We start from the raw sequence: 115,343 nt of genomic DNA on the forward strand, positions 1-115,343 counted from the left end.
AGTACGTGACTGTCCGAACGAATGAAGTTGACGAAGAAGTACGATGTGTATGGACAGCCGAAGAGTCTAGTGATGATGGCGAAGAGGTCACACCCGTTCCCATACCGAACACGGAAGTTAAGCTCTTCAGCGCCGATGGTAGTTGGGGGTCTCCCCCTGTGAGAGTAGGACGTCGCTGGGCACTAGAAAAGTCGTCACCGAGCAATCGGTGGTGGCTTTTTTTGTTGTACTAAAAAAAGCCGAAGGCAAAGAATAGTAGTTTTATTTGCGAGAAAGTAGAGGAACAATGAGTTCGAGGAAGCAAAGAAGAGAGACTCGCAGCGTATAATATACGCGAGAATCGAACGACCGCGGCTGACGAAGAAATCTGCCGTTCATCTGCTTTCGCAGCCCGAACACAGTAGTTAAGCTCGGGCGCCGATGGTAGTTGGGGGTCTCCCCCTGTGAGAGTAGGACGTCGCTGGGCAATTGAAAAGTCGTCACCGAGTAATCGGTGGTGGCTTTTTTTGTTGTACTAAAAAAGCCGAAGGCAAAGAATAGTAGTTTTATTTGCGAGAAAGTAGAGCAACAAAGAGTTCGAGGAAGCAAGGAAGAGAGGCTCGCAGCGTATGATATACGCGAGAATCGAACGACCGCGGCTGACGAAGAAATCTGCCGTTCATCTGCTTTCGTAGCCCGAACACGGAAGTGAAGCTCGCGCACCGATGGTAGTTGGGGGTCTCCCCCTGAGAGAGTAGGACGTCGCTGGGCATTTGAAAAGTCGTCACCGAGTAATCGGTGATGGCTTTTTTTGTTGTTTAGGAAATTATATTCAAATTAAAGGTTGAAAAAAATTTTCTTTACTCATTGGTTATAGGTGTATTGTAAGACGTTTGACATGATTTTAAATTAAAATATAGGTTTATAGATGTTCGTTTAATTAAGAAAACTCTATCTATATGCCTGTTTTAAATTGAATTAAAGGAGAATTTTACTTCATGAAGAATATATATCTTTGGAAAAGATTAAAAATTCAGTTAATATAGGGGGAAACTATGAAGAAAAAGTGGACTGCCATGGTGATGACGTGGATGTTGGTTGTGAGTCTGTTTGGTTTTAACAATGTTGCTCAAGCAGAAGAAACAATGGAAAAAACATTAAGTGATTCTATTACTAAGATAATAGAAGAAAAATTAGCAGGTGCAGATGTTAGTGTTACGGTTAGAGATCGAGTGTCTGGAGAAATGGTATATGATTACAATGGTCAAACAACTATAAAACCAGCCTCTAATATGAAACTGTTAACTACTGCAGCAGCTTTAGATGTATTAGGAAAAGATTACCGTTTTAATACAACTCTTTATACTTCAGGGAAGATGTCAAATGGAGTCTTAAAAGGAGATGTTTATTTAAAAGGACAAGGTGATCCTACTCTATCCTTTGAAGATTTACAACAGTTCGCAGAAGAGTTAAAAGTACAGGGTATTAATAAAATTGACGGACGGATTGTCGGTGATGACAAATGGTTTGATGATGATTTATTAACTCCGGGAATTTGGGTTGGGGACGAGTCTTATTATTACGCTGCACCTATTTCAGCTTTAACAACTTCTCCAAACACAGACTACGATTCTGGAACGATTATCGTAGAAGCAACTGGAACTGCTGTTGGAGAGTTACCGTCCATTAATGTAACTCCGCATATTGGTGATTTACAAATAGTAAATGAAGCACTGACAGTTGAAGCAGGAAAAACAAATACAGTAACGATAGAAAGAATGTATGAAACAAATCAGATTGTCATTAGTGGGAACCTTCCAGTTGATAAAACTAAAAAAGAATGGGTGACTGTCAAACATCCTACGACACATACATTAACAATGTTCCAGGCAGTTTTAGCTGAAGCAGGAATTGAGTATTCAAAAGAGAAATTATTTAGAGCAGCAACACCAAAAAGTGCACAACTAGTTGCTATGAAGCAATCGATGACACTGGAGCAACTATTAATCCCGTATATGAAACTAAGTAATAATGGAATTGCGGATATTTTAGTAAAAACAATGGGAAAAGTGAAAAAAAATGAAGGTAGTACAACAGCTGGCTTAGAAGTTATTAGAGAATATGGAAAATCAATTAATTTAAATATGGTTGATTGGCAATTTGAAGATGGATCTGGAATGTCTCATGAAAATAGGGTTTCAAGTTTGGCAGTGAGTGAATTATTATATAAAGTGCAAGGAGAAGATTGGTTTAATACCTATTTTACTAGCTTACCAGTAGCTGCTAATACCGATCGAATGGTAGGAGGCACTTTAAGAAATCGATTAAAAGATCCACTGACTGCAGGAAAAGTCTATGCAAAAACAGGTTCATTAACGGGTGTTAGTACACTGAGTGGATATTTAGAAGCGAGTAGCGGGCAATCATACATCTTTAGTGTATTAGTTCAAAATAAATCAGGGACATCCTCAACGATTGATGAAATTGTTAAGGTAATAGCAAAAGAATTGTAAAAAATTGAGGAAACACTTTTCTTGCTGAGATGCAAAAAACTATAATAGTAAGTTGGTTTACGTAATTTTTTCAACTTAACAAGTAAATTAAATAAAACAAAACACCTTTACCTAGAAAATTGGTATTATACCTTTATTCTACGTGGAGGTGTTTTTCTATGTCTTCAAAGATTTTAAGTTTTGCATATGGCACAACATGAATGTTGGCCATTACATTAATTATTGAGGAGTAGGAAATATAAATTTAACAGGGCGAAATCATCTGAAGTATTAACGAGTTCCATTAAGCTTTACACTAACTCTGTGAGAATAAAACTCTCTAGATAGTGCAAATTAGAATCTAGGAGGTGAATATCCATGAGTAAAAATAACAATAAGACAAGCAATGTTAGAACGCACAATAGTTTCGAACTGTATAAAAATCCTACGAATAATCCTGACGAAGAATTCGCTGAAGAATTTATTGCTATTTCTAAAAACAAGGTAACGAAAGAAATTAATAAAAGTAAACCTAAGAAAAAGGATTAAACCTATACATGAAAGGTGAGTGTATTAAATGCTCACCTCTTCCATGAGTTCAACTTTTTTTTAATATGTTTCAAACTTAATCTGTCTATTTAAATCCTATTGTTCCTTCATACACTCTTCATTAAATGGTATGAAATAATACCATTAAAGTTCTTATATTATTTTCTCATAAGAAATAAATATACAAGCGATTAAACTTAAATAATACATAACTAATCTCCACGTTCAATCGTATCAATAAATTACTAATTATCTCTTTAAATATTGACCATAAAATTGAATTTAGTAATTAAAATAGGAGATTTTTAACATGCATTAGCAGAAGTTGTAATAAACCATTTTCGCTATCTATTTCAAGCGTTCTCTAAAACCAATTTAAATGCTAATTCCTATGGTTTTATAGTTTTGGAATAATGTTAACAGCAATTGTTTTAGTATTAGTTTCCTCATTTACGTTACTCATTTTATAATACTTTATCATTAGATTGTTTAGCTCATTTTGGAAAAGCGTAAATTGCTCACTGGATAAAGTCAGCTCTAGTAATGAAAAAGTTGCTGTGTCTTCGATGTTTTCCTCAACCTCAAGTAAAGTTAAATAATTTTGGTATTGCGATAATAAAACTAATTGATAGTAGGAAATATAATTTAGTTTTTGTTCCTTGGATAGATGCTTCCAATCCTCCTCACTCAGTCGAGCTGCTTCTTCATTTAATGCATAAAATTTTTCAGTTACGGATCGTACTTTTCTTTCCTTTACGATTTTAATAATACTTTCATCCACTAAAATCTGAATATGGCGATATAACGTTGCTTGTGGAACATCTTTGATGATAGCTATCATTTCTAATGTACTTACGCCATCTTCTTTATTTTGCATAAGAGCTTGTAAAATTTTCATTCTCACTGGGTGCATTATTACCTCTACTTTGTTGCGCATAAATTGTTCCTCCAACATGTTTTAAAGTGATATAAACAATAATAAAAGACATTCATTCCAACTAAAGATAACGTTATCAAAAAATATAATATAAATGAAAGTAAATGTACAGGGAAAAAAAGTTATTGAAGTTACTTTCTCTTTCTGTTATCGTTATTGATAATGATAACAGAAAGGAGTTAATTTTGCATGCAATTACACTTCGATTTAAATGAAATATCAAAAATTGATTGGGGAAGTATTTTGCCAATCATTATACCTTTTTTTCTAGTAACGCTTTTATTAATTATGATTGCTTTAATTGATTTATATCGTCATAGAGCAACAAGAGAACATGTATTAATGTGGACTTTTTTTATTTTATTTTTTAATACAATTGGACCTATTTTATACTTTGCAATTGGCAGAAAGGACGTACACGAACATGCGATTAGAAATCAATAATATTACGAAGAAGTTTAAACATAAAACGGCAGTGCATCATTTTTCAATGGTAATGGATGCAAATGAATGTGTTGGATTAATCGGTCCTAATGGAGCAGGGAAATCTACCTTAATACAAATTATTGCAGATATTTTAAATGCGGATGAAGGTAGTATTTTACTTGATGGACAAAAAATTTCAACGAAGAAAAATCAAATTGGCTATTTACCACAGTACCCTAATTTTTTCTCATGGATGACTGCATATGACACATTACTATTTATGGGGACGCTATCGGGTATTTCAAAAAATATATTACATAAAGATATTCCTCCTTTATTAGCCAAGGTAGGATTAGCAAATGAAGCGCAAACCAAAGTAGGAAACTTTTCAGGTGGAATGAAGCAACGTTTAGGAATTGCGCAAGCCCTGCTACATAAGCCAACATTGATAATCATGGATGAACCTGTATCAGCACTGGACCCAATCGGAAGAAGAGAAGTGTTAAATTTAATGAAAGAGATAAAAAAAGAAACGACAATATTATTATCTACACATATATTGGGAGATGCAGAAGAAATTTGTGAACGCTTTGTTGTCATTAAAAATGGTCAGAAAATAGAAGATGCCACAAAATCTGATCTACTCAATCGTAATAAAGAGAGTGCTATATACTTAGCTATTCGTAAAGAAGATATAAAGTGGTTACATAAAATTGAACATTTGCCATATGTAAAGAAAATAGTAAGTTATGAAGATGGTTTTAAAATATTTGTAAATGATGTAGAAGTAAATGGTTCACAATTATTACAATATGGTTTGGATGAAAAAGTTTGTTTTACAAAGTTTGAAATGGGTGTTAAAGAGAGTCTTGAAGAAATATTTTTATCATTGGTGGTGGACGTATGAATACTTTTCTAGCATTAAGCAAAAAAGAAATCAATCAAATGATTGGTGAATTTAAGATTATATGGTTGCCAATAGTTTTTGTATTATTAGGACTTACACAACCGATCATGATGTATTATTTGCCGGTAATTTTAGAAACTCTTGGAGGTGTGGAGGGCATTATTATTGATCCGGCAATGGCAAAACCTCTGGGGGGGGAGGTACTTGCTTCGACCCTTAACTCACAGTTTGATCAGTTAGGAATGATTGTTCTTGTCGTTGCTGTAATGAGTGTTATTCAATCTGAAAAAGCAAATGGTATGTTGGCATTTATTTTAACGAGACCAGTGTCTATTTCTTCTTACATAGGCAGCAAGATTTTAACCCATTATTTGTTGGCTGTTATTTGTATTGCAATCGGTTACTCAGTGTCATATGGATATACTGCGTACTTGTTTACAACAATCCCGGTTTCGCAAATACTTTTAGCGTTTGTCCTATATTGTATTTGGGTGTTATTCCTAATTACATTTGTAACAATGTTGAGTACATTTTTTAATAGCCCCGCATTTATCGCACTACTAAGCATTGTTTTTCTTTTGATATGTCGTTTTTGTGCAGGCTTACACCCACTAATAGATACCTTGAATCCAGCAAGTATGAGTCTTCGTGCAACAAGCATTCTAACTACAGGGGACTTGGGAACTGGGTGGGAGATTAATATTGTAGCAACACTGCTAATTATTTTTGTAATGACAGTAATGATGCATTTTTGGATTGGAAAAAAGAAATTTTAGTAGTAACAAGTGATAGTTTGTGAAATACAAAGCGGAAAGAAGGTGGACAAGTATGTTAACTATACGTAATCTAAAGAAAAAGTATGGTCAACAAGAAGTTTTAAAAGGCGTAGAATTACAGGTGGGAAAAGGAGAAGTTTTAGGATTTGTTGGTGCGAATGGAGCAGGTAAAACAACTACATTACATTGTATCACTGGATTGGAAGAACAAGATGATGGAGAAGTAGTGATTAATAATGTACCTAAATCACATGAAATTACTTATAAAAAGCAGTTTTATTTTATCCCTGATACTATTCATGTATTTAAAAATATATCTGCATACGATTGGATACACTTTGTCTTAAAACTCTATGAAAAAGTAGATGAGGAAAAACTCGATTACTTTATCAAGGCTTTTGAGATGGAGAAGAGTATTAATAAACCAATGGGGACGTATTCTTATGGGATGCTCCATAAAATGGCGTTGATTACAGCTTTTACGATTAGTCCACCTATCATCATTATGGATGAGCCGTTAAATGGTTTAGATCCCTTTGCTGTTCTTGTCTTTAAAAATTGTATGAAGGATTATGTTGATAATGGAGGAACCGTGTTTTTTTCCACCCATTTATTAGATATTGCAGAGAAAATCTGCGAATCAATTGCAATTTTAAAAGACGGGAAGATCGTTTTGCATAAGTCTGTAGATAGTTTGCTGCAAGAAGGAAATTTAGAAACTACTTTTATGGAGATACAAGCAAATGAAGTTTAATTTTCAACTAGTGAAATTTTTTATTGCATCATTCTATTCAAAGCCCCAGCAGTTAGCCCTTTATATTATGCTACTCATTGCTATGTTTTATTTAGCTTTACAGTACCTAGGGGTTAATATAATGATTTACTTTTTAGGAACCTCTGAGGAATATTTGTTTTATAATTTATTTCTTTCAATGGGATTAACGTATATATTGACAGCTTATTTTGCCGTCTCAGTTGTATATAATCAACGTGATTTTTATATATTATCTAGTCTACCTATTTCAGCAAAACAAATCGTTATAGCAAAAGTAATAAGTGGGCTTGCTTTACCCATAATTATAGTTGGAATTTTGCAGATACCAATTTATTTATTATTATTTTTAAAATATGATCTGGTGGAAATAGTACAAACGGTGGTTATCCTAACTCTTACAAATGTAATTACAGCAATGTTTCTCTTATCTATTTTGTCCATTCTGAACCGTTTTAGAAAACTATTCCCTAGCTCCTTATTGTACTTATTTACGAATACGATTTTAGCTTTTTTAATAGGTATTATCCCTATCATATATCTCATAACTCAACAATTTGAAAAAATAAAAGCAATTATAGTGAGCTTTAATGTAACCGACTTAACAGATTTCTTCCCTACTTTAGCAAATTTGCTTAATATGGGTTATAGACTTTCGATGCAAGAGACTTTTATCAAGACGATAACAACATCACTATTAACAAAAGATAGTTTAATAGATTTTCTCATTATTGTTAGTAGTCTAATACTAATCTGTATACTATTATTAATCGCTACTGTTAAAAATACAGCGGTTAACTATTACAAAAACGGACTGCTTGAAAATAGAGTTGAAAAAATGCCCAAAATTTCGATGTACAGAACGAAAAATATTTGGGGTTATTATTTACAAAGAGAATTCTGGATTATTCAATCAGAGCCATATTTTAAAATGCAAATCATATTGAGTCTGATCCTATCACCTTTATTTACAATTATATTCACAATTGTGGTTCAGATGGACTTGTTGAAATCGCAGTGGATTGCTGACAATGAAAGTCATATATTTGCATACATGATATTATTTTTAAGCTGTGTAAACAATATTAGTGGTACACCATATTCAAGAGAGGGAAAGAATTATGCACCTAGTATTGCAATCCCATTAGATCGACGAAAAGTATTTCTAGCAAAAGTTACAACTGCCTCGTTAATAAGTATCCTATCAGTTTTAATCAGCTACGCTATTTATATGTTATTTGGAAGTATCAATACTCTTGGGCTTTTGCTATTACTTATTACGGTATTATTAATCATAAGTTATAATCTATTGTCACCTATTTATGATATGCAACATCCCTTATTAGAATGGAAAAGTCCTTCAGAGGCTGTTAAATCTAATCCTAACGTTTTAATTAGTCTAGTATTTGGATTTCCGATATTGATTGTTATTACATTCATTCATTTCTGTTTACTTGCGTTGAATGTTTCTCAATGGATAGTGACGATCATTATTGCAGTTTTAACTATCGGTAGTACCATAACTTTATTTTTTAAAGTATTAAGTAAATATCGATTTAAGTTCTAAATAGGAGAGGAAGGATGGAAAAAATGAATTTTACATTGGACACAAGTAGCAAAATTCCTCTCTATCAACAACTAACTCAGCAACTTATATTAGAAATGGCCAAAGGGAATTTGCAGAATGGCGATCAATTACCTTCCATTCGTAATATGGCTATGCAAACAAAGGTCAATCTACATACAGTTCACAAAAGCTACAGAGAGCTTCAGCGAAAAGGTTTGATAGCACTCAAACCAAAAACCAAAGCATTTATTTTAACTGGACATTCAACCTCTATTAAAGACAATAAATTGTATCAAATTTCATTTAATCTTGAACAAATTTTAATGGAAGCATATGTTATGGGGTTAAGTAAGGAACAACTACAACAGATATTTAATCGCATTTTACAAAAATATTCCATCTGATAAAATGTGTTATGGTTATTTCATTTTGATGGCAAGCCCGATAGGAGTTAAGTATTTAGAAACGAAAACTACGATTAATCCAGAAGCTTATAATTATTTAAATTTTAACCTTGAATTGGTATAACCTTTTCAAGGTTTTTGCTTGTAAATTTATCGAATTTGTTATCCGAATCTTGAATTAAAAATTAGTGATATTAAGTAAATATATGGTGGAACAAAATAAAATATTAAATGGAGAGAAGGCTATTCTACTAAGGATTGTAATAGATAAGTGTTAGATCTTAGCAAGTATTTTTAGGACCTGTAGCGCTAATATGATAAATTTAATATCAGAAATAATCTTATGCGTAATTGAGTAAAACGTTATCCATTAAAATTTAATAATTTTTTCTAAAACCATACCTTTTATAGTTTTGGAGAATTGTTTAAATTATTTCATACCTCAAAGAAGAATTTATTGATAGAATATTGAAAAAGTAATGCTTAATAAATGGTATTCAGCTATAAGAAGTACTTATGTGATAATAATAAATCAATAGAAGAAATTTCAAACTAGTAAAACTATTTATTATTTTATAACTTTTGATAAATAATGCACATGTTATATTCTTAGGGGGCTATATAATGACAAGTAATTACAAGCTAGTTCAATCCATCATAAATTTATTTGGGGATTTGTTACAAATAGAAATAGCGTTTTTCACTCCGAAAGGGGAAATTCTCTCAGCTACAGATGAATATCGTAAACAAAAAGGGAAGCAAGTACATTTGCCTTTCTTCCAAAAATATTACTCTGAGTCATTTCAGTATGTACAGAAACCCGGGAAAATGAATATGTGTATAGGCTGTAGGTTTCAAAACAATTGTCCATCCAAAGTAGAAATACTTATGAACTTAGTCAAAGATGATCGTCATTTTGGATATTTAACTTTTGTGAGTTTTACGGATGAAGGTGAAAAAAATTTATTTTCTGAACAGAAGAAATATCAATATTGGTTAGCTCGACTAGGTGAAATTATTATTGATGTTCAAAATAATTTAGGATTCTATATATCACTTGAAACTAATACTGAGATTGACACAAAATATGTACTAGGTGATTCACCACATTTACAATTTGTTAAATCCAAGATAAATAATATTGCAAATAGCTCTTCATCCATTGTCATAACTGGAGAAACTGGAACTGGAAAAAGTTTGTTAGCTAAATATATTCACTCAAATAGCATTTCTCATAAAGGAAAATTTGTAGAAATTAACTGTGCTAGTATTCCAGAAAATTTATTTGAAAGTGAACTATTTGGTTATGAGGAAGGGGCATTTACTGGTGCTAAAAGAAAGGGGAAACCAGGATATTTTGAGATTGCTGATAAAGGTACCCTATTTCTTGATGAAATTACTGAATTACCTTTGCACCTACAAGCTAAGTTACTTACAGTTTTACAAGATGGATTTGTTTATCGAGTAGGCTCAATTGAACCTAAGAAAGTAAATGTCAGAATTGTTGCTGCAACAAATAGACCTTTAGAAGAAATGGTGAAAATAGGGGAGTTTCGTGCTGATTTGTATTATCGACTAAATGTAATTCCGATAGCTTTGCCACCACTAAGACATAGAAAGGATGAATTAGAGCATTTAATTTTCACATTGTTAGAAAAAATTCAACAAAAAACAGGGAAATTTATTAACGATTTTTCAGAGGAATTCTTTGAAGAATTAAAAGCCTATAATTGGCCTGGTAACATTAGAGAGTTAGAAAATGTTTTAGAGTATAGTATGGTAATGGAAAATTCATTAAAATTAACTAAAGCAAGCCTACCAAATCACATTATCAGAAAAAAAAATATGCAAATTCCCAATGTTTTAAAGGATATGGAACTGGAATTAATCAGCCAAAAAATAGCTGAATACGGAAATGATACAGCGGGAAAGGAACGTGTTGCAGAAGAATTAGGCATAAGTAAAAGAACGCTGTACAGAAAACTAAAAAAAGTTGTTATTGAAAATGAAATTTAATTACCTTGTAGTTCTAGTTGGTACTAGCCTTAGAAAAATTTATCCCTAAAGAAAATTAAATAGTTTTATTAAATTAGAGCATGTTTTGAGACTTGATTAATCAAAACATGCTCTTTATATTTGCGCTAGTTTTTATGGTCAATGGTGGTTAGTTAAACTAATTTTTCAAAGCAACATTAGTTTTTTGGACAAACACTTCAAATTATCCAGTGTATTTTGACAAAAAGTGAATTCGAAATGACAAAAATGACAAAAAAATATCTATCAAACAATTAAAAACATTCTTAAATCAGCATTATACTTTTGGCATGATTCTTGCTTATATAAATAGTGATGAAAAAAAGGAGGAAGATTTAGTTGGTAGATTATTTTCAATTAGCTGGAAAAATTGCTGTAGTTACAGGAGGTGCTTCGGGAATTGGTCTTGCAACCGCTAAATTATTGAGTGAGGTGGGGACAAAAACCGTCATTCTCGATATTGATGAGCAAAAAGGAAAGGAAGTGGAAAAAAGTTTTCAAGCATCTGATTTAGCCATTGAATTTATGAAGTGTGATGTGACAAATGCTCAAGATTGCCAACGCGTGGCACAGTTGGTGGAAGAAAAATACGGAAAAGTCGATATACTCTTTAACAATGCAGGTATTATTCGTAGAAAAACAGTGATTGAATTAGAAGAATCTGAGTGGGATGCGGTAATCGATGTCTCTTTAAAAGGTGTTTATTTATTATCTAAATATTTAATTCCACTTATGCGTGAACATGGTGGAGGAAGTATTATCAATACAGGGTCGGGCTGGGGGTTAAAAGGCGGAGACAAAGCAGCTTCCTACTGTGCTGCTAAAGCAGGAGTCGTAAATCTAACAAGAGCCATGGCCATTGATCATGGACCAGAGAACATTCGGGTGAATTGTATTTGCCCAGGGGACACGGATACGCCTTTATTACGGAACGAGGCAATCCAACTAGATATAGAAGAATATAGTTTCTTACGAAGTTCAGCAGTTGATCGACCCTTGGCAAGGTTAGGGACACCTGAAGATATTGCTAAAGGAGTATTATTCCTTGCAAGTGATTTATCTTCTTGGGTTACCGGAACTACATTGACCGTTGATGGTGGAGGCTTAGCATAAAATTTATTAGGAGGTATTTAAATGAGCAAAAAAGTTCATCCGTATATTCCGAATATGGTTTCAGAAGTAAAACAAGAAATGTTAGATGAAATTGGTGTGAATTCAATTGAGGAACTCTATTCTTGTATTCCTGAAGAATTACAGTTAAAAAGCAAATTGAATATCCCAAAAGCATTAAATGAATTAGAGTTACGACGACATATTGAAGGACTATTAAATAAGAATAAAAGTGCAAATGAATACATTAACTTTTTAGGGGCTGGTTGTTGGCAACATTTCATACCTGCAGTATGTGATGAAGTGAATCAACGATCAGAATTTCTAACGGCTTATGCAGGGGAACCTTACGAAGACCATGGTCGTTTCCAAGCCTTATTCGAATATCAAAGTCTAATGGCTGAGCTTGTAGATATGGATGTAGTGAATGTCCCAACTTTCGATTGGGGGCAAGCAGCTTCTACGTCGATTCGTATGGCAAGTCGAATCACAAAACGTTCAAAAGTCTTGCTTGCCAATACAGTTTCACCTGAACGAAAGAAGATTATTAAAAACTATGGTACGCCTCAATTAACATTTGAAGGTGTGAAATTTGATCTTAATACTGGGTTGATGGATTTAGCTGACTTAGAAGAAAAATTATCGCAGGATGTTGCAGTTATTTATTTTGAAAATCCATCATATTTAGGTTTTATTGAATCACAAGGTCAGGAAATTTCTAACCTTGCGAAAAAATATGGAGCATTGATGATAGTGGGAGTAGATCCAATTTCTCTTGGTGTACTTGCACCTCCAAGTCAATATGGAGCTGATATTGTGTGTGGGGACCTTCAACCACTGGGCATGCACATGAATTACAGTGGTGGGCAAGCTGGCTTTATTGCGACACATAATGACCCTGTATTTGTCAATGAATACCCATCTCGATTATTTGGAATAATTCCCACATTAAAAGATGGCGAATATGGTTTTGGAGATATTGCGTATGATCGTACGTCTTTTGCAGATCGAGAAAACGGTAAAGAATCTGTAGGTACACAAACAGCGTTATGGGGCATTACAGCTGGTGTTTATTTATCGTTGATTGGACCGAATGGTATGTACGATTTAGGTCAGGCAATTATGCAAAACAGTCAGTATGCAGTGATGCAACTAAATAAAATTAAAAATATTAGAGGTTCGAGAATTACATCGCCATTCTTTAAGGAATTTGTCATTGATTTTAATGACACAGGTTTAACAGTTGCAGAGATCAATGCACAATTATTAGAACAAAAGGTCTTTGGAGGAAAGGATTTATCGTTAGAATTCCCTGAATATGGTCAATCAGCACTTTATTGTGTAACTGAAGTGCATACCAAAGAAGATATCGATCGCCTAGTAAGTGTTTTATCAAAAATTGTTACTAAGTAATGTTTTAGAAAGGAGCTTTACCGTGAAAAAAATTCAAAGACAGACTGTAAATGTAAATTTTCATCAAGCCAAGTGGAATGAGCCTATTATTTTTGAACTGCATCAGCCTGGAGAAGTTGGGGTTGAAGTACCGCAAGCTCCGCAAGAAATTGTAGATGCAGTGGGAGATGGTGTTACTAGAATACCGCAAAATATGAGTCGAAGAAGTAAGCCAAATTTACCAGAAATCGGCCAAGCACGTGTATTACGACATTATGTGCGTCTTTCGCAGGAAACATTAGGTTCTGATTTCAATGTTGAAATTGGTCAAGGGACATGTACGATGAAGTACATTCCAAAAATTAATGAGTTATTAATCCGCAATTCAAAAATGATGGAGTTACACCCTCTACAAGATGTAAGTACAGTTCAAGGGATGTTAGAAATAATTCACAATTTGGACCTAGCAATGCGTGAGATTTCAGGTATGGATGCTTTCTCTTTCCAACCTAGTGGTGGTACCCAGGCATTATTTGCGATGGCATCGATTGTGCGTAAGTATTTTGAAGTGAAGGGTGAGGCAGATCATCGTAATGAAATTATTACAACGATTTTTTCTCATCCATCTCAAGCAGCAACGGCAGTTGTAAAGGGATATAAAATTATTACCCTTCATCCAGATGAAAATGGATTTCCGGATATTGAAAAGTTAAAAGAAGTTGTATCCGAAAGAACTGCTGGCTTTGTAGTTGCTAACCCGGAGGATACAGGGATTTACAATTCAAAAATTAAAGAGTTTACAAAAATTGTACACGATGTAGGTGGTCTCTGTTACTACGACCAAGCGAATGCCAATGGGTTATTAGGAATTACTCGTGCAAAAGAAGCAGGATTCGATATGTGTTTCTTCAATTTACACAAGACGTTTGCAGCTCCTCACATGTGCGGTGGACCAGCAACGGGAGCACTAGGTGTAACAGAGGAATTAAAAGCTTATTTACCAGGGCCGATTGTTGAAAAATATGGCAATCAATATGTATTAAATGAGCAATTAGAGCACTCAATTGGAAAGGTACGTTCTTTCCACGGCGTAGCACAAACCATCTTACGCTCGTATGCTTGGATTCGTGCATTAGGACCAGAAGGCCTTAAAGCAGTGGCAGAGACTGCTGTGTTAAATAATAACTATTTATATAGTAAAGTAACAAAAATTCGTGGCGCAAGTGCACCGTATGTACTGGGACAACGCCTGGAACAAGTTCGTTATAGTTGGGAACAGCTAGAGAAAGAAACTGGCGTAACAACAGAGGATGTACAACGTCGCATGACAGACTTTGGTTTGCATTATTGGACCAGTCACCATCCATATATTGTGCCGCAACCATTTACACTAGAGCCGACAGAATCCTATTCTAAGGCAGACTTAGATGAATATATCCAAGCGCTTGAACAGATTTCGAAGGAAGCTTATGAAAATCCAGAAGTGGTGAAAAATGCTCCACAAAATAGTACGATTCATCAGTTAATTGAAGCTGATTATTTGGATGATCCAACTAAGTGGTGTATTTCATGGAGAGTATATCAAGAAAAAATTAAAAATCAGGAAAAAATTACAAGCTATAACTATTAGGAGGTTTCTTAAAATGGGAACTAAACATAGTAGTTTAGAAAAGAAAATAGTTGTTATCACAGGAGGGGCTAGTGGTATAGGTTTAGCCACTGCACAGCGTTTTGTAGAAGAGGGAGCAATAGTAGCCATTCTAGATATTAATTCAGAAAGTATTGAAAAGACGTTGGAAGAAAACCTTGGCATTGCTAAAGGATATGTAATGGATGTTAGTAATCCTAAAAGTGTTAATGATGTCTTTATAAATATTAAAAACGATTTAGGTGGAGTGGACGTTTTTATAGCGAATGCTGGTATTAGCGTTCGATCAAAATTCCTCGATATTACGCCAGAACAATGGAATAAGGTTTTAAATATTAATTTAAACGGTGTGTTTTATACTTCCCAAGCAGCAGCGAAAATAATGGTTGAACAGGGGAAGGGTGTTATCCTCATGACAGCGTCTACTAATGGAGTTACGGGCCATCCTTTCTATGCAGACTATAATGCTTCGAAAGCTGGTGTTAATCTTTTAGCTAGGACGATGGCATTAGAATTGGCTCCTATAATTCGGGTTAACACGATATGTCCAGGATATGTATTAACACCAATGCAAATGGCTGAGTACACACCTGAGATGTTGGAAGTTGTAAATGCAGGTATTCCTTTAAAACGACATGCAGATCCAAAAGAAGTAGCTGCTTTATATGCCTTTCTTGCTTCTGAAGAATCGGCGTATATTACAGGCCAAACAATCGCAATTGATGGTGGGGAATTATCTTGAAACTTGGATTACAAAACAAAGGGGGATGTTTATGAAAAGAATATTATTCTGTTTCTTAATGGTATTGGTAGTTATTTTAATGGTTGCATGTGCAGAAGAAAATGCAAGTGAAACACCTGAAACAGCCGCAAGTGAAGTAGAAGCTGAAGGAAGTAATGCAACTTCAGATATGAATTTAGTAAATGATGGGGAATTAACATTTGCAATGAGTGGTTTACTAAAACCTTTAAATTATAAAGAAGATGAAAAGTTAGTTGGATTCGATGTGGAAATTGGAAATGAAATTGCAAAGAGAATTGGTCTTGAGCCAAACCCTGTAACAAACCCATGGGAAACAATCATACAGGGGTTAAGAGGAAAAAAATATGATGCAATTATTGGGAGTATGACAGCTACTGAGGAGAGAGCTAAACAAGTTGATTTTTCAGATCCGTACTATATTTCCGGAGCTACAGTGTTTATCTCAAGTGAAAATAAAGATATAAAAACTTTAGATGATTTGAAGGGGAAAACAATAGGTGTTACGCAAGCTAGTACTTACGTGGAAGATGCAAAAAAATATACTGATAAAATTAAAGAATTTCCTAGTGAGATTTATGCATTACAAGATCTTCCGTCAGGACGTTTAGATGCAGTAATCACAGATAGAATTGTAGGTATTTCAGCGATTCAAGAGTCTGACTTAGAAATTCAAACATTGGGAGATATTATTAAAACCGAGGAAATTGCAGTGGCCATTAATAAAGATAACCCAGTGTTACTAGAAGCGATTAACAAAGCAATTGCAGAAATGGTTGAGGATGGAACCTACACAGAAATAAGTACAAAATGGTTTGGCGAAGATCTATTAAAATAAAATTTTTAAATTGAAAAGGTGCCTAGTATGTTTCTAACATACTAGGTAAAAATTAAGACTTTTCAAGTACTTTTTTTCTTGACTAAGAGTCGTATTGATTCAATCTTGTAGAACCATATTTTTAAAATGCCTTTAAGAATGATGGCGCATCCGTATATCTAGCTGTTTTGTTTTTTGTCGCACTATCACCTATAGCTTATATAGATGTTTTTTATATATCTTTTAATTAAGAACAGATTTTGGCGTTTAGACAATCCATACTACTTAAAGAGGTTAGGTGATCTATTTGGAGTTTTTTGAAAGTATAATATCGATATTCAATACACATGGAATAGAATTTTTAAAAGCAACGGTATTGACCGTTAAATTAACAATCACTTCGCTAATTATCGCATGTATTATTGGGTTGTTTTTTGCCTTTTTTAAGGTTTCAAATATAAAAATATTAGAAAGCATTGCTAATGCTTATATCTTCATTGTTCGTGGTATGCCACTTATAGTACAACTAATGTTCCTGTACTATGGTATTTCTAGTGTATTTATTCTATCCGATTTTACAGCTGGAGCTATTGCACTCGGAATCCATTCTGGAGCATATATTGCTGAAATTTTCCGAGGATCCATTCAATCTATTGATAAGGGACAAATGGAGGCGGGACGATCTTTAGGAATGACATATTTCACAACGATGAGAAGGATTGTTTTACCACAAAGCTTTAAGAGGGCTATTCCTGCGTTGGCCAATCAATTCATTATTGGATTAAAAGACTCCTCATTAGTAGCCTATATTGCAGTATCAGAGTTATTTAACCATGCTTTATCTGCTCAAGCATCCAATTATATGCCTCTAGAAACATATTTTGTAGTGGGTATTTATTATTTGATTTTAGTTCTAATATTCACACTGCTTTTCAATAAGCTTGAAAAGAAAATGGATGTTGGAAAGGGGAAAAAACATGATAAAGTTGAAGTCGCTTTCTAAATCATTTGGTAATTTAAAAGTATTAAAAGATATAAATTTAGAAATCAAGAAATCAGAAGTAGTTGTATTAATTGGAGCCAGCGGGTCAGGAAAAAGTACATTGTTACGATGTATGAACTTTTTGGAAATATTAGATGAAGGTACAATTAGTATCAACGATGAGCTTATTGATACTGAAAAAACAAATTTAAACCACGTAAGAGAAAATATGGGTATGGTATTTCAACATTTCAATTTATTCCCCCATTTAAGTGTTTTGGGGAATATAACTGAAGCACCAATTAATGTTAAAAAGCAAAGTAGGGAAAATGCGAATATGAAAGCAATGGAATTATTAAATCGGGTTGGCCTTGCTGATAAAGCTAATTATTATCCAGACCAATTATCTGGGGGGCAAAAGCAACGTGTTGCTATTGCAAGGGCACTTGCGATGAATCCAGATATCATGCTGTTTGATGAACCTACATCAGCATTAGATCCAGAGTTGGTTGGGGAAGTATTGGAAACAATGAAAAACTTAGCGAGAGATGGTATGACAATGGTAATTGTGACTCATGAAATGGGATTTGCAAAAGAAGTTGCGGATAGGGTGATTATGTTAGCTGACGGTAAGATTATTGAAGAGGGGCATCCAAAAGAATTCTTTAAAGCTCCAAAAGAAGCTAGAACAATAAGATTTTTACAGCAAGTTATATAAATATTAACTTGATTATTTAATTAGGGGTGGACTTAGATGATAAATACGTATGATGAAGTCTTAAAAATTACTAATAATCTTGTAAATATTGAAAGTATTGTTAATACTGAAGGTGAAATTGATATATCAAAATCACTTGTCAAAATAATTTCTAACATACCATACTTTCAAAAAAATCCAGACTACGTGTTTACTTCACAAACGGTAGATGATGAGATTGAAAGATATAACGTATTTGCTTTTGTAAAAGGTACAAAAGGTAGCAGTAATAAAACAGTCGTATTAATGGGGCATACTGATACAGTAGGAATTGATGATTATAATAGCTTGAAAGAAAAAGCCTGTTTTCCTAATGATCTACAAGAAGCATTAAAACATGAAAAGATACCGCCATTAGTTAAAGAACATTTGGAATCAAATGAATGGTTATTTGGCAGAGGAACACTAGACATGAAAAGCGGCGTTGCAAGTAATTATTATCTATTAAAATATTACTCAGAACACCCTGAAGAGTTGAACGGCAATATTGTGTTCTTTGCTGAGTGTGATGAGGAAGACAGCTCACATGGAGTATTATCTGGTCTAAATGATTTGAAAAAATTGAAAACAGAATACGGCTTTGAATATGAAGCATTAATTAATTCCGATTTTGTTGCACCTAGGTATGAAGGTGATGAAAATAGATATATCTATAAAGGTAGTGTCGGAAAGTTGCTTCCATCTTTCTATATAACGGGTGCTGAAACACATGTTGGTTCTAGCTTTGAAGGGCTTGATCCTAATTATATTGCGGCAGAGCTAACTAGACAAATTGCGTATAATCCTGAGCTATGTGATAAATCATTAGGTGAAACCCCTATGCCACCTGTAACTCTGAAGCAAACTGATTTTAAAGATACGTATACAGTTCAAACAGCTCTTGCCTCATATGTATATTATAATTTCTTTGTTCAATCGTGGTCTCCTAAAGAAGTTCTTGAAAAACTAAAGGAGCAAGCTGAAATTGCATTTAATAATGTAATAACAAACTTGACCAATCACTATAAGAGATATTGTGAAATCAGCGAACAAGAATATACAAAATTGCCATGGAAAACTAGAGTGTTGTTTTTTGAGGAACTAGAACAATCGATTATTTCACAACATGGTGAAAGTTATAAAGAACATATGAAAAACTTTAAAGAAAACTTATTAGAAAACAAAGAATTGGATGTACGTATGTTTTCAGCAAAAGTTGTTGAAGAAGCCTGGAAATGGGAAAAAGATAAGACTCCTGCTATAGTTATTTTTTATTCTTCACTCTATTCTCCACGCGTAGAGGTGACCGGAAAAAATGAGAAAGAAAAAAATCTATTAGCAGCTTTAGATCATGCGATTGAAAAAGTTCAACCTCATTATAATAAACCTATTGTACAAAGAAATTATTTCCCGTACATCTGTGACATGAGCTGTGTAGCTATAAATGACGATGAAGACAGTATAAAGTCAGTTATAAGTAATAACCCAAGTTGGGGAACGAAACATTTTGTAGATTATGATGCAATTAGAGAATTGAATATTCCAGCGATTAATATAGGTCCATATGGTTATGATGCACACAATAGATATGAGAGAACTGAATTAAAATATACGATGGAAATAATGCCTAATTTAACAAATTTAGTGATAGAAAAATTACTAAATAATTAACTCATAGCTCATCCAGAAAGAGTCGAGCTTTCTATTAGAGTATGGTCTCGATAGGTCTCAAACGAGTGAACCTAGCCTTCTAGAATTTATATCACTATGTATTGGATATACAGAGAGTTAATGTTCGTATATAGTAACAGTTGTTGACCGAACAATAGATAGGGAATAGTTATGGAAATGAGAACGATAAAAAAGATACACTTAGCATTAAAGTGTTGTGAACAAGCCATAAACCTACAGAATCAGGTTAAGAATAAGATTTGCATGAATACTTATAAAGTCAAAAAAGCATTTGATTGTCTTTAAGGCAACAAGTGCTTTTTCGCATTTTCTAAAAGAAGATAATACTTAATGAACCTCCTCTTCAACTCTATCAATGTAACTACAATTTTCCTTAGAATGTAGTTTAAGAGTCATAGTATTTTTTTAACCCATTAATTCGTAAGGTTTATTTTTGTGAAAATTATAACTTCTATCTTTACCTCCTTGTTCAAAAATGGAATATTATAACTATTGATGAATTACTAGAGGGGGAGAAGAATGTTCACCTGTGGGATATTATTGTATAATAAAGAATATTGTGAAGTGGTTATTTCTAAACGCTCGATGAGGCAAGGCCTATGAAAATATTGGATGTAGATTTATTTCAAGATGGGCTACAGCGCAATATTACTATGTTAGACAGGTTAAGCAGTGAAACAGAAGCGATCCACCGTTCAGTGGAGGGTCTAGTTCAGATGGAGGATCAATTAAAAGGAGCAGGAGGTAATTCCATTCGCTCCTTTTATGAGGAGTGTCATATACCATTTCTTCATTTTTTCCAGTTGTTTTCTGAGCATTTCAAACAAGTGCTTCACCAGATGGAGGAAGCCCTTCACTCACTCGAACCTGATTCATCCGGTTACATATTAGAACAATTCCTAGAGGGAGAACTGGAACAGGGGCTAACTTTTATCGGCCAGCTGACCGCTAGTTTAACGGATGAGACAAACAGTATCATGGATCAGGTGAGCGATATTGTCGGCCTGCCCCACTTAGATGATAGCGGAGTGCAGGAGGGAGTCATCCAATCAAAGAGAAAGCGTGACGACACAGTCATGCAACTTCATGAATTTGATGCAAGCCAGACAACCGCACTAAATCCCATTGAACAAGATCTGCAGACGATGAACACGTGGCTTAGGGATATAGAAGGACTGTTTCAAGCAGGTATAAGCGATATAACCTTCGAGCAAAGCCAATGGAATGTCCTGACGTTTAGAAGTGAAATTAGAACGGAGCTGTTCCCAAAAGTATACTTAAATCCTAGTAACCTATGGATAGAGGAACAGGAAAAGCTGATCGGTACAATGATTACTGCAGCGACTTTCCAAGCCCTTGAAGGAAAGAAAGTCAACACTATCGAAGAAAACGTAGAGGAAAATATAAAATATCATGAGTATGATAATGGTTTACTCATTAAAGAGTATGTTGTAGGCCAAACAATTTTCTATGAAGTTGTTTCCAAAGTTGAATATAAAGAAGAGGCCGTTAAAGCTGACAAACCCAAAGAAAACAAGTTATTAGATTCTTTTCAGTTTGTATTAGATATTGCAGGGCTTATACCTGTTGTTGGTGAAGTAGCAGATGGCGTAAATGGTGTTATCTATTCAGCCAGAGGGGATGCATTAAATGCGACACTTTCTTTTTCGGCGATGATTCCCATTGCAGGATGGGCGAGTACGGGTGGGAAATTAGCTAAAAAAGGAAGCGATTTATACCAATCTAGAAATGTTTTGAGTACAGAGAAGGTAGAGTCCATCTATTCGCCAATTTACCAAGATGTTGTCAACAGTCCACTAGGCAAAACTCAAAATCAACTAGATATCTTATATAACACTCATTCCCAATTGGGTACGCCAAAAGCCCTTAGATTCAATTTTCCCTCAGCAAAAACTGAGATCCCTACTACTATCAAAAGTGGAGATGCCGATGTTAAGACTGAAATAAAGAATGTGGATATTGAGGCTAAGGGTACGGGTAATGATAGTAAGATAACCGAAATAACAGGAGAAAATTTTGGAAAGCATATCATTAAAGGAAAGAATGGAAGGAAAGAACTGGGTCCGAATGTACGCTATACAACTGAAGAAAATTATAAATATACAACTGATGAAATTGGTAGAATAGTAGATGTAAACGCAGAAGAATTAATACTTGGAAAAGGAAAAAGAAACACAGCAATGCAAGTTGCAGTAGGTCGAGAATATAGGTTGTTTGATGATGATGGTGGACACTTGATAGGAACTCAGTTTCGTGGTTCGGGAGATATTGATAATTTGCTTGCTCAGAATAAGCACATTAATCGCTCTGGTGGGGAGTGGTACAAGATGGAGACTGAGTGGGCAAACGCTCTGAAAGAAATTCCACCAAAAAAAGTATCTGTAAAAATTAAGCCAGTTTTTGTTGGGACTTCATTAAGACCAGATTCATATAAAGTAATTTATGAAATTGAAGGTAAAGGAATATTTAAGAAGACCATTGAAAATAGAGCAGGAGGTTGAGAATGGAAAAGGAAATGAATAGATTATATAGAGAGATAGCTGAAACAGTTAATGAAATGATTCCAGAAGATTGGAATAAATTTTATTTTTATGCCCAAATATCAGAAAATGGGGGAGGAACTTACTTTTTTTATAATACACTTGAAAATAAACAATATAAATATAGTTTAGAAATTCCCTTCAAATATCAAATTGATGAAGATGAATTTGAGAGAAAAGAAGATCTTTTATATAAATTGAGTAAGGAACTTAGAAAGGTTTTTAAAGATAATGAACAAGAAACTTGGTATTCTTTTACAATATCTCTAGAGAGTAGTGGGAAATTTAAGTTACATTATGATTATACAAATTGGTTTGATACAGAATATAGTTTTAGTGACCAGATGATTATTTGGAAATATAAATATTTAGGTGAGATACCAACTGATGAAGATTATAAAGCATTAATTGATAAGTATCATAATGAATTTCCAAATAATCCGATTTAATTAAATGAGTTGGATAGAAAAAGAAAAGGCTATATATGCTCGTGTGTTTAAAGAAGGAAAGAATTATTATATATAGCTAACTCTAAAGCACTTGATTGTCTTTTAGGCAATAGGTGCTTTTTTAAAAGTTGAAAAAATGATATTAAAAGAAAAAGAACTTGAAATTGAGATACAAAAGATGACAGGTAAATTTAATAGGATAAATAAAAAGGAGTGATTTCGGGTGGATAAGTTATCTTTTTTAAAACAATACAGAAAAAGTATAGAGTTTGTATCTAACATAGACTTACTGAATATTGAAAAGGAAAATATGCCTGAAAAATGGATAGAGATATTTAAAGAAACACATAAAACTAGAAAGAAAGATAAATTAATAGCTTTATGGAATAATGTGTGTGAAAAAGAATTGAGTAATACTGATCATACTTGAAAGAAAATTTATTAGTATTTGAACTAATTGTAAATAATGGACAATATGCAGTACTATACAGCGTAAAGAGTGAAAATGACGAAATTCTTTATTACGAAGGTGGTATACCGACCAATTCTATTTATATTTCAGAAATGCAACAAGATTGGTCAAATGTTCCAGAATCTATTAGGGAGTTCTATGAAAAGTTACACAATGGGTTTTATTATCTGCCAAGTATAGCTATGGGGCTTGTACCAGTGGAACGCACTACTCATTTTGAGGATTATGAATGGGGAATACTTGAAGAATTTGAAGAACCATTAGGAATTAATATGGCTACAACATATGGTTTTTTTGAAAATGGTATGGGAGGATATTGCTATAGATTTAAACAACTGTATCGATGATGTAGCGACATTATGGTTTACTAATGATAAGCCTGAATATAATGTGAATTTCTGGGATATTGTAGATGAATGGATTGTAATAGGTCTTCAAGATAATTAAAAAATACATGTAAATAATTTGGAAACAGCAATATTTTATTAGTCTACCACTCACAAAGTAATCTTACTGAGGTTAGTCAAAATCAATTACTCATGAAGATTGTACCAAAGAATACTTGGTTTATGAAAAATAAGTATGATAACTGGGTGTGTATCTAAATGTGAAGTTAGGTTAATTGAAGAGATAACACCTATTAATCCAGAAGATTTATAATCGGGCTTAGTAGGGACATATTATTTTCTAAATTATATTTTTCGAAAATCATTTAAAGAATCCAGCCTTGAATATGTATAACCTTTCAAGGTTTTTTGCTTTAAAATTTCTTGAACTTAGGTCATCTGATATTTAGTAAAAAAATATATGGAGGGAAATATAATATTATAGCAAGAGAATTATACTTCAAATTTATATGGATCAAGTAAGAGTCATTGTCGGGCTACCCCACTTAGATGATAGCAGAGTGCAGGAGGGAGTCATTAATTCTAAGAGGAAACGTGATGACACTGTCATGCAGCTTCTTGAATTCGATGCGAGCCAGACGACCGCACTGACACCTATTGAACAAGATTTACAGTCGATGGAAACTTGGCTTGCTATGGAAGGATTATTTAAAGACGGACTTACCGATGTCCATTTTGAAATAAATCAATGGGCAGCATTGGCGCTTCATGCAACCCGCTTTTGACCGATTTGGCCACATCAAAATAACTTACAATGATTATTGGAATAATATTGAAATAAGAATGGAGAAAACACCAGAAAATTCTAAGTTAATTGGTTCTGAGCGAACATGGAATGAATTTCTAGAATATAATCCATCTTCCGATGTTGAAACGAGTGTGGAGAGTTATATTAAACTTATAACAGATTAATCACCTTGGCCAGAAAACTATACTCCAAAGTCTACTAGTCTTCCTATTGGCACAAGAATCAATATGGCGATGTCACCAGGGGAAGATAATTTATCACCTGGTGGTTGGGCAACAATAGATGAGGTCTCGGATGTCAATTACGTAAGAAATAATTTAGCAGTGCAGTATGATTTTAAACCTGAAATAGACAGAGTTAACATTTATGAAGTGGTAAAGGAGTTACCAGTAAAAGAAGGGTCAGTTGGACCACAGATAGATTTAAGATTGGATAAATATTTACCGGGAGGCGGTTCTCAAGAGGCTCTTAATGTTCCTCCGCCTTTAAGAATGAAGTATTTAAAATATATAGATAGTGTACCACTTAATAAATAGGAGGTATGAGATTGTTGATAGATGAAATGGGCAATATAATTAGTTGGGTAAATAATAATAAAAAAATAGAATACAAAAAAAAGAATATTTTAGATTATAAATATGTTGAATTTTAGTTATTTTTGAAGACGAGAGTATTTATCCTGTGTTAGAAGGATTGAACGAAGAAGGAAGTATACGATTTAGCTTTGAGTCATCAGATGAAGTAGGTGTTTCGAGATTTGCTAATCATCCGCATATTAAAATTCCTATAGTTGGATGGGAAAAAGAAAATGATTTATATACAGATTTCTATTTTTCCATAAACCCTGTTAATGGTGAACTAAACAAACACTTTAGGTCATATTAAATTTATTAACTAGTTACAAGACTTTATAGGTAGCTAAAGAATAATTAAGAGAATGCCAGGAGCTTTTGCTCCTGGCATTCTTTTATTTAATTATATTTAGTAATAAAGTGGTAGGAAAGCTTGATGTCGGACTATATCTTTCCCTATATCTATATTTGTTCCAAATAAAGGAATCTTATAAGAGCCGAGTATGTTGTTCGTGGAATGAAACGTATTACAACGCACGCTAAGGTAGCAAATATTCGATTCAATGATTTTCGACACGCATACAATCCGTTATTATCCAGGCATGCGTAGATATCGTAAAAATTTCTAAACGATTGGGCCATGCATATCCCAAAATTAGATTAGAATTTTATGCGCATTTATTCCGAATACAGATAGCGATATTGCGGATATTTTTCATCAGACCACTCAAAGTCACTTTAACTATTACAGTAATAATCCAGCGGGCAAATTGCTGACAATTAGTAAAAAAAGAAGTGTATTTTGTGAGGCTTGTGTTAAAGATGGTCCCGACAAGTCTCGAACATGCGACCCCCACCTTGTCGAGGTGGAACAAATGAGTGATAGTTTTCAAAACCAATTACCTTTCACTTAAGAACTGTTAATAGTAAGTAAATATTTGTTAAATAGCAAAACAGCAGCCGAAATTGTATCTTCGGCTGCTTTCTTTATGATTAGATTAGAATCTATTCTTTCATTCCCAAAAAGAACTAAATTACTATGTACATAGTGGTTGTAGGAGTGCGACGGATGTACATTTGCCACAGGATTACCGAAAAGAAATAAACGGTTGGAAGTGACACAGTCAACTTCCAACCGTTTTTATCATTCTCTAGTTAATAGTGTAGTAAAATGTGCAATCCAAAGCAAACCGGAAACCACCCAACACTATGTTATTTCTATTTCTTCATATGTCTAACCTTTTCTTCATCCGGTGTAACAAACAATGTAGTCTGCTCAAAATAAATGACAAACCCTGGTTTAGCACCGCTAGGCTTCTTGACTTGCTTAATCACCGTATAATCTACAGGAACTGAAGATGACTCGCGAGCCTTACTGAAATATGCTGCAAGATTCGCTGCTTCTAGTAATGCTGTTTCGGATGGATTATCTGAATGTATAACTACATGGGATCCTGGGATATCCTTGGTATGAAGCCATGTGTCTGTTTTTTTAGCCAGCTTAAAGGTGACAAAATCATTTTGTTTATTATTTTTACCAACAGAAATTTCTGTTCCATCAGAGGCAATGAATTTTTCAGGTGTTGGTTTCATTGGTTTTTTCTTCTTTTTCGATGCACGTGCTTTTAATAACCCTTGCTCCATTAGTTCTTCTCGGATTTCCTCGATGTCGGTTGGAGACGCCTGCATTACCTGTTGAAGAAGTAATTCAAAGTACGCAATATCTTCTTTTGTTATTTCAAATTGTTGTTCGATTTTCAGTAATGCCGTTTTCGCTTTAGTGTAGCGATTATAATAGCTTTGTGCATTTTGCGTAGCTGTTTTTCGGTTATCTAATGGGATAGTGACTGTTTTACCATTTTCATCGTAGTAGTTGACTAGCTCTACTTCTTTTAAGCCTTTTTCAATTGCATAAGCATTTGCCATTAATAGCTCCCCATACAATTGGAAAGTATCTAGTTTTTCGGCTTGTTCAAAGTCTTTTTGGAGTTTTTTCATTTTCAGTTTTAATTTATTTAATTCGTTTTGAAGCCATCTTTCTAAATCTCCAGCCTGTTGTTTCACACGGTCGCGTTCTGCTTTTGCGAAATAAACTCTATCTAGTAAATTTCCTAGAGTTTCTTCATTAAATTTATCTCCATCTAAATGAGATAAATTATTTGGAGAATAAAACGATTTTCCGTTGTATTCAACGATTTGTTTTGCAGATCCACCTTGCTCAAATTCTCTCATATATGCTTTATAAACTTCTGTCCGATCTGTCCCGTTATTAAATCGATACAGTAATTCTTTTGCATGTAATGGTGAGAAACCAGAAATTTGATCTACAATTTCTTTTGATTCATTAACTGAATGAATCACATCTAAGAGTTCTTTAGAATACTCTAAGGGATGGAGCTTATTTTGAGCGGGAGGTGCAATATAAGGTTGACCAGGTAAAATTGTTCGATAACTATTCATGGAAGGTGATAAATGCTTAATGCTTTCCAAAATAAGATTTCGAGTAGGGTCAACTAAAAGTAAGTTACTATGACGACCCATTATTTCCATGTGGACTTCTCGTGTAATATCATCTCCAATTTCGTTTTTACTTTGAATTTCGAAAATGAGAATACGGTCTGTTTCATGTTGTCGGATGGAAGTGATAATTCCGCCTTCTAAATGCTTACGTAACACCATGCAAAAAAGTGGAGGCTGTGCAGGGTTATCAATTGTTTCATGCGTAATTTGCACTCGCGAATAAGAAGGATGAACTGAAAATAATAATTTATAGTTTTTCCCTTGCGCGCGAATTTGCATTAAAATTTCTTGTGCATTCGGTTGATGTATTTTAGAAATACGCCCAGTTATTAATTGTTGTAGTTCAGTTTTCATTGAAATTGTAAATAAACCATCAAAAGCCATAATATGTCCTCTTTCAAAACGTTATTTTCGATCAAGCTTTGTCGCCATAAATCGGCGCCTGTGCTTTTCTTATAAGAAAAGAAATTATATGATTTTCTAATAAGTATTGTCCAGCTCCAGACGCCAGCTGCTCCTGCGCAAGCTCGTCGCACTAAAAGCGTGTGCTCGAGGTCAAATGCCAGTTTCCTGTGGTGGCTGAGGAACTGCCTCCTCGGAAACCGTCATTTGCTTGTCGCAGCAGGGCGGCGTCTGCCGCTTTTCTTATTATCTTATCATTTTCTGAGAAACTTGTGTTATAATCAGTTAAGTATGTAATTTGAAGAAGTATACGGTATATGAATGTATTTGAAGGAGACGTTATGCGAAGAGAAAAAGGGATATTAATCGTCTTATCGGGTCCGTCCGGAGTCGGAAAAGGGACAGTGAGAAAAGAATTATTTTCAGAGCCTGGTACAAATTATGAGTATTCTATTTCGATGACTACAAGACTTCCAAGAGAAGGAGAAGTAGATGGAGTAGATTATTTTTTTAAAAAGAATGAAGAATTTGAACAGTTAATTGAACAAGGAAAATTATTAGAGTACGCTTGTTATGTAGGAAATTACTATGGTACTCCTATTGATTATGTCAATGAAACGCTTGACTCTGGACGAGATGTATTTTTAGAAATAGAAGTTCAGGGTGCCGCACTTGTGCGTGAAAAAGCGCCAGAAGCACTATTTATATTCCTTGCCCCTCCTAGTTTATCTGAATTAGAGCAAAGACTAATCGGTAGAGGAACGGAAACAGAAGATGTGATTAATTCTAGAATTCAAGCTGCAAGACAAGAACTAGAAATGATGCATTTATATGATTATGTCGTTGAAAATGACGAAGTGACAAAAGCATGCGCTAAAATAAATGCTATTGTTGCTGCTGAGCATTGTCGACGTGAACGTGTTGAAAAAAGATATTTAGCCATGTTGGAAGGGGAATTATAAATGTTATATCCATCAGTAGATTCATTAAAAAACAAAATAGACTCAAAATATTCGTTAGTGAGTGTAGCTTCTAAAAGAGCTCGACAGTTACAAGAAGAAGGCGGCGAACGTTTAACTTCATATATTTCTCATAAACAAGTTGGGAAAGCTTTAGAGGAAGTAGCTAAAGGTGAACTTACAATCGAATCATCAAGTGAAAACGTAATTTACGAGGACGAAGTATAAAATATCTACTTCATTATAGGTCGGTTGAACGACTGTAGGATAAAGCGGTTGCCTTGGATTTTTAAAGAAATTTATTCAGCAGGCTGGATGCAAAATCTGGGCGGAAATACGCCAATGCGAAATTGATGAAGAAGCAAACACCTCCCAAAGAATAAATTTCTTTGGGAGGTTGTTTAGTTAAAGGAACGTATTCGGTTTAAGCTTTAGATCGGGGGAAAAAGCGTATGTTAACTTCAAAAAAAATTGTTGTTTGTGTGACAGGTGGTATTGCTGTTTATAAAGCGGTTGCGCTCGTAAGTAAACTTTCACAGGCTGGAGCGGACGTGCGGGTCATTATGACAAAATCAGCGATGGAATTTGTACAACCCTTAAGTTTTCAAGCAATGTCTCGAAATGATGTATATTTTGATACATTTGATGAAAAAGATTCTAGTGTTATTGCGCATATCAATTTAGCTGATTGGGCGGATTTAGTTATTGTCGCGCCGGCTACTGCAAATGTTATTGGGAAACTAGCAAACGGAATAGCAGACGATATGGTAACTACCACTTTACTTGCTACTACTGCTGACGTATGGATAGCACCAGCAATGAATGTGCATATGTATGAAAATGCTGCGGTTATACGAAACATCGATCAACTTTCAAAAGACGGATATTCATTTATCGAACCTTCTGAAGGTTTTTTAGCATGTGGTTACGTTGGAAAAGGGCGTTTAGAGGAGCCTGAGAAAATCGTTCAACTGGTAGAAGAATATTTTGTTCCAAAAGAGTTACCGTTAAAAGGGAAAAAGGTTGTAGTGACTGCCGGACCTACGAGAGAAAGAATTGATCCTGTGCGCTTCTTAACGAATTTTTCCAGCGGCAAGATGGGCTACGCAATGGCAGAAGCAGCTGCTAAATTAGGAGCAGAAACTATTTTGATATCTGGACCAGTAAGTATAGATACCCCAAGCAATGTAACGCTTATCCCGGTGGAAAGTGCGAAAGAAATGCTTGATGCCGTTCTAAAAGAGTTTGATACAGCTTCTATCGTTATCAAAACAGCTGCTGTAGCGGATTACAAACCGAAAGAAGTACATAATCAAAAAATGAAAAAACAACCTGGTGAGTCTACCATTGTATTAGAGCGAACAACGGATATACTTGCGGAGCTTGGCAGTAGAAAGACAAACCAATTGTTAATCGGGTTTGCTGCAGAAACGAATGATGTACTTCATTATGCAAAAGGTAAGTTGGAAAAGAAAAATGCAGACTATATCATCGCGAATGATGTGACAGAGGCAGGTTCAGGTTTTGGAACGGATACGAATTCGGTCATTTTAGTAGGTAAACATGATATGGAAATGCATTTTCCTCATTTAAATAAACAGGAGCTAGCTCATCAATTGCTTCAAACCATTATCAAACTCGAAAAAGATGAGCCTAAATGATAGTAGAAGTTATAGTTGATGTTTCTGCTTACCCAATTGACCGACCATTTGATTATATTGTTCCTGAGGAATTGAAGGATCTCGTTGAGAGAGGGAGCCGGGTTCATGTTCCTTTTGGAAATCGAAAAGTACAAGGTTTTATTACCAACATTAAAGAACAAACAGATATCGATACTTCCAAGCTAAAAGAGGTTCAATCTATTATTGATGTAGAGCCAGTAGTCACGGAAGAACTGTTACAGTTATCTAAATGGATGACCAATAAAACACTTTGCTATGAAATAGATGCACTTCAAGTTATGCTTCCTGCGGCTTTACGAGCTACATATAAGAAAAATATTAAGCTGATAAATTCGAATGCAGTGGAAGAACCCTTTTTAGCCCTGTTTGGAAAAAAGGACATTATTTCTTACGAGGTAATTGAAAAAGCTGGTTATTTACATCAAATGAAAAAATATTTAACACAAGGTAGCGTTCAACTGGAAACAGTCATAAAACAGCACGCGAAAGCAAAGACGATTACAAAATATAAGGTCATAGCTACTAAAGAATACATTCAAAACCAAATGAGTAACCTAGCAAAAAATGCCGTCAAACAAAAAGAATTAATGGAATGGTTATTAATCCAAGTACAAGATTCTTTTACAATGGAAGAACTAAAAGAAACAGTTAACGCAAATAATAATGTAGTGAAAGCGCTCATTGAAAAAAGTATTTTAGAATTAGAAAAAGAAGAGGTTTATCGAGAGATTACCACATTAGAACATCATGACACGGACCAACGTTTCCAGCTTACAGAGGAACAAGCTGTTGCACTTGAAAAGATTAACCATGCACAAAATCATAAGGAAAACACGACGTTCCTTTTGCATGGGATTACTGGAAGCGGGAAGACTGAAATCTACTTAAATGCAATCGAAAACTCCATTTTAAAAGGAAAACAAGCGATTATGCTTGTGCCAGAAATTTCATTGACTCCACAAATGACTCGCCGATTTAAACTTCGTTTTGGTGATGAGGTAGCTGTTATGCATAGTGGCTTATCGATCGGTGAAAAGTATGATGAATGGCGTAAAATCTGGCGGGGAGAAGTGAAGGTTGTCGTTGGTGCAAGATCTGCCATTTTTGCGCCCTTTAAAGATCTCGGTGTCATAATTTTAGATGAAGAGCATGAATCTACATATAAACAAGAAGACAACCCAAGATATCATGCGAGAGACGTGGCAATTTGGCGTAGCGAGTTTCATCATTGCCCTGTTATATTAGGGAGCGCTACTCCATCACTTGAGTCATATGCTCGCGCTTCAAAGGGTGTATATTCGTTGTTAACGTTGAAAGCACGCGCAAAAGAACAAGCTTTACCTACCGTGAATGTTGTGGATATGCGATTGGAGTTGAAAAATGGTAATCGCTCTATGTTCAGTGTTGAGCTTGCAGATGCGATTAGGGAAAAACTCGATAAAAAAGAACAAATCGTATTGTTTTTAAATAAACGAGGTTTTTCTTCCTTTGTATTATGTCGTGACTGCGGAACAGTCGTGGAGTGTAAGAATTGTGATATTTCCTTGACCTATCACCGTGCGGGAGAGCAGCTTAAATGCCATTATTGTGGACATGAGGAACCAGTTCCAACAATTTGTCCCGAATGTGCAAGTGAACATATTCGCTTTTTTGGTACTGGTACACAAAAAGTAGAAGAAGAAATTGCGAGATTGGTTCCTTTTGCAAGAGTTCTACGAATGGATGTAGACACTACTAGAACAAAAGGTTCCCATGAACGTATTTTAAAGCAATTTGGTGATGGTGAGGCAGACATCTTGCTTGGAACGCAAATGATTGCAAAAGGTTTAGACTTTCCAAACATTACATTGGTAGGCGTTCTAAATGCTGATACTACTTTGCATTTAGCTGATTTTCGAGCTGCTGAAAAGACGTTTCAATTGATGACGCAAGTTAGCGGAAGAGCGGGCAGACACGATAAAGAAGGAAAAGTTTATATTCAAACATACACTCCGGAGCACTACGCAATAGAACTTTCGAAAGCTCAATTGTATGAACCTTTTTATCATAAAGAAATGCTCGTTCGGAAACAGTATGAATACCCACCATTTTATTATTTGACGTTAGTTCAAATAACGCATGAGAATGTTATGCTTGCATCCGAATATGCGAAGCTTGCAACGGATTGGTTAAGAGCCAATTTATCTGATCAATCAATGGTTGTTGGGCCAACAGCATGTGCTATCAGTAAGATACAAAATAGATATCGTTACCAATGTTTGATAAAATACAAAAAAGAACCAATTTTAATTGAAAAACTACAGCAATTAATAAAAATATATCGTACAGAGTGGATGAAAAAAGGTATTATCTTATCGATTGATCTAGATCCTTCCACAATTTTATAGGCGGTTTGAAAAGAGGAAAAAAGAAATGGCAATAAGAGAAATTGTTACACACCCAAATGAAATTCTTACAGCAAAATGTAAAGAGGTTACTGTATTTGATCAGGAGCTAGCAACACTTTTAGATGATATGTACGACACGATGATCGCTTCAGATGGAATCGGAATAGCTGCTCCTCAAGTAGGGGAAACAATTCAAGTTGCAATTGTGGACCTTGGCGAAGGGCAAGAAGTCATTGAAATGATCAATCCAGAAGTAGTCGAAATTGGCGGTTCCGAGATTGAAGTGGAAGGTTGCTTAAGTTTTCCAGATATTTATGGGGAAGTGGAACGTCCATTTTATGTAAAGGTAGAAGCGCAAGACCGAGACGGTGCATTATATGAATTAGAAGCAGAGGATTATGAAGCAAGAGCCATCTTGCATGAAATTGATCATCTACATGGTGTTTTATTTACATCCAAAATCATTCGTTATGTGGATTTGGAAGAAGTAGAGAAAGAGCTAGAGGAGGAACAACTATGACATCAATCATTTTCATGGGGACCCCTACATTCTCGGCTCCCATTTTACGCATGCTTGTAGAGGAAGGCTATGATGTGTTAGCTGTTGTCACCCAGCCAGATCGTCCAGTCGGAAGAAAAAAAGTGTTAACTGCTCCCCCTGTAAAAGAAGAAGCGGTTAAGCTAGGACTTCCTGTTATCCAGCCTACGAAACTGAAAGGGTCGGAAGAATTACAGGAAATTATAGCATTGCATGCAGATATTATTATCACTGCTGCATTTGGTCAATTACTACCAAAGGAGTTGCTAGATGCTCCTGAACTTGGCTGTATTAATGTTCATGCTTCCTTGTTACCTGCATATCGTGGTGGAGCGCCTATTCATCAAGCGATTATAGATGGGCAGGACAAAACAGGTGTAACAATTATGTATATGGAAGAAAAGCTAGATGCTGGAGATATTATTGCACAACGTGAAGTCACAATAAGCCATACAGATGATACTGGACTTCTGTTTGATAAATTAAGTGTAGTAGGTACTGATTTATTAAAAGAAACGTTACCATCTATCATTTCGAAAACAAATAATCGAGTGAAACAAGATGAGTCTCTTGTGACATATGCAAAAAATATTTCGCGTGAGCAAGAACGAATTGACTGGAACAAATCAGCACAAGAAATACACAATCAAATTCGTGGTCTGCACCCTTGGCCAGTTGCGTACACAACACTTGAAGGACAATCGGTAAAAATTTGGAAAGCAGACATTATGCAAGTGAAAACGAAGGAACTACCAGGAACTGTTGTGAAAGTGGAATCGGATTATTTTGTTGTTCAAACAGGCTTTGAAGAAGCAATTCGAATAGATGAATTACAGCCAGCTGGAAAAAAGAAAATGTCCGTAGTAGATTATTTGCGTGGCGTAGGTTCGAAATTGCGAATAGGGGATAAATTTGAATGACAAAAAAACAAGAAAAAATTTGGGTTGGTAATGTTCGAGATGCGGCACTCACAATATTAATGGCAGTTGAGAAGCAACAGGCATACAGTAATTTATTATTACATCAAACAATCGAAAAATATAATATTGAAGATAAGGACCGTGCGTTATTGACAGAGTTAACGTATGGAACAATTCAATACAAAATGACGCTGGATTATTATTTACAACCGTTCATCAAAGGAAAGTTGGAAGACTGGGTCTTACAGTTACTTCGCCTCTCTCTATATCAAATTCAATATCTTTCTCGTATTCCAGACCATGCGGCTGTAAATGAGGCAGTGAATATTGCGAAAAAAAGAGGTCATAAAGGTATAGCAGGTGTAGTAAATGGTATTCTTCGTTCTATTTTAAGAGAAGGCGTTCGATCTACTGAAGAAATAAAAGATGAAGTAGAACGACTATCTGTTGAAACAAGTCACCCTCTTTGGATGGTAAAGCGTTTTATATCTGAATATGGTTTTGAAACAACTGCTAACATGTTGAGAGAAAATAATGAGCCTCCTGTGACAACGCTTCGAGTAAATTTGTTTAAGCGTACAGTGGATCAAGTTCTTCACTTAATGACACAAGAAGGATATGTTGTTGCACAAAGCGAAGTTATCCCAGAGTGTATTTATTTGTATAATGCTCAAGCTGCAAAAACTACTGCTTTTCAAAAGGGATTTGTAACAATTCAAGACGAGAGTTCCATGATTCCAGCGTATGCACTTCAAGTTGAACCAGGTATGACCGTTTTAGATATGTGTTCCGCACCAGGCGGGAAAACAACGCATATTGCTGAAAAGATGAAAAATACCGGAAAGCTCATAGCAATGGATATCCATCAGCATAAACTAAAGCTAGTAAAAGAAAATGCTGACAGATTGGGCTTTAGCTTTATCGAAACGGTAGAAAAGGATGGGCGAAAAGCATCAGAGGAATACCCTGAACAGTCTTTTGACCGAATCTTAGTAGATGCACCATGCAGTGGTTTAGGTGTGATGAAGCGTAAACCAGATATTAAGTACACTAAAAATGAAAAAGATTTTGCATCGTTAAAACCGATTCAACTGAACTTGTTAGAAGAAGCTTATAAACTTTTGAAGAAAGATGGTTTATTAGTTTATAGTACTTGTACAGTAGATCGAGAAGAAAATGAAGGAACCGCCAAATTGTTTTTAGAGGCACACCCAGATATGCAACTACAAGCTTTTCCAGACGTTATTAAAAACATCAAAGACAACCAGCAAGACGGAATGCTTCAATTATTCCCACAAGATTTAAGAAGTGACGGCTTTTTTGTATCCGTATTTAAGAAAAGCGGAAGCACCTCTATCTGACCCAACAAGGAAATGAGGGAATTGGAAGTTTTTCAATGTACGCCACTTTCTGTGGCAAAGCAGTCATGACCCGCCTCGAGCGGCCATAGGAGGCAGGTCTTCAGCCATCGCAAACGGTTTTATTGTTTTAGTTTGCGACGAGATTGCCAAGGACAGTAATTTCACATTGGACTTGGAGAGGAAAGGTGCTGGAGTCTGGAAAGTTACAATTTAGAAATGTCTATAGTTTCTTATTTGTAAAGAAAGCTTAAGACGCCCACTATGCCGATAAATGGCAAAGATAATTTTCATTTCATTTAAAGAGGTGAAGGAGTAAATGGAGTTTGTTGTTAAAACGGATGTTGGAATGAGAAGAACGGTAAATGAAGATCGGGCGGACGTATTTGTTCGCTCCGATGGGCGCATTTTAGCGGTAGTGGCGGACGGTATGGGTGGTCACAATGCTGGTGATGTCGCAAGTGAAATAGCTATATCCGAGTTCAAAAGATACTTTGCGGCATATAACCCTTCCATTGTAAAGGCTAAAGACTGGTTGACATATACGTTTCAGTCGATTAATCAGGCAATCGTTAAACATTCAACCGTCAATAAAGGTTGTGAGGGAATGGGTACTACGCTCATTGCTGGATTATTTGAACAGAATAAAGGAATTATTGCTCATGTAGGAGATAGCCGCGTATATGAACTTTTACCGAACGGTATTGGGAGAATTACGAGAGATCATTCTTATGTAAATGTATTGATCGACTCAGGTGAAATAAGTGAGGAACAAGCTCAAACGCACCCGAAGAAAAATGTTCTTATGAAAGCAGTTGGAACAGAACAAACAATTCAACCAGATTTTCATGAAGTAGAATTTCAACCGAATTCCTATTTTCTCTTTTGTACAGATGGACTAAGCAATAAATTAAGTGAACCGTTCATTCATTCCATTCTATACTCAAATACGTCTTTAGCCGAAAAAGGTGCAGAGCTTGTAGAAGAAGCAAATCGCGCAGGTGGAGAAGATAATATTTCTTTAATAATACTATCTAATAATAGTGAGGAGGTGTGAGGATGTTAATAGGAAAAAGAATTAGTGGCAGATATAAGTTGCTAGAAATGATAGGCGGCGGAGGTATGTCCCACGTTTACTTAGCGCATGACATGATATTGGATCGTGACGTTGCCATAAAAGTACTTCGTTACGATTTTTCTAACGAAGAGGAATTACGTCGTCGTTTTCAACGTGAAGCATTATCTGCAACCAGCCTCACACACCCAAATATAGTGAATATATACGATGTCGGTGAAGATGAAGATATTCACTATATCGTGATGGAGTATGTTAGAGGTGAAACATTAAAACAATACATACAACGTAATGCACCAGTTTCTCCGGTAAGAACAGTAACGATTATGAGACAGCTAACATCTGCCATTGCTAATGCGCATAACAACCATATTATTCATCGGGATATTAAACCGCAAAATATCTTATTGGATGAAGAAGGTAAAGTTAAAATAACGGACTTTGGTATAGCAATGGCTTTGAGTGCAACATCCTATACCCAAACAAATTCAGTGCTTGGGACAGTCCATTATTTGTCTCCTGAACAAGCTCGTGGTGGAACAGCTACGAATCGTTCCGATATTTATGCTTTGGGGATTGTATTGTTTGAGCTGCTAACTGGACAACTTCCTTTTTCAGGTGAATCGGCAGTTTCCATTGCATTAAAGCATTTGCAAACTGAAACTCCGTCCATTCGTTCGATTATTCCTTCCATCCCACAAAGCTTGGAGAATGTGGTCCTAAAAGCAACTGCTAAAGACCCAAATAATCGATACCATTCTGCGGAGGAAATGGAAGAAGATTTAGCAACTGCCTTGTCACCAGAACGAGCAGATGAAGCTAAATTTGTAATAGCTGTCGACAACGACGCAACGAAGGTTTTACCTGTTATTAAAGAGCCGATTCCTTTTGAAGAGGTTTCAGAAACAAAAAAAATACCTGTTGCACCAACTAAGTTGGATAAGAACGTTCCAAAGAAAAAGATAAAAAAGTGGAAAATTATAACTGGGGTTATAGCAGGTGTTCTACTACTAGCATTACTATTTGTCATTCTCTTCCCTGGACTATTTAAACCAGATAAAGTAGAAGTGCCTGATGTGGCAAATTTAGATGTACAAGCTGCTATTGAACAAATAGAAGCGGAAGGTTTCGTGGTAGGTGAAGAGATATTAGAGTTTTCCGATGAGGTGGAAGAAGGGAATGTTATTCGAACCTCACCGGAAGCAGGGAAACTTCGCGAAAAAGAAACAAAAATAGATTTGTTCGTTTCATCAGGAAAAGAAACTTCTGAAATTGCCGATTATAGAGGGAGAAATATTGATGAAGTAACAGAATTACTTCAAAATCAAGGATTACGTTCTATTAAACCCGAAGAGCAATTTTCGGAACAGCCAATTGGGACAATTATTGAACAAGATCCACCATCAGGAACTGAAATTATTCCATCTGAAACAGATTTAATATTTACTGTTAGTAAGGGACTGGATTTACGTACAGTAAGTGACTTAACTGATTGGAATGAAAAAGCATTAAAGGATTATGAGAGATCTTCTGGTTTTAAAATAAAAATAGCAGGTTCGAAGTATTCCGATACCATCCAAAAAGGTAATGTGATTAGTCAAGAACCTCAAGCAAACAAAAAAGTTGCGCCTGGAAGTACGATAGAGGTTGTGGTCTCAGATGGACCAAAACCTGCTTCTACAAAATTGGTAGTAAAAACGGTGACGATCCCTTACGAGCCTCCAAACACGGAAGAAGAGGAGGGTGGGGTTGAGGGAGAAGAAGATGAAGAGCAACCTACCCAAGAAGAACAAGTTGTAAGAATCTATGTGCAAGATAAAACACGTACAATGGCCGTACCTATTGAAGAGTTCGTATTAACTCAAACAGTAGAAAAACATATTAAGCTAGAAATAAGTGAAGGACAAAAAGCTGCATATCGGATAGAAGTAGGTAACACAATATTTGCACAAGAAACGATTGATTATAAGGATGTAAAATAGGGAGGTTACGGATGCCGACAGGTCAAATAAGAAAAGCATTAAGTGGATTTTACTATGTTTATGACAATGGAGAAATGATAACTTGTCGAGGAAGAGGCGTATTTCGCAATAGAGGAGAATCTCCGTTAGTAGGAGATATTGTTGACTATAAGGTGGAAGGGGATAATGACGGAACAATTACGGTCATTCACGAACGAAAAAACAGTCTCGTTCGTCCTCCTATCGCCAATATTGATCAAGCAATTTTAGTTTTTTCTGTGAAGGAACCAGACTTTAATACAATCTTATTAGATCGCTTTTTAGTAGTATTGGAGTCATTTCACATTGAACCAATTATTTGTTTAACAAAAAGTGATTTACTAGATGAAAAGATGGAGAAAACAATCGAACAATATATAAAAGAATATGAACAAATTGGCTATAAGGTTTTAATGACGTTTAAAGATGACCCGCAATTTGACGACAAAATTACTCCTCTATTAGAAGGAAAGACTACGGTGCTTGCCGGCCAATCCGGTGTAGGTAAATCTACGCTTTTAAATACGATATTACCTACACTTAACTTAAAGACTGGTGTAATTTCGGATGCTTTAGGACGCGGAAAGCATACGACACGACATGTGGAACTTATAGAGGTATGTGGTGGCTTACTCGCTGATACCCCTGGTTTTAGCTCTTTTGAGTTTGAATTAATGGAAAAAGAAGAACTATCAAGATGTTTTCCAGAGTTCGTAGAAATTCAGGATGAGTGTAAGTTTAGAGCATGTTTGCATGTAAATGAACCAAAATGTGCAGTAAAAAATGCAGTAGAATCAGGAAGCATAAAAGATTATCGATATAAACATTATCTACAATTTTTTAATGAAATAGTGGAAAGAAAGCCGAGGTACTAAATTATGGTTAAAATTGCCCCATCAATACTAGCAGCTAATTTTGCAAAGCTGGGAGAAGAAGTGTTAGAAGTAGAAAAAGCAGGTGCTGAGCTTATTCATATAGATGTAATGGATGGTCATTTTGTTCCGAATATTACGATGGGACCAATTGTAGTGGAAGCATTACGACCTTTAACGAAGCTCCCTTTAGATGTACATTTAATGATTGAAAATGCCGATCAATATATTGAGTCATTTGCAAAAGCAGGTGCGGATTATATTACGGTTCATGTAGAAGCAAGTCCACACTTACATCGTACGATTCAATTGATTCGTTCTTTTGGCGTAAAACCGGGAGTCGTGTTAAATCCACATACTCCAATTGAATCGATTCAACATGTTTTAGAGGATATAGACATGGTCTTATTTATGACAGTAAACCCAGGCTTTGGAGGTCAAAAATTTATTCATTCAGTTGTGCCAAAGGTAAAACAATTGGCAGATATCGTGAAAGAAAGAAATTTAGCGATCGAAATCGAGATTGATGGCGGAATAAATGAAGAAACGATTATTCCTTGTGTAGAGGCAGGAGCTACGATATTTGTAGCTGGTTCTGCCATCTATAATGCAGAGGATAAAGGGAAGGCTTTACAAGCAATAAAAGAAGCCGGTTTAAGTGTAGCAGTAAAATGAAAACGGTCATCGTTTGCTCAGGAGGTCCAGTAGAGGAAGTTGTTGATTTTAAACAACTTCCTTTTTCCAAAGAAGATACTTTTTTTATCGGTGCTGATCGCGGAGCTCTTCATTTATTAACAAATGGAATAACGCCACATGAAATTATTGGTGATTTCGATTCATTAAAAGAAGAAGAATTTCATTTATTAGAATCAACGGTTGAAAAAGTGACAGTTTTACAAGCCGAGAAGGATGAAACAGATACACACATAGCAATACTGCGAGCTATAGAATATAAACCGGATAACATTATTTTAACAGCGGTAACTGGTGGGAGACTCGATCATTATGAAGCAGTTTTACATGATATGATACGCTTTCAAATGAACTATCCGGAAATTGTTTTCTACATACGTAATAAGCAAAATATTATTCGTTTTTTATTACCTGGAATACATGAAATTAAACCTGATTCACATTTTAAATATATTTCTTTTTTTTCGTACGGTGAAACAGTTGAAAATATTTCTCTTAGAGGCTTTCTGTATGAAGTTACCAAAGAAAATATTTCATTTGGCAATTCCAAATTTACTAGTAATGAAGTAAGTGGACGAATTGGTACTATCTCTTTTACTGCTGGCATATGTTTAATGATAAGAAGCAGCGACTAAAAGGGAGGAATTGTGTGTGAAGGTATACACATTTAGATTGCCTAAATCAGTAAGTAGTTTTGTAAGAGTTTGTATTCGCATGTTTAAGAAAGAAGAAGTCAAGAAGTAACAGATGATGGACGCAAGTCTTCTGGGGAAACAAAAGAAAAAATGCCAGGTCGACTGTTGTCGGCCTGGCATTAATTATGAGTACGATTAAACGCGCTCAACTTTTCCTGATTTCAAAGCTCTAGCAGAAACCCAAACACGTTTAGGTTTACCGTCTACAAGAATGCGGACCTTTTGAAGGTTTGCCCCCCATGTACGCTTGTTGGCGTTCATTGCGTGAGAACGAGCATTACCAGAACGAGCTTTACGCCCAGTGATTGCACATACTTTTGGCATTATATTTCCTCCTTTAAAAAAGAAGCTGAAAGATTTTTCAGTTCGATATTTCACATACTTTAATAATTTACCACAGACTAATATGAAGTGCAAGCATATCAAGAAAAAAACCTTTACACCATATTTAATGTGGAAGCGCTTGTTCTGCCCTGACAAGCAAATGAGAAAATTCTATGTCCAACCCTGTTGGACGTAGAAGATTCGCATTTGACCGAGGGGCAAAGCGCTGCAACTGGATATCTTGAAATGCGCAAGCGACTAGTATAGGAATACAGTCTAAGTTCGCGACATCGTGTCACAACGACTGCATGACCCACTTCCTGTGGGCCTCCAGACAGGCAAATGGGGAAAAGCGAGGAGGCAGCTCTTCAGCCACCACAAACGGTTTAATTGTTTGAAGTTTGCGACGAGCTTGCGCAGGAGCAGCTTTTTCACATTTGACCCCGAGGGGCAAGGCGCTGGAGCTGGACAAAAAGAAATGCGCAAGCGCCTATTTTTCCCGCGAATGGTAATATCCACTGCGACGAGTTGTGGGCAGGAGCAATGTGCTGAATAAAAAGAGTAAAATGAAAAATGCATCAAATGTTACACGTTTTTTGCCTATCTATCCATCATACCCTATAATATAGAAGGAAATAGTATAAAAAGTAAACGCTCTCTTTTATAATTCTGAACGGTGTAGTACAATAAAGGGTAGTCAAAAAGACTTGGGAGGTTTCATCATGTCAATTGAATTGAAAAATGAATTCGGACAAATTGATATATCGCAAGATGCAGTTGCACAAATTGCAGGCGGAGCCGCTATAGAGTGTTACGGAATAGTTGGTATGGCATCTAAGCATCAAATTAGAGATGGATTAACAGACATATTAAGAAAAGAAAATTTTACAAAAGGCGTTATTGTAAGACAAGAAAAAGAAGACCTACATATTGATATGTATATTATTGTTAGTTACGGAACAAAAATTTCTGAAATAGCTTATCAAGTGCAATCAAAAGTGAAATATACACTAAATAAATCTCTTGGTATGTCAGTGAAATCCGTAAATGTATATGTACAAGGAGTTCGCGTGGCAAGCGTGTGAATGAGGGAGAGAAAACAATGAAATCAATTAATGGTATACAGTTTGCAGATATGGTTAAAATGGGTGCTCACCACCTTTTTCAAAACGCAGACTACGTAGATGCTTTAAATGTTTTTCCAGTTCCTGATGGAGATACTGGCACAAATATGAATTTATCGATGACTTCTGGTGCTAAGGAAACAGCAGCTCATACTGTAGAGCATATCGGTAAAACAGCTCAAGCATTATCCAAAGGTTTACTAATGGGAGCTAGAGGTAACTCTGGGGTTATTCTTTCTCAATTATTCCGTGGGTTTGGAAAATCAGTTGAGCAATCTTCTACACTAGATGCTAAACAATTTGCTGAAGCTTTAAATTATGGTGTAGAAACAGCATATAAAGCAGTGATGAAGCCGGTAGAAGGTACTATTTTGACTGTTGCAAAGGACTCTGCTAAAAAAGCGGTAGAAGTGAGCGAAACAGAAGACGATATTCGCCTATTAATGGAAGCAGTTGTAGAAGAGGCAAAAGCTTCGTTAAATAGAACACCTGATTTACTTCCAGTACTTAAAGAAGTTGGGGTAGTAGATAGTGGCGGACAAGGGCTGTTATTTGTATATGAAGGCTTTTTAGCTAGCTTAAAAGGTGAAGCATTACCTGAGAAAACAGTTAATTCGTCAATGGATGATTTAGTGAGTGCTGAACACCATAAAAATGTTCAAGGATTTATGGATACGTCCGAAATTGAATTTGGATTCTGTACTGAATTCATGGTTCGTTTTGAGGATGGTAAAAAAGCATTTGATGAAACCTCATTCCGAAACGATTTAAGTGCTTTTGGTGATTCATTATTAGTCATCTCAGACGACGAAATTGCTAAAATCCATATCCACTCTGAAACACCAGGGGAAGTATTAACATATGGCCAACAATATGGAGATTTGATTAAGATTAAAATCGAAAACATGCGCCAACAACATACAGATATCGTAGGAGAAGGATACTCGAAAGAAATTCCCGCAAAAAAAGCAGAGATACATCCTTATGCAGTAGTAACAGTTGCGATGGGCGAAGGTATTTCGGATCTTCTAAAAAGCTTAGGAGCTTCCGCAGTAATTGAAGGCGGACAAACAATGAATCCTTCAACCGAGGATATTGTAAAAGCAATCGAGGCAGTGGGAGCAGAACGCGTCCTCATCTTACCGAACAATAAAAACATTATTATGGCTGCTGAACAAGCAGCAGAGGTGATGGGTATTGAAGCAGCTGTCGTACCAACGAAAACACTTCCACAAGGAATGGCAGCTATTTTAGCATTCAATCCACAAGCTACTGTAGAAGAAAATAAAAAGCATATGACCGAAGCGTTTTCTCATGTTAAAACAGGTCAAGTTACTTTCGCAGTTCGGGATACTTCGATTGATGGCGTGGAAATTAAAAAAGATGATTTCATGGCTCTGGCAGAAGGGAAGATTATTCTTTCTAATCCTTCTAGAGAAGAGGCAGCAACTAAGCTTGCAACAACGTTGATCGATGAGAATGCAGAAATCGTAACAATCATTTACGGTGAAGATGTTACGGAAGAAGAAGCAACTAAATTTGCGGCTTTCATTGAAGAGCAATTCGAAGATGTTGAAATTGAATTATATAACGGTAAACAACCTTTATATCCATATATTTTATCGGTTGAATAGAAATAAGATGCCACGAGGAATGAAGTTTACTTTCCCCGTGGTTTTTTTTGGATAGATTTGCTTGAAAAATTTAGGTCGAGCGTAATTAGGTTAAAGATAAATAACCAAGTGGCTTAAACACTTACTCTCCATTTTATTCTCTTAATCTTCTAACCTTTGTTTAATATGTACATTCAGTGTAAAATAAGTAGTAAATATACTATTGGAGGTCTATGCAATGAAGTTCAAATCAGTTTTTGACATAATTGGACCTGTTATGATTGGACCATCTTCTTCCCATACTGCAGGAGCAGCACGTATAGGAAGAGTAGCAAGAGATTTATTTGGAAAGCAGCCTACATGGGCAAGAATACATTTATATGGTTCATTTGCAGAGACCTATAAAGGACATGGAACAGACGTAGCGATTATTGGTGGATTGCTAGATTACGATACGTTTGATGAGCGTATAAAAACAGCCTTTGAAGATGCAAAAAAGGTTGGACTGACATATGAGTTTATTCCTGAAACCGCTCACACAGAGCATCCGAATACTGCTCGTATTGTGATTGGTGACGGAATACAAGAAATGTCGATGGTCGGTATTTCCATAGGTGGCGGAAAGACAGAAATAACTGAGTTGAATGGTTTCCCGCTTCGTCTATCAGGTAATTTAGCGGCAATTTTAGTAGTGCATGAAGATCGTTCTGGTTGTATTGCGAGCGTGGCAAATTGTCTTGCTAAATATGATATTAACATCGGTCATATGGAAGTTTCTCGTAAAGAAAAAGGAAATATGGCGTTAATGGTAATTGAAGTGGATCAGAATGTGGATGCCAATATACTTGCGGAATTATCTACATTACCTAATATTACACAAGTTACTAGAATAGCGGACTAAGGAGGAAGATAAATGGATGTTTTATTTCATAATGTTCGTGAATTAGTTGATTTAGCTAACAAAGAGCAAAAACTGATTTCAGAAATCATGATCGAACAAGAAATCTTAATAACAGAACGTTCAAGAGAAGAAATAATGGCTCAAATGGATCGTAATTTGACTGTAATGGAAGAAGCGGTAGAAAAAGGCTTGAATGGAGTTCGATCAACGTCCGGCTTAACGGGTGGAGATGCGGTGCTACTTCAAAATTATATGCAAAGAGGAAACACTTTATCTGGAGAATTAATGCTAGATGCAGTTAGTAAAGCAGTTGCAACAAATGAAGTGAATGCAGCAATGGGTACTATCTGTGCGACTCCGACTGCTGGTTCTGCCGGTGTTGTACCGGGAACATTATTTGCAGTGAAAAACAAGTTAAATCCCACAAGAGAGCAAATGATTCGTTATTTGTTCACAGCGGGTGCTTTTGGTTTTGTAGTTGCCAACAACGCTTCTATTTCTGGAGCGGCAGGTGGCTGCCAAGCTGAGGTTGGATCAGCAGCAGGTATGGCAGCAGCAGCAATCGTAGAAATGGCGGGAGGAAACCCTGAACAAAGCGCTCAAGCTTTTGCAATTACCCTTAAAAACATGCTTGGCTTAGTGTGTGATCCTGTAGCGGGTCTTGTAGAAGTTCCATGTGTAAAACGAAATGCAATGGGTGCCTCTAATTCATTAGTGGCAGCAGATATGGCATTAGCAGGTGTAACAAGTCGGATTCCATGCGATGAAGTAATAGATGCCATGTATAAAATTGGCCAAACAATGCCAACTGCATTAAAAGAAACTGCTCGAGGCGGGCTTGCAGCAACTCCTACAGGAAAATGGTTAGAATCCAAAATTTTTGGCGGAGCAGTAGTTAATAGTGGAAACTAAAAAGAATGAGTTAGTTACTTCCTTAAAAGGAGTGGGAAGTGGTACAGCTAACGCATTGCAAGAATTAGGGATCATCACATTAGAAGATTTGGTTATGACTTTTCCCTATCGTCATGAAGACTTTCGATTAAAGAACTTAGCGGAAACCGCTCATAATGAACGAGTAACAGTGGAAGGAAGGGTCGAAAGTGAGCCTTCTCTTCTTTTTTTAGGGAAAAACAAATCGAGATTGCAAGTCCGTTTATTAGCAGGACAACATCTGATTAAAGCAGTTTTTTTTAATCAAGCTTATTTAAAAACGAAGATAACACCAGGTGCAGTCATTACAGTGACCGGAAAATGGGACAGGGGAAGACAAGTCATAAATGTTTCTACCTTTTCGGCTGGCCCTAAGACGGACCAACAAGATTTTGAACCTGTCTATTCATTGAAAGGTACGATTAGCCAAAAGACTTTTCGGAAATTTATGAGACAAGCATTGGATGAGGTAAATGGATACCTAGTAGACATCTTGCCTGCATCAATTAGAGAAACCTATCGTTTGCCTGATATTTCGACGGCGTTGGAAGGAATACATTTTCCACAAAATGCAGAGCATTCAAAAGATGCAAGAAGACGTTTTGTCTATGAAGAATTATTAATTTTTCAGTTAAAAATGCAAGCTATAAAGAAAGCTCGTAAGGAACAAAATATCGGTAACAGCGTTGCGTTCAATAATGATTTGGTGAAAAAATTAATTGAATCTTTACCGTATGAATTAACTGATGCACAAAAAAGAGTTGTAAACGAAATTTGTCGAGACTTAAAAGAACCTTATCGTATGAACCGCCTTTTACAGGGAGACGTAGGCTCAGGAAAAACAATTGTTGCTGCTATATGTTTATATGCAGCTATTACTGCGGGTTATCAAGGAGCACTTATGGCTCCTACGGAAATATTGGCGGAACAACATGCTACTTCTTTGGATGAATGGCTTACCCCAATTGGAGTCAAAATTGCTTTACTGACTGGTTCTACAAAAGCGAAGGCTCGTCGTGTTGTATTAGAAAATTTAGAAGCCGGTAATATAGATTTGTTAATAGGAACTCATGCATTAATTCAGCCTGACGTCTCATTTAAAAAATTGGGCTTAGTTATTACAGATGAGCAGCATCGATTTGGAGTAGAACAACGAAGGGTTTTGAAGGAAAAAGGGGAAAATCCGGATGTATTATTTATGACGGCAACTCCGATACCCCGAACTTTAGCCATTACAGCGTTTGGAGAAATGGATGTATCTGTTATAGATGAAATGCCTGCTGGCCGAAAGAAAATTGAGACTCATTGGATGAAGCAAGATCAAATGTACAAACTAATAGTCCGGTTAAAAAAGGAATTAGCTAAAGGAAGACAGGCTTATATTATTTGTCCACTTATTGAAGAGTCAGAAAAACTAGATGTTCAAAATGCTGTAGACGTATACAATATGATGGTTACTGATTTGGGAACAGGCTATTCAGTAGGTTTGATGCATGGACGTCTTCATCCTGATGAAAAAGAGCAAGTGATGAGGGATTTCTCAGAAGGGAAAGTTCAAGTTCTTGTCTCAACAACGGTCGTTGAAGTAGGAGTAAATGTACCGAATGCAACCTTTATGATTATTTTAGATGCGGAACGATTTGGACTTGCCCAACTACATCAGCTAAGAGGGCGTGTGGGACGAGGAGAACACCAATCGTATTGTATCCTACTTGCTGATCCAAAATCAGAAGAAGGAAAAGAACGAATGATATCCATGACCGAAACGAATGATGGTTTTGCGCTTGCTGAAAAAGATTTAGAATTGCGTGGTCCAGGTGACTTTTTCGGTAGAAAGCAAAGTGGGTTACCAGAATTCAAAGTAGCAGATCTTGTACATGATTATCGTGCACTTAATACTGCAAAAGTAGATGCAGAAGGATTGTTGGATTCAGATGCTTTTTGGCAGTCTGAAGAAATGGAAGGTCTAAGAACAATATTATTAAATTCCAAAGCGCTAGATGGTGAGCGTATTGACTAAAGAGAATGCTGGAAGGATTGCAAATCAATTCTTGCATTCTTTTTTTAATATTTATATACTGATATTAGTACCAAGTGCTAAAATGGTGGTGATTGGATGAAATACTCAAAAAAAGAAAGACAGAAGTTACTACTTGATACATTAGATAAAAACCCATTTATCACGGATGAAAAATTAGCTTCTACATTCAATGTAAGTGTGCAAACAATAAGACTTGATCGAATGGAATTATCTATTCCGGAATTGCGAGAGCGTATAAAAACTGTAGCAGCACATAATTTTGAAGAAGAAGTGAAATCACTTCCTATCGACGAGGTAATTGGTGAAATAATTGATATTGATTTAGATAAACAAGCGATTTCTTTATTAGATATTACAAAAGACCATGTGTTTGCAAGAAATGGAATAGCGAGAGGGCATCATTTGTTTGCACAAGCCAATTCTTTGGCTGTTGCTGTCATAAATGATGAATTAGCGCTTACTAGAAAATCTAATATCACATTTGTGAAACCTGTTCAAGAAGGTGACAGAGTGATTGCAAAGGCTGTAGTAGTTTCTAGCGATATGGAAATAAACACAACGCTTATTGAAGTAACGAGTAAAGTGGAGAATGACACTGTTTTTGTAGGTCAATTCAGTATGTATAGAGTGACAAAGTCTTAAATAAGGTGATGACATATGAAAATTTCAATTGATGCAATGGGTGGAGACAACGCCCCACATGAAATAGTGAAGGGCGTATATGACGCATTACAAGCTTTCGAAGATCTGCATATTCAGTTATATGGGGACGAGGAAAAACTGTCTTCTTTAGTAACTGCTCATGACCGATTGCAAGTGATACATACAAATGAGATTATTGAAGGTACCGATGAACCCGTACGAGCTGTCCGGAAAAAGAAAAATTCGTCGATGGTAAAAATGGCAGAGTCCGTGAAAAACGGAGAAGTCGATGCATGTGTTTCTGCAGGAAATACGGGAGCATTGATGGCAGCGGGTTTATTTGTTGTTGGTCGTATTGACCAAGTGGATCGACCAGCACTTGCTCCTACCTTACCGACATTGGATGGAAAAGGGTTTGTAATGCTTGACCTGGGAGCAAACTCAGATGCAAAACCGGAACACTTAGAACAGTTTGCTGTAATGGGAAGTGTGTATGCAGAAAAAGTTCGAGGTATTAAAAATCCACGAGTTGGACTTTTGAATATAGGGACTGAAGACAAAAAAGGAAATGAATTAACGAAAGCGACATTCGATTTATTAAAAGAAGCGCCAATCAATTTCGTTGGAAACGTGGAATCAAGAGATTTGTTAACTGGTGTTGCGGATGTCGTTGTAACGGATGGGTTTACCGGTAATATGGTATTAAAAACGATTGAAGGAACGGCATCTGGGATTTTTACTTTGTTGAAGGAAGCTTTTAATACTTCTACGAAAACAAAAATTTCTGCACTTCTTGTGAAAGGTCAGTTAAAAGAGTTAAAAGGGAAACTAGACTATTCAGAGTATGGTGGAGCAGGATTATTTGGTTTAAAAGCTCCTGTCATCAAAGCGCATGGTTCTTCTAATGCAAATGCAATTTTTCATGCCATCAGACAAGCAAGAACAATGGTAGAACATGACGTTTGTGGAATTATTCAAAGTACTTTAAGAAAGGAATTACCAAATGACTAAAATCGCGTTTATATTCCCAGGACAAGGTTCTCAATCTGTTGGAATGGGACAACAATTTATTGAAAATGACCCTACTAGTAAAAAGTATTATGAGCTAGCAGATGAAGTACTTGGCTTTTCTCTATCTAATATTATGTTAGAAGGACCTGCTGAAGAATTAACAAAAACTTTTCATGCGCAGCCCGCATTACTTACAACTAGTACAATGATTGCTAAAAAACTAACGGATGCCGGTATTTCTCCTGCTTATACAGCTGGACATAGCTTAGGGGAATATTCTGCACTCGTTGCCTCAAATGTAATCAGTTTTGAGGAAGCTGTTTTATTAGTTCATCAAAGAGGCTTGTACATGAATGAAGCAGTTCCGGCAGGTGAAGGTGCAATGGCAGCAATATTAGGGTTAGATAAAGAAGCATTAACAGAAGTAACAAATGAAGTATCTAAAAGTGGTGAAATAGTCCAAGTTGCTAACTTGAACTGCCCAGGTCAAATTGTCATTTCTGGAACGGTTGCAGGTGTAGAATCAGCTTCTGCAAAAGCGAAAGAAGCGGGGGCGAAAAGAGCGATTCCACTAGTAGTAAGTGGACCATTCCATTCAGAACTAATGCGACCTGCAGCACAAAAATTAGATGCCGCAATTTCAGCTGTTACGTTACATGATACGAAAACACCGGTAATTTCAAATGTCACAGCGCTTCCTGTAACAGAAGCATCAAGTATAAAAAACTTACTAGTTGAGCAATTATATTCTCCAGTTCGTTGGGAAGAATCAGTGGAGAAAATGTTGGAGCTTGGTGTAAATGTATTTATCGAATGTGGGCCTGGAAAAGTACTTAGTGGTTTAGTGAAAAAAATCGATCGCTCTGTAACAACATATTGCGTTTATGACGAAGCATCTTTGCAGCAAGTTATTACAGAATTAGGAGAGGTTAATAATGGGTAAATTAGATGGCAAATCAGCAATTGTAACTGGTGCTTCACGTGGAATTGGAAAAGATATTGCTCTTTATCTTGCAAAAGAAGGTGCAAAAGTAGCTGTTAACTATAGTGGCAGTAAAGAAAAAGCGGAAGAAGTAGTAGAGGAAATAAAATCATTTGGTGGGGAAGCTTTTGCTATTCAGGCGAATGTAGATCAATCCGAAGATGTACAAAATTTAATTAGTGCTACTTTAGAGAATTTTGGTTCTATCGATATTTTAATAAATAATGCAGGAATTACGAGAGATAATCTTCTAATGCGTATGAAGGAACAAGAATGGGATGATGTTCTTAATACAAACTTAAAGGGTGTCTTTCTTTCCACAAAAGCAGTTACACGCCAGATGATGAAACAAAGAAAAGGGCGTATTATTAATATTACTTCCATTGTTGGGGTTTCTGGAAATCCTGGTCAAGCAAACTATGTTGCAGCTAAGGCAGGTGTAATAGGTTTAACCAAAACTACTGCACTAGAGCTAGCTAGTCGTAATATTACAGTGAACGCTGTCGCTCCTGGTTTTATTACAACCGATATGACTGAGGCTCTTCCAGAAGAAGTGAAGGCTCAAATGTTAAGTCAGATTCCGCTTGCTAAGTTTGGAAATACGGAAGATATTGCAAAAGCCGTTGCATTTTTAGCATCGGATGATGCGAATTATATTACTGGTCAAACGTTACATGTTAATGGCGGCATGTATATGTAATTTTACAGACCGTTGAATAATGCTAGCAGTCGTTGGAGAACTTATTACCTCGACTATCGCAATTCGGTCTGAATTAATATTCATGAATTTATAATTACACTTTCCATAGGTTAGAGTTTTTTGTATAATCATTGAGGGGAGGTGACAAATTTGTCAACAGTATTAGAACGCGTAACGAAAGTAATCGTGGATCGTCTAGGTGTAGATGAAAGCGAAGTAAAATTAGAAGCATCTTTCCGTGATGATTTAGGTGCTGACTCTCTTGATGTAGTAGAATTAGTTATGGAACTTGAAGATGAGTTCGATATGGAAATTTCAGATGAAGATGCTGAAAACATTTCAACTGTAGGTAGTGCAGTTAGCTATATTGAAAGTAAACAAGCTTAATTTCAATAACATCAGAGACGTTCTACTCATTCCTTGCGAATAGAGATAGAACGTCTCTATTTCTTTTGCACAAAGCTATAGAAACAGGTAAACTTAAACAGATAGATCCATAAGCAAGAAAGGCAGATAATTCATGAAAAAAAGTACGCATACGAAAAAATCAGTTTTCCCTGAAAGTGTTAAAGAACATTTTAATCTCTTTCAACAACATTTTGATATTCATTTCGATAATCCAACATTATTGTATCAAGCCTTTACGCATTCATCTTATGTGAATGAGCATCGACGGAAATTTTTTGCCGATAATGAAAGACTAGAGTTTCTAGGAGACGCTGTTTTAGAATTGTCTGTTTCTCAATATTTATTTCAACAATACATGGGGATGAGCGAAGGAGAACTAACAAAACTTCGTGCAGCAATTGTTTGTGAGCCATCTCTTGTACTATTTGCCAATGAATTGAATTTTGGTAAATATGTATTGCTAGGAAAGGGAGAAGAATTGACAGGTGGACGTGAAAGACCTGCGCTTCTTGCAGACGTTTTTGAAGCATTTATCGGTGCATTATACTTAGATAAGGGACTTGCAACAGTTATTTCATTTTTAGAAAAAATTGTATTCCCTAAAATCGAACTCGGTGCTTTTTCGCATGTGATGGATTATAAAAGTCAATTACAAGAAATTATTCAGCAACAAAATAATGGAACGTTAAGTTACGAAATCGTGGAGGAAAAAGGTCCTGCACATAATCGAACCTTTGTATCTCGTGTTTTGTTAAGTACAAATGAACTTGGCATTGGAAAAGGGCGTTCGAAAAAAGAAGCGGAACAACAAGCTGCAAGGCTAGCAATTATTGCATTAAGGGATCATGAACGGGAGGAATAAGTTTGTTCCTTAAAAGATTAGAGATAATAGGATTTAAATCATTTGCTGACCGTATTGGAATCGATTTTGTACCAGGTGTTACTGCGGTAGTAGGTCCAAATGGTAGTGGAAAGAGTAATGTAACCGACGCGATTAGATGGGTATTAGGAGAGCAATCTGCTAAATCGTTGCGTGGGTCTAAAATGGAGGATGTCATTTTTGCAGGAAGTGACTCTAGAAAAGCGTTAAACTTTGCTGAAGTTACGTTAATATTGGATAACTCGGATAATAGAGTTGCTTTAGACTTTGCCGAAATTAGTGTAACTAGAAGAGTATTTCGTTCAGGAGATAGTGAATACCTACTAAACAAACAAACTTGCAGATTGAAGGATATCACGGATCTCTTTATGGACTCTGGACTTGGAAAAGAAGCATTTTCTATTATTTCTCAGGGGCGAGTAGATGAAATTTTAAATAGTCGTCCAGAAGATAGAAGAACAATATTCGAAGAAACTGCAGGAGTACTAAAATACAAACAACGTAAGAAGAAAGCTGAATTTAAACTGATTGAGACAGACGACAATTTAAATCGTGTATTAGATATTTTGCATGAGTTAGATAGTCGAATGGAACCTCTACAAATACAATCATCGCTTGCTTCGGATTATTTAAGAATGTCCGAAGAATTAAAAGATATTGAAATAGCAGTAATCGCACATGATTTAAGAATGTGTGTTCAGCAAAGTGCTGAATTACATAAAAAACTTCATACATTGGATGAAACAAAACAAGCACTTCAACTACAGATAGATGGTGTAGAGGCGACTATACAGGCAGACAGAAGAAAAATGTCTGATATAGATGAAAGCCTAGATACAAATCAAAGTGAGCTAGTAGAAGCAAGTTCTGAATTAGAGCGATTAGAAGGTAGAAAACTTTTACTAGCTGAGAAAAAACAAAATGCAAGTCAACAAATTTCCCAGTTAAAAAGAGCATTAGAAGAAGAACGCGAAAAACTTGAATTGCTCGAGAGACAGTTAAGAGAAAATGATGGTTCCAGAACAGAGAAACAAGTTTACTTAAAAGAACTTCGCTCCAAAAAGTTGCAAATTGACAAAGTCTTAAGTAAATCCGCTTCAGAAGTAGAAGAAGAAATAGAGGATTTAAAAAGTACTTATATCGATTTATTGAATGAAGAAGCTACTATGAAAAACGAAATGAAACATATGGAGCAGCAACTTCAATTTGAACTCGTATCTTCTGAAAAAATGATGGAAGATTATCGTGAAATAAAAGAAGAGCTAGAGAAACTAACTAAACGCAAAATGGAACTAGAATCTCGCCTGACTACTTGTCAAAAAGAGTTAGAACAGAAATTATTAGCATTTAAAAAGAAACGTGAAACAGCTGAACAGCTTGAAAATGGGTTGGAAGAACAACAGACGATGCTTCAAAAGGCATATCAAATGAAACATCAAATGCAAGCAAGAAAAGATTCTTTAGAAGAACTAGAATCGGAGTTTTCTGGCTTTTTCCAAGGTGTTAAAGAAGTATTGATTGCTAGAGAAAAAAAAGAATTACATGGTATTCATGGCGCGGTAGCAGAGCTGATTCAAATTCCGCATACGTATATGAATGCAATCGATACAGCAATTGGACAACAATCACAACATATTATTACTGATTCTAGTCAAGACGCGCGTTTAGCTATTGAATGGTTGAAAAAGAAGCGTGTAGGAAGAGCGACATTTCTTCCGCTCCAAGTAATGAAATCACGTAAGGTAAATGAGCAAACTTTAGCAATGGTAAAGGACCATCCTTCTTTTGTAAATACGGCGGACAAGCTGGTGAATTACAATGACGGGTATCAAATTATTGTGGAAAATTTACTTGGAAATATAATTATTGCAAAAGATTTAAAGGGTGCTAATGAAATGGCATCTCGTCTGCAATATAAATTTCGCTTTGTCACATTAGATGGTGATGTCGTGAATGCAGGAGGGTCCCTTACTGGTGGTTCTGTTAAACAGCAATCCTCCTTATTTACTCGTAAAGTAGAGCTAGAACAGCTAAATGATAAATTAGTAGAGTTGGAAAAAACGGTTCTTCAAGCGGAAAAATCGGTTTCTTCGAAAAAACAAGAAGTTCAAGGATTACGATTAGAATTGGAAGAAACACGTCTTTTGGGAGAAAGTTTAAGGGAAGAAGAACTTAAATTACTTTCAGAAACAAGAGAGTGTACCGCTATTATTTCAAGGCTTACAAGTCAGTTACTTGAATATGATGAAGAGAAAACGGAAAAAGGTAACTTGCATGATGATTTAGTCCGTAAAAAAGAACAAACTTCATCTCGTAGCGTGGAGATAAAAGAATCATTAGTTACTATTCAAGCATCGATTGACCAGTTACAAGTTTTAAAACTTCAATCGATTGAAGAAAAAGACAAATTTCAAAATGAGCTCGGTGAGTTGTTATCTCAGATTGCTGTAGTGAATGAACAAGTTACGCAACAAGAAAAAGAAAAAATTCAAATTACCAATTCAATTCAAGCTAGCACGCATAAAATTGATACTTTAGATAAAGAAATTGCTTGGTATGAAAATGATGACCAAGAAGGCCCAACTGCCGATGAATTATCAAATCTCATTACAAAGTACAAATTGACAAAAGATCGATTAATTGAGCAAATTCAAGCTGAAAAAAGTAGCAGAGTGGAACTTTCCCAAAATATTAATAGCGCTGAAAACAAGCTTAAAGAGCTACAGCAAAAAGCGGGGCTCCTGACAAATGAAGAGCGTACCTTGGAGATTAAACTAAGTAAACTAGAAGTAGAAATGAACACGCTTCGCAATCACTTGGAAGAAACGTATGAGCTGAATTTGGAGGAAGCTGAAGGTGACTTCCCGTTTAAAATGGAAGAACAATTGGCACGCAAAAAAGTAACTCTACTAAAAAGATCGATTGAGGAGCTTGGTCCGATTAATCTTGGGTCTATTCAAGAATTTGAACAAGTGAGTGAACGTCACTCATTTTTAACAGAGCAACGAGAAGACCTACTTTCTGCCCAAGAAACTTTGCATGAAGTTATTAGAGAAATGGATGAAGAAATGACTATCCGTTTCGAAACAACTTTCAATGAAATACAATCTCACTTTAGAGTTGTTTTCCGTGAACTTTTTGGAGGTGGTCAAGCTGATTTAATTTTGACCGACCCTACTTCATTACTTGATACAGGGGTAGACATCATTGCACAGCCTCCGGGGAAAAAACTGCAAAATCTTACGCTTTTATCAGGAGGGGAGCGTGCGCTTACTGCAATCGCTTTATTGTTTGCTATTCTGCACACTCGTCCTGTACCATTTTGTATACTGGATGAGGTAGAAGCAGCCCTAGATGAGGCAAATGTGGCCCGCTATAGCAACTATTTAAAGAAATTTAGTCATGATACGCAATTTATCGTAATAACGCATCGAAAAGGAACAATGGAAGGTGCAGATGTATTGTACGGTATTACCATGCAGGAATCGGGTATTTCGAAATTAGTTTCAGTAAAATTAGAAGAAGAATTAGTAACTTAAAAAGGAGCTTAGAGAATGAGTTTTTTTAAGAAGTTTAAAGATAAGATGCTTGGATCGAAGGAAGAGATAGAAGAAACAGTTTCGATTACAAATAAATTTAAGGAAGGTTTAGCGAAAACAAGAAACCAATTTACTTCCAAAGTAAATGATTTAGTAGCTAAATACCGTAAAGTAGATGAAGATTTTTTCGAAGAACTAGAAGAAATATTATTACAAGCGGATGTAGGTTTTGAAACAGTTTCTGAATTAATGGAATCCTTACGTTTTGAAGTACAGCGTAAAAATATGAAGGATACTGCCGGAATCCAATCGGTTATTTCAGAAAAACTAGTCGAAATTTATGAAGCTGGGGATGAAAATATTACAGAGCTTCAACTGGAGAAAGATAGTTTATCCGTTATTTTGTTTGTTGGAGTGAACGGGGTAGGGAAGACTACTACAATTGGGAAACTTGCTCATCGTTTAAAAAGCGAAGGAAAGAAAGTCATTTTGGCAGCGGGGGATACTTTCCGTGCTGGGGCAATCGACCAACTTCAAGTATGGGGCGATAGAGTAGGCGTAGAAGTTATAAAACAAGCGGAAGGCTCTGACCCTGCTGCTGTTATGTATGATGCGATTAGAGCAGCTAAAACGCGTAATGCGGATGTTTTAATTTGTGATACCGCAGGTCGACTCCAAAATAAAGTGAATTTGATGAATGAGTTAGAAAAGATTCATCGTGTCATTTCGCGTGAGGTTCCAAATGCCCCTCATGAGGTATTGCTAGCCCTAGATGCAACAACTGGACAAAATGCACTTGTGCAGGCACAGACGTTTAAAGAAGCGACAAATGTTACTGGAATTGTATTAACGAAACTAGATGGTACTGCAAAAGGTGGTATCGTATTAGCGATACGTTCGAAACTTCATATTCCTGTAAAATTTGTTGGACTAGGCGAACAAATGGATGATTTACAACCATTTGATTCCGAAAAATATGTGTATGGACTTTTTGCTGAAGGTTTAGAGTTGGAAAGTGAAAATGAATTAAACGAAGAAAATGAAGACAAGTAAAAATACTTGACAGTTGTATCCTCAATTAATAAACTAGAGGATGTAATTGAATTGGTAAGGAGAGATGGGAATGATTGAAAAAACAACACGCATGAATTTTCTCTTCGATTTTTACCAGGCATTATTAACAGATAAGCAAAGAAGCTATATGCAGCTTTATTATTTAGATGATTTATCCCTTGGAGAAATTGCAGAAGAATATGATATTTCCAGACAAGCTGTTTATGATAATATACGTCGTACAGAAGCAATGTTAGAGGAGTATGAAGAAAAACTTAACCTCTTTACGAAATTTGAAAAACGTCAGGAAACGATAGAGCAGCTATTGCTTTTAGCAAAGGAGCAATCATCTGAAGATAAACTGATTGAACTCATTAATCAATTAAAAGAATGGGATTAGGAGGCGGCATGCATGGCATTTGAAGGATTAGCTGAGCGACTCCAAGGAACGCTTCAGAAAATTAAAGGTAAAGGAAAGATTTCTGAAGCAGATGTAAAAGAAATGATGAGAGACGTTCGTTATGCACTACTCGAAGCAGACGTAAACTTGAAAGTAGTAAAGGAATTCGTCAAAAATGTTTCGGAACGAGCTGTTGGGCAAGATGTAATGAAAAGCTTAACACCTGGTCAACAAGTCATTAAAATTGTTAAAGACGAATTGACAGAGTTAATGGGTGGAGAACAAAGTCAAATTTCTTTTTCATCAAGACCACCTACCGTAATTATGATGGTTGGTCTTCAAGGTGCTGGTAAAACAACCACTACTGGAAAGCTTGCGAATGTATTACGCAAAAAATACAATAAAAAGCCACTATTAGTAGCGGCTGATATTTACCGTCCTGCAGCTGTTAAGCAGCTTGAAACAATTGGTAAGCAGTTATCATTACCTGTTTTCGCATTAGGTACTGATATTTCACCTGTAGAAATCGTAAAACAAGCGATGGAGCATGCAAAAGCAGAGCATAACGATGTTGTGATCATTGATACTGCGGGTCGACTTCATATTGATGAAACCCTTATGCAAGAATTAAAAGATATTCGTGCCATCAAAGAACCAGATGAAGTGTTTTTAGTGGTAGATGCAATGACTGGGCAGGATGCAGTCAATGTAGCGAATAATTTTAACGAATCCATTGGCATTTCCGGTGTCGTATTAACGAAGCTTGATGGGGATACTCGAGGCGGAGCGGCTTTATCTATCCGTTCTGTTACGCAAAAACCTATTAAGTTTGTTGGTATGGGTGAAAAGATGGATGCTCTTGAACCTTTCCATCCAGAGCGAATGGCTTCTCGAATTTTAGGTATGGGAGATATGATGTCTCTGATTGAGAAGGCACAAGCAAATGTTGATGAAGAAAAAGCGAAGGAATTAGAAGAAAAATTCCGTACGCAATCTTTTACTTTTGATGACTTTTTGGAACAAATTAGTCAAGTGAAGAAGATGGGACCGTTGGACGAAATTTTGAAAATGCTCCCAGGAGCAGGCAAAATTAAAGGACTAGAGAATGCAAAAGTGGATGAAAAGCAAATGGATCGTGTTGAAGCGATTATTTATTCCATGACTACGCAAGAAAAAACAACTCCTGAAATTATTAATGGTCCTAGGAAGAAAAGAATTGCTAAAGGATCTGGTACGTCTATTCAAGATATCAATAGACTATTGAAGCAGTTTGAAGATATGAAAAAAATGATGAAACAAATGACAAACATGCAACAAAAAGGGAAGAAAAAGATGAAAATGCCTGGTTTAGACTCACTTTTTAAATAATTTTCCCTGAAAAAATTAGGGTGTTAAGAAAAAACACTTTACAAACAAATAAAAGCTTGATAATATACTATCTTGTGTGAAACTATTCGGAGGTGCAATAAAAATGGCAGTTAAAATTCGTTTAAAACGTATGGGAGCAAAAAAATCTCCTTTCTATCGTATTGTAGTAGCAGACTCTCGCTCACCACGTGATGGTCGTCAAATTGAAACAGTAGGTACTTACAACCCACTTACAAAACCAGCTGAAGTTAAAATTAACGAAGAATTAGCGTTAAAATGGCTTCAAGACGGCGCAAAGCCATCTGATACAGTACGTAACTTGTTCTCAGAACAAGGTATTATGGAAAAATTCCATAACGCAAAACTCGGCAAATAATCGGAGGGGACAATGTGAAGCAGCTGATCGAAGCAATCGTCAAACCATTAGTTGATTATCCAGATAAGGTTCAGGTTGTTAAAGAAGAAAATGTAAATCGTATAGTTTACAAACTTTCTGTTCATCCTGAAGATATGGGAAAAGTAATTGGCAAACAAGGGCGGGTAGCGAAAGCGATTCGTACTATTGTTTACTCAGCAGCAGGCAGTCACCAAAAGAAAAAAACATATGTCGACATTTTAGATTAATGTACAAAGAGGGAGAACAATTTGTTCTTCCTTTTTTGATAGGAGGTAAAAAATATTCATGGAATGGTTTAACGTTGGTAAAATAGTCAATACGCATGGTATATGGGGTGAGGTACGTGTTATCTCCAAAACAGACTTTGCAGATGAACGTTATGAAGTGGGTAGTGAGCTAGGGCTGTTTAAAGCAGATGGATCGAAACCAATCACCGTTAAAATAGCTACTCATCGAAAGCATAAAAACTTTGATTTATTGACATTTGAAGGCTATTCATTATTGAAAGATGTAGAACCTTTTAGAGACGCTATTTTAAAAGTATCTGATAAGTACCTTTCAGAATTAGAAGAAAATGAATTTTACTATCATGAAATAATCGGATGTACAGTTTTGTCTACAGAAGGCGAAACGATCGGAACTGTTACAGAAATTCTTGAAACAGGTGCCAACGATGTTTGGGCAGTTCAGCCTGCAAAAGGGAAAACACATTACATTCCATACATTGAAGATGTAGTAAAGTCAGTAGACGTTGATAATAAGAAAATTGTTATTGAAGTGTTAGAAGGTCTATTATCATGATGAATATTCACATTCTTTCTCTATTTCCAGAAATGTTTGAAGGTGTTTTTAATACATCCATTTTGAAAAAAGCACAGGAAAAGAATGAAGTTGTACTTAATGTCGTGAACTTTAGAGATTTTTCAGGAAACAAGCATCATCAGGTTGATGATTACCCTTATGGTGGTGGAGCTGGGATGGTATTGAAACCTGAACCACTATTTAACGCAATAGATTCTTTAACTACGAATAAACAACAAAAGCGCCGAATCGTTCTACTTTGCCCTCAAGGGGAGCGATTTACGCAGAAAAAAGCAGAAGAATTAGCAAAAGAAGAAGAGCTTATTTTCATTTGTGGTCATTATGAAGGTTATGATGAGCGAATTCGAGAACATCTGATCACAGATGAAATTTCACTTGGAGATTTCGTATTAACAGGTGGAGAATTGGCAGCTATGACTATTGTGGATAGTGTCGTTAGACTATTGCCTAATGTACTGGGCAATGCAGAATCTCACGAAAAAGATTCATTTTCTACTGGACTGCTTGAGCATCCTCATTATACTCGACCGGTTGAATATCGAGGTTATAAGGTGCCAGATGTGTTGTTGTCAGGTAATCACGCAGAGATTGAAAAATGGAGAAGAGAACAATCTTTAAAACGAACGCTTGAAAGAAGACCGGAGTTACTGGAATCGATTGATTTAAGCAAAAAGGATCAAGAATTTATTAATAAATATAAGAAACAATAATCTTTCATTTATGCATTGCATCTATTAAATGTTTGTGGTATATTCTACTATGTACTTCTATGTGGAGTATGGATTTTGGGTGTTCCGCTGCAACAGATAATGGGTGTAAGAGCATTCTATATAAGGAGAGAAAAATGATGCAAAACATTATTTCAGAAATCACAAAAGAACAATTACGTACGGATCTTCCTGATTTCCGCCCTGGTGACACAGTACGTGTACACGTTAAGGTTGTTGAGGGTACTCGCGAACGTATCCAAATGTACGAAGGTGTTGTAATTAAACGTCGTGGTGGTGGAATTAGCGAAACTTTTACAGTTCGTAAAATTTCTTCAGGTGTTGGCGTTGAGCGTACATTCCCTGTACACACACCAAAAATTGCAAACTTAGAAGTTGTTCGTCGTGGTAAAGTTCGTCGTGCTAAATTGTACTACTTACGCGATCTACGTGGTAAAGCAGCTCGTATTAAAGAACGTCGCTAATAGTAAAAAATCAAATGTTGTAGTGAGGGTGATTCCACCTTTCGCTACAACATTTTTTCTTTTCAACTCGTTGAGAAACGCTTTCATTCTTCGTTACTTGCGTATCGTCGTTAGCTCATGAACTTAAAGTTCTATTCGCTTCCGCCTTGCGCGGCGTGCGGGCCTACACGATGTAGGTCATGCGACCGTTGCGACAAGGATGTCGCAGTTTAGGTCGCCTCGACTGAAAAGCGCTTTCAAGCGAGTTGAAATATATAGATTGATAAGGGTTCGCATTCTTTGTTACTTGCTCCTTCGGTTACTCGTCGCAAAGTAACTTTGCTGGCGCTCCTTGAATGCCAAGCGCTTTCAATCAGTTTAAAAAAAGACTTTGAAATAATAATCTTTCAAATTATTTAAGCTTCGATGTAAGCTCATGAACTTAAAGTTCTATTCGCATCCGCCTTGCGCGGGCGTGCGGGCCTACACGATGTAGGTCATGCGACCGTTGCGACAAGGATGTCGCAGTTTAGGTCGCCTCGACTGAATAGCGCTTTCAAGCGAGTTGAAATATAAAGATTGATAAGGGTTCGCATTCTTCGTTCCGGAAAGTTAAGTTAGATTTAGTTGAAAGATAATTAGAAATCATATCATTTCTTTTTGCTTGAATGAGAATTTCCCTGTACAATAAAGGAAGTATATAAAGGGGGCAAGTCGATGGAACGAGCTAAGAAAGAAAAGAACGAATTGTGGGAATGGTCCAAAGCATTGTTAATCGCTTTTGGGATTGCTGCAATAATTCGCTTCTTTTTATTTACACCAATTGTAGTAGACGGAGAGTCAATGATGCCGACTTTAAAAAATGGGGACCGAATGGTTGTCAATAAAATCGGTTATATGGTTGGTGAACCAGATCGTTTTGATATAGTAGTATTCCATGCACCAGAGCAAAAGAATTACATCAAACGAGTAATTGGTCTTCCTGGAGATCATGTGGAATATAAAAATGATCAACTATTTATAAATGGAAAAGAAGTTGAAGAGCCATACTTAGAACAATACAAAAATGAAATTACTGAAGGATCTTTAACCGATGATTTCACATTAGAAGATATTGCCCAAGTTGATAAGATACCTGAAGGCTTTATATTCGTTATGGGTGATAATCGTAGATATAGTAAAGATAGTCGACATATTGGACTAGTTGCCATCGATGAAGTGATTGGAAACACAAATATCGTTTTTTGGCCATTTGATGAAGTTGGTTTTGTAAAATAAAAATTTAGTAAGATGCCTGAGGTTAGATAGTTAAGGAAAAGTAACTTTCTCATCCTTTAAGGAGGAGATATAAAATGACAATACAGTGGTTTCCAGGTCATATGGCCAAAGCGAGAAGAGAAGTAACTGAAAATTTAAAGCTCGTAGATATTGTTTTTGAATTAGTGGATGCACGCTTGCCATTGTCTTCCAGAAATCCGATGCTGGACGAAGTAGTGCACCAGAAAACAAGATTACTTATTTTGAACAAGATGGATATGGCAGACGAAGCACAAACGAGAAAATGGATAGCTTATTTTGACTCAATAGGGCTCCCTACAGTGGCGATAAACTCTTTAGAAGGAAAAGGTCTACAATCTGTTTTTAAAGCCGCTAAAGAGCTATTAAAGCCTAAATGGGATCGCATGAAAGAAAGAGGTATCAAACCTCGTGCTATTCGTGCAATGATTGTAGGAATTCCAAACGTCGGGAAATCTACACTAATTAATCGTTTCGCAAAAAAGAATATAGCGAAAACAGGTAATACACCAGGTGTTACTAAAAGACAGCAATGGATAAAGGTCGAAAAAGAAATAGAATTATTGGATACTCCTGGTATTCTTTGGCCTAAGTTTGAAGATCAACAAGTAGGCTATAAACTTGCATTAACGGGAGCTATTAAAGATGCTGTTATCAATATGGAAGATTTAGCGGTGTATGGTCTTCGTTTTTTACAAGAGCATTATCCAAAGAGGATGGAAGAAAGATATCAATTGACAACAGTTAGCGAAGATTTAGTGGATACATTCGATCATATTGGTAAGTTAAGAAGATGTTTTGCCGGTGGCGGTGAAATTGATTATGATCAAGTTGCAGAGCTGATTGTAAGGGATATTCGAAACCTTCATCTTGGTCGACTAACGTTTGATTTTGTAACCGAATAAGACATAAATAATTTACCCTTTTTGCCACTTGGTGAGAAGGGTTTTCTCGATTTTTTAAGTTGCAAGCTAGGTCAAATGTGTAAAAGCTGCTTTCTTATATGAAAGCAAGGTGCCAATGTAAGGTGCTGTATAAACTGTGCTGCACTAAATAGACGCTTACGCTTTTCATATATTGGCCGATACATAGATTAAGTACAAGAAAGTTGATGTGAATGAAATGTTAAGTTTGAAGGACATAAAAGAAAAATTAGAAAATGCAACTTCATGGGAACCATGGATGAGCCAACTAGAAGATGATAGTAGAATTGGTGCCATGAAGCTATTAAATACTTGGAAGAATAGACAACAGCTTTTACAGATGGAAATTCGTTCCCACAACGATAAATGTTATTTCGATGCTAGTTTTAGGAAGTTCCACACGGATTTGGTTGCTGGAGTAGATGAAGCTGGGCGCGGTCCATTAGCTGGACCAGTTGTTACAGCAGCTGTAGTTTTAAATGAGAACACAGATAATCTAATTGGTTTAAATGACTCCAAGCAACTAACGAAAAAGAAGCGAAATGAACTTGCAACAAAAATAAAAGATAATTCGCTAAGTTATTTTATTCACTTTCAACCAGTAGAAAAAATAGATGAACTTAATATTTATGAAGCGACGAAACAATCCATGACAAAATCTGTTTTAAGCTTGAAGGAAAGTCCTTCAATAGTTTTAGTAGATGCTATGAAACTACCAATTGAAATGGAAACACATTCCATTATAAAAGGCGATGCTAAGAGTCTAGCGATTGCAGCGGCTTCTATACTAGCTAAAACTGCGAGAGATAATTATATGGATCAGTTGCACGAGGAATATCCTCAATATTTATTCAATAAACACGCGGGGTATGGAACAAAGCAACACGTTGAAATGATATATAAATATGGTCCTACTATTCACCATAGAAAAACATTCGAGCCGATAAAATCTATATTACTTAAATGAGGTGAAAACATGTCATCAACATCTTTTTCTTCCATTCAAGCACAACAAACGAAGATCCTTTCACCTAATATGCAAACTTCGATAAAAGAAGGACAAGTAGTCCATGGAACAATTAAGAAATTATATCCAAATCAGACTGCAGAATTGCAAATAGGCAATCAAAAAGTAATAGCTAAGCTGGAAACTCCGCTAAAAGCAGGGGATGCACATTTTTTTCAAGTAACTAATACGGAACCGGAGTTGCAACTGAAAGTCGTAACAGGACCCCTCACAAACGGGAACACATTAGCTCAACAAGCGCAACAACTTTTGCAAGCGATGAATTTAACAAAATCAACAGAAATGCAGGCAGTAATTCAGTTCTTTTTAAAAGAACAATTGCCAATCTCAAAAGAAATATTAGTTCAAGCAGAACAGCTATTAAAACAATTACCTCCGAATGTATCAATAAAGCAAGCAATGGAAACAATTCAAAAAATGTTGGACCTAAAAATACCTTTGTCACAACAAATGTTTGATGCTGTTTTAAGTGGTAAGTCTACTAGTGGCCTACAATCACTGATTCAAGAATTTAAACTAACGTTACAACAAGATTTGACACTATCAAAAAATGATAAGAACACTCTACTTCAAAGTTTGCAAAAGTTAGCGGAGCCGTTTGGAGAACCTGTAGCAGGTGTATTGCTAGGAAAACAAATAGAAGTGTTACAAAGTCCGGTAGCAAACTTGGCTACAAAGTTGCCGATACTACAGAGTTTAAAAGAAGCGGGTGTCTTACCTCCAAATGTTACTTTAAATAATCTTTTGCCAGCTTCAACTCTTTCTACGATGCCTAATTCAGCAGCTGACATTATAGCAAACTTATTAAAAGCTCCGGTAAGTGAAAAAAGTATCGTAATGGACCAGATTCGAAATTGGGTTAGCGCACAACCTTTGTTAACATCTGAACAAAAGGTGCAACTAGGGATTTTGTTAAAAAATAATTCTCAGGCCGAACAAATATTAACGCTAAACAAGTCGCTTTTGGAAGTATTTGCAAAGCAGAGTCAGGAAGCTGTTTTTTTGAAAGATCAACATGGATTAACTGCAAAAGAACACTTACTATCATTATTTGGAAAAGGTACCAGTAAGGAAATGGTTTCTCAAACGCTTCAGCAAGTACTGTCCAACAATAAGAACAGTCAGCAACCGATATTTTCTACAGCTCTTCAGCAAGCTGAACAAAATGTGCTTCAACAGTTGGATGGAAAAGCATTTGAGCACGCAATGAAAGAAGCTTTAAAGTCACTTGGTTTTAGTTATGAAGCAAAACTCGGGGGAGCTAGCGAGGAGGTTAGACAGCTTGCAAGCCAATTGAAACCTCAATTGATAGACCTTCTTCATAATCAGGTTATTTCTGCGCCACTAAAAGAACAAGCAGAACTACTTTTGAATCGAATGAATGGTCTGCAAATATTGTCGAATGAAAACGGGCCACAGCACCAGTTATTAATGCAGGTTCCATTAGAATTTTTAGGAAAGAAAATGGATGCGACCCTTGAATGGAATGGTCGTATGAAAGAGGATGGCAAAATAGATTCTGATTATGCTCGTATCATGTTTTATTTACATTTAGATTCTTTAGAAGAGACAGTTGTAGATATGCAGGTTCAAAATCGTGTAGTAACCATCTCTTTATACAATAACGATACCAGCTTAAAACCAATTGCCAACGTATTTTATGACACCCTTAAGGAAGGCTTATTGTCAGTGGGATACCAACTCTCCGGTGTATTTGTCAAAACGTTTGAAGAAAATAAACTTACGTCACCGAAGAAATTACTGGGAAAAGACTCACAAGGAGTAGATATTCGTATATGAAAGAGGAAAAACATTTTCGTAAAGAAGCAGTCGCATTAGGATATAAACCGGGAATCATTGATGCCCCTACTATTCTTGCAAAAGGAAAAGGAAAAATAGCAGATAATATTTTAATGAAGGCAAAAGAACATAATGTTCCTATACAAGAGGATCGTAGTTTAGTAGAACTTCTCGGTCAATTAGATATAAATCAGTCAATACCAGACGAGCTATATCAAGCGGTAGCGGAAGTATTTGCATTTATTTATCGAATTGATCAAGAGAAAGGAAAAATGAATTAATCTAAAAATATTTGAATATTCTATGTTTTAGAGAAAAAACTTACTTTTGTAGACAAGAAGTGACAGGTTTATTACAATGATAAAGGTAGTAAATTACTTGACATAAGTTTGATTGGAGGACGTAAGATGAATATCCATGAATATCAAGGGAAAGAACTCCTCAGACAATACGGTGTAGCAGTTCCTAATGGGAAAGTAGCATTTTCTCCGGAAGAAGCTGTTAAAGCTGCAAAAGAACTAGGTTCTGAAGTTGTCGTTGTAAAAGCCCAAATCCACGCTGGTGGACGCGGTAAAGCAGGCGGAGTAAAAATCGCAAAAAACTTGGACGATGTTCGTGCATATGCGAAGGAACTGTTAGGGAAAGTTTTAGTAACACACCAAACAGGTCCAGAAGGTAAAGAAGTAAAACGCCTTTATATCGAAGAAGGTTCTGATATCCAAAAAGAGTACTATCTTGGTTTAGTTTTAGACCGAGCATCTTCTCGTGTAACTTTAATGGGTTCTGAAGAAGGTGGTATGGATATCGAGGAAGTGGCAGCTGCTACTCCTGAAAAAATCTTCAAAGAGGAAATTGACCCTGTAGTTGGTCTTACTGGTTTCCAAGCACGTCGTATGGCTTTCAATATGAATATACCTGCAAAATTAGTAAACAAAGCAGCAAAACTAATGCTTGGATTATATGAAGCATTTGTGGATAAAGATGCAGCAATCGTTGAAATCAATCCACTTGTTGTAACTGGTGCTGGAGAAGTTGTGGCATTAGATGCTAAATTTAATTTTGATGGAAATGCTCTTTACCGTCATAAAGACATCGTAGAATTACGTGACTTTGATGAAGAAGATGCAAAAGAAATCGAAGCATCCAAATATGACCTAAGCTATATTTCTCTTGATGGAAATATCGGATGTATGGTTAATGGTGCTGGTCTTGCAATGGCTACAATGGATACAATCAGCTATTACGGCGGATCACCGGCTAACTTCTTGGACGTTGGGGGCGGTGCTACAGCAGAAAAAGTAACGGAAGCATTTAAAATCATTCTTTCAGACAAAAATGTTAAAGGTATCTTTGTTAACATCTTTGGTGGAATTATGAAATGTGATATTATCGCTGAAGGTGTTATCGTTGCTGCGAAAGAAGTTGGACTTGAAGTACCACTTGTTGTTCGTTTAGAAGGTACAAATGTTGATAAAGGTAAATCTTTATTAAACGAATCAGGTTTAAACATCGTTGCTGCTGATTCAATGGCAGATGGCGCACAAAAAATTGTTGAACTTGTAGGCTAAGAAAGGCGGAGACAAAACAATGGCAATTTTTATTAATAAAGATACTAAAGTTTTGGTACAAGGTATTACTGGCTCCACTGCTCTATTCCATACAAAAAAAATGTTGGAATATGGTACAAAAATCGTTGCTGGTGTAACTCCAGGTAAAGGCGGTACAGAGGTAGAAGGTGTTCCTGTATTCAATACAGTTGAAGAAGCTGTTAAAGCTACTGGAGCAAATGTTTCAGTAATTTATGTTCCAGCTCCATTTGCAGCGGATGCAATTTTGGAAGCTACAGATGCAGAATTAGACTTGACTATTTGTATTACTGAGCATATTCCAGTATTAGACATGGTTAAAGTTAAACGTTACATGGAAGGCAAAAAAACTCGTTTAGTGGGACCAAACTGCCCTGGTATTGTGACAGCAGACGAAAGTAATATCGGTATCATGCCTCCGAATATCCATTCAAAAGGGCATGTAGGTGTTGTATCTCGTTCTGGTACTTTAACTTATGAAGCAGTTCATCAATTAACTCAAGCTGGTGTAGGACAATCTACAGCGGTTGGTATTGGTGGAGACCCAGTAAATGGTACAGATTTCATTGATGTATTAAAAGCATTCAATGAAGATCCAGAAACTTACGCAGTTGTTATGATTGGTGAAATCGGTGGTACTGCTGAAGAAGAAGCAGCAGAATGGATTAAAGCTAACATGACTAAACCTGTTGTAGGATTTATCGGAGGGCAAACAGCTCCTGAAGGTAAACGTATGGGTCACGCTGGAGCAATTATTTCTGGTGGTAAAGGTACTGCAGCAGAAAAAATTAAAGCAATGCAAGCGGCTGGAATGGAAGTTGCACCAACTCCTTCAGTAATCGGCGAAACTTTAATTAAAGCAATTAAAGCAGCAGGTCTTTACGACAAATGTAAAACACATTAATATTAAAGGTACGGCACATCATCCGGTGTTGCCGTATTTTTTTATATTTGGCTTTGGTATTATTCATTGTTGTTTTTAAGAATAGGGATTTTACACGTATGTGCGCTACAGCAGCCTACGCCTGAGTCTTCAAGAATGTTCCGCGGCTCCTCAGCAAAGCTCCGTCGCAGAAAAAGCATTGCTTCTCAATCCCCAACTGAAGTCTCATTCTTCGTGGTTTTGCGGCCAGCGCGAATTCAAATAGATTCGTAGATTCTAGTATGAGTATCTTAACTACAGCGAAGTTTATCATAGCCAAAAAAAATAGGAGGAAAGCAATGATCAATTCAGAAGAGAAGTGGATTAATCGATTTTTAGCGTTACACTATGTATTTCCAGTCCCTATGAACAAACTACATCCCCTAATTGAATACAATCCCACATTACAATTAGAGAAAATGCAGACAAGCTTACTAGTAGGTCTCTTGAGTATTACTGAAAATCGAGCGATTCAACTTAAAAACATGTACCAAAAATTTGTGAAGACCCCATTTCTACAAATTTATGATAATCACCAAATTACCCCTATAATTTTTACCAATCCCAATTATCCTACAAGTTTAAAAAATCTTTACGATCCACCGGCGGTTCTTTATGTGAAAGGAGATACTTCTTTATTAAACATGCATAAAAAGTTAGCTATTATAGGTTCTAGAGAGGCAACCTATTATTCTAAGAAAAGTATCGAAACAATTTTACCTCCATTAATAAGCCAAAATTTCACTATTGTAAGCGGTCTTGCTAAAGGAGCAGATACAATGGCTCATGAAAGCACAATAGCGCTAGGAGGCAAGACAATAGCGGTTCTGGGCACAGGTTTATTTCATATATATCCGAAGCAAAATGAAGAATTAGCGAAAATAATGTCGAAAGAACATTTATTAATAACAGAATATCCACCATATATAACACCAAAAAAGTGGAATTTTCCTATGCGTAATCGTATTATTAGCGGTTTGTCACAAGCTGTCATTATTACAGAAGCTAAAGAAAAGAGTGGTACAGTTTCAACAATGGAGCATGCGTTAGAAAATGGAAAAGAAATTTTCGCTATACCTGGATCTATTCATTCCCCTTTGTCTGCAGGCCCACATAACCTTATTTTAGAGGGGGCAAAGCCTGTTTGGAATGGTTATCAAATACTTGAAGAACTACAAGAATTTGAACAAATAAACAATTAAATAAATGAAAAGACTTGCTTTCTTTAGAAATCTGTTATACATTTTGCAACAGGTATTTGTTTTGAAGCTTAAAGCGAGTTACCTTCTATAAGGAGGCACATTTATGTCGGATTATTTAGTTATTGTGGAATCGCCAGCAAAGGCAAAAACAATTGAACGATATCTTGGAAAAAAATATAAAGTAAAAGCATCCATCGGTCACGTGCGGGATTTGCCGAGAAGTCAAATGGGTGTAGATGTAGAAAATGACTATGAACCAAAATATATTACTATACGAGGAAAAGGTCCCGTATTGCAAGACCTGAAAAATGCTGCAAAAAAAGCGAAGAAAGTTTATCTCGCGGCTGACCCCGACAGAGAAGGGGAAGCAATTGCTTGGCACTTAGCTAACTCATTGAATGTTGATATTAATTCGGAATGTCGAGTTGTTTTCAATGAAATTACAAAAGATGCTATTTTAGAATCATTTAAACATCCTAGACCTATAAATATGGATTTAGTAGATGCACAACAGGCTAGAAGAATTTTAGATCGCCTAGTTGGCTATAATATTAGTCCAATTTTATGGAAGAAAGTGAAAAAAGGTTTATCTGCTGGACGAGTTCAATCTGTAGCATTACGTTTAATCATTGACCGTGAAAATGAAATAAATAACTTTGTTCCAGAAGAGTATTGGACGATTGAAGGGCAATTCGAGAAAAGTAAAAAAGCATTCGATGCTCTTTATTATGGTACGGATAAAGATAAAGTTAAGCTAACAAACGAAAGTGAAGTAAAAGATGTTCTTAAAGGGATGAAAGGCAAAAAGTTTGAAGTAGCAAATGTCGTGAAAAAAGAAAGAAAAAGAAATCCAGCCGCATCCTTTACAACTTCTTCTCTTCAACAGGAAGCTGCTCGTAAACTTAACTTCCGAGCTAGAAAAACGATGATGCTTGCACAACAATTGTATGAAGGAATTGACCTTGGAAAAAAAGAAGGTACTGTAGGTTTAATCACCTACATGCGTACAGATTCTACTAGAATCTCTGATACAGCTAAGGCTGATGCACATGCATACATTCAAAATGAATACGGCTCAGAATATATAACGAGTAAAAAAGAAGAAAAACAATCCAAAAAAGCTCAGGATGCGCATGAGGCAGTAAGACCAACAAGTGTTCTAAGAACACCAGAGCAGTTAAAGAGCATCCTATCTAGAGATTTATATCGTTTATATAAATTGATTTGGGAGAGATTTATTGCTAGCCAGATGGCTCCTGCAATATTAGATACAGTTTCGGTTGATATGAAAAATGGGAACGCAATATTTAGAGCAAATGGTTCACAAGTAAAATTCCCAGGATTCATGAAAGTGTATGTGGAAGGCACGGATGACCAAACGGATGACAAAGACAAACTGTTGCCTGTATTAGAGGTTGGAGATAAAGTAAATGCGCTTTCGATTGAACCTAAACAACATTTCACACAGCCACCACCAAGATATTCAGAAGCAAGACTAGTTAAAACGCTAGAAGAACTTGGGATAGGCAGACCATCCACATATGCTCCTACACTGGATACGATACAAAAAAGAGGGTATGTGGCATTAGAGACTAAACGTTTTGTACCAACTGAGCTTGGAACAATCGTACATCAACTAGTACTTGAATTTTTCCCGAATATTTTAAATATCGAGTTTACAGCACAAATGGAAAAAGACTTAGATAGTGTGGAAGAAGGACAAGTTAGATGGGTCGAAGTCATAGATGGATTTTATAAAGATTTTGCCAAACATGTAGAGCATGCGGATGCTGAAATGGAAAAAATCGTTATAAAAGATGAGCCTACTGGTGAAGATTGTGAAAACTGTGGTTCTCCAATGGTCTATAAATTAGGACGATATGGTAAATTCATGGCTTGTAGTAATTTCCCAGATTGTAGAAACACGAAAGCAATTGTGAAAGAAATTGGCGTTCCATGTCCATCTTGTGGAGAAGGGCAGATTGTGGAACGTAAAAGTAAAACAAAGAGAATTTTTTATGGATGCGATCGTTATCCTACATGCGACTTTGTTTCTTGGGATAAGCCGATTAATAGACCATGTCCTAAATGTAATGATATGTTAGTAGAGAAAAAGCTGAAAAAAGGCGTACAAATTCAATGTGTAGCTTGTGATTATAAAGAAGATCCACAGAGTTAAAAGAAAGAAGGTTTCAACATGACTGAAATAGTAAACGTGATAGGTGCAGGACTGGCAGGAAGCGAGGCTGCATGGCAAATTGCAAAGCGAGGAGTAAAAGTTCATCTTTATGAAATGCGACCTGTAAAGCAAACACCTGCACATCATACAGATAAATTTGCTGAACTAGTATGTTCAAATTCGCTTCGTGCTAATACCCTAACAAACGCTGTAGGGGTTATTAAAGAAGAAATGCGTATGTTAGAGTCACTTATTATTCAATCTGCAGATAATAGTAGTGTTCCTGCAGGTGGAGCACTAGCTGTAGACAGACATGATTTTGCAGGAAGAGTAACAGAGGTCATTCGCAATCATCCAATGATTGAAATCATAAACGAAGAAGTAACCGAGATTCCAGAAGGTATTACTGTAATCGCTACAGGCCCTTTAACTTCTCCTGCATTGGCAGAGAAAGTAAAAGAGATAACTGGTCAAGATTATTTATATTTTTATGATGCAGCTGCTCCAATTGTTGAAAAAGATAGCATCGATATGGATAAAGTATATTTAAAATCTCGATACGACAAAGGGGAAGCGGCTTATCTTAACTGTCCAATGACGGAAGAGGAGTTTAATCGTTTTTACGATGCACTTGTAGAAGCAGAAGTGGTACCATTAAAAGAATTTGAAAAAGAAATTTACTTTGAAGGGTGCATGCCAGTAGAAGTAATGGCTAGCAGAGGCCGTAAAACGCTTTTATTTGGACCGATGAAACCGGTTGGATTAGAAGATCCTAAAACAGGTAAACGCCCTTATGCGGTTGTTCAATTAAGACAAGACGATGCTGCTGGAACCCTCTATAATATCGTTGGATTTCAAACACATTTAAAATGGGGACCTCAAAAGGAAGTTCTTCAATTAATTCCAGGATTAGAAAATGTGGAAATTGTACGATATGGAGTTATGCACAGAAATACATTTATTAATTCACCGACTGTCCTAAAACCGACTTATCAGCTAAAAGCGAATAAACAAATATTCTTTGCCGGTCAAATGACTGGAGTTGAGGGCTATGTAGAATCAGCAGGAAGTGGATTACTTGCAGGTATAAACGCTGCTAAGCTTGCAAAAGGGGAAGAATTAGTTGTGTTCCCAAGTGAGACTGCACTCGGTAGTATGGCTCGATATATAACAGAAGCTGACCCTAAAAACTTCCAACCAATGAATATTAACTTCGGATTATTTCCTGAGCTACAACCAAAAGTAAGAGACAAAAAAGTAAGAACTGAGCAATTAGCCAATCGAGCATTAACGACGATTCAAAATTTTTTGAAAAATAAATCGGTTTAATTGCTTTAAGCCTCTAAAGGTTGTATACTTTTAGAGGCTTTTACTATGGGAATACAAACTGGAGTGTTTAAATGATTGGATCAGATTTGCTACATTCATTTATAGACTATATTCAATTAGAGAAAAATTACTCTAATCTAACTACCCGTGAATATAAAAAAGACATTGAACATTTTTTACTATTTTTAGATGGAGAAGGTGTAACTGATTTAAATGAGGTTGAATACGTGCATGCAAGATTATATGTAACAACCCTTTATGATAAAAAGTTAGCTAGAACTTCAATATCAAGAAAAATCTCCTCTATTCGCTCTTTTTATAAGTTTTTACATAAAGAGTTTGATATTCGGGAAGATGCTTTCCGATCCTTGTACCATCCTAAAAAAGAAGAAAGACTTCCTCATTTCTTTTATGAAGAAGAAATGGAAAAACTGTTTCAAGGGAACGAAGGGGATGATCCGCTATCGTTACGAAATATGGCTATACTTGAATTATTGTATGCTACAGGCATTCGTGTTAGCGAACTTATTTCTATAGAATTAAGTCATATAGATAAGAGTTATGGAGTTATTCGTGTTATGGGTAAAGGTAGAAAAGAAAGGTATGTTCCAGTTGGAGATTTTGCTCTAAGTGCCGTAGAGGAATACGTCCAAAAAAGTAGACCAAAATTAATGAAGTCTACATCTCATCCCTTTCTCTTTGTGAACAATAGAGGAGCGCACTTAACAGCACGTGGAGTGCAATATATATTAAACGAAATGATGAAGAAGGCTTCCTTACACACAACTATTTTTCCACATATGCTGCGTCATACCTTTGCTACACATTTATTGAATAATGGAGCGGACTTAAGGAGTGTTCAAGAATTATTAGGCCATTCCCATTTAACTTCTACTCAAGTTTATACGCATGTTACGAAAGAACATTTAAGAAAAACGTATATGAATGCTCATCCAAGGGCATAAGTATTGGAGGTAAACAATATTGGGTAATATACATGCAACTACAATATTTGCTGTCAGTCATAAAGGAAGTCAGGCTATGGCAGGAGACGGACAGGTAACTTTGGGTAATCAAGTTGTTATGAAACATACTGCTAAAAAAGTAAGAAGACTTTTTAATGGTCAAGTGGTTGCTGGTTTTGCTGGTTCTGTTGCAGATGCTTTTACTCTTTTTGAAATGTTCGAAGGAAAACTCCTTGAGTATAATGGCAACCTTCAAAGGGCAGCCGTTGAGCTTGCAAAACAATGGCGTGGAGACAAAATGCTACGCCAATTAGAAGCGATGCTTTTAGTAATGGATAAAAGTAATCTATTACTCGTATCAGGAACTGGCGAAGTTATAGAACCGGATGATGGCATTTTGGCAATAGGCTCTGGTGGAAATTATGCTTTAGCTGCTGGAAGAGCGTTAAAACAATATTCAGGTGATCGTTTAACAGCTGAAGAGATTGCAAAAGCTGCTTTAACAACAGCAGCAGATATTTGTGTATTTACTAATCATCAAATTGTCGTGGAGGTTTTAGGTGAATGAAGGAAAACAACTTAACGCCAAAGCAAATTACTGAGCACTTAAATAAATATATCGTTGGGCAAGATGCTGCAAAAAAAGCTGTTGCAGTTGCTTTGCGAAATAGATATAGAAGACAGTTACTAGATGAAGATATGAAAAATGAAGTGATCCCTAAAAATATTTTAATGATTGGTCCTACTGGAGTAGGGAAAACAGAAATAGCAAGAAGAATAGCGAAGCTAACAAAAGCTCCATTTGTAAAAGTGGAAGCTACTAAATTTACGGAAGTAGGTTATGTCGGAAGAGACGTTGAATCTATGGTTAGAGATTTAGTAGAAGCAGCGATTCGAATTGTAAAAGAAGAAAAAATGGAAGAAGTTAAAGATCAAGCGACTCGTTTAGCAAACGACGCTATAGTAAAACTTCTTGTTCCTTCTTTAAAGAAAAAGAACGCAAATCAAAACCCTTTTGAAGCATTATTCGGTGGAAAGTCGGAAGATGAACCTTTAGAAGCGGATGACACAGAGGTGCGATTAAAACGTTCACAAATTGCAGAAGATTTAAGAGACGGAAAACTAGAGAATGAAATAGTAACCGTTGAAGTGACAGAACAAGCCCCATCCATTTTTGATGCACTGCAAGGTGGAGGCATGGAAAGTATGGGCATGAATATGCAGGATGCCCTTTCTAGTTTAATGCCAAAGAAAAAGAAAAAAAGAAAAATGAAAGTAAAAGATGCTCGTAAAGTATTAATGCAGGAAGAAGCGAGCAAGTTAATAGATAATGATGAATTATCTCAAATAGCAATTGAAAAAACGGAGCAAACTGGAATCATATTTATCGATGAAATGGATAAAATCGCAAATAAAAGTGGTAATTCTACTTCAGCGGATGTTTCTAGAGAAGGTGTTCAGCGAGATATATTACCGATTGTCGAAGGGTCAACCGTTAATACGAAATATGGTGCGGTAAAAACTGATTATATTCTATTCATTGCTGCAGGAGCATTCCATATGTCTAAACCATCTGATTTAATCCCGGAACTTCAAGGTAGATTTCCAATTCGCGTTGAATTAGAGAAATTAACAAAAGATGATTTTATTCGTATTTTAAAAGAACCTCAGCACTCTTTAACAAAACAATATGAGGCTTTACTTTATACAGAAGGTGTAACTATTTCTTTTTCTGATGAATCAATAGCGAGAATTGGGGAAATAGCTTATGAAGTAAACCAAGAGACCGATAATATAGGAGCGAGACGTCTTCATACAATCTTAGAGAAAATTTTAGAAGACCTTTCATATGAAGCTTCTGACATTTCTCCTGCTCATATTCAAATTACTCCTTCCTATATTGACCAAAAACTTGACAATATTGTGAAAAACAGAGACTTATCGCAATTTATCCTGTAATATGAAGTTGAATTGCTTTCAAAAACAATTAAAAACCTTTAGAATATTAAAATAAATATGAAAATTATATTGGAGGATTCACAATGAATTTATTAGACAAAACAAGAAAAATTAACTCTATGCTACAAGCATCTGCAGGTAAACCTGTTAACTTTAAAGAAATGGCATCAACATTAAGTAACGTTATCGAATGTAACGCATTTATAGTTAGCCGTAAAGGTAAACTTCTTGGACACGAAGTACATCAGCAAATTGAAAATGATCGTATGATTAAAATGATGGAAGAACGTCAATTCCCTGAAGAGTATACAAAAAACTTATTTAATGTGAATGAAACATCATCTAATCTAGATGTTTTCAGTAAACATTCAGTATTCCCAGAAGAGAACCGCGAATTGTTTAAAGAGGGCTTGACTACAATCGTGCCAATTATCGGCGGTGGCGAACGTCTTGGAACATTGATCCTTGGTCGTTTGCAACAAGAATTCCATGACGATGATTTAATTCTTGGAGAATATGGTGCAACAGTTGTAGGAATGGAAATTTTACGTGAAAAATCGGAAGAAATTGAAGAAGAAGCTAGAAGTAAAGCTGTAGTACAAATGGCTATCAATTCCTTATCATACAGTGAGTTAGAAGCTATTGAACATATATTTGAAGAGCTTGATGGTAATGAAGGCTTACTAGTTGCTTCTAAAATAGCTGACCGCGTTGGTATTACTCGTTCAGTAATAGTAAATGCTCTACGTAAACTTGAAAGTGCTGGAGTAATCGAGTCTCGTTCACTAGGAATGAAAGGTACGTACATTAAAGTTCTTAATGATAAATTTTTGGCAGAACTAGCTCAACTTAAAATGAAATAAGAATTGAAATTTAAACCTCTTCTACCATTGGTAGAAGAGGTTTTTTTGACATCTTATTGAAATATTTTTGTCAAAGGAATAAATATCCAGTAAATTGAAAATTTCCTCAAAATAGTAAGTACGAATTAGAGAAATTGGATTTTAGTCACAAAAAAGAGAAAAATGGCGAAAAAAAAGGAAAAATGTCCTATGAAAATTCAAAAAAGAGAATAGACACTTTGTTACATTTTCATTACAATTAAATTATTATGATTTTCATAGATAATTATTAAAATTCTTCCGATTTGAAAATAATGAGGTGTAATAATTGAGCATTTTTGGTGGAACGATATCGAATTTGGAACGAGGATTAGACTTTTCCGCTATTAAACAGAAAGCAATAGCGCAAAATATAGCAAATGTCGACACTCCTAATTATAAAGCAAAAAGCGTAAGTTTTGGTGATGTATTTTCGGAAGCAAAGCAATCGACAATATCTGCAAATAGGACGAATGAAAAGCATTTTAATTTTCAAATGAATGTGAGTTCTCCAGGCGTTTATAACTACGCTAATTTCCGATATAACCATAATGGCAATGGAGTCGATATGGATAAAGAACAAGCAAATCTAGCGACAAACCAGATTTATTACAATGCATTGGTTGATCGTGTAAGCGGAAAGTTAAATACATTACAAACAGTTATAAAAGGAGGTAGATAATCATGTCGATTTTTCATGGGATGAATACCACAGCCTCCGCACTGACTGCACAACGTCTTCGTATGGATGTTATTTCATCCAATATGGCTAATGTTGATACAACTCGTGCAAAATTAGTCGATGGTGAATGGCAAGCTTATAGAAGAAAAAGTGTGACTTTTCAACCACTTGAAGGTCAATTCTCTAGTTTCTTAAATGTTGCTATGGGAAAAACAAATAAAGAAACAGTTGGTAACGGAGTAAAAGTTTCAAGTATTAAAGAAGATACGGAAACACCATTTAAACTTGTGTATGATCCAACTCATATTGATGCAAACGCAGAAGGTTATGTAGAAATGCCGAATGTAGACCCATTGAGAGAAATGGTAGATTTAATATCTGCAACTCGTTCTTATGAAGCGAATGTAACAGTGTTCAATGCCAATAAAGCGATGCTTTCAAAAGCTTTAGAGATTGGTAAATAGAAATGAAAGAAGGTTTACTTAAATATGGCAATAGAATCTGTTTCTTTATTTAATCCAGCTCAAATAAATCCAACTTCTTCTACTCCAAAAATTAGTCCATTTGAGGCACAACAGAACTTTGGTGATTTTTTGAAAAGTGCCCTTGAGTCAGTAAATGCTAATCAAAAAGCTTCAGATGTAGTAACTGAGAAGTTAATTCGTGGAGAAAATGTAGAATTGCATGATGTGATGATTGCTTCTCAAAAGGCAAGTATAACTTTGAATGCAACAATGGAAATTCGAAATAAAGTAATCGAAGCGTATCAAGAAATCATGAGAATGCCTGTATAAACCCTCGGTTATATTTAAATATCGAGTAAAAATATTCACCATAGCCGGAGGATAATAATGAATGAACGAATAAAAAAAATCACAAGCGATGTCTCTACATTTTGGAAGAGTCGAACGAAAGTACAAAAAGGAACGATAATTGGAAGCTTGATTGGAGTAATACTAATTGCTGCTATTATCACATTCTTTTCGACAAAAACAGAGTTTGTTCCTTTGTATTCTGATGTAGCACCATCTGAAGTAGGACGTATAAAAGAAACATTGGATGCTCAAGGGGTAGAAAATAAAATAGCTCCTGGTGGAACATCTATATTAGTTCCATCTGATCAGGTTGATTCGTTATTAGTTCAACTTGCAGCTGAAGGCTTCCCTGAATCAGGGATGATTGATTATAGCTTCTTCTCTCAAAATGCTGGATTTGGGATGACTGATAATGAGTTCAATGTTTTAAAATTGGCCTCTACTCAGACAGAACTTGCAAATTTAATTAAAGGCATAAAGGGAGTTAAAGATGCAAAAGTAATGATTTCATTGCCTGAGGAAGGAGTATTTTTATCTCAAAGCAATGATGCAGCTAGCGCATCTATTGTCCTTAATACAGAACCAGGATACCAATTTACAGATGTTCAAATTCAATCTCTTTATAATTTAGTATCTAAATCAGTACCAAATTTATCGACAGAAGATATTGTTATTACAAATCAATACTTCGAATACTTTGATCTTCAAACTGCTAACTCTAATTCAACGGGAGCTAATGTCGGCGACCAAATGGCTATTAAAAAATCAATAGAACGCGATTTACAAAGACAAGTACAAACAATGTTAAGTACTTTAATGGGGCCAGACAAAGTTGTAGTTTCCGTTACAACAGATATTGACTTTCAACAAGAAAAAAGAGAAGAGAACTTAGTGGAACCAGTTGATGAAGAAAATATGGCGGGTATTGAAATAAGTGCACAACGAATTTCAGAAACTTTTACTGGAACTAATCCTACAGCAGGTGGAACACCACAAGGCGAGGATGCTACCGATAATTTTACAAACTATGTAGAGGGTTCTAGTGCAAACGGGGATTACGAAAGAACAGAGGATACGATTAATAATGAGGTAAATCGTATTCGAAAAGAAATTGTAGAAAGTCCTTACAAAATCAGAGATTTAGGAATTCAAGTAATGGTTGAACCACCAACTCCTGATGATATAACTTCTATGCCTGAGGGTGTTCAAGGAGATATTGAACAAATTCTTGCAACGATTGTACGAACTTCCATCGATAAAGATGAAGTTGAACAGCTAACTGAAGAGCAACTACAAGAAAAAATTGTTGTTTCGGTACAACCATTCAATGGAAAAGCAACTACAGTTGCGGCAACAGATTCAATGATTCCTTGGTGGGTTTACGTAATCGGAGGAATACTTTTAGCAGCAATTATTCTACTAATTGTTTTCATTCTTCGTTCACGTAGAAACGAAGAAGAAGAATTAGTCATTCTTGAGGAACAAAGAGAAGAACTAAAAATAGATGATATTAATAAAGAAAAAGAGACAGAATCTACTTTAAGACGTAAACAATTGGAAAAAATGGCGAAGGACAAGCCAGAAGATTTCGCAAAATTATTACGAACATGGATAGCAGAGGATTAATGGAGGACGGCTATGATAAAAAAAGAAAAAGAACTTAGTGGGAAACAAAAAGCCGCGCTCTTATTAATTTCTCTCGGCCCAGAAGTTTCAGCTTCTATTTATAAACATTTAAACGAAGAAGAAATCGAGCGCTTGACATTAGAAATTTCAGGTGTGAAAAAAGTGGAGCCTGAAATTAAAGAAGATATTATAGAAGAGTTTCATAATATTGCACTCGCTCAAGATTATATTTCGCAAGGTGGTATTGGTTACGCAAAAACAGTGTTAGAGAAAGCACTTGGTTCAGATCATGCACAAGCGATTATTAATCGATTAACATCTTCCTTACAAGTACGACCATTTGATTTCGCAAGAAGAGCTGAGCCAACACAATTATTTAATTTTATTCAAAACGAGCATCCACAAACAATTGCGCTAATTTTATCCTACTTAGAAGCTCAACAGGCGGGTATTATTCTTTCTTCCTTACCGCAAGAGGTTCAAGCAGATATTGCCAAGCGAATTGCAACAATGGATTCAACCTCACCGGAGGTTATTAGTGAAATTGAATCTGTACTAGAGCGAAAGTTGTCTTCTACAGTTACACAAGATTATACAGAAACTGGTGGAGTAGATGCAGTAGTAGAAGTATTAAACGGTGTAGACCGAACAACAGAAAAAACAATTTTGGATGCCCTTGAAATTCAAGATCCTGAACTTGCCGAAGAGATCAAGAAGAGAATGTTTGTCTTCGAAGATATTGTTACGCTTGATAATCGCTCCATTCAACGAGTTATACGTGATTGTGAAAATGAAGACTTGCTTCTTTCTATGAAGGTTTCAAGTGAAGAAGTAAAAGATATTATCTTTAGAAATATGTCTACGCGTATGGCTGAATCTTTTAAAGAAGAAATGGAAATTATGGGTCCTGTACGACTAAAAGATGTAGAGGAAGCCCAAACAAGAATTGTTTCTGTCATTAGAAGATTGGAAGACGCTGGTGAAATAATAATTGCTCGTGGTGGAGGAGATGACATTATTGTCTAGGATTTTCCGAAACGTACAAGTGAATGATAATAGTGAAAAAACAAGACCAATTCAAATAAAAAGTCTGCAATTAAGAGAAGAAATAGATATAGATCAACCTCTTTCGCTTGATGTAATTCTGAAAGAAAGAGATCAATTGCTCCATGAAGCGGAAGAACAAATTGCTTCGACAAAAGAAGCATTAGCCCAAGAAATAGAACAAACTAAACAATATGTGGATGAACAATTAAAAACGTGGGAAGAACAAAAAATTGCATATCAGCAAGCTGCTTATGACGAAGGCTTTATGCAAGGGTTAGAAGAAGGTAGAAATAAGGCTATAGCGGATATGCAACAATCTTTATCTATTGCGAATGAAACAATACAAGTAGCACACGAAAACGCAACAAATTATTTACAACAGCAGGAGCAGGTTATTTTAGAACTTGCAATTCGAACTGCAGAGCGAATTATTGGAACGAAGTTAGAAGAAGAGGAAGAACTCTTTTTATCTGTTGTCAAAAGGGGTTTAAAAGAAGTTAGAGAGATGAAAGAAATAAAGCTTTATGTGTCTCCGACATATTTTAAGTTAGTTTCTAATAATCGGGACGAACTTGCATCCATATTCCCAGTCGATGTTCCGTTTATGATTTTTGTTGACGAGGATATGAATGATACAGATTGTTATATTGAAACGAACCATGGAAGAATTGTTGTAAGTATTGATGAACAACTACAAGAATTAAGACTAAAACTAGTAGAAATTCTGGATCGTATGGAGTGAACTTGATGAAAGCAGTTGATTTAATACAACAAATCCCTAATCTTTCAACCTTTAAGAAATATGGACGTGTGAATCGTGTTGTTGGTTTGATGATTGAGTCACAGGGGCCAGAAAGTTCGATAGGTGATGTATGTAAAATTCACATACATTCTTCTAAAAATGGGCATTCAGTAATTTTAGCAGAGGTTGTTGGTTTTAAAGAAGAGGTTGTTGTATTAATGCCTTATACAAATATCCGTGAAATTTCAACTGGTTGTTTAGTAGAAGGAACAAATCGACCGTTAGAGGTGAAAGTTGGACCAGATTTAATTGGAAAAGTCCTCGATTCAATGGGAAACCCAATCGATGGAACAGTATTACCAAAAGGCTTGATGACTGTTGGGACAGAACAAGACCCTCCTAATCCATTAACTAGACCACCAATTGATGAACAAATTGAAGTAGGAGTTAAAGCAATCGATGGCATGCTTACGGTAGGGAAAGGTCAAAGAGTCGGGATATTTGCAGGATCTGGAGTAGGGAAAAGCACATTGCTTGGTATGATTGCAAGAAATACAAATGCAGATTTAAATGTCATAGCTCTTATTGGAGAGCGTGGGCGAGAAGTACGAGAATTTATAGAAAGAGATTTGGGTAAAGAAGGTTTAGAACGATCTATTGTTATCGCCGCTACTTCCGATCAACCTGCTCTGATGCGTATAAAAGGGGCTTTTACAGCTACTGCTATAGCAGAATATTTTCGTGATAAAGGACTTAACGTCATGTTAATGATGGACTCTGTCACACGTGTTGCTATGGCACAGCGTGAGATAGGTTTAGCAGTTGGTGAACCACCTGCTACAAGGGGTTATACCCCATCCGTATTTTCCATCTTACCAAAACTTCTTGAGCGTACAGGTACAAATGAGAATGGGACGATTACAGCCTTTTATACAGTTTTAGTTGATGGTGATGATATGAATGAACCAATTGCTGATACAGTACGAGGGATTCTCGATGGACATATAGTACTCGATCGTTCTCTCGCAAATAAAGGTCAATACCCTGCGATTAACGTTTTAAAAAGCATTAGTCGATTAATGAACCATATATCCGATGAAGAACACAAAAAAGCAGCTGAACGTTTACGTGATTTGTATTTCACCTACAACAAATCAGAAGACTTGATTAATATTGGTGCATATAAACGAGGTACATCCAAAGAAATAGATGAGGCTATACAATATGAACCTTTAATAACTTCTTATTTAAAGCAAGGTTATTTAGACAAAGTGTCGCTAGAGTCTAGTGTGAATGAAATAATTACTTTAGCAAATGGTGGTGTTAAATAATGGTTGCTTATCAGTATAAATTTGCTAAGATATTGACTGTTCGTGAACAAGAAAAATCAGAAACAGAGCTAGCATACAAAGAATCTGTTGTCGCTTTTGAAACCGTTGCTACGGAATTATATGATTTGTTGAAAAAGAAAGAAGATACAGTTGATGCTCAAAATAACCAACTTAAGCAAGGATTATCTATTAACCATATTCATCATTTCTCGAACTTTATAGACGGGTTGCAAAAAAGAATAGATAAAGTACAAAAAGAAGTTATGCAAGCACGTTCTAAAATGAACTGGTTTGAAGAGAAACTTTTAGAAAAATCTTTAGAGGTTCGTAAATTTGAAAAGATAAAGGAAAAAGATTACGAACTTTTTCAGCAAGATCAACTTAGACTTGAAACAATCCAATTGGATGAAATTTCATCCTTAAAGTTTCAAAAAAGAGATTAGGTGAGTAGAACATGGCTAATAGAAACAAAAAAACTAAAAACATTGAAAAAGTAGACGATGAAACAAAAGGCATTGGCAAAATAAAAATGTTCTTTTATTGGTTTATCATTCCTTTTCTATTCGCTTTAGCGGTCCTCTTGATAGTTGCTCAAATAGCGAATATAAATGTTTTTGAAAAAGCAAAAGAATTATCAGGTGCTGGTCAACCGGAAATAGTTACAGAGGATGTAAAAACAAACCGTTTAGAGGAAAAAGTTGTTTCTCTACAAGCTGAAATCCAAGAAAAAGAAGTAGAAATAGATAACTTACAATCAGAAATAGATAATTCGGCAAAAAAAAATGAGGATTTATTAGTTGAACAGCAACGTTTGTTGGATGAAATAGAGAATCTACAACGACAACAAACGAGCACTAAACAAGAATACGCTGAAATAGTTTCTACTTTTGAAAAAATGTCTGCGAAATCTGCTGCACCTGTCATTTCTAAAATGAGTGACGCAGAAGCATTAAGAATTTTAAATAGCTTAAAACCAGATACAGTGGCAAAAATTTATGAAAAAATGACACCAGAAGAAGCAGCAAAATATACAGAATTAATGACAAAGCAATAAGAGTGATTTTCAATTGAGAGGAGGTGAAATATTGAATATCGCAGCAGTTGCAAATTTAGGAAATAATATAGTGGTCCAATCAAAAGGTAAAGTACCAGATATGAATACGAACAATCAACTATTTGGAAATGTTTTTGGACAAGTATTATCTAATCAACAAGTTCAGTCACCCCCTATACCTGATGATTCTCAACTAAATCTTGTACAAGAGTTACTTAACATTTTAGATGTAGATGCATTGGAAGAAGCGGAAAGTCTAATAGGTTCTAAAGACTTGATAGTAAATCCAAAAGAACTGAAAGAATTATTAAGTAAGCTCTTAGGTGAAAATGCGACAACAGATGAAGAGTTATCAGAATCTAACGTATGGGATTTGTTAGCAGGTTTAAATGTACAAGCTAGCCAACTGAAAGATGCAATCGTTCAATCTTTAAATGGACAAGGTCCTGTATCTTCTGTAGAAGCAAGTCAAGCTGTGCAATTGTTGAAGATAATACAACTTATTGGAAAGAAATCTGATTTGACACTAAAACAAGAATCTACTTTATTTGATTTAAATCAATTAGTGAAAGACCTGAAAGATGCTGTATCTAAAGAAGTTAAACTTCCATTGACACTTCCAACTGATATGTCTAACAATAAGGCTGTAAATGCTGCTATGAATAAGCTTTCACTAGATCAAACAATGAAACCAAGTGTTCAACAAGTTGTAATTAAACAAGTAGCAACACCGACCGAAAAAGTAATTGAGACGAGAGAAGTAGTTTCTCCTATACAAGGTCAGTCGTCAATGATAGTACAAACAAAGGTTGAAACTGTTTCAGTAACATTGCCAAATGAAAAACCGGGACAATCAGAGGAATTTCTAAAAGATTTGCAAAAAGTGATGAATCGTGTTCAATTTGGACAAGCAGGTGGAGCAAATAGACTTGTCGTCAAGCTTTATCCTGAACATCTCGGAACAATTCGAATTGAATTAATTCAAAAAGATGGAATGCTTACAGCTAAAATGCTAGCTTCGACTACACTTGGTAAAGATTTGTTAGATTCTCATTCAAATCAGTTAAGGCAAGGGTTAGTTAACCAGAACATTCAAATTGAGAAATTAGAGATAACACAATCTGTACAAGATTCAGCAAGGCAGGAAAGAAATCAATCTTTCCAAGAATCATTTAGACAACAACAAGAACGACAAGAAACTAAAAAGGATGAGAAAGAAGAAATTGCTACTTTCGAAGACTTTTTAAAAGAAGTGGAGGTTTAATATATGGCTGAAATGAATCCGATCACAAGCAGCATGTACTTGCCAAAGGAAAAAGCAACACGTACCACAGGGAATAGTACGCTTGGAAAAGATGAATTTTTGAAAATATTAATGGCCCAATTACAAAACCAGGATCCAACGAATCCAATGAAAGACAACGAATTCATCGCACAAATGGCTCAGTTTTCTTCGTTAGAGCAAATGACTAACTTGACGGCAGCATTTGAAAAATATGCATTGGCGCAAGAACAAACCCAAATGATTGAATATACTAATTTCGTTGGGAAGTCTGTGAAATGGCATGAAATAACAGATGAAAAAGGCGAAGATGGTAAACCAATTACAAAAGAAGGTACCGGTACAATTGCTGGAGTTAAGTTTGTTAATGGGGGAGTACAATTCACTCTTGCTGATGGAAAAGTTATTACACCAGGCAATATATCAGAAGTTCTGTCGAATAACTCAAATTCCAATAGTTTAGTAGAAGCAAGTATGTTAATTGGAAAAACAGTAAGCTATATGGACGGGGAAGCAGAAAGCACTGCTCAAGTTGAATCTGTTTCGAAAAAAGATGGAAAGATTGTCTTTAATATCGCTGGAGGTAAATCTATTACCGCAGATCAAATTACAGCAATAAAATAAATTAGAACGGAGATATGCAATGGACAAAATTAATATTAATCGCGTTCCGCTGCAAACTACAATCCGTCAACCACTCACATCTAAACAAGTTACTTCGCCAAAGCAATCGTTTTTGCAACAATTGCACGAGGCTAATGCAAAAATAGAATTGAAAGTAAGTAAACATGCAAATCAACGTTTAGTTGAGAGAAATATTCACATAACAGATGCAGAATGGCAACTGGTGAGTGACAAAGTAACAGAAGCACGCTCAAAAGGTGTGAATGACTCATTAGTATTGATGGACCAAGCAGCATTAATCGTAAGTGCAAAAAATGCAACAGTGATTACTGCCATGAATCGCACGGAAGCGAAAAATCAATTATTCACCAATATCGACGGCACCATTGTGCTGAACTAAATAGATAGCAGGACCTTTAAAAGGATGCTATGTGCAGCTGACTGATAGACGCTAGCACGCAAATCGAAGGGAGAAAAACATACATGATTCGCTCAATGTACTCAGGAATTTCAGGCTTAAAAAACTTTCAAACAAAATTGGATGTTATCGGTAACAACATCTCAAACGTAAACACTTACGGTTTCAAAAAAGGACGCACTGTATTTAAAGATTTGATCTCACAAACAACTTCAGGTGCTTCAGGTGCTTCTGCAAATCGAGGAGGGGTGAATCCGAAACAAGTTGGTTTAGGATCTCAATTAGCATCAATTGATACGATTCATAGTGGTGGATCACTTCAATCAACTGGAAACACGCTTGATTTGGCAATGTCAGGTGATGGATTCTTTATTGTTGCAGATTCTGCTGCAACGCCGACGCCTGGAACAGATGTAGCATTACAAAATTTACAGTACACACGCGCTGGAAATTTTTATATGGATGCAAATGGTTATTTAGTAAATGGTGATGGTAAATATGTCTATGGATTTAGTGAAAATGCAGAAGATATTGATACTACTGGAACAGCAGCTGGTCCTGGAGTAGATCCAGGATACGCTATTAATCCAGATGGAACTATTGGAACTGGTACAATAGGTCCTATTCGTATCCCAACCAATGCAAAGAGTATGTCAATATCTCAAGACGGAACAGTAACATTTGTTGACGCATTTAATGAACTTCAATATGCAGGGAAATTAGTTAATGCAAAATTTCCAAATGCAGGCGGATTAGAGAAATCAGGTAACAACTACTATACACCATCAAGCAACTCTGGAGATCCTTTATTCAGTTTTGCTACACAAAATGGTATAGGGTCAGTCAACTCCGGATTCCTAGAAATGTCTAACGTAGACCTTTCTGAAGAGTTCACAGACATGATCGTAGCGCAACGTGGTTTCCAAGCGAACACTCGTATTATTACAACGTCTGACCAAATTCTAGAAGAACTTGTTAACTTAAAACGATAATTTATTAGAATCTTAGTTGAAAGTAAGGGAGGGTTGGGCCGTTCCTTTAATGGCCCGGCCCTTTATATTGATAAATTTGACTCGTTTAAACGGTAAAGAGTTTTTGTTGAATGCATTATACATAGAGACGGTTGAATCTTTTCCGGATACTACGATAACGCTCACAAATGGTCATAAATATGTTGCGTTAGAATCTAGAGAAGATGTGGCCAAAAAAATCGCTCAGTTTTACAAAGAAATACATATTTTATCGAACCCCCATTTAAGAGGTGAAGAACATGAAGAGTAAAAATAAACTTTTAACCATCATGCTAATTATTTTAGTTTGTATTACATTACTTGGTGTTGTAGCATTGCTTTTTATTTCTCAGTTAAACAAACCAGATGAGGAGACAGGGCCAACAATTGATGAAATTGTTGAATCTTCCATAGATATACCAGAAATAACGACAAATTTAGCTGGAAATAAATTTATCCGTATTTCCTTAAAAGTACAAACGGATAGTAAAGAAGCTGCGGAAGAATTAATAAAACGTGATTTTCAAGTAAAAAACATTGTCATTACAGAGCTTTCTGAAATGACACCAGAAGATTTAGAAGGTAAACAAGGTAAAGCAACATTTCAGTCATCATTGAAAACTAAAATAAATGAATTAATGAATGATGGAGAAGTGCAACAAGTTTATATAACTTCTTATATAATTCAGTAATCGTAACTTTTTTGAATGGAGGTGGGCAGATTGGCAGGAGATATATTATCTCAATCCGAAATAGATGCGTTGTTAAGTGCGCTTTCCACAGGAGAAATGACAGCAGATGAAATGAAGAGTGAACAAGAAGCAAGAAAAGTAAGAGTGTATGACTTTAAACGTGCACTTCGATTTTCAAAAGATCAGATTCGTAGCTTAACACGTATCCATGAAAACTTCGCTCGTTTGTTAACAACATTTTTTTCTGCCCAATTAAGAACTTATGTACAAATTTCAGTAGTTTCTGTAGATCAAATTCCGTTTGAAGAATTTATCCGTTCGGTACCTCATATGACATTAATCAATGTTTTTGAAGTGCCTCCTCTTGAAGGAAATATTCTCATGGAGATTAATCCGAATATCGCTTATTCTATGTTAGATTTGTTAATGGGTGGTAAAGGGGAAGCTTATGCAAAAGTAAATAATATGACAGAAATTGAAACGAAAATTATGACAAACTTATTTGAGCGGTCTTTTGATAATCTTCGCGAAGCATGGTCTAATATTGCGGATATTGACCCAATCTTAACAGAGCTCGAAGTAAATCCGCAATTTTTACAAATGATTTCGCCAAATGAAACAGTAGTTGTTATTTCATTCAATACCGAAATTGGAGAAACGAGCGGTATGATTAATATTTGTATACCACATGTGGTTTTAGAACCGATTGTTCCTAACTTATCTGTTCGTTATTGGATGCAAACAAACAAAAAAGAAGTTTCTCCGGAACAATTAAAAGTATTAGAGAAACGAGTAAAATCAGCTGAAATTCCAGTGGTTGCCGAGCTAGGAAGAACAGACATTTCAATTGAAGATTTACTGTTTTTACAACTAGGTGATGTTATTCAGTTGAATTCAAAAATAGAAGATCCACTAATAATTAATGTTGGAGAAATACCGAAATTTACTGCTCAACCTGGTAAACTAAAAAAAAGAATGGCTGTACAAGTCATTGAAACTTTGAAAGGAGGAGAGGATGATGATGAGTGATGATATGCTCTCCCAAGAAGAAATTGAAGCCCTCCTTAGAGGAACGACTTTAGATGAAGGAAAAACTACAAATTCTGAGACTATTAATGTTGAGGATTATTTAGATTCATTTGCTCAAGATACACTTGGTGAAATAGGAAATATTTCTTTTGGTAGCTCAGCAACTGCATTATCTGCACTATTAGGTCAAAAGGTTGATATTACTACACCTAACATTAGTATGATTAATCGTACAAAATTAAAAGAAGAGTTTCCACATCCATATGTTGCAGTCCAAGTTCAGTACACTGCGGGACTTATAGGAATGAACTTACTCGTTATTAAGCAATCCGATGCTGCGATAATTGCAGATTTGATGCTGGGCGGAGATGGTAAAAACCCACAACCGAATATGAGTGAAATTCAATTAAGTGCAGTACAAGAAGCGATGAATCAAATGATGGGTTCAGCGGCAACATCTATGTCAACTGTTTTCAATAAAAAAGTAGATATTTCTCCTCCATCTATAGACTTAATGAACTTAGAGGTAGATGAAGGAACAGATGCAATTCCTAATGACGATTTACTAATAAAGATTTCCTTCCGATTAAAAGTAGGAGAATTAATTGATTCAAATATTATGCAATTACTACCTTTAGAATTTGGATTGAAGTTAGTTAAATCATTGATGGGTGAGGATGAGGAAGACCAGGTTGCTGCTACAATTATGGAAGAAAGAGTAGAAACTACTCCAAGTCCATCACACCAACAACCATTAAAAGAACAATCTCAGCCGCATGCGCAAATGCAATTTACGCAACCCCGTCCACAAGCGCCGCAAGTGGAAGTACAACAAGCGCAATTTGCAAGTTTTGATGCACCTAATCTGACTCAAAATGAATCAAGAAATTTAAATTTGCTACTTGATATACCACTTCAAGTAACAGTAGAATTAGGTCGTACAAAAAGAACTGTAAAAGATATTCTGGAACTCACTAGTGGATCTATCATTGAACTAGATAAACTAGCAGGTGAACCTGTTGATATTCTTGTAAATAATAGACATATCGCAAAAGGGGAAGTTGTTGTAATTGATGAGAATTTTGGAGTTCGTATTACAGATATCTTAAGTCAAGCAGAGCGCATTCATAATTTAAGATAACCAATGGAGGAAACAAAACATGTCAAAAAGAATTTTAATAGTCGATGACGCTGCGTTTATGCGTATGATGATCAAAGATATTTTATCAAAAAATGGTTTTGAAGTTGTAGGAGAAGCTGGAGACGGCGTCCAAGCTGTTGAAAAATATGCTGAATTAAAACCAGATTTAGTAACTATGGATATTACAATGCCAGAAATGGACGGAATTGCTGCATTAAAAGAAATAAAAGCGAAAGATCCGAATGCCATTATTATTATGTGCTCAGCAATGGGACAACAAGCGATGGTTATTGATGCAATACAAGCAGGGGCAAAAGATTTTATCGTTAAACCATTCCAAGCGGACCGTGTAATTGAAGCAATTTCAAAAGCAATCGGGTAATAATAGGATGAGGAAATTTACCCTCGTTTTCTGTTTCATTTGTTTACTAGCGTTCTACCCATTAAAAGCAGAAGTTTATGCAGCAACTGATTCTAATGAAAGTATTGAAGAATATTTTAACAAAACTCAAGATGAGAAAGATAAGACACCGGTTGAACAAACCGAAACTCCAGAAGAAATAGAATCTGGTGGTGTTTCCATAACTATTTGGGATTATGTGAAAATGATTTTTGCCTTACTTTTCGTCATTCTTTTGTTATATGGACTATTGCGCTTTGTAAATAGTAGAAATAGAACGTTTCAAACAAACCAACTTGTTCAGAATTTAGGTGGAGTTGGGATTAGTCAAGGTAAGTCAGTCCAATTACTTCAAGTAGGTAACTCGTTATTTTTAGTTGGTGTCGGGGAAGATGTTTCATTATTAAAAGAAATAACGGACCCTGAGGAAATAACTAAACTGACGAAAATCTATGAAGAGAAGCAAGAAATCGGAAAGACAGTGCCATTTATAGCAGAGATTTTTAATAACTTAAAAGGCACCATCTCTTCCAAGGCAAATAACAAAGTAAAAAACGATCCTTCATTTAACGAAACGTTCCAAAAAAGATTACAAGAAATCAAAAAAGACCGTAGTGATGTATTAAATGATTGGAAGACAAAGGAGCGAGAAGAAAATGAATGATTTCGTCCAGTTTTTTTCGGACAGTGATCCATCGAATGTCTCCACTTCAATCAAATTAATGCTATTACTAACGGTTTTATCTTTGGCACCAAGTATTTTAATACTCATGACTTCCTTTGCTAGAATCGTTATTATTTTATCATTTGTACGGACGGCGCTTGCTACACAGCAAATGCCTCCCAATCAAGTCATTGTAGGTTTAGCTCTCTTTTTAACTTTTTTCATTATGGCTCCTACTTTTCAGGAAGTGAATGAAAAAGCGCTTACTCCTCTTTTTAATGAAGATATTACATTAGAGGAAGCTTACGAGAGTGCTAGTGTTCCATTTAAAGAATTTATGAGTAAGCATACGAGACAAAAAGATTTAGAGCTGTTTTTGAGATATACTGAGGCGGAACGACCAGAGTCTATAAATGATATACCTTTAACGATTATGGTTCCTGCTTTTGCATTAAGTGAAATCAAAACGGCATTTCAAATTGGTTTTATGATATTTATACCTTTTCTAGTAATAGATATGATTGTTGCTAGTGTTTTAATGTCAATGGGTATGATGATGCTACCACCAGTAATGATTTCATTACCATTTAAAATATTATTGTTTGTTTTAGTGGATGGTTGGTATTTAGTCATGAAATCCATTTTACAAAGTTTTTAGGAGCTGATCGTAATGAATAATGAAATGGTAATCTCTATTGCAGAACGCGCTATTTGGGTCATTCTTCTTACATCAGGTCCTCTTCTTTTGATTGCTTTAATCACTGGTCTGGCAGTAAGTATTTTTCAAGCAACTACACAAATTCAGGAGCAAACATTAGCTTTTGTTCCTAAAATTATTGCGGTCCTTGTGGGAATCGTTTTTTTTGGACCGTGGATGCTATCACAAGTAACTACATACGCTGCGGATATCTTTGAAAATTTAATAAGATATATAGGTTAGATCAATGGATGAACTTATACCTAAACTAACCGTATTATTACTTATAATAGCTCGTGTATCGGCATTTTTTGTCACTTTACCACTTTTTTCTCATCGGACAATTCCAGCGACACATCGTATTGCTTTTGCAGTGATCCTTTCTTGGATGATGTACTATACGATGGATGTTGCACCATTTGAAATAAACGGGGATTACATAATATTAATAATCAAAGAAGTAATGGTTGGATTATTTATAGGCTTACTAGCTTATATCATCATGTCAGCTATTCAAATTGCCGGAGGGTTCATAGATTTTCAGATGGGATTTGCCATTGCAAATGTTATTGATCCACAAACAGGAGCCCAAAGTCCGTTAATTGGTCAGTTTTTAAATACTTTGGCTCTCTTATTATTACTAGCTTTAAATGGTCATCATTTGTTATTGGATGGTATTTTTTATAGTTATCAATTTATTCCCATGGATATGACATTACTTGCTTTCGGGCAAGAAAACTATGTTGAATTCATTATGAAGACTTTTGCTGGTGTTTTTGCGGTAGCCTTTCAAATGTCAATACCAATCGTTGCAACATTGTTTTTAGTAGATATCGCTTTGGGGATAACGGCCCGAACAGTTCCTCAATTAAATATATTCGTTGTTGGATTTCCAATTAAAATTGGGGTAAGTTTTTTAGTTCTTCTCGTGATGATGGGTGTTCTTATGGCTGTTGTTCAAAAGATGTTTGAAATAATGGTAATTGGTATGCGAGATTTAATGATTATATTAGGTGGTGGCTAAACTTGTTTGAAATGCGATTAGATTTACAGTTTTTCGCTGGAGAAAAGACAGAAAAAGCGACACCTAAGAAGCGTCAAGATTCTCGTAAAAAGGGACAAGTTTTAAAGAGTGCGGATGTAACAAGTGCTATTGTTTTACTTGCAGTTTTTATCTTTTTGTTTTTTAGTGCAGGATTTTTGAGGACAGAAATATTTTCTTTTTTCAATGTAACGTTCACTAAATACATGTTGATTGAAACTTTAACAATTGAAACAGCTGTCGAGATATATAAAGATTTACTTATAGAAATGGCAATAATTTTGCTACCCATTATGGGCGTTGCTGTTGTTGCTGCTATAGCGGCTAACTTTTTTCAATTTGGTTTATTATTTACAACTGAACCATTAAAGTTTGATTTGAAAAAGATTGATCCTATCCAAGGATTAAAAAGAATATTTTCATTAAAAGCAATTATAGAGCTATTAAAATCTTTATTAAAAATTTCTTTCATCGGTTCGGTTACGACTCTCATCATATGGATGAACTTAGAACAAGTGTTATCTTTATCATTTAAAACACCATGGGATACACTTTCCACAATAGGTTGGTTAACTGGGATGATGGGAATTGCTGCTTCGTCTGTCCTATTATTTATTTCTGTTCTAGATTTCTTTTATCAGCGTTATGATTATGAAAAAAATCTAAAAATGTCGAAACAAGACATTAAAGATGAACATAAAAACTCTGACGGAGATCCTATTATTAAATCAAGAATCAGACAGCGCCAAAGGGAGATGGCTATGCGTCGAATGATGCAAGAAGTTCCTTCCGCAGATGTAGTTATTACGAATCCAACCCATTTTGCCATTGCTTTAAAGTACGATGATGATTCAATGGATGCTCCGATCGTTGTAGCAAAGGGTGCTGATTTTGTAGCACAAAAAATAAAGCTTATCGCAAGGGAAAATGATGTAGTAATGGTAGAGAACCGGCCACTTGCTAGAGCTATGTATGATCAAGTGGAAATAGGGCAACGGATTCCAGATGAGTTTTTTAAAGCAGTTGCAGAAGTATTAGCCTATGTATATCGTATTAAACAAAAAATTTAGATGTAAAGATTGAGGTGGAAGTATATGCAAATCCGCGATATATCCGTTTTAGCAGCTGTAATTTCAATTGTGGCTATGCTAGTAATACCTCTTCCTCATTGGTTGATAAGTTTTCTGATAATAATCAATATTACAATAGCGTTATTAATATTAATGACTGCTATGAATATGCAAGAGGCTTTACAGTTTTCAGTTTTCCCTACTGTTTTATTACTTGTAACCTTATTTAGACTTGCACTGAACGTCTCGACTACGAGAGCAATTTTAGCAGAAGGTGACGCTGGTAAAGTAGTTGAAACTTTCGGTACGTTTGTAACTGGTGGGAATATGTTAGTAGGTTTAGTGGTCTTTGCTATTTTAGTAATTATTAATTTCATTGTCATTACAAAAGGGTCAGAGCGTGTTTCAGAAGTCGCTGCACGTTTTACACTTGATGCAATGCCAGGTAAACAAATGAGCATTGATGCAGATTTAAATGCTGGGATGATTTCTGAAAAAGAAGCAAGAGAAAGACGTGAAAAGGTTAGTGGAGAAGCAGACTTTTACGGAGCGATGGACGGTGCTACGAAATTCGTAAAAGGGGATGCGATAGCAGGAATAATTATTGTTCTGATTAATCTTATATTTGGTATTATCATTGGTGTTGTTCAATTAGGACTACCTTTTGCGGAAGCTGCAGTTCTTTTTTCTACATTAACTGTAGGTGATGGTCTAGTATCTCAAATTCCTGCTCTGCTAATTTCTACAGCAACTGGTATTGTAGTTACAAGAGCGGCATCTAAAGGGAATCTTGGTGGAGACATTACCGAACAATTATTCAATCAGCCTAAACTTCTTTATGTTGCAGCAGCAACTATTGCACTTCTTGGGATAGTAACACCAATTGGAATCATATTAACATTCCCTGTTTCAATCGCACTTGCAATTGGCGCATTTATGATGAGCAAAGCAAGTAAAGAAGATCCAAATGAAATAGAAGAATTTGAAGAAGAAATTACAACGGATAATATGAAAAGTCCTGAAAATGTTATTAATCTCCTAAACGTTGACCCAATCGAGTTTGAATTTGGATATGGTCTAATTCCTTTAGTGGATGCAGCTCAAGGTGGAGATTTATTGGATCGTGTTGTGATGATAAGAAGACAACTTGCTTTAGAGCTAGGTATTGTCATTCCTGTCGTTCGCATTAGAGATAATATCCAGTTACAGCCAAATGAATATCGTATTAAAATTAAAGGAAATGAAATGGCTAGAGGCGAACTATTACTTGATCACTATTTGGCCATGAGTCCTGGAGATGATGATTCAATTGAAGGGATAGATACAATCGAGCCTTCCTTTGGGTTACCAGCTAAATGGATTACGGAATCCGTAAAAGAAGAAGCTGAAATTCTAGGTTATACAGTTGTAGATCCACCTAGTGTTGTTTCTACGCATATGACTGAAATAATTCGTAATAATGCGCATGATTTATTAGGCCGTCAAGAAACGAAACAACTAATAGATCATATTCGTGAAACATATCCAATTCTTGTGGATGAATTAACTCCAACACCTCTTACTGTTGGGGAAATTCAAAAAGTTTTGGGTAATTTACTACGAGAGCATGTCTCTGTTCGAAATTTACCTATTATTTTTGAAACATTGGCGGATTATTCAAAAATGACATCAGATGTCGATATATTAACCGAATATACTAGACAGTCTTTAGCGAAACAAATTACATCTCAGTATGCAGGTAATAGCAATGTATTAAAAGTATTAACTGTTTCAGGTAGAGTAGAAAAAATTGTTGCCGATAGCATTCAACAAACAGAGCATGGAAATTATTTATCAATCGATCCAAATGATTCACAAGCTATTTTAGAATCTATGGCAAGAGAGATAGAACGCGCGTCATTGATGGAGCAATCACCAATTATTTTGTGTTCTCCTGCAGTTCGAATGTATTTACGTCAAATGACGGAACGATATTTCCCTCAAATTCCGATTCTATCTTACAATGAACTAGAATCGTCCATTGAGGTACAAAGTGTTGGGGTGGTGAATGTAGAGTGAAAATGAAAAAATATACGGCTACTACAATGCCTGAAGCAATGAAATTGATCCGAAAAGAACTAGGCGATGATGCTGTCATTTTAAATTCTAAAGTTGTTTATTCTAAAGGGTTTCTAGGGCTCTTTAAAAAGAAATCGATTGAAGTTTTAGCAGGTATGGATTCTTATGATGCGCCTATTGCTCTAAAAGAAAATCAGTCCATGCAATTATTTCAAGCTAGCGATGCTACAGATGAAATTAAAAAAGATTTAGAAGACTTAAAGCATATGGTGAAATCAATTCAACGTTCTCCATTAGATGAAAATTATCCACCTGAGTTTGGAGCTCTTATTCAGCATTTAAAGGATCAAGAGTTAGCAGATGAGCTTATCACAACAGTTAGTGATGAGCTTTTTGTGCATATGAAAAGTAATAATGAAAAACTGGAGCTAGCTGAGCAAATCAAGAAAACGAAGAAAGTTCTTGTTTCTCTTTTAGAACAGCATCCTGTTGGTGGAATATCTTTTCATAAAAAATACATTAATGTTTTAGGCCCAACTGGTGTAGGAAAAACAACAACAATTGCAAAAATGGCTGCTCGTGCAGTATTAGAAAAAAAGAAAAAAGTTGGCTTTATTACAACAGATACATATAGAATAGCTGCAATTGAGCAGCTAAAAACTTATGCAGGGCTTTTACAAGCTCCAATTGAAATTGTTTATAGTGAGAAAGACTTACAAGATGCAATGGAAAAGTATGAAGCTTTGGATCTTGTATTTATTGATACTGCAGGTCGCAACTATAAAGAAATAAAGTTTGTGGAAGATTTGCAGAAGTTAATTAATCTAGAAGAAAATACAGAAACCTTCCTAGTGTTGTCTACAACATCTAAACAAAAGGACATGGAAGTCATTATTGAACAATTTATGGATTTTCCAATTGAAAAATTTATTTTTACGAAGCTAGACGAAACAAATTCTATTGGCTCTATCATTAATTTAATGGTTAAATATAAGAAGGGACTTGCTTACTATACGGATGGGCAAGAAGTCCCTGAGGATATTGTTGAGGCTAATCTAAATGAATTACTCAATTTGCTTTTAAAGGGGATTCGTTATGAGAGATCAAGCTGAGGAATTAAGAATTAAAATGCTTCGTACTCAAAATAAATTAGGTCGTTCTATTGCGGTAGTTAGTGGTAAAGGAGGAGTTGGAAAAAGTAATTTTTCTATGAACTTTACTACTATGTTAAGTTCTTTAGGCAAAAAAGTTGTATTAATCGATATGGATATAGGCATGGGTAATATTCATATTTTACTTGGAAAAACCGTGCAAACAAATTTGAAAGATTACTTAGTAGGTGACGCATCAATAGATGAAGTGTTATTCGAAGGACCACATAATCTTCAATATATTTCCGGTGGCTCTGGTTTATCAGGGGTAATGGAATGGAATGAAGGTATGTTCACACGATTAATAGAGGCATTCGAGTTTTTACAAAAAAACTATGATTATATTGTATTTGATATGGGTGCGGGAGCGACCAATCAGACATTGGATTTGCTCGTATCAGTTGATGATATTATCGTCATTTCAACTGCAGAACCGACATCTATAACTGACGCTTACTCTATGATGAAGTTCATTTATTACAAGGATCCTGATAAGAACTTTTTTCTGCTTTGTAACAGAGCCTTCAGCGAAGAGGAAGGAATTGATACAGTTTCTCGACTGAAGTTAGCAATGTCTAAATTCTTATCAAAAGAAGTGTTTCTACTAGGTTCGTTGCCGGAAGATCCCGTTGTAAGAAAAGCAGTAAAAGAGCAAGTGCCATTTTCTATACTCTATCCTGAAGCAGAAATTACTAAAAAGTTAAGAATGATTGTCAATCGGTTCTCTGATTTTGAAGAAGAGGAAGAAAATATTCCTAGACAAAGTAAATTCATCTCTCGATTGAAAAATCTCTTTTCGAGGAGGTCTTGAATCAGTGAAGCCCTTACAAAAAAAGAAGCTATTAATTGTGGATGATTCTGCATTTATGCGTAAGCTAATAACCGATTTTTTTAAAGACAATAACGTTATTGAAGTTATAGGGATCGCCCGCAATGGAAAAGATGCCATTCAAAAAATTAAGACGCTTCAACCAGACGTAGTAACCATGGATGTTGAAATGCCAGAAATGAATGGGATAGAAGCTTTAAAAGAAATAATGTCGAAAACACCTGTCGCGGTTGTGATGTTATCCAGTACAACTCAAAAAGGTACAGACAGCACACTTCTTGCGATGGAACATGGTGCAGTAGATTTTGTAGCTAAACCAAGTGGTACGATTTCATTAGATTTACATAAAATAAAAGAAGAATTAATTCAAAAAGTTGAAAACGCAGCTAATATTTCACTAGTAAAACTGAACAGGCAAAAGCAAGTGCACACAAAAGTAGAAACTGATTCTGTAATGCACAAGGCAATACATTCGACTACTTCTAGTAAAGTGAACAATTGGAATAAAAACAATAAGAAAATAGTATTGATAGGTACTTCAACGGGAGGGCCGAGAGCACTTCAAGAAGTAATTACTAAGTTCCCAAAAGACTTGAAAGCTCCTGTACTTATTGTGCAGCACATGCCCGCTGGCTTTACAAAGTCATTAGCAGATCGACTCAATCAATTATCTGAAATAGAAGTGAAGGAAGCTGCAAATGGGGACATTTTACGAAATGGACATGCCTATATTGCACCAGGAGGTTATCATTTACGATTAAAAAAAACGGGGAGTGTTTATACGATCGTTTTAGATAACGTCGAGCCTCCAAGAGTAGGGCACAGACCTGCAGTCGATGTTTTATTTGAAGATAATAGTAAGTTTAATGATTTCGATAAAATCGCAGTGATTTTGACGGGAATGGGTTCGGACGGCTCACTTGGACTTCAAAAATTAAAGAAAACGGGAAATGTAGTCGCAATAGCAGAATCTGCTAATACATGCATCGTTTATGGAATGCCTAAAGCAGCTGTTGAAACTAATTTAGTAAATGAAGTAGTAGATTTAGATAATATAGCACAGGCAATAATACAATACTTACCTTAAAGGGGTGTTAATCCATGGATACAAATCAATATTTAGAAATGTTTATAGAAGAAAGTAAAGAACATTTACAGGCTTGCAATGAACATTTATTAGAACTAGAAAAAAATCCATCCAATATTGCGATTGTTAATGAAGTCTTTCGTTCTGCACATACATTAAAAGGTATGTCCGCTACTATGGGCTACGAGGATATTGCAAATTTAACACATAAAATGGAAAACATTTTAGATTTAATCCGAAACAATAAATTAGATGTAACACCTGAATTGTTAGATGTAGTATTTGTTGCGGTAGATCAATTAGAAGGAATGGTCCTAGACATTGCTGCTGGGGGAGATGGAAAGTTAGATGTGACAGATACCGTTCAGAAATTACATAAAATTGAAACCGGCGAAGAAGTACCTGTTGCTGCAACTACAGTTGAAACAAAAGAGGAAGCGGAAGTAAATGATACGAACTGGCTTTCTTACGATGATTATGAGCTTACAGTGATTCAGCAATCGTTTGAACAGGACTATCACACATATGAAATTTCTGTACAGCTTAGAGAAGATTGTCTATTAAAAGCTGCACGAGTATATATGGTGTTTGAATTACTAGAAAAAATGGGAGATGTGATTAAATCTTCTCCATCTGTTGAAAAGCTAGAGGACGAACAATTTGATAACATTTTCTATATTGCATTAGTTACTTCTGAACCGAAAGATGATGTTCAAAAGAAACTAATGAAAGTTTCGGAGGTTACAGAAGTAAAAGTCAATTCTGTGACAATCGAGCAATTAAAAAATCGTCAAAACGTTGAACTTAAACAAGTAGAAGATTCTCAACAAATTGTAGTTGAACAGGAACAAGTTAATAACGCAAATGAAACAAAACCTGCTTCAACAGAAAAATCTACACCTTCTAAAGCGAATCATTCTACAGGGAATAAAACGATACGTGTAAATATTGAACGATTAGACATCCTCATGAATTTGTTTGAGGAGTTAGTAATCGATCGAGGTCGACTTCAATCGATTTCAGAGGAACTGCATAATGGTGAATTAGATGAAACTGTAGAACGTATGTCTAGAATAACTGGAGATCTTCAAAATATTATTTTAAATATGCGAATGGTACCAGTGGAGACAGTCTTTAATCGTTTCCCACGAATGGTTCGTCAACTCGAAAGAGATTTGAACAAAAAAATTAATCTTGAAGTTATTGGCGCAGAGACAGAATTAGATCGTACTGTCATTGATGAGATTGGAGATCCACTCGTTCACTTAATTCGAAATTCATTAGATCATGGAATTGAAAGCCCAGAAATTCGTATTGCTAATGGCAAGCCGGAAGAGGGTACAGTAGTATTACGTGCATACCATAGTGGAAATCATGTCTTTATAGAAATTGAAGATGATGGTGCTGGTATTAACCGTCAAAAAGTACTTAAAAAAGCGATCTCTAGAGGGCTTGTATCTGAAGAGACAGCTTCCACTTTAAGTGACAAACAAGTAGCTGAGTTTATACTATCTTCTGGTTTTTCAACAGCAGATAAGATTTCAGATGTATCTGGTCGCGGTGTTGGTCTAGATGTTGTAAAAACAACTATAGAGTCGCTTGGTGGTACAATTGATATTTCTTCCACAGAAGGAAAAGGATCATTGTTTTCTATACAGTTACCATTAACACTTTCCATTATTTCTGTAATGTTAGTAGAGCTTGGAGAAGAAATTTATGCAATTCCTTTATCATCTATTATTGAAACAGCTATTATCCGTTCATCCGATATTCTAAATGCGCATAATCAAAAAGTAATAGATTTCCGTGGCAAAGTTGTCCCATTAGTTTTCCTTGAGGACGTTTTTGATGTCCCTAGAGAAAGTAATGAAGAAGAATTCCACTCAGTAGTTCTTGTACGTAAAGGAGATAAACTAGCTGGATTAGTAGTTGACTCGTTTATTGGCCAACAAGAAGTTGTACTTAAATCTCTTGGAGAATATTTGACTAGTGTATTTGCAATTTCAGGAGCAACAATTTTAGGTAATGGTAAAGTAGCTCTTATTGTTGATTGCAATGCTTTAATAATTTAAGAGCAATTCTCTTAGGAAGGATGCGTAAACTATATGACAGAAGCTTTAGAAGTTAAAAGTGTGAAAGTAGTTGTTTTTCAGTTAGCAGGAAAAGAGTATGTAATACCTGTAAGTCATGTACAAGGAATTGAAAAATTAATTCATATTACACGTGTTCCAAAAACACCTTCTTATGTAAAGGGTGTTATTAATTTAAGAGGTGTAGTGACGCCGATTATCGATTTAAAAAATAGATTTGGACTCGGTGAAAGTGAATTAAACGATTCTTGTAGAATCATTATTATCACACTAGAGAATATGAATGTTGGTGTAATTGTTGATTCTGCTAATGATGTATTAGATATTCCAACAGATGCTATCGAGCCTCAACCGGAAGTAGTAGGAGGGTTGGAGCAAGATTTTATAGCAGGTGTAGCAAAACTAGATCGCCGTTTGTTAATTCTTCTACATTTGAATCTAGTATTAAATCCTATTAAGACAGGTGTATAAGGTATGTACGAAAAAAGTATAACGTCGATGCATTTAGATGTATTAAAAGAGATAGGTAATATTGGTGCAGCACATGCAGCTACATCATTATCTACACTATTAAATAAAAAGATTGACATGAAGGTTCCAAAAGTCGAAATGGTTTCTTTTGATGAAATGATGGAACTTGCAGGAGGACCAGATAGTGTAGTAGCCGGAATCTATTTACGAATAGAAGGTGACGTCACTGGCAGTATGTTTTTTGTGTTACCTGTAGAACAAGCAAATCGTTTCATCAGAAGATTGGTCCAGGATGATCAATTTGACTTTCAATCAGGTGCAATATCCGAAATCGGTGCATCTGCTATGCAAGAACTAGGAAACATACTCTCGGGTTCTTATCTATCAGCTCTATCCGATTTCACAGGGTTGAAAATATACCCTACTGTTCCAGCTTTAAGTATTGATATGGTTGGTGCAATTATCAGTTTTGGACTTGTAGAAGTCTCTCATGTTAGTGACTATGTCATTGTAATTGATACTGCTATAAATGAAGAAGATGTGCCAAATGAAGAAAGTGTAAGAGGACATTTCTTCTTATTACCTGATCCTGAATCATTTGAAGCTATTTTTCAAGCATTAGGAGTAAGTTAATATGAGTGAACAAGGTCAAGTAGTTAAAGTGGGTATTGCTGATATGAATATCGCAAAACTACCGAATACAATACGGACTTCCGGACTTGGTTCATGTGTAGGTGTAGTATTATATGACGAAAAATCTAAAATAGCAGGATTAATCCATGTAATGCTTCCTGATTCTAGTTTAGGACGAGGAGAGAACATCAATATTGCAAAATTTGCGGATACTGGAATTCCTGCAATGATTGAGCAGCTTAAATTAGAAGGGGTACAGCCTTTTAAGCTTCGAGCAAAAATTGCTGGAGGTGCACAAATGTTTCAGTTTTCTTCTAGCAGAGATACAATGCGAATTGGCCCTAGAAATGTAGATGCTGTAAAAGAGCAGTTAAAAAAATTCACAATACCGATTGTTTCAGAAGATACAGGTGGTAATAGTGGAAGAACAATAGAGTTCAATCCTTCTACTAGCATGCTAAATATAAGAACCGTTAACCAAGGAGTGAGAGAGATATAATGGTGGGAACAGTTCTATCTAACTTTTGGGCTGCGCTTATTGCTTTTAGTATTTATTTTTTTTCAACTCATCCATTTGTTAATCCAAAGAGTATATTACTCCATGCAAGTATTATTGCAATTATCGTATTTTTTCTGACATTCCTTGTACGTGCAATTATTGCTTTTGTAATGGAAGGTCCAGTTGTAAACGAAGAAGTTCTAGTAACAACATTAAACTCGGAAGAAATGAACGAGTTACCTTCTTCAGAGGATTTAGCAAGAGTAGTGAAATCTATGTTGAATGAGGATGAATAATGTCAGAGAAACTAGGTGGTGTCGAATTTATATTCGACGCCCCTTTTTTAGTTATATTTGCTATAATAAACATATTCAGTAGATATATTAGGAGAGGGGGATAATTGTGGCAAAACATTATTCGACAGAAGAAGACCTTCTTTGGAAAAAATGGATAGAAAACAAAGATCCTCAAGCTGGAGATTTATTAATACGAAAATACACGCCTCTTGTTTCGTATCATGTTCAACGTATTGGTGCAAGCATCCCTAAAAATATATCAAGAGACGAATTGAAAAGCCTTGGGATGATGGGGTTATTTGATGCTCTTAATAAATTTGACTACTCAAGAGACTTGAAATTTGATACGTATGCATCGTTTCGGGTTAGAGGTGCTATCATTGATGGCCTAAGAAAAGAAGATTGGCTTCCTAGATCATCAAGAGAAAAGGCTAAAAAACTTGAAGCCAAAATCGAAGAACTAGAGCAGCGATTAATGAGACATGCATCAGCAGAAGAAATTGCCGATTTTGTTGAAATGCCTGTTGAAGATGTGTATCAAACAGTCCAAGAACATTTTTTTTCAAATGTATTGTCTATAGATGAACAACTTCAAGACAATGAAGAAATGGATAGTAAATCATTTAATATTAGAGATGATTCACAGAAAACACCTGAGCAACACATGGTAAAACATGAACTAATCCAAGATCTAGCCAAACAAATTAATCAATTAAATGAGAATGAACAATTGGTATTAAGTCTTTTTTATACGGAAGAGTTAACATTAACAGTAATTGGAGAAATGCTTGGTTTATCTACATCCAGAATTTCACAGATACATTCTAAGGCATTGTTTAAACTTCGTAAATTGTTAGGGAATGAAATTATGAATGTCTAGATAGAGGGGGCCCTGTCAAATGAGTTTAAAGGGTGTTGAGCTCCAAATTGCAATACCAAAAACATTTGATGCTGGTAAAGTAGCAGAACAGCTACAACAGCAAAGTTCTGTCAATCAAGCGAATGCACAAGCTGCATCCGAAAGACAATTAGAAAAAAATCGAGAAACAGTAACTAAATCGGAAAATACGGCTAAAGCTGAATTAGAGGATTCAAAACAAGAGCGTGAAGAACAAGAAAGAAAAAAACGTGAAAAAAGAGAAAAAGAAATGAAAGAGATAAAGCATCCTTTTAAAGGAAACTTTGTTGATTTTAGTGGGTAGGAGAAATTATGACATCTGTAATATTGGTTATATTAATTTTACTTCAATTATTCAGTTTTTATTTAATTGCGTTGTTGTATGCAAAATTCTCTAGCTTAAAAGATATTGAGAAAAAACATGAACAAGTTTTAGCTGAAATGGATGATTCTTTTGGAGCTTATATCGCGGAAATAATAGATGAAAATAATAGGCTTATACAAGAATTGAATAGTTCAGAAAGAACAATTGCTACTACTTCACATGAATACGCTAAGAATGAAAATAGTAAGAAAGAATTTAGAGTGTCAAATGAAATACCTAAATCGTATATCTCTAAACAACTAGCAGCAAATAGTTATTTAAAAACGGCTGCAACTACTGAGAAAAAAGAGCCTGTAACGATAAAGGAAAAAGTTTTGTTTTATGCTGATGAAGGTAAAAGCAAGGATGAAATTGCAAAACTATTGCAAATTGGCAAGACCGAAGTAGAGCTTTTCCTAAAATTTAAAGATAAATAGTTGAAAGTATAAAATATGTATGGTATATTACAATACGGTATGAATACACACGCAGTTCGGATGGATTTAGCAGGTGCTCTATTTATTAGAGTAGCTAAAGAAAAATGATGACTGCGGAAGACTAAACCAAACCAGGAGGAAATAATCATGTCAGTAATCTCTATGAAACAATTACTTGAGGCTGGTGTACACTTCGGTCACCAAACTCGCCGTTGGAATCCAAAAATGAAAAAATACATTTTTGTTGAACGTAACGGAATCTACATCATCGATCTTCAAAAAACGGTGAAAAAATTAGAAGAAGCTTATGATTTCATGCGTCAAGTAGGTCAAGATGGTGGTAAAGTTCTTTTCGTTGGAACTAAAAAACAAGCTCAAGAGGCTATTAAAGAAGAAGCGGAACGTTCAGGTAACTACTACATTAACCAACGTTGGTTAGGTGGTACTTTAACTAACTTCGGTACTATTCAAAAACGTGTAGCTCGTCTAAAAGCGATTGAAAAAATGGAAGAAGACGGTACTTTCTCTGTACTTCCTAAAAAAGAAGTTGTTCAACTTAAAAAAGAACACGAACGTCTAGTAAAATTCTTAGGCGGTATCCGTGATATGAAAGCTATCCCGGATGTTATGTTCGTTGTTGATCCACGTAAAGAGCGCATTGCTGTAGCAGAAGCTCGTAAATTGAACATTCCATTAGTAGGTATCGTTGATACAAACTGTGATCCAGATGAAATCGACTATGTAATTCCTGCAAATGATGATGCAATTCGCGCAGTAAAATTATTAACTGCTAAAATGGCGGATGCATTACTTGAAGCAAGACAAGGTGAAGATGAAGTAGCTCCAGCTGAAGTTGCTGCTGAGTAACACACATGTAAGTAACAGGTGATAAGCGGCCAAACCACTTATCACCTTTTTTTGAGACAATGACATTATTTGTACTAGGAGGAATTTATAATGGCAGTTACAGCACAAATGGTAAAAGAATTGCGTGAAAAAACTGGCGCAGGTATGATGGATTGTAAAAAAGCATTAGTTCAAACAGACGGTGATTTAGAAGCAGCAATTGACTTCTTACGTGAAAAAGGTCTTTCTTCTGCTGCTAAAAAAGCAGATCGTATTGCCGCTGAAGGAACTACTTATATCCAAGTTGAAGGAAATAAAGCTGTATTATTAGAAATGAATGCAGAAACAGACTTTGTTGCTAAAAACGAAGCTTTCCAACAATTAGTACAACAAGTAGCTACTCATCTATTAGCAACTGAGCCTGCTTCAGTAGAAGAAGCATTAGCTTCTACTATTGAAGAAGGTGTAACAGTTGAAAACTTAATTTCTAACGCTGTTGCAAAAATCGGAGAAAAAATTACTCTTCGTCGTTTTGTAGTTGAAACTAAAACAGATGCTGATGCATTTGGTCCTTACTTACACATGGGTGGACGTATTGGTGTTCTTACAGTTCTGGAAGGTTCTACTGATACACAAGCAGCTAAAGATGTTGCGATGCACGTTGCTGCTTTAAACCCTGCTTATATTTCTCGCGATGAAGTATCTGCTGAAGAAGTAGAACATGAGCGCAAAGTATTAACAGAACAAGCACTAAATGAAGGCAAACCAGAAAATATCGTTGCTAAAATGGTTGAAGGCCGTCTTGGTAAATATTTTGAGGACGTTTGCTTACTTGACCAATCTTTCGTTAAAAATCCAGATCAAAAAGTTCGCGTATTTGTTGAATCTACTGGTGGTAACTTAAAATCATTCACTCGTTACGCTGTAGGTGAAGGTATCGAGAAACGTGAAGACAACTTCGCTGAAGAAGTAATGAACCAAGTTAAAGGAAACTAATTCTTAACAATAGAAGTCAGTGTACAACTATCGACAACTTTTCTGTGAGGAACAATAAGCAGAAGTGATTGGCGTTTTAGTAGGACAGTTACTTAATAAATAAGAATTTAATTTTTTTATCAGAGTGTAAAATTTTTATAAATAACAAAGAACTACTAGGGAGCACGCAATTTGTGTTCCCTATTTTTCAAGATAAAGAGACGGAGGATACCTATGAGCACACCACAATACAAAAGAATCGTTTTAAAACTAAGTGGCGAGGCGTTAGCTGGAGAACAAGGTTTTGGACTATCACCGGCAATTATTAAATCTGTGGCTGAACAAGTTAAAGAAGTAGTAGAACTTGGCGTTGAAGTTGCAGTAGTAGTAGGTGGGGGTAATATTTGGCGAGGAAAAGTTGGTAGTGAAATGGGAATGGACCGTGCTACAGCTGATTATATGGGAATGCTTGCAACAGTAATGAATTCACTTGCTTTGCAAGATTCTTTAGAAAAAGTAGGAATTGAAACTCGAGTTCAAACTTCTATTGAAATGCGCCAAGTTGCAGAACCATACATACGCAGAAGAGCAATTCGTCATTTAGAAAAGAAGCGAGTAGTTATTTTTGCTGCTGGTACAGGAAATCCATACTTCTCAACAGATACAACAGCAGCTCTAAGAGCGGCTGAAATTGAAGCAGACGTAATTCTTATGGCTAAAAATAATGTAGATGGTGTTTATTCAGCAGATCCAAGAACTGATAAAACAGCATTTAAATACGAAGAGCTTTCTTTCCTAGAAGTAATTCAACAAGGGTTACAAGTGATGGATTCAACAGCATCTACATTGTGTATGGACAATGATATTGCACTTATTGTATTCTCAATAATGGATAATGGAAATATTAAAAAGGCTGTTCTTGGAGAAACTATCGGTACAGTCGTTAGGAGGAATTCATAATGCCGAAACAAGTATTGGAACAAACAAAAGATAAAATGGCTAAAACGATTGCAGTTTTTAGTAGAGAACTATCAACTATTCGTGCTGGTCGCGCTAGCGCATCTTTACTTGACAAAATTACTGTAGATTATTATGGTGCACCTACTCCAATCAATCAAATGGCTGGTATTGCTGTTCCTGAAGCTCGCTTAATTACAATTCAACCTTACGATAAAACAATTTTAGGTGATATTGAAAAAGCAATCATGAAATCTGATTTAGGAATTACTCCTACGAATGATGGAACACTTATTCGCATTGCAATTCCTGCGTTAACAGAAGAGCGCCGTAAAGACTTAGTGAAACAAGTTAAAAAAGAAGCAGAAGAAGCAAAGGTAAATATCCGTAATGTACGCCGTGATGGAAACGATGATTTGAAGAAACTAGAGAAATCTGGAGGAATCACGGAAGACGATTTAAGAAACTATACGGAGCAAATTCAAAAGCTTACAGACTCCAATATTGAAAAAATAGATGCTATTACGAAAGAAAAAGAAAAAGAAATTTTGGAAGTTTAACATCAATCAATCCTTTATATTATTTAATGGATTCTGATTCATTAAGCCATTTTGAACTTTTCATATGGAGAGGCGTCCTTTAAAAGGGACGTCTTTTTATTTAAAATAGAAGATTTTTGCTTGTTACTCCATATGAATTTTCTGTTTCTGAATTCATAGAAGTAAAATTTGGAGAAATTTGATATGATAAGATATATATGTTCCGAGTTGGTGTAAAGTGGAGGCTTGAGTATGCTAAAAAAACTTATTCGTAAAAATGAACAAACGATAAGTATTAACTTAACAGAAAGAATAAAGAGAGCTCAACAAGAACAATTGCCGAGTCATATTGCTATCATTATGGACGGAAATGGTAGATGGGCCAAAAAAAGAACCCTACCACGTGTTGCAGGTCACCACGAAGGCATGAAAATAGTAAAGAGAATAACGCGATTTGCCAATGAAATCGGGATTAAAACTTTAACCCTCTATGCTTTTTCAACAGAAAATTGGAAAAGACCAAAATTAGAGGTGGAGTTTTTAATGCGTTTGCCTGAAGAGTTTCTTGGCACATATTTACCAGAACTAATTGAGCAAAATGTTCAAGTGAAAATGATGGGTAACATTGAATCTTTACCAGAACATACGAAAAGAGCAGTCAAAAAGGCGATGGAACAAACCGCACATAATGATGGTCTAATACTCAACTTTGCTTTAAATTATGGTAGCAGGGATGAGATTGTTCAAGCTGTGCGAAACATCGTAAGTGATGTACAGGATGGGAATATTTCAGCTGAAGTTATTTCTGAAAAATTATTAGACAACTATTTAATGACAAAAGATTTATCGGAACCTGATTTACTCATTCGTACTAGTGGTGAAGTTCGATTAAGTAACTTCATGCTCTGGCAGCTTGCTTATACAGAATTTTGGTTCACGGATACCTTGTGGCCAGATTTTGACGAGGCATGTTTACTTGATGCTATTGAGAGCTATCAAACAAGAAATAGAAGGTATGGCGGCCTTAAGGGGGAAGAAGTTAATTGAAACAACGTATTATCACAGGTGCAATAGCAATGGTACTTTTTGTTCCCATCGTACTGTTAGGGGGCCCAATTTTTAATATATTGATTTACGTAATGGCAGTTGTTGGCTTATTTGAACTTTTAAGAATGAAAGGAATTAAGTTATTTTCTATTGCTGGACTAATATCAATTCTACTTTTATTCATATTATTAATTCCTTCCTCTATTGCAACAGATGTGTTTCAAGTTACTGGTCATACAAAAATAGAATGGTTATTTGTTGCAGTATTTGTTCTATTAATTTATACAGTACTTGTTAAAAATAATTTTACCTTTGATGATGCAGCCTTTACGATCATGGCTACATTATATGTAGGAATTGGATTTTATTACTTTATTGAAACTCGAGAAGTTGGTTTAACTTATGTAATCTTTGCATTATTAGTAGTATGGACAACTGATTCGGGTGCGTACTTTACTGGTAGAAAGTTAGGGAAACGGAAACTCTGGCCAGAAATTTCGCCTAATAAAACAGTAGAAGGATTTATTGGGGGAATTATTTGGGCTCTTATTGCTGCATTTATTCTTCATTGGATTACACCATTAAGTTCATCTTATATAATACTAATAGCTATTACGATAGCTGCTTCCATTTTTGGGCAATTAGGAGACTTAGTAGAATCAGCAATTAAAAGACATTATAATGTAAAAGATTCTGGTAAATTATTGCCGGGACATGGTGGAATATTAGATCGTTTTGACAGTTTGCTTTTTGTCATTCCGTTATTGCACTTTTTACATTTTCTATAAGGAGAAGACATTAAATCATGGCAAAAAGAATAAGCTTATTAGGAGCAACAGGTTCTATTGGGTTACAAACATTAGATATTATTAGAGAACATCCAAGCAAATTCCATTTAGTTTCTTTCTCTGCTGGAAAAAATGTGGAGAAGACAAGGGAAATATTGAAGCAGTTTTCAGTTGAAGTAGTTTCGGTATCACAAGAAGAAGATGCTCGTTTGTTACAAACTGAGTTTCCAAAAGTTCATGTTTTTTATGGAGACGAAGGTCTTGTTCAAGTTGCTGCTAATACAAATGCAGATGTATTAGTGAATGCCGTACTTGGTAGTATTGGATTAAAACCAACTTTAGAAGCCATTAAAAAAGGTATTACAATTGCGATAGCAAACAAAGAAACACTTGTCACAGCTGGTCACCTTGTTATGCAAGCTGCAAGAGAAAAAAATGTTCCGATATTGCCGGTAGATAGTGAACATTCAGCTCTTTTTCAAGCGATGAATGGTGAGCAAAAATCAGAAATCTCTAAGTTAGTCATAACTGCTTCGGGAGGTAGCTTTCGAGATCTTACGCGAGATGAGTTAATAAATGTAACTGTAAAAGATGCATTAAATCATCCGAATTGGTCAATGGGAGCAAAAATTACGATTGATAGTGCCACCATGATGAACAAAGGCTTGGAAGTAATTGAAGCTCATGTATTATTTGATACTTCCTATGATGATATTGAGGTTTTATTACATAGAGAGAGTATTATTCATTCTATGGTGGAGTTTAAAGATACAAGCATTATTGCACAGCTAGGGACACCTGATATGAGAGTTCCTATTCAATATGCGTTATCTTATCCAAATCGTTTGGAGCGTGTGAACGCAAAAAGGTTAAATTTAGCTGAAATAGGTAAGTTACATTTTGAAGAGATGAACTATACTAGATATCATGCTTTAAAACTTGCAATTGAAGCAGGAAGAGCTGGTGGTTCTATGACTACAGTTTTAAACGCCGCAAATGAGGCTGCAGTGGCGTTGTTTTTACAAGAAAAAGTTTCTTTTCTAGCGATCGATGAGTTAATTGAAAGAGCAATGAACGAACATGTGAACATATCAAGTCCAGATTTAGAAACAATTTTACAAGTCGATACTCAAACGAGAAAAACCGTTCAAAACATGATAAAATGAGGAAATAATGTAGGACATGCTGTTTTACTATAAAGGTGGGGTATAATGGAAACGGCCATTGCGTTTATTATAATATTTGGTAGTATTGTTTTTTTTCATGAGCTTGGTCATTTTATTTTTGCAAAAAGAGCAGGAATAATGGTGCGAGAGTTTGCGATTGGAATGGGACCTAAAATTTTTGGTATGACAAAAGGAGAAACACTTTATACAATTCGTTTATTGCCTATAGGTGGGTATGTACGTATGGCTGGAGAAGACATGGACAGTGTGGAACTTCAACCTGGTTATCGATTAGGTATACATCTCAATGAAAACAATGAAATAGATCAAATTGTATTAAACCAAAACAAACAATTCCCTGACATGCTTTTCTTAGAAGTTGAGCGATCTGACTTGTCTAAAGAAATGTTTATAGAAGGATACGATGAGGACGAACGATTAGTTCGTTATAAAGTTTCAAGAAATGCAGTTATTAATGAAAATGGAAATGAAACATTTATAGCCCCATACGATCGTCAATTTGGCTCTAAGTCGGTTGGACAAAGATCAATGGCTATTTTTGCAGGTCCACTTTTCAACTTTATACTATCCTTTTTCATCTTTATAATACTAGGTTTACTGCAAGGGGTTCCTACATATGAACCTATCATAACAACTGTTGTTGCTGATAGTCCTGCAGCTCAGGCTGGAATGAAAGACGGTGACTTAGTAACAGAGATTAATGGAAATCCTATTACTAGTTGGGAAGAGTTGTCTGAAGAAGTAAGAGTTAGTCCAAATGAAAAATTGGATTTTTCTGTAGAACGTAATGGTGAAATTTTAGATTTAACGATTACACCAAACGAAGTAACGACTGGAAAAGAGAAAGTTGGACAAATTGGGGTTCAATATACTAGTCCAATGGAAAAAAATCCGGTTAAAGCAATTGCTTATGGAGCAGAGCAAACATATGATACTACGTTATTAATCTTTTCAGCACTTGGAAATCTTATAACTGGTCAATTTTCAATAGATGATTTGTCAGGACCAGTTGGTATTTATAAAGTTACAGAAACGGTTGCACAATCTGGTGTATATAATTTAATGTACTGGGCAGCTCTTTTAAGTATAAATTTAGGTATCATGAATTTATTACCGTTACCTGCGCTAGATGGGGGTCGACTATTATTTTTCTTATTCGAAGCAATTCGAGGCAAACCTGTCGACAAGCAAAAAGAAGGGATGATTCACTTTGTTGGAATCATGCTTTTAATGGTGCTTATGGTAGTTGTAACATGGAATGATATACAGCGTTTCTTCTTTTAAGCTTTATTATTAGACGGCTTCATATGGGCCAATTGATTTAACATCTTTGAGAAGGGAAAGTTCGATCATTTGAACTTTCCTTTCTTTTTCTGTTAGGCAGATAACTGCTAGATATATTTTAAGCCTCGGGTGGATGTCACACTATTCCAAGGCGATTTGATAGGGAGGGATTCAACATGATGCAAGATGGCATAGCAAGAATGCACATATTGTTACAACAGCTTGATTTAACGGAAGATTCTTTCGTTAAACATTTTGAAAATGCATCTATCTCTAGATTTACTGTACATAAAAAAGTGAGACAATGGCATTTTCACATTCATTGTTCTGCTATTCTACCGATAGATATTTTTAATATCTTCAGACAAAGATTAGAAGAGAAATTTACAGGTATTGCAAGTGTTCATTTGACAATTGAAAGTGAAAATTCAATAGTTTCAGATACCCAGATTAAAGATTATTGGATGGTTGTCATGAAAGAATTAAGTGATATGGCACCGCCTCTTAAAGATTGTTTACTTCAGCAACAACCAGAGTGGAACGGACAAATGATCCAACTTACTTGTGGCCAAGAACTTGAACTACGTACATTAAAAAGAAAATATGTAGATCAATTAGCGGAAACATACGTTAACTTTGGATTTCCTAAAATGGCTATAGACTTTAAATTAGTAGAAGATACTCAAGCATTAGCTGAGGCACAGTTAGCATTTTTAGAACAGCGAAAATTAGAAGAAGAAGAACTTGGAAAAAAAGCTCTAGTTGATTTACAGAAAAGAGAGCAGGATCGTCAGGAAAATGGTGCAGATGGAGCGGCAGATGGTCCCTTCCAGCTCGGTATTCCACTTAAAAAGGAAGAACCGATCATGGATATTCGCCAGATTCAAGATGAGGAACGCAGAGTAACGATCGAGGGATTTGTATTTGATGTAGAAGTAAAAGAGTTACGAAGTGGAAGATCACTGTTGACAGCAAAAGTGACAGATTATACCGATTCCATCCTAGTAAAAATGTTCTCTCGTGACAAAGAGGATGCTCAAATGATGGAACGATTGAAAAAGGGCATGTGGATTAAAGTTCGAGGATCAGTTCAGAACGATACCTTCGTAAGAGATTTAATCATTATGGCACAAGATATGTCTGAAATTAATCCTGTTGTGCGATTGGATACGGCACAAGAAAAAAGAGTCGAATTGCACTTACATACCCCTATGAGCCAAATGGATGCTGTTTCATCCGTTTCTGCATTAGTATCTCAAGCCGCCAAATGGGGGCATAAAGCTATTGCAATTACAGATCATGCGAATGTTCAGTCCTTTCCGGAAGCGTATGCTGCGGGAAAAAAGAATGGGATTAAAATTTTATATGGTTTAGAAGCTAATTTAGTTCATGATGGCGTTCCGATTGCTTATGACGAACAACATATAGCGCTAGAAGATGCAACTTATATTGTATTTGATGTGGAGACTACGGGTTTGTCAGCTAATTATGATAAAATCATCGAATTAGCTGCGGTTAAAATGAAAAACGGTGAGATAATTGATAAGTTTGAGCGATTTGTTAATCCACATCACCCTTTATCTGCTACTACAATCGAACTTACTGGAATTACGGATGATATGGTTAGGAATGCTCCGGAAATCGAAGATGTTATTAGAGATTTTTATGAATTTATAGGGAATGGAATAATAGTAGCGCATAATGCCTCATTTGATATGGGCTTCTTATATGAAGGGTATCGTAAATGTGGCATTGATCACTTTACTCATCCTGTAATCGATACATTAGAACTAGCAAGATTCTTACATCCAGAGTTAAAAACACATAGACTAGGATCCTTGGCTAAAAAATTTAATATAGAGTTAACTCAGGCGCA

119 protein-coding genes, 2 rRNA genes and 1 pseudogene (1 of these 122 running past the window's edge) are annotated in these 115,343 nt (G+C 35.7%); 119 read left to right on the forward strand and 3 right to left on the reverse strand.

Annotation, left to right across the window (positions count from 1 at the left end):
- Nucleotides 1-65 precede the first annotated feature (65 nt).
- The 4 genes from rrf (P2Q73_RS05695) to P2Q73_RS05705 all read left to right on the forward strand — a co-directional run bounded on the left by rrf (P2Q73_RS05695) (nucleotide 66) and on the right by P2Q73_RS05705 (nucleotide 3,020).
- Nucleotides 66-181, forward strand: a 5S ribosomal RNA gene (gene rrf / locus P2Q73_RS05695).
- Between the two features lie 443 nt (nucleotides 182-624).
- Nucleotides 625-750, forward strand: a 5S ribosomal RNA gene (rrf, locus tag P2Q73_RS20395).
- A gap of 284 nt (nucleotides 751-1,034) precedes the next feature.
- Complete coding sequence (gene dacB / locus P2Q73_RS05700; protein WP_275784830.1) at nucleotides 1,035-2,492, forward strand: D-alanyl-D-alanine carboxypeptidase/D-alanyl-D-alanine endopeptidase; 1,458 nt, start codon at nucleotides 1,035-1,037, stop codon at nucleotides 2,490-2,492.
- 357 nt (nucleotides 2,493-2,849) lie between these two features.
- On the forward strand, nucleotides 2,850-3,020 hold the full coding sequence (locus P2Q73_RS05705; protein WP_172794324.1) for a hypothetical protein: 171 nt from the start codon (nucleotides 2,850-2,852) through the stop codon (nucleotides 3,018-3,020).
- A 397-nt stretch (nucleotides 3,021-3,417) separates the two neighbouring features.
- On the opposite strand, the gene P2Q73_RS05710 is transcribed toward P2Q73_RS05705, so the two are convergent.
- Entirely contained in the window at nucleotides 3,418-3,957 is a 540-nt protein-coding gene (locus tag P2Q73_RS05710; RefSeq protein ID WP_053590044.1) for a helix-turn-helix domain-containing protein, read from the reverse strand.
- A 189-nt stretch (nucleotides 3,958-4,146) separates the two neighbouring features.
- Here P2Q73_RS05710 and P2Q73_RS05715 point away from each other — a divergent pair, with 189 nt between their 5' ends.
- The 24 genes and pseudogenes from P2Q73_RS05715 (at nucleotide 4,147) to P2Q73_RS05825 (ending at nucleotide 25,502) form a co-directional block, all read left to right on the forward strand.
- Nucleotides 4,147-4,401 carry a PLD nuclease N-terminal domain-containing protein gene (locus tag P2Q73_RS05715; protein WP_275784836.1) on the forward strand — a complete coding sequence of 85 codons (255 nt, stop codon included), beginning with the start codon at nucleotides 4,147-4,149 and terminating at the stop codon, nucleotides 4,399-4,401.
- Nucleotides 4,382-5,290: an ABC transporter ATP-binding protein gene (locus P2Q73_RS05720; RefSeq protein WP_275784838.1), complete on the forward strand. Its 909-nt coding sequence runs from the start codon at nucleotides 4,382-4,384 to the stop codon at nucleotides 5,288-5,290. Before P2Q73_RS05715 ends, P2Q73_RS05720 begins: the two co-directional genes overlap by 20 nt.
- Entirely contained in the window at nucleotides 5,287-6,066 is a 780-nt protein-coding gene (locus P2Q73_RS05725) for an ABC transporter permease (RefSeq protein ID WP_275784841.1), read from the forward strand. The genes P2Q73_RS05720 and P2Q73_RS05725 overlap by 4 nt, the downstream gene beginning before the upstream one ends.
- A gap of 52 nt (nucleotides 6,067-6,118) precedes the next feature.
- Nucleotides 6,119-6,820 (forward strand): ABC transporter ATP-binding protein, encoded by a 702-nt coding sequence (locus tag P2Q73_RS05730; protein WP_056829186.1) that lies wholly within the window; start codon nucleotides 6,119-6,121, stop codon nucleotides 6,818-6,820.
- Between the two features lie 121 nt (nucleotides 6,821-6,941).
- Nucleotides 6,942-8,405, forward strand: a complete 1,464-nt coding sequence (locus P2Q73_RS05735; protein ID WP_275784846.1) for a hypothetical protein — start codon at nucleotides 6,942-6,944, stop codon at nucleotides 8,403-8,405.
- A 14-nt stretch (nucleotides 8,406-8,419) separates the two neighbouring features.
- Entirely contained in the window at nucleotides 8,420-8,809 is a 390-nt protein-coding gene (locus P2Q73_RS05740; protein WP_275784849.1) for a GntR family transcriptional regulator, read from the forward strand.
- Nucleotides 8,810-9,484: 675 nt separating this feature from the next.
- Entirely contained in the window at nucleotides 9,485-10,825 is a 1,341-nt protein-coding gene (locus P2Q73_RS05745; RefSeq protein ID WP_275784853.1) for a sigma-54 interaction domain-containing protein, read from the forward strand.
- A gap of 357 nt (nucleotides 10,826-11,182) precedes the next feature.
- Nucleotides 11,183-11,956: an SDR family NAD(P)-dependent oxidoreductase gene (locus P2Q73_RS05750; RefSeq protein ID WP_275784856.1), complete on the forward strand. Its 774-nt coding sequence runs from the start codon at nucleotides 11,183-11,185 to the stop codon at nucleotides 11,954-11,956.
- A gap of 21 nt (nucleotides 11,957-11,977) precedes the next feature.
- Nucleotides 11,978-13,366 carry an aminomethyl-transferring glycine dehydrogenase subunit GcvPA gene (gcvPA, locus tag P2Q73_RS05755; protein ID WP_056829196.1) on the forward strand — a complete coding sequence of 463 codons (1,389 nt, stop codon included), beginning with the start codon at nucleotides 11,978-11,980 and terminating at the stop codon, nucleotides 13,364-13,366.
- A gap of 22 nt (nucleotides 13,367-13,388) precedes the next feature.
- The gene (gcvPB, locus tag P2Q73_RS05760; RefSeq protein WP_056829198.1) at nucleotides 13,389-14,975 is read left to right on the forward strand and encodes an aminomethyl-transferring glycine dehydrogenase subunit GcvPB; all 1,587 of its coding nucleotides are present in this window, start codon (nucleotides 13,389-13,391) and stop codon (nucleotides 14,973-14,975) included.
- Nucleotides 14,976-14,988: 13 nt separating this feature from the next.
- Nucleotides 14,989-15,735, forward strand: a complete 747-nt coding sequence (locus P2Q73_RS05765) for an SDR family NAD(P)-dependent oxidoreductase (RefSeq protein WP_056829200.1) — start codon at nucleotides 14,989-14,991, stop codon at nucleotides 15,733-15,735.
- Between the two features lie 31 nt (nucleotides 15,736-15,766).
- Nucleotides 15,767-16,591 carry an ABC transporter substrate-binding protein gene (locus P2Q73_RS05770; protein WP_056829202.1) on the forward strand — a complete coding sequence of 275 codons (825 nt, stop codon included), beginning with the start codon at nucleotides 15,767-15,769 and terminating at the stop codon, nucleotides 16,589-16,591.
- A 286-nt stretch (nucleotides 16,592-16,877) separates the two neighbouring features.
- A complete protein-coding gene (locus tag P2Q73_RS05775) occupies nucleotides 16,878-17,573 on the forward strand; it encodes an amino acid ABC transporter permease (RefSeq protein ID WP_053592157.1) in 696 nt (231 codons plus the stop codon).
- Nucleotides 17,548-18,270: an amino acid ABC transporter ATP-binding protein gene (locus P2Q73_RS05780; protein WP_082460832.1), complete on the forward strand. Its 723-nt coding sequence runs from the start codon at nucleotides 17,548-17,550 to the stop codon at nucleotides 18,268-18,270. Before P2Q73_RS05775 ends, P2Q73_RS05780 begins: the two co-directional genes overlap by 26 nt.
- A 36-nt stretch (nucleotides 18,271-18,306) precedes the next feature.
- The gene (locus P2Q73_RS05785) at nucleotides 18,307-19,959 is read left to right on the forward strand and encodes a M20/M25/M40 family metallo-hydrolase (RefSeq protein WP_056829206.1); all 1,653 of its coding nucleotides are present in this window, start codon (nucleotides 18,307-18,309) and stop codon (nucleotides 19,957-19,959) included.
- Nucleotides 19,960-20,579: 620 nt separating this feature from the next.
- Nucleotides 20,580-21,164, forward strand: a pseudogene (locus P2Q73_RS20400) (ribonuclease YeeF family protein); the annotation flags it as partial.
- Nucleotides 21,165-21,770: 606 nt separating this feature from the next.
- Nucleotides 21,771-22,502 (forward strand): DNA/RNA non-specific endonuclease, encoded by a 732-nt coding sequence (locus tag P2Q73_RS20405; RefSeq protein WP_481747142.1) that lies wholly within the window; start codon nucleotides 21,771-21,773, stop codon nucleotides 22,500-22,502.
- 2 nt (nucleotides 22,503-22,504) lie between these two features.
- Nucleotides 22,505-22,990 (forward strand): antitoxin YezG family protein, encoded by a 486-nt coding sequence (locus tag P2Q73_RS05795; RefSeq protein WP_275784872.1) that lies wholly within the window; start codon nucleotides 22,505-22,507, stop codon nucleotides 22,988-22,990.
- Between the two features lie 223 nt (nucleotides 22,991-23,213).
- Nucleotides 23,214-23,420 carry a hypothetical protein gene (locus P2Q73_RS05800; protein ID WP_275784875.1) on the forward strand — a complete coding sequence of 69 codons (207 nt, stop codon included), beginning with the start codon at nucleotides 23,214-23,216 and terminating at the stop codon, nucleotides 23,418-23,420.
- Nucleotides 23,417-23,809, forward strand: coding sequence for a hypothetical protein (locus P2Q73_RS05805; RefSeq protein ID WP_275784878.1), 393 nt, complete (start codon nucleotides 23,417-23,419; stop codon nucleotides 23,807-23,809). The genes P2Q73_RS05800 and P2Q73_RS05805 overlap by 4 nt, the downstream gene beginning before the upstream one ends.
- A gap of 509 nt (nucleotides 23,810-24,318) precedes the next feature.
- Nucleotides 24,319-24,594 (forward strand): T7SS effector LXG polymorphic toxin, encoded by a 276-nt coding sequence (locus P2Q73_RS05810; RefSeq protein ID WP_275784882.1) that lies wholly within the window; start codon nucleotides 24,319-24,321, stop codon nucleotides 24,592-24,594.
- Nucleotides 24,578-24,781, forward strand: a complete 204-nt coding sequence (locus P2Q73_RS05815; RefSeq protein ID WP_275785194.1) for a hypothetical protein — start codon at nucleotides 24,578-24,580, stop codon at nucleotides 24,779-24,781. Before P2Q73_RS05810 ends, P2Q73_RS05815 begins: the two co-directional genes overlap by 17 nt.
- Before the next feature lie 63 nt (nucleotides 24,782-24,844).
- The gene (locus tag P2Q73_RS05820; RefSeq protein ID WP_275784883.1) at nucleotides 24,845-25,153 is read left to right on the forward strand and encodes a hypothetical protein; all 309 of its coding nucleotides are present in this window, start codon (nucleotides 24,845-24,847) and stop codon (nucleotides 25,151-25,153) included.
- A 145-nt stretch (nucleotides 25,154-25,298) separates the two neighbouring features.
- Nucleotides 25,299-25,502 carry a hypothetical protein gene (locus P2Q73_RS05825; protein WP_275784884.1) on the forward strand — a complete coding sequence of 68 codons (204 nt, stop codon included), beginning with the start codon at nucleotides 25,299-25,301 and terminating at the stop codon, nucleotides 25,500-25,502.
- 905 nt (nucleotides 25,503-26,407) lie between these two features.
- Here the strand turns inward: P2Q73_RS05825 and P2Q73_RS05830 are convergent.
- Nucleotides 26,408-28,093, reverse strand: a complete 1,686-nt coding sequence (locus tag P2Q73_RS05830; protein WP_056829212.1) for an Rqc2 family fibronectin-binding protein — start codon at nucleotides 28,091-28,093, stop codon at nucleotides 26,408-26,410.
- A gap of 359 nt (nucleotides 28,094-28,452) precedes the next feature.
- Here P2Q73_RS05830 and gmk point away from each other — a divergent pair, with 359 nt between their 5' ends.
- The 13 genes from gmk to spoVM all read left to right on the forward strand — a co-directional run bounded on the left by gmk (nucleotide 28,453) and on the right by spoVM (nucleotide 41,339).
- Entirely contained in the window at nucleotides 28,453-29,073 is a 621-nt protein-coding gene (gmk, locus tag P2Q73_RS05835) for a guanylate kinase (RefSeq protein WP_053592156.1), read from the forward strand.
- Nucleotides 29,074-29,298: a DNA-directed RNA polymerase subunit omega gene (rpoZ, locus tag P2Q73_RS05840; RefSeq protein WP_053590027.1), complete on the forward strand. Its 225-nt coding sequence runs from the start codon at nucleotides 29,074-29,076 to the stop codon at nucleotides 29,296-29,298.
- A gap of 224 nt (nucleotides 29,299-29,522) precedes the next feature.
- On the forward strand, nucleotides 29,523-30,731 hold the full coding sequence (gene coaBC / locus P2Q73_RS05845) for a bifunctional phosphopantothenoylcysteine decarboxylase/phosphopantothenate--cysteine ligase CoaBC (RefSeq protein WP_275784889.1): 1,209 nt from the start codon (nucleotides 29,523-29,525) through the stop codon (nucleotides 30,729-30,731).
- Entirely contained in the window at nucleotides 30,728-33,139 is a 2,412-nt protein-coding gene (gene priA, locus P2Q73_RS05850) for a primosomal protein N' (RefSeq protein WP_275784892.1), read from the forward strand. Before coaBC ends, priA begins: the two co-directional genes overlap by 4 nt.
- 25 nt (nucleotides 33,140-33,164) lie before the next feature.
- The gene (gene def / locus P2Q73_RS05855; RefSeq protein WP_275784895.1) at nucleotides 33,165-33,659 is read left to right on the forward strand and encodes a peptide deformylase; all 495 of its coding nucleotides are present in this window, start codon (nucleotides 33,165-33,167) and stop codon (nucleotides 33,657-33,659) included.
- On the forward strand, nucleotides 33,656-34,597 hold the full coding sequence (gene fmt / locus P2Q73_RS05860; protein ID WP_056829222.1) for a methionyl-tRNA formyltransferase: 942 nt from the start codon (nucleotides 33,656-33,658) through the stop codon (nucleotides 34,595-34,597). The genes def and fmt overlap by 4 nt, the downstream gene beginning before the upstream one ends.
- Nucleotides 34,594-35,958: a 16S rRNA (cytosine(967)-C(5))-methyltransferase RsmB gene (gene rsmB, locus P2Q73_RS05865; RefSeq protein WP_275784899.1), complete on the forward strand. Its 1,365-nt coding sequence runs from the start codon at nucleotides 34,594-34,596 to the stop codon at nucleotides 35,956-35,958. Before fmt ends, rsmB begins: the two co-directional genes overlap by 4 nt.
- A gap of 316 nt (nucleotides 35,959-36,274) precedes the next feature.
- Nucleotides 36,275-37,012, forward strand: a complete 738-nt coding sequence (locus P2Q73_RS05870) for a Stp1/IreP family PP2C-type Ser/Thr phosphatase (RefSeq protein WP_275784902.1) — start codon at nucleotides 36,275-36,277, stop codon at nucleotides 37,010-37,012.
- 2 nt (nucleotides 37,013-37,014) lie between these two features.
- Complete coding sequence (pknB, locus tag P2Q73_RS05875; RefSeq protein ID WP_275784904.1) at nucleotides 37,015-39,012, forward strand: Stk1 family PASTA domain-containing Ser/Thr kinase; 1,998 nt, start codon at nucleotides 37,015-37,017, stop codon at nucleotides 39,010-39,012.
- An 11-nt stretch (nucleotides 39,013-39,023) separates the two neighbouring features.
- A complete protein-coding gene (rsgA, locus tag P2Q73_RS05880) occupies nucleotides 39,024-39,905 on the forward strand; it encodes a ribosome small subunit-dependent GTPase A (protein WP_275784908.1) in 882 nt (293 codons plus the stop codon).
- Nucleotides 39,906-39,908: 3 nt separating this feature from the next.
- Nucleotides 39,909-40,577: a ribulose-phosphate 3-epimerase gene (gene rpe, locus P2Q73_RS05885; protein ID WP_056829233.1), complete on the forward strand. Its 669-nt coding sequence runs from the start codon at nucleotides 39,909-39,911 to the stop codon at nucleotides 40,575-40,577.
- Entirely contained in the window at nucleotides 40,574-41,230 is a 657-nt protein-coding gene (locus P2Q73_RS05890) for a thiamine diphosphokinase (RefSeq protein WP_053590017.1), read from the forward strand. Before rpe ends, P2Q73_RS05890 begins: the two co-directional genes overlap by 4 nt.
- 16 nt (nucleotides 41,231-41,246) lie before the next feature.
- On the forward strand, nucleotides 41,247-41,339 hold the full coding sequence (gene spoVM, locus P2Q73_RS05895; protein WP_156316786.1) for a stage V sporulation protein SpoVM: 93 nt from the start codon (nucleotides 41,247-41,249) through the stop codon (nucleotides 41,337-41,339).
- A gap of 86 nt (nucleotides 41,340-41,425) precedes the next feature.
- Here spoVM and rpmB read toward each other — a convergent pair whose 3' ends face one another.
- A complete protein-coding gene (gene rpmB, locus P2Q73_RS05900; protein ID WP_053590016.1) occupies nucleotides 41,426-41,614 on the reverse strand; it encodes a 50S ribosomal protein L28 in 189 nt (62 codons plus the stop codon).
- Nucleotides 41,615-42,336: 722 nt separating this feature from the next.
- On the opposite strand from rpmB, the gene P2Q73_RS05905 reads away from it, so the two are divergent.
- From P2Q73_RS05905 to P2Q73_RS06290, 78 genes are all read left to right on the forward strand, one after another.
- Nucleotides 42,337-42,699: an Asp23/Gls24 family envelope stress response protein gene (locus tag P2Q73_RS05905; RefSeq protein ID WP_053590015.1), complete on the forward strand. Its 363-nt coding sequence runs from the start codon at nucleotides 42,337-42,339 to the stop codon at nucleotides 42,697-42,699.
- A 17-nt stretch (nucleotides 42,700-42,716) separates the two neighbouring features.
- Entirely contained in the window at nucleotides 42,717-44,372 is a 1,656-nt protein-coding gene (locus P2Q73_RS05910; RefSeq protein WP_275784917.1) for a DAK2 domain-containing protein, read from the forward strand.
- 217 nt (nucleotides 44,373-44,589) lie between these two features.
- Nucleotides 44,590-45,252: an L-serine ammonia-lyase, iron-sulfur-dependent subunit beta gene (sdaAB, locus tag P2Q73_RS05915; protein ID WP_275784920.1), complete on the forward strand. Its 663-nt coding sequence runs from the start codon at nucleotides 44,590-44,592 to the stop codon at nucleotides 45,250-45,252.
- A 12-nt stretch (nucleotides 45,253-45,264) separates the two neighbouring features.
- Nucleotides 45,265-46,164: an L-serine ammonia-lyase, iron-sulfur-dependent, subunit alpha gene (gene sdaAA, locus P2Q73_RS05920; protein ID WP_275784923.1), complete on the forward strand. Its 900-nt coding sequence runs from the start codon at nucleotides 45,265-45,267 to the stop codon at nucleotides 46,162-46,164.
- A complete protein-coding gene (recG, locus tag P2Q73_RS05925; protein ID WP_275784926.1) occupies nucleotides 46,154-48,202 on the forward strand; it encodes an ATP-dependent DNA helicase RecG in 2,049 nt (682 codons plus the stop codon). The genes sdaAA and recG overlap by 11 nt, the downstream gene beginning before the upstream one ends.
- 96 nt (nucleotides 48,203-48,298) lie before the next feature.
- Nucleotides 48,299-48,865, forward strand: a complete 567-nt coding sequence (gene fapR, locus P2Q73_RS05930) for a transcription factor FapR (protein ID WP_053590011.1) — start codon at nucleotides 48,299-48,301, stop codon at nucleotides 48,863-48,865.
- A 15-nt stretch (nucleotides 48,866-48,880) separates the two neighbouring features.
- Nucleotides 48,881-49,876, forward strand: coding sequence for a phosphate acyltransferase PlsX (plsX, locus tag P2Q73_RS05935; RefSeq protein WP_053590010.1), 996 nt, complete (start codon nucleotides 48,881-48,883; stop codon nucleotides 49,874-49,876).
- Nucleotides 49,869-50,819: an ACP S-malonyltransferase gene (fabD, locus tag P2Q73_RS05940; RefSeq protein WP_275784930.1), complete on the forward strand. Its 951-nt coding sequence runs from the start codon at nucleotides 49,869-49,871 to the stop codon at nucleotides 50,817-50,819. The genes plsX and fabD overlap by 8 nt, the downstream gene beginning before the upstream one ends.
- Nucleotides 50,812-51,558: a 3-oxoacyl-[acyl-carrier-protein] reductase gene (gene fabG / locus P2Q73_RS05945; RefSeq protein WP_053590008.1), complete on the forward strand. Its 747-nt coding sequence runs from the start codon at nucleotides 50,812-50,814 to the stop codon at nucleotides 51,556-51,558. Before fabD ends, fabG begins: the two co-directional genes overlap by 8 nt.
- A 150-nt stretch (nucleotides 51,559-51,708) precedes the next feature.
- Complete coding sequence (gene acpP, locus P2Q73_RS05950; protein ID WP_053590007.1) at nucleotides 51,709-51,945, forward strand: acyl carrier protein; 237 nt, start codon at nucleotides 51,709-51,711, stop codon at nucleotides 51,943-51,945.
- A gap of 133 nt (nucleotides 51,946-52,078) precedes the next feature.
- Nucleotides 52,079-52,828, forward strand: coding sequence for a ribonuclease III (gene rnc / locus P2Q73_RS05955; RefSeq protein ID WP_053590006.1), 750 nt, complete (start codon nucleotides 52,079-52,081; stop codon nucleotides 52,826-52,828).
- Nucleotides 52,829-52,830: 2 nt separating this feature from the next.
- On the forward strand, nucleotides 52,831-56,385 hold the full coding sequence (smc, locus tag P2Q73_RS05960; RefSeq protein ID WP_275784937.1) for a chromosome segregation protein SMC: 3,555 nt from the start codon (nucleotides 52,831-52,833) through the stop codon (nucleotides 56,383-56,385).
- A gap of 15 nt (nucleotides 56,386-56,400) precedes the next feature.
- Nucleotides 56,401-57,438 (forward strand): signal recognition particle-docking protein FtsY, encoded by a 1,038-nt coding sequence (ftsY, locus tag P2Q73_RS05965; protein WP_056829247.1) that lies wholly within the window; start codon nucleotides 56,401-56,403, stop codon nucleotides 57,436-57,438.
- Nucleotides 57,439-57,508: 70 nt separating this feature from the next.
- Nucleotides 57,509-57,838: a putative DNA-binding protein gene (locus tag P2Q73_RS05970; RefSeq protein ID WP_371256505.1), complete on the forward strand. Its 330-nt coding sequence runs from the start codon at nucleotides 57,509-57,511 to the stop codon at nucleotides 57,836-57,838.
- 12 nt (nucleotides 57,839-57,850) lie between these two features.
- Entirely contained in the window at nucleotides 57,851-59,206 is a 1,356-nt protein-coding gene (gene ffh / locus P2Q73_RS05975) for a signal recognition particle protein (protein WP_053590002.1), read from the forward strand.
- Nucleotides 59,207-59,309: 103 nt separating this feature from the next.
- A complete protein-coding gene (gene rpsP / locus P2Q73_RS05980; RefSeq protein ID WP_053590001.1) occupies nucleotides 59,310-59,582 on the forward strand; it encodes a 30S ribosomal protein S16 in 273 nt (90 codons plus the stop codon).
- A gap of 14 nt (nucleotides 59,583-59,596) precedes the next feature.
- Nucleotides 59,597-59,830: a KH domain-containing protein gene (locus P2Q73_RS05985; RefSeq protein ID WP_053590000.1), complete on the forward strand. Its 234-nt coding sequence runs from the start codon at nucleotides 59,597-59,599 to the stop codon at nucleotides 59,828-59,830.
- Nucleotides 59,831-59,888: 58 nt separating this feature from the next.
- Complete coding sequence (gene rimM / locus P2Q73_RS05990; protein ID WP_275784944.1) at nucleotides 59,889-60,404, forward strand: ribosome maturation factor RimM; 516 nt, start codon at nucleotides 59,889-59,891, stop codon at nucleotides 60,402-60,404.
- Complete coding sequence (gene trmD / locus P2Q73_RS05995) at nucleotides 60,404-61,135, forward strand: tRNA (guanosine(37)-N1)-methyltransferase TrmD (RefSeq protein WP_275785171.1); 732 nt, start codon at nucleotides 60,404-60,406, stop codon at nucleotides 61,133-61,135. Before rimM ends, trmD begins: the two co-directional genes overlap by 1 nt.
- A gap of 137 nt (nucleotides 61,136-61,272) precedes the next feature.
- Entirely contained in the window at nucleotides 61,273-61,617 is a 345-nt protein-coding gene (rplS, locus tag P2Q73_RS06000) for a 50S ribosomal protein L19 (RefSeq protein ID WP_053589998.1), read from the forward strand.
- Between the two features lie 696 nt (nucleotides 61,618-62,313).
- Nucleotides 62,314-62,874, forward strand: a complete 561-nt coding sequence (lepB, locus tag P2Q73_RS06005) for a signal peptidase I (protein ID WP_275784946.1) — start codon at nucleotides 62,314-62,316, stop codon at nucleotides 62,872-62,874.
- Nucleotides 62,875-62,948: 74 nt separating this feature from the next.
- Nucleotides 62,949-63,797 carry a ribosome biogenesis GTPase YlqF gene (gene ylqF / locus P2Q73_RS06010; protein WP_053589996.1) on the forward strand — a complete coding sequence of 283 codons (849 nt, stop codon included), beginning with the start codon at nucleotides 62,949-62,951 and terminating at the stop codon, nucleotides 63,795-63,797.
- A gap of 217 nt (nucleotides 63,798-64,014) precedes the next feature.
- Nucleotides 64,015-64,782: a ribonuclease HII gene (locus tag P2Q73_RS06015; RefSeq protein ID WP_275785173.1), complete on the forward strand. Its 768-nt coding sequence runs from the start codon at nucleotides 64,015-64,017 to the stop codon at nucleotides 64,780-64,782.
- A gap of 9 nt (nucleotides 64,783-64,791) precedes the next feature.
- Nucleotides 64,792-66,642 (forward strand): lysozyme family protein, encoded by a 1,851-nt coding sequence (locus tag P2Q73_RS06020; RefSeq protein ID WP_275784948.1) that lies wholly within the window; start codon nucleotides 64,792-64,794, stop codon nucleotides 66,640-66,642.
- Complete coding sequence (locus tag P2Q73_RS06025) at nucleotides 66,639-66,923, forward strand: EscU/YscU/HrcU family type III secretion system export apparatus switch protein (protein WP_275784949.1); 285 nt, start codon at nucleotides 66,639-66,641, stop codon at nucleotides 66,921-66,923. Before P2Q73_RS06020 ends, P2Q73_RS06025 begins: the two co-directional genes overlap by 4 nt.
- 126 nt (nucleotides 66,924-67,049) lie before the next feature.
- Nucleotides 67,050-68,210 (forward strand): ADP-forming succinate--CoA ligase subunit beta, encoded by a 1,161-nt coding sequence (gene sucC / locus P2Q73_RS06030; RefSeq protein WP_053589993.1) that lies wholly within the window; start codon nucleotides 67,050-67,052, stop codon nucleotides 68,208-68,210.
- Nucleotides 68,211-68,229: 19 nt separating this feature from the next.
- On the forward strand, nucleotides 68,230-69,132 hold the full coding sequence (gene sucD / locus P2Q73_RS06035; protein WP_053589992.1) for a succinate--CoA ligase subunit alpha: 903 nt from the start codon (nucleotides 68,230-68,232) through the stop codon (nucleotides 69,130-69,132).
- A gap of 317 nt (nucleotides 69,133-69,449) precedes the next feature.
- Nucleotides 69,450-70,352 (forward strand): DNA-processing protein DprA, encoded by a 903-nt coding sequence (gene dprA / locus P2Q73_RS06040; RefSeq protein WP_275784952.1) that lies wholly within the window; start codon nucleotides 69,450-69,452, stop codon nucleotides 70,350-70,352.
- Between the two features lie 103 nt (nucleotides 70,353-70,455).
- Nucleotides 70,456-72,531: a type I DNA topoisomerase gene (gene topA, locus P2Q73_RS06045; RefSeq protein WP_275784954.1), complete on the forward strand. Its 2,076-nt coding sequence runs from the start codon at nucleotides 70,456-70,458 to the stop codon at nucleotides 72,529-72,531.
- Between the two features lie 18 nt (nucleotides 72,532-72,549).
- Entirely contained in the window at nucleotides 72,550-73,860 is a 1,311-nt protein-coding gene (trmFO, locus tag P2Q73_RS06050; RefSeq protein WP_275784956.1) for an FADH(2)-oxidizing methylenetetrahydrofolate--tRNA-(uracil(54)-C(5))-methyltransferase TrmFO, read from the forward strand.
- Between the two features lie 71 nt (nucleotides 73,861-73,931).
- Nucleotides 73,932-74,825: a tyrosine recombinase XerC gene (gene xerC, locus P2Q73_RS06055; protein WP_056829263.1), complete on the forward strand. Its 894-nt coding sequence runs from the start codon at nucleotides 73,932-73,934 to the stop codon at nucleotides 74,823-74,825.
- 19 nt (nucleotides 74,826-74,844) lie between these two features.
- A complete protein-coding gene (gene hslV, locus P2Q73_RS06060; protein ID WP_053589987.1) occupies nucleotides 74,845-75,393 on the forward strand; it encodes an ATP-dependent protease subunit HslV in 549 nt (182 codons plus the stop codon).
- Nucleotides 75,390-76,784, forward strand: a complete 1,395-nt coding sequence (gene hslU / locus P2Q73_RS06065; RefSeq protein WP_056829264.1) for an ATP-dependent protease ATPase subunit HslU — start codon at nucleotides 75,390-75,392, stop codon at nucleotides 76,782-76,784. Before hslV ends, hslU begins: the two co-directional genes overlap by 4 nt.
- Before the next feature lie 83 nt (nucleotides 76,785-76,867).
- Nucleotides 76,868-77,647 (forward strand): GTP-sensing pleiotropic transcriptional regulator CodY, encoded by a 780-nt coding sequence (gene codY, locus P2Q73_RS06070; protein WP_053589985.1) that lies wholly within the window; start codon nucleotides 76,868-76,870, stop codon nucleotides 77,645-77,647.
- Nucleotides 77,648-77,954: 307 nt separating this feature from the next.
- A complete protein-coding gene (flgB, locus tag P2Q73_RS06075; RefSeq protein ID WP_053589984.1) occupies nucleotides 77,955-78,347 on the forward strand; it encodes a flagellar basal body rod protein FlgB in 393 nt (130 codons plus the stop codon).
- A 2-nt stretch (nucleotides 78,348-78,349) separates the two neighbouring features.
- On the forward strand, nucleotides 78,350-78,811 hold the full coding sequence (gene flgC / locus P2Q73_RS06080; RefSeq protein ID WP_275784960.1) for a flagellar basal body rod protein FlgC: 462 nt from the start codon (nucleotides 78,350-78,352) through the stop codon (nucleotides 78,809-78,811).
- A 24-nt stretch (nucleotides 78,812-78,835) separates the two neighbouring features.
- Nucleotides 78,836-79,141 (forward strand): flagellar hook-basal body complex protein FliE, encoded by a 306-nt coding sequence (gene fliE / locus P2Q73_RS06085; RefSeq protein WP_056829268.1) that lies wholly within the window; start codon nucleotides 78,836-78,838, stop codon nucleotides 79,139-79,141.
- A 57-nt stretch (nucleotides 79,142-79,198) separates the two neighbouring features.
- Nucleotides 79,199-80,788, forward strand: coding sequence for a flagellar basal-body MS-ring/collar protein FliF (gene fliF / locus P2Q73_RS06090; protein ID WP_056829270.1), 1,590 nt, complete (start codon nucleotides 79,199-79,201; stop codon nucleotides 80,786-80,788).
- Nucleotides 80,789-80,800: 12 nt separating this feature from the next.
- Nucleotides 80,801-81,814, forward strand: coding sequence for a flagellar motor switch protein FliG (gene fliG / locus P2Q73_RS06095; RefSeq protein ID WP_053589980.1), 1,014 nt, complete (start codon nucleotides 80,801-80,803; stop codon nucleotides 81,812-81,814).
- On the forward strand, nucleotides 81,798-82,577 hold the full coding sequence (fliH, locus tag P2Q73_RS06100; RefSeq protein ID WP_172794325.1) for a flagellar assembly protein FliH: 780 nt from the start codon (nucleotides 81,798-81,800) through the stop codon (nucleotides 82,575-82,577). The genes fliG and fliH overlap by 17 nt, the downstream gene beginning before the upstream one ends.
- A 5-nt stretch (nucleotides 82,578-82,582) precedes the next feature.
- Nucleotides 82,583-83,908, forward strand: coding sequence for a flagellar protein export ATPase FliI (fliI, locus tag P2Q73_RS06105; protein ID WP_056829274.1), 1,326 nt, complete (start codon nucleotides 82,583-82,585; stop codon nucleotides 83,906-83,908).
- Nucleotides 83,908-84,351, forward strand: coding sequence for a flagellar export protein FliJ (gene fliJ / locus P2Q73_RS06110; protein ID WP_275784965.1), 444 nt, complete (start codon nucleotides 83,908-83,910; stop codon nucleotides 84,349-84,351). Before fliI ends, fliJ begins: the two co-directional genes overlap by 1 nt.
- 11 nt (nucleotides 84,352-84,362) lie before the next feature.
- Entirely contained in the window at nucleotides 84,363-84,962 is a 600-nt protein-coding gene (locus P2Q73_RS06115) for a magnesium transporter MgtE N-terminal domain-containing protein (RefSeq protein ID WP_275784967.1), read from the forward strand.
- A 31-nt stretch (nucleotides 84,963-84,993) separates the two neighbouring features.
- On the forward strand, nucleotides 84,994-86,226 hold the full coding sequence (locus tag P2Q73_RS06120; RefSeq protein WP_275784968.1) for a flagellar hook-length control protein FliK: 1,233 nt from the start codon (nucleotides 84,994-84,996) through the stop codon (nucleotides 86,224-86,226).
- A gap of 3 nt (nucleotides 86,227-86,229) precedes the next feature.
- Nucleotides 86,230-86,868, forward strand: coding sequence for a flagellar hook assembly protein FlgD (flgD, locus tag P2Q73_RS06125; protein WP_053589975.1), 639 nt, complete (start codon nucleotides 86,230-86,232; stop codon nucleotides 86,866-86,868).
- A 19-nt stretch (nucleotides 86,869-86,887) separates the two neighbouring features.
- On the forward strand, nucleotides 86,888-87,268 hold the full coding sequence (locus P2Q73_RS06130) for a TIGR02530 family flagellar biosynthesis protein (protein WP_053589974.1): 381 nt from the start codon (nucleotides 86,888-86,890) through the stop codon (nucleotides 87,266-87,268).
- Between the two features lie 83 nt (nucleotides 87,269-87,351).
- The gene (flgG, locus tag P2Q73_RS06135) at nucleotides 87,352-88,278 is read left to right on the forward strand and encodes a flagellar basal body rod protein FlgG (RefSeq protein WP_056829277.1); all 927 of its coding nucleotides are present in this window, start codon (nucleotides 87,352-87,354) and stop codon (nucleotides 88,276-88,278) included.
- A 67-nt stretch (nucleotides 88,279-88,345) separates the two neighbouring features.
- Nucleotides 88,346-88,567, forward strand: a complete 222-nt coding sequence (locus tag P2Q73_RS06140) for a flagellar FlbD family protein (RefSeq protein ID WP_053592151.1) — start codon at nucleotides 88,346-88,348, stop codon at nucleotides 88,565-88,567.
- Nucleotides 88,557-88,988 (forward strand): flagellar basal body-associated protein FliL, encoded by a 432-nt coding sequence (gene fliL, locus P2Q73_RS06145; RefSeq protein WP_053589972.1) that lies wholly within the window; start codon nucleotides 88,557-88,559, stop codon nucleotides 88,986-88,988. The genes P2Q73_RS06140 and fliL overlap by 11 nt, the downstream gene beginning before the upstream one ends.
- Nucleotides 88,989-89,018: 30 nt before the next feature.
- Nucleotides 89,019-90,017 (forward strand): flagellar motor switch protein FliM, encoded by a 999-nt coding sequence (gene fliM / locus P2Q73_RS06150; protein ID WP_056829279.1) that lies wholly within the window; start codon nucleotides 89,019-89,021, stop codon nucleotides 90,015-90,017.
- Complete coding sequence (gene fliY, locus P2Q73_RS06155; RefSeq protein ID WP_275785176.1) at nucleotides 90,010-91,158, forward strand: flagellar motor switch phosphatase FliY; 1,149 nt, start codon at nucleotides 90,010-90,012, stop codon at nucleotides 91,156-91,158. Before fliM ends, fliY begins: the two co-directional genes overlap by 8 nt.
- Before the next feature lie 19 nt (nucleotides 91,159-91,177).
- Nucleotides 91,178-91,540 carry a response regulator gene (locus P2Q73_RS06160; RefSeq protein ID WP_053589969.1) on the forward strand — a complete coding sequence of 121 codons (363 nt, stop codon included), beginning with the start codon at nucleotides 91,178-91,180 and terminating at the stop codon, nucleotides 91,538-91,540.
- Between the two features lie 7 nt (nucleotides 91,541-91,547).
- Entirely contained in the window at nucleotides 91,548-92,222 is a 675-nt protein-coding gene (locus P2Q73_RS06165; protein WP_053589968.1) for a flagellar biosynthetic protein FliO, read from the forward strand.
- Entirely contained in the window at nucleotides 92,215-92,880 is a 666-nt protein-coding gene (gene fliP, locus P2Q73_RS06170) for a flagellar type III secretion system pore protein FliP (protein ID WP_053589967.1), read from the forward strand. Before P2Q73_RS06165 ends, fliP begins: the two co-directional genes overlap by 8 nt.
- A 12-nt stretch (nucleotides 92,881-92,892) precedes the next feature.
- On the forward strand, nucleotides 92,893-93,162 hold the full coding sequence (fliQ, locus tag P2Q73_RS06175) for a flagellar biosynthesis protein FliQ (protein WP_053589966.1): 270 nt from the start codon (nucleotides 92,893-92,895) through the stop codon (nucleotides 93,160-93,162).
- Between the two features lie 4 nt (nucleotides 93,163-93,166).
- The gene (fliR, locus tag P2Q73_RS06180; RefSeq protein WP_056829285.1) at nucleotides 93,167-93,943 is read left to right on the forward strand and encodes a flagellar biosynthetic protein FliR; all 777 of its coding nucleotides are present in this window, start codon (nucleotides 93,167-93,169) and stop codon (nucleotides 93,941-93,943) included.
- 11 nt (nucleotides 93,944-93,954) lie between these two features.
- Entirely contained in the window at nucleotides 93,955-95,031 is a 1,077-nt protein-coding gene (gene flhB / locus P2Q73_RS06185; RefSeq protein WP_053592150.1) for a flagellar biosynthesis protein FlhB, read from the forward strand.
- Nucleotides 95,032-95,055: 24 nt separating this feature from the next.
- Nucleotides 95,056-97,089 carry a flagellar biosynthesis protein FlhA gene (gene flhA / locus P2Q73_RS06190; RefSeq protein ID WP_056829287.1) on the forward strand — a complete coding sequence of 678 codons (2,034 nt, stop codon included), beginning with the start codon at nucleotides 95,056-95,058 and terminating at the stop codon, nucleotides 97,087-97,089.
- Nucleotides 97,086-98,201: a flagellar biosynthesis protein FlhF gene (locus P2Q73_RS06195; RefSeq protein ID WP_275784976.1), complete on the forward strand. Its 1,116-nt coding sequence runs from the start codon at nucleotides 97,086-97,088 to the stop codon at nucleotides 98,199-98,201. Before flhA ends, P2Q73_RS06195 begins: the two co-directional genes overlap by 4 nt.
- Nucleotides 98,185-99,051 (forward strand): MinD/ParA family protein, encoded by an 867-nt coding sequence (locus P2Q73_RS06200; RefSeq protein WP_275784978.1) that lies wholly within the window; start codon nucleotides 98,185-98,187, stop codon nucleotides 99,049-99,051. Before P2Q73_RS06195 ends, P2Q73_RS06200 begins: the two co-directional genes overlap by 17 nt.
- A 4-nt stretch (nucleotides 99,052-99,055) precedes the next feature.
- The gene (locus P2Q73_RS06205; RefSeq protein ID WP_275784981.1) at nucleotides 99,056-100,156 is read left to right on the forward strand and encodes a protein-glutamate methylesterase/protein-glutamine glutaminase; all 1,101 of its coding nucleotides are present in this window, start codon (nucleotides 99,056-99,058) and stop codon (nucleotides 100,154-100,156) included.
- A 14-nt stretch (nucleotides 100,157-100,170) separates the two neighbouring features.
- Nucleotides 100,171-102,228, forward strand: coding sequence for a chemotaxis protein CheA (locus P2Q73_RS06210; RefSeq protein ID WP_275784984.1), 2,058 nt, complete (start codon nucleotides 100,171-100,173; stop codon nucleotides 102,226-102,228).
- Between the two features lie 33 nt (nucleotides 102,229-102,261).
- Complete coding sequence (locus tag P2Q73_RS06215; protein ID WP_275784987.1) at nucleotides 102,262-102,717, forward strand: chemotaxis protein CheW; 456 nt, start codon at nucleotides 102,262-102,264, stop codon at nucleotides 102,715-102,717.
- A gap of 3 nt (nucleotides 102,718-102,720) precedes the next feature.
- A complete protein-coding gene (locus tag P2Q73_RS06220; RefSeq protein WP_053589959.1) occupies nucleotides 102,721-103,350 on the forward strand; it encodes a chemotaxis protein CheC in 630 nt (209 codons plus the stop codon).
- A gap of 1 nt (nucleotide 103,351) precedes the next feature.
- Nucleotides 103,352-103,849: a chemotaxis protein CheD gene (locus P2Q73_RS06225; RefSeq protein WP_053589958.1), complete on the forward strand. Its 498-nt coding sequence runs from the start codon at nucleotides 103,352-103,354 to the stop codon at nucleotides 103,847-103,849.
- A complete protein-coding gene (locus P2Q73_RS06230; RefSeq protein WP_056829296.1) occupies nucleotides 103,849-104,145 on the forward strand; it encodes a hypothetical protein in 297 nt (98 codons plus the stop codon). The genes P2Q73_RS06225 and P2Q73_RS06230 overlap by 1 nt, the downstream gene beginning before the upstream one ends.
- Before the next feature lie 106 nt (nucleotides 104,146-104,251).
- Nucleotides 104,252-105,025: a FliA/WhiG family RNA polymerase sigma factor gene (locus tag P2Q73_RS06235; protein WP_053589956.1), complete on the forward strand. Its 774-nt coding sequence runs from the start codon at nucleotides 104,252-104,254 to the stop codon at nucleotides 105,023-105,025.
- Nucleotides 105,026-105,044: 19 nt separating this feature from the next.
- Entirely contained in the window at nucleotides 105,045-105,347 is a 303-nt protein-coding gene (locus P2Q73_RS06240) for a hypothetical protein (RefSeq protein ID WP_056829300.1), read from the forward strand.
- A gap of 8 nt (nucleotides 105,348-105,355) precedes the next feature.
- Nucleotides 105,356-105,844 (forward strand): DUF6115 domain-containing protein, encoded by a 489-nt coding sequence (locus P2Q73_RS06245; RefSeq protein ID WP_275784993.1) that lies wholly within the window; start codon nucleotides 105,356-105,358, stop codon nucleotides 105,842-105,844.
- Between the two features lie 147 nt (nucleotides 105,845-105,991).
- Nucleotides 105,992-106,711: a 30S ribosomal protein S2 gene (gene rpsB, locus P2Q73_RS06250; protein WP_053589953.1), complete on the forward strand. Its 720-nt coding sequence runs from the start codon at nucleotides 105,992-105,994 to the stop codon at nucleotides 106,709-106,711.
- A 90-nt stretch (nucleotides 106,712-106,801) separates the two neighbouring features.
- Nucleotides 106,802-107,686 carry a translation elongation factor Ts gene (tsf, locus tag P2Q73_RS06255; protein ID WP_275784996.1) on the forward strand — a complete coding sequence of 295 codons (885 nt, stop codon included), beginning with the start codon at nucleotides 106,802-106,804 and terminating at the stop codon, nucleotides 107,684-107,686.
- Between the two features lie 213 nt (nucleotides 107,687-107,899).
- Nucleotides 107,900-108,625, forward strand: a complete 726-nt coding sequence (gene pyrH, locus P2Q73_RS06260; protein WP_053589951.1) for a UMP kinase — start codon at nucleotides 107,900-107,902, stop codon at nucleotides 108,623-108,625.
- The gene (gene frr, locus P2Q73_RS06265) at nucleotides 108,625-109,182 is read left to right on the forward strand and encodes a ribosome recycling factor (RefSeq protein WP_053589950.1); all 558 of its coding nucleotides are present in this window, start codon (nucleotides 108,625-108,627) and stop codon (nucleotides 109,180-109,182) included. Before pyrH ends, frr begins: the two co-directional genes overlap by 1 nt.
- 231 nt (nucleotides 109,183-109,413) lie before the next feature.
- Complete coding sequence (locus tag P2Q73_RS06270; RefSeq protein WP_056829303.1) at nucleotides 109,414-110,208, forward strand: isoprenyl transferase; 795 nt, start codon at nucleotides 109,414-109,416, stop codon at nucleotides 110,206-110,208.
- Nucleotides 110,205-110,996 carry a phosphatidate cytidylyltransferase gene (locus P2Q73_RS06275; RefSeq protein ID WP_056829305.1) on the forward strand — a complete coding sequence of 264 codons (792 nt, stop codon included), beginning with the start codon at nucleotides 110,205-110,207 and terminating at the stop codon, nucleotides 110,994-110,996. The genes P2Q73_RS06270 and P2Q73_RS06275 overlap by 4 nt, the downstream gene beginning before the upstream one ends.
- A gap of 17 nt (nucleotides 110,997-111,013) precedes the next feature.
- Nucleotides 111,014-112,162 (forward strand): 1-deoxy-D-xylulose-5-phosphate reductoisomerase, encoded by a 1,149-nt coding sequence (gene dxr, locus P2Q73_RS06280; protein WP_053589947.1) that lies wholly within the window; start codon nucleotides 111,014-111,016, stop codon nucleotides 112,160-112,162.
- A gap of 45 nt (nucleotides 112,163-112,207) precedes the next feature.
- Nucleotides 112,208-113,467, forward strand: coding sequence for an RIP metalloprotease RseP (gene rseP / locus P2Q73_RS06285; protein ID WP_275785002.1), 1,260 nt, complete (start codon nucleotides 112,208-112,210; stop codon nucleotides 113,465-113,467).
- A gap of 176 nt (nucleotides 113,468-113,643) precedes the next feature.
- A protein-coding gene (locus P2Q73_RS06290) for a PolC-type DNA polymerase III (protein ID WP_275785004.1) crosses the window boundary here: on the forward strand, nucleotides 113,644-115,343 show its 5' portion. 2,620 nt of this gene lie beyond the right edge of the window; the window shows 1,700 of its 4,320 coding nt (coding positions 1-1,700); the start codon lies at nucleotides 113,644-113,646; its stop codon lies beyond the right edge, outside the window.

The organism is Bacillus sp. Cr_A10, assembly GCF_029222665.1.
In the GTDB taxonomy this organism is placed as follows: Bacteria; Bacillota; Bacilli; order Bacillales_A; family Planococcaceae; genus Psychrobacillus.

Excerpts from the sequence above, each read along its gene's own strand:
- P2Q73_RS05890 (WP_053590017.1), top strand. The coding sequence starts at position 40,574 with ATGAAAACGGTCATCGTTTGCTCAGGAGGTCCAGTAGAGGAAGTTGTT.
- P2Q73_RS06220 (WP_053589959.1), top strand. The coding sequence starts at position 102,721 with ATGTACGAAAAAAGTATAACGTCGATGCATTTAGATGTATTAAAAGAG.
- P2Q73_RS05765 (WP_056829200.1), top strand. The coding sequence starts at position 14,989 with ATGGGAACTAAACATAGTAGTTTAGAAAAGAAAATAGTTGTTATCACA.
- dacB (WP_275784830.1), top strand. The coding sequence starts at position 1,035 with ATGAAGAAAAAGTGGACTGCCATGGTGATGACGTGGATGTTGGTTGTG.
- P2Q73_RS05905 (WP_053590015.1), top strand. The coding sequence starts at position 42,337 with ATGTCAATTGAATTGAAAAATGAATTCGGACAAATTGATATATCGCAA.
- P2Q73_RS05725 (WP_275784841.1), top strand. The coding sequence starts at position 5,287 with ATGAATACTTTTCTAGCATTAAGCAAAAAAGAAATCAATCAAATGATT.
- fliQ (WP_053589966.1), top strand. The coding sequence starts at position 92,893 with ATGAATAATGAAATGGTAATCTCTATTGCAGAACGCGCTATTTGGGTC.
- dxr (WP_053589947.1), top strand. The coding sequence starts at position 111,014 with ATGGCAAAAAGAATAAGCTTATTAGGAGCAACAGGTTCTATTGGGTTA.
- trmD (WP_275785171.1), top strand. The coding sequence starts at position 60,404 with ATGAATATTCACATTCTTTCTCTATTTCCAGAAATGTTTGAAGGTGTT.
- flgC (WP_275784960.1), top strand. The coding sequence starts at position 78,350 with ATGTCGATTTTTCATGGGATGAATACCACAGCCTCCGCACTGACTGCA.
- fliR (WP_056829285.1), top strand. The coding sequence starts at position 93,167 with ATGGATGAACTTATACCTAAACTAACCGTATTATTACTTATAATAGCT.
- P2Q73_RS05795 (WP_275784872.1), top strand. The coding sequence starts at position 22,505 with ATGGAAAAGGAAATGAATAGATTATATAGAGAGATAGCTGAAACAGTT.
- fliH (WP_172794325.1), top strand. The coding sequence starts at position 81,798 with ATGACATTATTGTCTAGGATTTTCCGAAACGTACAAGTGAATGATAAT.
- P2Q73_RS05735 (WP_275784846.1), top strand. The coding sequence starts at position 6,942 with ATGATTTACTTTTTAGGAACCTCTGAGGAATATTTGTTTTATAATTTA.
- topA (WP_275784954.1), top strand. The coding sequence starts at position 70,456 with ATGTCGGATTATTTAGTTATTGTGGAATCGCCAGCAAAGGCAAAAACA.
- gcvPA (WP_056829196.1), top strand. The coding sequence starts at position 11,978 with ATGAGCAAAAAAGTTCATCCGTATATTCCGAATATGGTTTCAGAAGTA.
- P2Q73_RS05870 (WP_275784902.1), top strand. The coding sequence starts at position 36,275 with ATGGAGTTTGTTGTTAAAACGGATGTTGGAATGAGAAGAACGGTAAAT.
- rplS (WP_053589998.1), top strand. The coding sequence starts at position 61,273 with ATGCAAAACATTATTTCAGAAATCACAAAAGAACAATTACGTACGGAT.
- flhB (WP_053592150.1), top strand. The coding sequence starts at position 93,955 with ATGCGATTAGATTTACAGTTTTTCGCTGGAGAAAAGACAGAAAAAGCG.
- gmk (WP_053592156.1), top strand. The coding sequence starts at position 28,453 with ATGCGAAGAGAAAAAGGGATATTAATCGTCTTATCGGGTCCGTCCGGA.
- flhA (WP_056829287.1), top strand. The coding sequence starts at position 95,056 with ATGCAAATCCGCGATATATCCGTTTTAGCAGCTGTAATTTCAATTGTG.
- fabD (WP_275784930.1), top strand. The coding sequence starts at position 49,869 with ATGACTAAAATCGCGTTTATATTCCCAGGACAAGGTTCTCAATCTGTT.
- rseP (WP_275785002.1), top strand. The coding sequence starts at position 112,208 with ATGGAAACGGCCATTGCGTTTATTATAATATTTGGTAGTATTGTTTTT.
- P2Q73_RS06130 (WP_053589974.1), top strand. The coding sequence starts at position 86,888 with ATGGACAAAATTAATATTAATCGCGTTCCGCTGCAAACTACAATCCGT.
- P2Q73_RS06115 (WP_275784967.1), top strand. The coding sequence starts at position 84,363 with ATGGCTAATAGAAACAAAAAAACTAAAAACATTGAAAAAGTAGACGAT.
- flgG (WP_056829277.1), top strand. The coding sequence starts at position 87,352 with ATGATTCGCTCAATGTACTCAGGAATTTCAGGCTTAAAAAACTTTCAA.
- sdaAA (WP_275784923.1), top strand. The coding sequence starts at position 45,265 with ATGGATGTTTTATTTCATAATGTTCGTGAATTAGTTGATTTAGCTAAC.
- rsmB (WP_275784899.1), top strand. The coding sequence starts at position 34,594 with ATGACAAAAAAACAAGAAAAAATTTGGGTTGGTAATGTTCGAGATGCG.
- rnc (WP_053590006.1), top strand. The coding sequence starts at position 52,079 with ATGAAAAAAAGTACGCATACGAAAAAATCAGTTTTCCCTGAAAGTGTT.
- coaBC (WP_275784889.1), top strand. The coding sequence starts at position 29,523 with ATGTTAACTTCAAAAAAAATTGTTGTTTGTGTGACAGGTGGTATTGCT.
- rpsP (WP_053590001.1), top strand. The coding sequence starts at position 59,310 with ATGGCAGTTAAAATTCGTTTAAAACGTATGGGAGCAAAAAAATCTCCT.
- rpe (WP_056829233.1), top strand. The coding sequence starts at position 39,909 with ATGGTTAAAATTGCCCCATCAATACTAGCAGCTAATTTTGCAAAGCTG.
- hslU (WP_056829264.1), top strand. The coding sequence starts at position 75,390 with ATGAAGGAAAACAACTTAACGCCAAAGCAAATTACTGAGCACTTAAAT.
- P2Q73_RS05820 (WP_275784883.1), top strand. The coding sequence starts at position 24,845 with ATGGCGATGTCACCAGGGGAAGATAATTTATCACCTGGTGGTTGGGCA.
- ylqF (WP_053589996.1), top strand. The coding sequence starts at position 62,949 with ATGACAATACAGTGGTTTCCAGGTCATATGGCCAAAGCGAGAAGAGAA.
- ftsY (WP_056829247.1), top strand. The coding sequence starts at position 56,401 with ATGAGTTTTTTTAAGAAGTTTAAAGATAAGATGCTTGGATCGAAGGAA.
- priA (WP_275784892.1), top strand. The coding sequence starts at position 30,728 with ATGATAGTAGAAGTTATAGTTGATGTTTCTGCTTACCCAATTGACCGA.
- tsf (WP_275784996.1), top strand. The coding sequence starts at position 106,802 with ATGGCAGTTACAGCACAAATGGTAAAAGAATTGCGTGAAAAAACTGGC.
- rpmB (WP_053590016.1), bottom strand. The coding sequence starts at position 41,614 with ATGCCAAAAGTATGTGCAATCACTGGGCGTAAAGCTCGTTCTGGTAAT.
- plsX (WP_053590010.1), top strand. The coding sequence starts at position 48,881 with ATGAAAATTTCAATTGATGCAATGGGTGGAGACAACGCCCCACATGAA.
- P2Q73_RS06230 (WP_056829296.1), top strand. The coding sequence starts at position 103,849 with ATGGTGGGAACAGTTCTATCTAACTTTTGGGCTGCGCTTATTGCTTTT.
- P2Q73_RS05740 (WP_275784849.1), top strand. The coding sequence starts at position 8,420 with ATGGAAAAAATGAATTTTACATTGGACACAAGTAGCAAAATTCCTCTC.
- fliY (WP_275785176.1), top strand. The coding sequence starts at position 90,010 with ATGAGTGATGATATGCTCTCCCAAGAAGAAATTGAAGCCCTCCTTAGA.
- rsgA (WP_275784908.1), top strand. The coding sequence starts at position 39,024 with ATGCCGACAGGTCAAATAAGAAAAGCATTAAGTGGATTTTACTATGTT.
- sucD (WP_053589992.1), top strand. The coding sequence starts at position 68,230 with ATGGCAATTTTTATTAATAAAGATACTAAAGTTTTGGTACAAGGTATT.
- lepB (WP_275784946.1), top strand. The coding sequence starts at position 62,314 with ATGGAACGAGCTAAGAAAGAAAAGAACGAATTGTGGGAATGGTCCAAA.
- sucC (WP_053589993.1), top strand. The coding sequence starts at position 67,050 with ATGAATATCCATGAATATCAAGGGAAAGAACTCCTCAGACAATACGGT.
- P2Q73_RS06240 (WP_056829300.1), top strand. The coding sequence starts at position 105,045 with ATGAGTTTAAAGGGTGTTGAGCTCCAAATTGCAATACCAAAAACATTT.
- fliE (WP_056829268.1), top strand. The coding sequence starts at position 78,836 with ATGGCAATAGAATCTGTTTCTTTATTTAATCCAGCTCAAATAAATCCA.
- trmFO (WP_275784956.1), top strand. The coding sequence starts at position 72,550 with ATGACTGAAATAGTAAACGTGATAGGTGCAGGACTGGCAGGAAGCGAG.
- P2Q73_RS05705 (WP_172794324.1), top strand. The coding sequence starts at position 2,850 with ATGAGTAAAAATAACAATAAGACAAGCAATGTTAGAACGCACAATAGT.
- P2Q73_RS05780 (WP_082460832.1), top strand. The coding sequence starts at position 17,548 with ATGATAAAGTTGAAGTCGCTTTCTAAATCATTTGGTAATTTAAAAGTA.
- fabG (WP_053590008.1), top strand. The coding sequence starts at position 50,812 with ATGGGTAAATTAGATGGCAAATCAGCAATTGTAACTGGTGCTTCACGT.
- P2Q73_RS06245 (WP_275784993.1), top strand. The coding sequence starts at position 105,356 with ATGACATCTGTAATATTGGTTATATTAATTTTACTTCAATTATTCAGT.
- fliI (WP_056829274.1), top strand. The coding sequence starts at position 82,583 with ATGAAAGCAGTTGATTTAATACAACAAATCCCTAATCTTTCAACCTTT.
- fliJ (WP_275784965.1), top strand. The coding sequence starts at position 83,908 with ATGGTTGCTTATCAGTATAAATTTGCTAAGATATTGACTGTTCGTGAA.
- fliP (WP_053589967.1), top strand. The coding sequence starts at position 92,215 with ATGAATGATTTCGTCCAGTTTTTTTCGGACAGTGATCCATCGAATGTC.
- xerC (WP_056829263.1), top strand. The coding sequence starts at position 73,932 with ATGATTGGATCAGATTTGCTACATTCATTTATAGACTATATTCAATTA.
- P2Q73_RS05730 (WP_056829186.1), top strand. The coding sequence starts at position 6,119 with ATGTTAACTATACGTAATCTAAAGAAAAAGTATGGTCAACAAGAAGTT.
- flgD (WP_053589975.1), top strand. The coding sequence starts at position 86,230 with ATGGCTGAAATGAATCCGATCACAAGCAGCATGTACTTGCCAAAGGAA.
- fmt (WP_056829222.1), top strand. The coding sequence starts at position 33,656 with ATGACATCAATCATTTTCATGGGGACCCCTACATTCTCGGCTCCCATT.
- P2Q73_RS06020 (WP_275784948.1), top strand. The coding sequence starts at position 64,792 with ATGTCATCAACATCTTTTTCTTCCATTCAAGCACAACAAACGAAGATC.
- rimM (WP_275784944.1), top strand. The coding sequence starts at position 59,889 with ATGGAATGGTTTAACGTTGGTAAAATAGTCAATACGCATGGTATATGG.
- dprA (WP_275784952.1), top strand. The coding sequence starts at position 69,450 with ATGATCAATTCAGAAGAGAAGTGGATTAATCGATTTTTAGCGTTACAC.
- P2Q73_RS05815 (WP_275785194.1), top strand. The coding sequence starts at position 24,578 with ATGCAACCCGCTTTTGACCGATTTGGCCACATCAAAATAACTTACAAT.
- fliL (WP_053589972.1), top strand. The coding sequence starts at position 88,557 with ATGAAGAGTAAAAATAAACTTTTAACCATCATGCTAATTATTTTAGTT.
- P2Q73_RS06165 (WP_053589968.1), top strand. The coding sequence starts at position 91,548 with ATGAGGAAATTTACCCTCGTTTTCTGTTTCATTTGTTTACTAGCGTTC.
- P2Q73_RS06225 (WP_053589958.1), top strand. The coding sequence starts at position 103,352 with ATGAGTGAACAAGGTCAAGTAGTTAAAGTGGGTATTGCTGATATGAAT.
- P2Q73_RS05785 (WP_056829206.1), top strand. The coding sequence starts at position 18,307 with ATGATAAATACGTATGATGAAGTCTTAAAAATTACTAATAATCTTGTA.
- P2Q73_RS06160 (WP_053589969.1), top strand. The coding sequence starts at position 91,178 with ATGTCAAAAAGAATTTTAATAGTCGATGACGCTGCGTTTATGCGTATG.
- ffh (WP_053590002.1), top strand. The coding sequence starts at position 57,851 with ATGGCATTTGAAGGATTAGCTGAGCGACTCCAAGGAACGCTTCAGAAA.
- fliG (WP_053589980.1), top strand. The coding sequence starts at position 80,801 with ATGATAAAAAAAGAAAAAGAACTTAGTGGGAAACAAAAAGCCGCGCTC.
- fapR (WP_053590011.1), top strand. The coding sequence starts at position 48,299 with ATGAAATACTCAAAAAAAGAAAGACAGAAGTTACTACTTGATACATTA.
- sdaAB (WP_275784920.1), top strand. The coding sequence starts at position 44,590 with ATGAAGTTCAAATCAGTTTTTGACATAATTGGACCTGTTATGATTGGA.
- P2Q73_RS06025 (WP_275784949.1), top strand. The coding sequence starts at position 66,639 with ATGAAAGAGGAAAAACATTTTCGTAAAGAAGCAGTCGCATTAGGATAT.
- P2Q73_RS05770 (WP_056829202.1), top strand. The coding sequence starts at position 15,767 with ATGAAAAGAATATTATTCTGTTTCTTAATGGTATTGGTAGTTATTTTA.
- def (WP_275784895.1), top strand. The coding sequence starts at position 33,165 with ATGGCAATAAGAGAAATTGTTACACACCCAAATGAAATTCTTACAGCA.
- P2Q73_RS05720 (WP_275784838.1), top strand. The coding sequence starts at position 4,382 with ATGCGATTAGAAATCAATAATATTACGAAGAAGTTTAAACATAAAACG.
- pknB (WP_275784904.1), top strand. The coding sequence starts at position 37,015 with ATGTTAATAGGAAAAAGAATTAGTGGCAGATATAAGTTGCTAGAAATG.
- P2Q73_RS06210 (WP_275784984.1), top strand. The coding sequence starts at position 100,171 with ATGGATACAAATCAATATTTAGAAATGTTTATAGAAGAAAGTAAAGAA.
- frr (WP_053589950.1), top strand. The coding sequence starts at position 108,625 with ATGCCGAAACAAGTATTGGAACAAACAAAAGATAAAATGGCTAAAACG.
- P2Q73_RS05830 (WP_056829212.1), bottom strand. The coding sequence starts at position 28,093 with ATGGCTTTTGATGGTTTATTTACAATTTCAATGAAAACTGAACTACAA.
- rpsB (WP_053589953.1), top strand. The coding sequence starts at position 105,992 with ATGTCAGTAATCTCTATGAAACAATTACTTGAGGCTGGTGTACACTTC.
- P2Q73_RS06270 (WP_056829303.1), top strand. The coding sequence starts at position 109,414 with ATGCTAAAAAAACTTATTCGTAAAAATGAACAAACGATAAGTATTAAC.
- P2Q73_RS05715 (WP_275784836.1), top strand. The coding sequence starts at position 4,147 with ATGCAATTACACTTCGATTTAAATGAAATATCAAAAATTGATTGGGGA.
- rpoZ (WP_053590027.1), top strand. The coding sequence starts at position 29,074 with ATGTTATATCCATCAGTAGATTCATTAAAAAACAAAATAGACTCAAAA.
- P2Q73_RS05810 (WP_275784882.1), top strand. The coding sequence starts at position 24,319 with ATGGATCAAGTAAGAGTCATTGTCGGGCTACCCCACTTAGATGATAGC.
- pyrH (WP_053589951.1), top strand. The coding sequence starts at position 107,900 with ATGAGCACACCACAATACAAAAGAATCGTTTTAAAACTAAGTGGCGAG.
- codY (WP_053589985.1), top strand. The coding sequence starts at position 76,868 with ATGAATTTATTAGACAAAACAAGAAAAATTAACTCTATGCTACAAGCA.
- P2Q73_RS06015 (WP_275785173.1), top strand. The coding sequence starts at position 64,015 with ATGTTAAGTTTGAAGGACATAAAAGAAAAATTAGAAAATGCAACTTCA.
- P2Q73_RS06200 (WP_275784978.1), top strand. The coding sequence starts at position 98,185 with ATGAGAGATCAAGCTGAGGAATTAAGAATTAAAATGCTTCGTACTCAA.
- P2Q73_RS06215 (WP_275784987.1), top strand. The coding sequence starts at position 102,262 with ATGACAGAAGCTTTAGAAGTTAAAAGTGTGAAAGTAGTTGTTTTTCAG.
- P2Q73_RS05970 (WP_371256505.1), top strand. The coding sequence starts at position 57,509 with ATGATTGAAAAAACAACACGCATGAATTTTCTCTTCGATTTTTACCAG.
- fliF (WP_056829270.1), top strand. The coding sequence starts at position 79,199 with ATGAATGAACGAATAAAAAAAATCACAAGCGATGTCTCTACATTTTGG.
- P2Q73_RS05910 (WP_275784917.1), top strand. The coding sequence starts at position 42,717 with ATGAAATCAATTAATGGTATACAGTTTGCAGATATGGTTAAAATGGGT.
- P2Q73_RS05710 (WP_053590044.1), bottom strand. The coding sequence starts at position 3,957 with ATGCGCAACAAAGTAGAGGTAATAATGCACCCAGTGAGAATGAAAATT.